The sequence below is a fragment of the Actinokineospora sp. NPDC051303 genome, assembly GCF_055586285.1.
This window is the reverse complement of sequence record NZ_JBVJIN010000007.1, coordinates 56,573-171,915: the sequence shown is the minus strand read 5'-3', so window position 1 is coordinate 171,915 and position 115,343 is coordinate 56,573. Positions and strand designations below refer to the sequence as shown.

99 protein-coding genes and 6 pseudogenes (2 of these 105 running past the window's edge) are annotated in these 115,343 nt (G+C 71.0%); 54 read left to right on the top strand and 51 right to left on the bottom strand.

Annotated features, from left to right (window positions below):
* A protein-coding gene (locus tag ACZ6SD_RS08095; protein WP_465316188.1) for an alpha/beta hydrolase family protein crosses the window boundary here: on the top strand, positions 1–565 show its 3' portion. It extends 47 nt beyond the left edge of the window; only the last 565 of its 612 coding nucleotides appear in the window; its start codon lies off the left edge, out of view; it ends in the stop codon at positions 563–565.
* A 192-nt stretch (positions 566–757) separates the two neighbouring features.
* A complete protein-coding gene (locus ACZ6SD_RS08090; RefSeq protein ID WP_465316187.1) occupies positions 758–1,582 on the top strand; it encodes an SCO4651 family lipoprotein in 825 nt (274 codons plus the stop codon).
* A 65-nt stretch (positions 1,583–1,647) separates the two neighbouring features.
* Here ACZ6SD_RS08090 and pruA read toward each other — a convergent pair whose 3' ends face one another.
* The 3 genes from pruA to ACZ6SD_RS08075 form a co-directional block, all read right to left on the bottom strand.
* Entirely contained in the window at positions 1,648–3,276 is a 1,629-nt protein-coding gene (gene pruA, locus ACZ6SD_RS08085) for an L-glutamate gamma-semialdehyde dehydrogenase (RefSeq protein ID WP_465316186.1), read from the bottom strand.
* A gap of 84 nt (positions 3,277–3,360) precedes the next feature.
* A complete protein-coding gene (locus tag ACZ6SD_RS08080) occupies positions 3,361–3,864 on the bottom strand; it encodes a DUF6912 family protein (protein WP_465316185.1) in 504 nt (167 codons plus the stop codon).
* Positions 3,865–3,916: 52 nt separating this feature from the next.
* Positions 3,917–5,326 carry a WS/DGAT/MGAT family O-acyltransferase gene (locus ACZ6SD_RS08075; RefSeq protein ID WP_465316184.1) on the bottom strand — a complete coding sequence of 470 codons (1,410 nt, stop codon included), beginning with the start codon at positions 5,324–5,326 and terminating at the stop codon, positions 3,917–3,919.
* Positions 5,327–5,369: 43 nt separating this feature from the next.
* On the opposite strand from ACZ6SD_RS08075, the gene ACZ6SD_RS08070 reads away from it, so the two are divergent.
* The gene (locus ACZ6SD_RS08070) at positions 5,370–6,152 is read left to right on the top strand and encodes a TrmH family RNA methyltransferase (protein ID WP_465316183.1); all 783 of its coding nucleotides are present in this window, start codon (positions 5,370–5,372) and stop codon (positions 6,150–6,152) included.
* On the opposite strand, the gene ACZ6SD_RS08065 is transcribed toward ACZ6SD_RS08070, so the two are convergent.
* Positions 6,144–6,560, bottom strand: a complete 417-nt coding sequence (locus ACZ6SD_RS08065; protein ID WP_465316182.1) for an HAD family hydrolase — start codon at positions 6,558–6,560, stop codon at positions 6,144–6,146. The genes ACZ6SD_RS08070 and ACZ6SD_RS08065 overlap by 9 nt on opposite strands.
* Before the next feature lie 76 nt (positions 6,561–6,636).
* Here ACZ6SD_RS08065 and ACZ6SD_RS08060 point away from each other — a divergent pair, with 76 nt between their 5' ends.
* Positions 6,637–7,071, top strand: coding sequence for an Rv3235 family protein (locus ACZ6SD_RS08060; protein ID WP_465316181.1), 435 nt, complete (start codon positions 6,637–6,639; stop codon positions 7,069–7,071).
* Between the two features lie 530 nt (positions 7,072–7,601).
* On the opposite strand, the pseudogene secA reads toward ACZ6SD_RS08060, so the two are convergent.
* The 6 genes and pseudogenes from secA to mtrA all read right to left on the bottom strand — a co-directional run.
* Positions 7,602–10,197, bottom strand: a pseudogene (gene secA / locus ACZ6SD_RS08055) (preprotein translocase subunit SecA); the annotation flags it as partial.
* 230 nt (positions 10,198–10,427) lie between these two features.
* Positions 10,428–11,084, bottom strand: coding sequence for a ribosome hibernation-promoting factor, HPF/YfiA family (gene hpf / locus ACZ6SD_RS08050; RefSeq protein ID WP_465316180.1), 657 nt, complete (start codon positions 11,082–11,084; stop codon positions 10,428–10,430).
* A gap of 526 nt (positions 11,085–11,610) precedes the next feature.
* Positions 11,611–12,702, bottom strand: a complete 1,092-nt coding sequence (locus ACZ6SD_RS08045) for a hypothetical protein (RefSeq protein WP_465316179.1) — start codon at positions 12,700–12,702, stop codon at positions 11,611–11,613.
* 96 nt (positions 12,703–12,798) lie between these two features.
* Positions 12,799–14,514, bottom strand: a complete 1,716-nt coding sequence (locus ACZ6SD_RS08040) for an LpqB family beta-propeller domain-containing protein (RefSeq protein WP_465316178.1) — start codon at positions 14,512–14,514, stop codon at positions 12,799–12,801.
* Positions 14,511–16,160 carry an MtrAB system histidine kinase MtrB gene (gene mtrB / locus ACZ6SD_RS08035; RefSeq protein WP_465316236.1) on the bottom strand — a complete coding sequence of 550 codons (1,650 nt, stop codon included), beginning with the start codon at positions 16,158–16,160 and terminating at the stop codon, positions 14,511–14,513. Before mtrB ends, ACZ6SD_RS08040 begins: the two co-directional genes overlap by 4 nt.
* Before the next feature lie 46 nt (positions 16,161–16,206).
* The gene (gene mtrA, locus ACZ6SD_RS08030) at positions 16,207–16,884 is read right to left on the bottom strand and encodes an MtrAB system response regulator MtrA (protein WP_285501730.1); all 678 of its coding nucleotides are present in this window, start codon (positions 16,882–16,884) and stop codon (positions 16,207–16,209) included.
* A gap of 86 nt (positions 16,885–16,970) precedes the next feature.
* Between mtrA and ACZ6SD_RS08025 the strand changes: the two genes are divergently transcribed.
* On the top strand, positions 16,971–17,468 hold the full coding sequence (locus ACZ6SD_RS08025; RefSeq protein ID WP_465316177.1) for a VOC family protein: 498 nt from the start codon (positions 16,971–16,973) through the stop codon (positions 17,466–17,468).
* On the opposite strand, the gene ACZ6SD_RS08020 is transcribed toward ACZ6SD_RS08025, so the two are convergent.
* Both ACZ6SD_RS08020 and ahcY read right to left on the bottom strand, forming a co-directional pair.
* Positions 17,465–18,106: a dTMP kinase gene (locus ACZ6SD_RS08020; RefSeq protein WP_465316176.1), complete on the bottom strand. Its 642-nt coding sequence runs from the start codon at positions 18,104–18,106 to the stop codon at positions 17,465–17,467. The genes ACZ6SD_RS08025 and ACZ6SD_RS08020 overlap by 4 nt on opposite strands.
* Positions 18,107–18,363: 257 nt before the next feature.
* Positions 18,364–19,854: an adenosylhomocysteinase gene (gene ahcY / locus ACZ6SD_RS08015; RefSeq protein ID WP_465316175.1), complete on the bottom strand. Its 1,491-nt coding sequence runs from the start codon at positions 19,852–19,854 to the stop codon at positions 18,364–18,366.
* A gap of 112 nt (positions 19,855–19,966) precedes the next feature.
* On the opposite strand from ahcY, the gene ACZ6SD_RS08010 reads away from it, so the two are divergent.
* The 3 genes from ACZ6SD_RS08010 (at position 19,967) to ACZ6SD_RS08000 (ending at position 25,574) form a co-directional block, all read left to right on the top strand.
* Positions 19,967–22,300: a hypothetical protein gene (locus ACZ6SD_RS08010; RefSeq protein ID WP_465316174.1), complete on the top strand. Its 2,334-nt coding sequence runs from the start codon at positions 19,967–19,969 to the stop codon at positions 22,298–22,300.
* Positions 22,301–22,386: 86 nt separating this feature from the next.
* The gene (locus ACZ6SD_RS08005; protein ID WP_465316173.1) at positions 22,387–23,889 is read left to right on the top strand and encodes an APC family permease; all 1,503 of its coding nucleotides are present in this window, start codon (positions 22,387–22,389) and stop codon (positions 23,887–23,889) included.
* Positions 23,890–24,308: 419 nt separating this feature from the next.
* The gene (locus tag ACZ6SD_RS08000) at positions 24,309–25,574 is read left to right on the top strand and encodes a glutamate mutase L (RefSeq protein ID WP_465316172.1); all 1,266 of its coding nucleotides are present in this window, start codon (positions 24,309–24,311) and stop codon (positions 25,572–25,574) included.
* A gap of 1 nt (position 25,575) precedes the next feature.
* On the opposite strand, the gene ACZ6SD_RS07995 is transcribed toward ACZ6SD_RS08000, so the two are convergent.
* The 6 genes from ACZ6SD_RS07995 to ACZ6SD_RS07970 form a co-directional block, all read right to left on the bottom strand.
* Entirely contained in the window at positions 25,576–26,499 is a 924-nt protein-coding gene (locus ACZ6SD_RS07995; RefSeq protein ID WP_465316171.1) for a cation diffusion facilitator family transporter, read from the bottom strand.
* Between the two features lie 41 nt (positions 26,500–26,540).
* Positions 26,541–27,782, bottom strand: coding sequence for a mannose-6-phosphate isomerase, class I (gene manA, locus ACZ6SD_RS07990; protein ID WP_465316235.1), 1,242 nt, complete (start codon positions 27,780–27,782; stop codon positions 26,541–26,543).
* Positions 27,783–27,832: 50 nt separating this feature from the next.
* The gene (locus tag ACZ6SD_RS07985; protein ID WP_465316170.1) at positions 27,833–28,927 is read right to left on the bottom strand and encodes a hypothetical protein; all 1,095 of its coding nucleotides are present in this window, start codon (positions 28,925–28,927) and stop codon (positions 27,833–27,835) included.
* Positions 28,924–29,130 (bottom strand): Trm112 family protein, encoded by a 207-nt coding sequence (locus ACZ6SD_RS07980; RefSeq protein WP_465316169.1) that lies wholly within the window; start codon positions 29,128–29,130, stop codon positions 28,924–28,926. Before ACZ6SD_RS07980 ends, ACZ6SD_RS07985 begins: the two co-directional genes overlap by 4 nt.
* 74 nt (positions 29,131–29,204) lie before the next feature.
* Positions 29,205–30,557 carry a phosphomannomutase/phosphoglucomutase gene (locus tag ACZ6SD_RS07975; protein ID WP_465316234.1) on the bottom strand — a complete coding sequence of 451 codons (1,353 nt, stop codon included), beginning with the start codon at positions 30,555–30,557 and terminating at the stop codon, positions 29,205–29,207.
* A gap of 122 nt (positions 30,558–30,679) precedes the next feature.
* Positions 30,680–31,039 carry a DUF3499 domain-containing protein gene (locus tag ACZ6SD_RS07970; RefSeq protein ID WP_194957328.1) on the bottom strand — a complete coding sequence of 120 codons (360 nt, stop codon included), beginning with the start codon at positions 31,037–31,039 and terminating at the stop codon, positions 30,680–30,682.
* 118 nt (positions 31,040–31,157) lie between these two features.
* On the opposite strand from ACZ6SD_RS07970, the gene ACZ6SD_RS07965 reads away from it, so the two are divergent.
* Entirely contained in the window at positions 31,158–31,625 is a 468-nt protein-coding gene (locus ACZ6SD_RS07965; protein ID WP_091452203.1) for a metallopeptidase family protein, read from the top strand.
* Here the strand turns inward: ACZ6SD_RS07965 and ACZ6SD_RS07960 are convergent.
* Entirely contained in the window at positions 31,606–35,013 is a 3,408-nt protein-coding gene (locus ACZ6SD_RS07960; RefSeq protein ID WP_465316168.1) for a glycosyltransferase family 2 protein, read from the bottom strand. The two genes, ACZ6SD_RS07965 and ACZ6SD_RS07960, sit on opposite strands and share 20 nt — an antisense overlap.
* 317 nt (positions 35,014–35,330) lie before the next feature.
* On the bottom strand, positions 35,331–35,645 hold the full coding sequence (locus ACZ6SD_RS07955) for a WhiB family transcriptional regulator (protein WP_091452200.1): 315 nt from the start codon (positions 35,643–35,645) through the stop codon (positions 35,331–35,333).
* A gap of 229 nt (positions 35,646–35,874) precedes the next feature.
* Between ACZ6SD_RS07955 and ACZ6SD_RS07950 the strand changes: the two genes are divergently transcribed.
* From ACZ6SD_RS07950 to ACZ6SD_RS07915, 8 genes are all read left to right on the top strand, one after another.
* Positions 35,875–36,624, top strand: a complete 750-nt coding sequence (locus ACZ6SD_RS07950; RefSeq protein ID WP_465316167.1) for a site-2 protease family protein — start codon at positions 35,875–35,877, stop codon at positions 36,622–36,624.
* A gap of 80 nt (positions 36,625–36,704) precedes the next feature.
* Positions 36,705–37,703, top strand: a complete 999-nt coding sequence (gene cofD / locus ACZ6SD_RS07945; RefSeq protein WP_465316166.1) for a 2-phospho-L-lactate transferase — start codon at positions 36,705–36,707, stop codon at positions 37,701–37,703.
* Entirely contained in the window at positions 37,696–39,030 is a 1,335-nt protein-coding gene (locus ACZ6SD_RS07940) for a coenzyme F420-0:L-glutamate ligase (protein WP_465316165.1), read from the top strand. Before cofD ends, ACZ6SD_RS07940 begins: the two co-directional genes overlap by 8 nt.
* Positions 39,015–39,563: an NUDIX hydrolase gene (locus ACZ6SD_RS07935; protein ID WP_465316164.1), complete on the top strand. Its 549-nt coding sequence runs from the start codon at positions 39,015–39,017 to the stop codon at positions 39,561–39,563. The genes ACZ6SD_RS07940 and ACZ6SD_RS07935 overlap by 16 nt, the downstream gene beginning before the upstream one ends.
* A 63-nt stretch (positions 39,564–39,626) precedes the next feature.
* Entirely contained in the window at positions 39,627–39,983 is a 357-nt protein-coding gene (locus ACZ6SD_RS07930) for a GntR family transcriptional regulator (RefSeq protein WP_465316163.1), read from the top strand.
* Between the two features lie 69 nt (positions 39,984–40,052).
* Complete coding sequence (locus ACZ6SD_RS07925; protein WP_465316162.1) at positions 40,053–40,928, top strand: tetratricopeptide repeat protein; 876 nt, start codon at positions 40,053–40,055, stop codon at positions 40,926–40,928.
* A 123-nt stretch (positions 40,929–41,051) separates the two neighbouring features.
* Positions 41,052–42,428, top strand: a complete 1,377-nt coding sequence (locus ACZ6SD_RS07920; RefSeq protein ID WP_465316161.1) for a helix-turn-helix transcriptional regulator — start codon at positions 41,052–41,054, stop codon at positions 42,426–42,428.
* 194 nt (positions 42,429–42,622) lie between these two features.
* On the top strand, positions 42,623–43,915 hold the full coding sequence (locus ACZ6SD_RS07915; RefSeq protein WP_465316160.1) for a helix-turn-helix transcriptional regulator: 1,293 nt from the start codon (positions 42,623–42,625) through the stop codon (positions 43,913–43,915).
* Positions 43,916–43,921: 6 nt separating this feature from the next.
* Here ACZ6SD_RS07915 and ACZ6SD_RS07910 read toward each other — a convergent pair whose 3' ends face one another.
* Positions 43,922–44,842, bottom strand: coding sequence for a DNA-3-methyladenine glycosylase family protein (locus ACZ6SD_RS07910; RefSeq protein ID WP_465316159.1), 921 nt, complete (start codon positions 44,840–44,842; stop codon positions 43,922–43,924).
* A gap of 75 nt (positions 44,843–44,917) precedes the next feature.
* On the opposite strand from ACZ6SD_RS07910, the gene ACZ6SD_RS07905 reads away from it, so the two are divergent.
* Positions 44,918–46,024, top strand: a complete 1,107-nt coding sequence (locus ACZ6SD_RS07905; protein WP_465316158.1) for a mannose-1-phosphate guanylyltransferase — start codon at positions 44,918–44,920, stop codon at positions 46,022–46,024.
* Positions 46,025–46,115: 91 nt separating this feature from the next.
* The gene (locus ACZ6SD_RS07900) at positions 46,116–46,505 is read left to right on the top strand and encodes a hypothetical protein (RefSeq protein WP_465316157.1); all 390 of its coding nucleotides are present in this window, start codon (positions 46,116–46,118) and stop codon (positions 46,503–46,505) included.
* 275 nt (positions 46,506–46,780) lie between these two features.
* Here ACZ6SD_RS07900 and ACZ6SD_RS07895 read toward each other — a convergent pair whose 3' ends face one another.
* From ACZ6SD_RS07895 to ACZ6SD_RS07885, 3 genes are read right to left on the bottom strand one after another with little or no spacing between them, the layout of a single operon-like run.
* Positions 46,781–47,644, bottom strand: coding sequence for a glycosyltransferase family 2 protein (locus ACZ6SD_RS07895; protein ID WP_465316156.1), 864 nt, complete (start codon positions 47,642–47,644; stop codon positions 46,781–46,783).
* A gap of 22 nt (positions 47,645–47,666) precedes the next feature.
* Positions 47,667–48,797 (bottom strand): glycosyltransferase family 4 protein, encoded by a 1,131-nt coding sequence (locus ACZ6SD_RS07890; RefSeq protein ID WP_465316233.1) that lies wholly within the window; start codon positions 48,795–48,797, stop codon positions 47,667–47,669.
* A gap of 56 nt (positions 48,798–48,853) precedes the next feature.
* A complete protein-coding gene (locus tag ACZ6SD_RS07885) occupies positions 48,854–49,957 on the bottom strand; it encodes a glycosyltransferase family 4 protein (protein ID WP_465316155.1) in 1,104 nt (367 codons plus the stop codon).
* Between the two features lie 43 nt (positions 49,958–50,000).
* Between ACZ6SD_RS07885 and ACZ6SD_RS07880 the strand changes: the two genes are divergently transcribed.
* The 4 genes from ACZ6SD_RS07880 (at position 50,001) to ACZ6SD_RS07865 (ending at position 56,208) form a co-directional block, all read left to right on the top strand.
* Positions 50,001–50,912, top strand: coding sequence for a glycosyltransferase family 2 protein (locus tag ACZ6SD_RS07880; protein WP_465316154.1), 912 nt, complete (start codon positions 50,001–50,003; stop codon positions 50,910–50,912).
* 69 nt (positions 50,913–50,981) lie between these two features.
* Positions 50,982–53,540, top strand: coding sequence for a glycosyltransferase (locus tag ACZ6SD_RS07875; RefSeq protein ID WP_465316153.1), 2,559 nt, complete (start codon positions 50,982–50,984; stop codon positions 53,538–53,540).
* Entirely contained in the window at positions 53,533–54,615 is a 1,083-nt protein-coding gene (locus ACZ6SD_RS07870) for a glycosyltransferase family 4 protein (protein ID WP_465316152.1), read from the top strand. Before ACZ6SD_RS07875 ends, ACZ6SD_RS07870 begins: the two co-directional genes overlap by 8 nt.
* Positions 54,616–54,756: 141 nt before the next feature.
* Positions 54,757–56,208 (top strand): pyridoxal phosphate-dependent aminotransferase, encoded by a 1,452-nt coding sequence (locus ACZ6SD_RS07865; RefSeq protein ID WP_465316151.1) that lies wholly within the window; start codon positions 54,757–54,759, stop codon positions 56,206–56,208.
* Positions 56,209–56,227: 19 nt separating this feature from the next.
* On the opposite strand, the gene rfbD is transcribed toward ACZ6SD_RS07865, so the two are convergent.
* Both rfbD and rfbB read right to left on the bottom strand, forming a co-directional pair.
* Positions 56,228–57,124, bottom strand: coding sequence for a dTDP-4-dehydrorhamnose reductase (rfbD, locus tag ACZ6SD_RS07860; RefSeq protein ID WP_465316150.1), 897 nt, complete (start codon positions 57,122–57,124; stop codon positions 56,228–56,230).
* A 5-nt stretch (positions 57,125–57,129) separates the two neighbouring features.
* Positions 57,130–58,122 (bottom strand): dTDP-glucose 4,6-dehydratase, encoded by a 993-nt coding sequence (rfbB, locus tag ACZ6SD_RS07855; protein WP_465316149.1) that lies wholly within the window; start codon positions 58,120–58,122, stop codon positions 57,130–57,132.
* Between the two features lie 181 nt (positions 58,123–58,303).
* On the opposite strand from rfbB, the gene ACZ6SD_RS07850 reads away from it, so the two are divergent.
* The 4 genes from ACZ6SD_RS07850 (at position 58,304) to ACZ6SD_RS07835 (ending at position 62,820) form a co-directional block, all read left to right on the top strand.
* The gene (locus ACZ6SD_RS07850) at positions 58,304–59,902 is read left to right on the top strand and encodes an LCP family protein (protein WP_465316148.1); all 1,599 of its coding nucleotides are present in this window, start codon (positions 58,304–58,306) and stop codon (positions 59,900–59,902) included.
* A gap of 118 nt (positions 59,903–60,020) precedes the next feature.
* On the top strand, positions 60,021–61,253 hold the full coding sequence (locus tag ACZ6SD_RS07845; protein ID WP_465316147.1) for an LCP family protein: 1,233 nt from the start codon (positions 60,021–60,023) through the stop codon (positions 61,251–61,253).
* Positions 61,254–61,264: 11 nt separating this feature from the next.
* Positions 61,265–61,945 (top strand): TIGR03089 family protein, encoded by a 681-nt coding sequence (locus tag ACZ6SD_RS07840; protein ID WP_465316146.1) that lies wholly within the window; start codon positions 61,265–61,267, stop codon positions 61,943–61,945.
* A 56-nt stretch (positions 61,946–62,001) separates the two neighbouring features.
* On the top strand, positions 62,002–62,820 hold the full coding sequence (locus ACZ6SD_RS07835; protein ID WP_465316145.1) for an SDR family NAD(P)-dependent oxidoreductase: 819 nt from the start codon (positions 62,002–62,004) through the stop codon (positions 62,818–62,820).
* Here the strand turns inward: ACZ6SD_RS07835 and ACZ6SD_RS07830 are convergent.
* Positions 62,786–64,813, bottom strand: a complete 2,028-nt coding sequence (locus ACZ6SD_RS07830) for a molybdopterin-dependent oxidoreductase (RefSeq protein ID WP_465316144.1) — start codon at positions 64,811–64,813, stop codon at positions 62,786–62,788. The two genes, ACZ6SD_RS07835 and ACZ6SD_RS07830, sit on opposite strands and share 35 nt — an antisense overlap.
* 5 nt (positions 64,814–64,818) lie before the next feature.
* A complete protein-coding gene (locus ACZ6SD_RS07825; protein ID WP_465316143.1) occupies positions 64,819–65,295 on the bottom strand; it encodes a DUF3558 domain-containing protein in 477 nt (158 codons plus the stop codon).
* A gap of 77 nt (positions 65,296–65,372) precedes the next feature.
* On the opposite strand from ACZ6SD_RS07825, the gene ACZ6SD_RS07820 reads away from it, so the two are divergent.
* Together ACZ6SD_RS07820 and ACZ6SD_RS07815 are read left to right on the top strand one after the other, a co-directional pair.
* Positions 65,373–66,302, top strand: coding sequence for a hypothetical protein (locus ACZ6SD_RS07820; protein ID WP_465316142.1), 930 nt, complete (start codon positions 65,373–65,375; stop codon positions 66,300–66,302).
* Entirely contained in the window at positions 66,295–66,747 is a 453-nt protein-coding gene (locus ACZ6SD_RS07815) for a hypothetical protein (protein WP_465316141.1), read from the top strand. Before ACZ6SD_RS07820 ends, ACZ6SD_RS07815 begins: the two co-directional genes overlap by 8 nt.
* Before the next feature lie 52 nt (positions 66,748–66,799).
* Here ACZ6SD_RS07815 and ACZ6SD_RS07810 read toward each other — a convergent pair whose 3' ends face one another.
* The 3 genes from ACZ6SD_RS07810 to ACZ6SD_RS07800 all read right to left on the bottom strand — a co-directional run bounded on the left by ACZ6SD_RS07810 (position 66,800) and on the right by ACZ6SD_RS07800 (position 68,876).
* Positions 66,800–67,303, bottom strand: coding sequence for a DinB family protein (locus ACZ6SD_RS07810; RefSeq protein ID WP_465316140.1), 504 nt, complete (start codon positions 67,301–67,303; stop codon positions 66,800–66,802).
* 101 nt (positions 67,304–67,404) lie between these two features.
* Positions 67,405–67,689 (bottom strand): hypothetical protein, encoded by a 285-nt coding sequence (locus ACZ6SD_RS07805; protein ID WP_465316139.1) that lies wholly within the window; start codon positions 67,687–67,689, stop codon positions 67,405–67,407.
* A 26-nt stretch (positions 67,690–67,715) separates the two neighbouring features.
* Complete coding sequence (locus ACZ6SD_RS07800) at positions 67,716–68,876, bottom strand: acyl-CoA dehydrogenase family protein (protein ID WP_465316138.1); 1,161 nt, start codon at positions 68,874–68,876, stop codon at positions 67,716–67,718.
* A 167-nt stretch (positions 68,877–69,043) separates the two neighbouring features.
* Between ACZ6SD_RS07800 and ACZ6SD_RS07795 the strand changes: the two genes are divergently transcribed.
* The 5 genes and pseudogenes from ACZ6SD_RS07795 (at position 69,044) to ACZ6SD_RS07775 (ending at position 71,681) form a co-directional block, all read left to right on the top strand.
* A complete protein-coding gene (locus ACZ6SD_RS07795; RefSeq protein WP_465316137.1) occupies positions 69,044–70,762 on the top strand; it encodes an acyl-CoA dehydrogenase in 1,719 nt (572 codons plus the stop codon).
* A 62-nt stretch (positions 70,763–70,824) separates the two neighbouring features.
* Positions 70,825–70,911 (top strand): annotated as a pseudogene (locus tag ACZ6SD_RS07790).
* A 473-nt stretch (positions 70,912–71,384) separates the two neighbouring features.
* Positions 71,385–71,471 (top strand): annotated as a pseudogene (locus tag ACZ6SD_RS07785).
* An 18-nt stretch (positions 71,472–71,489) separates the two neighbouring features.
* A pseudogene (locus tag ACZ6SD_RS07780) lies at positions 71,490–71,576 on the top strand.
* An 18-nt stretch (positions 71,577–71,594) separates the two neighbouring features.
* Positions 71,595–71,681, top strand: a pseudogene (locus ACZ6SD_RS07775).
* A 217-nt stretch (positions 71,682–71,898) separates the two neighbouring features.
* Here the strand turns inward: ACZ6SD_RS07775 and purE are convergent.
* From purE to ACZ6SD_RS07755, 4 genes are read right to left on the bottom strand one after another with little or no spacing between them, the layout of a single operon-like run.
* Positions 71,899–72,399, bottom strand: coding sequence for a 5-(carboxyamino)imidazole ribonucleotide mutase (purE, locus tag ACZ6SD_RS07770; RefSeq protein WP_465316136.1), 501 nt, complete (start codon positions 72,397–72,399; stop codon positions 71,899–71,901).
* Between the two features lie 11 nt (positions 72,400–72,410).
* Positions 72,411–73,595 (bottom strand): 5-(carboxyamino)imidazole ribonucleotide synthase, encoded by a 1,185-nt coding sequence (locus tag ACZ6SD_RS07765; RefSeq protein WP_465316135.1) that lies wholly within the window; start codon positions 73,593–73,595, stop codon positions 72,411–72,413.
* A 12-nt stretch (positions 73,596–73,607) separates the two neighbouring features.
* Positions 73,608–74,840: a glycosyltransferase 87 family protein gene (locus tag ACZ6SD_RS07760; protein ID WP_465316134.1), complete on the bottom strand. Its 1,233-nt coding sequence runs from the start codon at positions 74,838–74,840 to the stop codon at positions 73,608–73,610.
* Positions 74,841–74,864: 24 nt separating this feature from the next.
* Positions 74,865–75,698 (bottom strand): GGDEF domain-containing protein, encoded by an 834-nt coding sequence (locus ACZ6SD_RS07755; RefSeq protein WP_465316133.1) that lies wholly within the window; start codon positions 75,696–75,698, stop codon positions 74,865–74,867.
* Positions 75,699–75,913: 215 nt separating this feature from the next.
* Here ACZ6SD_RS07755 and ACZ6SD_RS07750 point away from each other — a divergent pair, with 215 nt between their 5' ends.
* From ACZ6SD_RS07750 to ACZ6SD_RS07740, 3 genes are read left to right on the top strand one after another with little or no spacing between them, the layout of a single operon-like run.
* Positions 75,914–78,190 (top strand): sigma-70 family RNA polymerase sigma factor, encoded by a 2,277-nt coding sequence (locus tag ACZ6SD_RS07750; protein ID WP_465316132.1) that lies wholly within the window; start codon positions 75,914–75,916, stop codon positions 78,188–78,190.
* A 55-nt stretch (positions 78,191–78,245) separates the two neighbouring features.
* A complete protein-coding gene (locus tag ACZ6SD_RS07745; protein ID WP_465316131.1) occupies positions 78,246–78,788 on the top strand; it encodes a GtrA family protein in 543 nt (180 codons plus the stop codon).
* 40 nt (positions 78,789–78,828) lie between these two features.
* Positions 78,829–79,383: a GtrA family protein gene (locus ACZ6SD_RS07740; RefSeq protein ID WP_465316130.1), complete on the top strand. Its 555-nt coding sequence runs from the start codon at positions 78,829–78,831 to the stop codon at positions 79,381–79,383.
* Here ACZ6SD_RS07740 and ACZ6SD_RS07735 read toward each other — a convergent pair.
* Both ACZ6SD_RS07735 and ACZ6SD_RS07730 read right to left on the bottom strand, forming a co-directional pair.
* Complete coding sequence (locus ACZ6SD_RS07735) at positions 79,380–80,669, bottom strand: ATP-binding protein (RefSeq protein ID WP_465316129.1); 1,290 nt, start codon at positions 80,667–80,669, stop codon at positions 79,380–79,382. The genes ACZ6SD_RS07740 and ACZ6SD_RS07735 overlap by 4 nt on opposite strands.
* 13 nt (positions 80,670–80,682) lie before the next feature.
* Positions 80,683–81,351 (bottom strand): response regulator transcription factor, encoded by a 669-nt coding sequence (locus tag ACZ6SD_RS07730; RefSeq protein WP_091452124.1) that lies wholly within the window; start codon positions 81,349–81,351, stop codon positions 80,683–80,685.
* 204 nt (positions 81,352–81,555) lie between these two features.
* Between ACZ6SD_RS07730 and hisN the strand changes: the two genes are divergently transcribed.
* On the top strand, positions 81,556–82,332 hold the full coding sequence (gene hisN / locus ACZ6SD_RS07725; RefSeq protein WP_465316128.1) for a histidinol-phosphatase: 777 nt from the start codon (positions 81,556–81,558) through the stop codon (positions 82,330–82,332).
* Here the strand turns inward: hisN and ACZ6SD_RS07720 are convergent.
* From ACZ6SD_RS07720 to ACZ6SD_RS07685, 8 genes are all read right to left on the bottom strand, one after another.
* A complete protein-coding gene (locus ACZ6SD_RS07720; RefSeq protein ID WP_465316127.1) occupies positions 82,320–82,598 on the bottom strand; it encodes a hypothetical protein in 279 nt (92 codons plus the stop codon). The genes hisN and ACZ6SD_RS07720 overlap by 13 nt on opposite strands.
* Positions 82,595–85,330, bottom strand: coding sequence for a glycohydrolase toxin TNT-related protein (locus ACZ6SD_RS07715; RefSeq protein ID WP_465316126.1), 2,736 nt, complete (start codon positions 85,328–85,330; stop codon positions 82,595–82,597). Before ACZ6SD_RS07715 ends, ACZ6SD_RS07720 begins: the two co-directional genes overlap by 4 nt.
* Before the next feature lie 10 nt (positions 85,331–85,340).
* The gene (locus tag ACZ6SD_RS07710) at positions 85,341–85,655 is read right to left on the bottom strand and encodes a WXG100 family type VII secretion target (RefSeq protein ID WP_465316125.1); all 315 of its coding nucleotides are present in this window, start codon (positions 85,653–85,655) and stop codon (positions 85,341–85,343) included.
* Positions 85,655–86,092, bottom strand: coding sequence for a YbaB/EbfC family nucleoid-associated protein (locus ACZ6SD_RS07705; RefSeq protein WP_465316124.1), 438 nt, complete (start codon positions 86,090–86,092; stop codon positions 85,655–85,657). The genes ACZ6SD_RS07710 and ACZ6SD_RS07705 overlap by 1 nt, the downstream gene beginning before the upstream one ends.
* A gap of 96 nt (positions 86,093–86,188) precedes the next feature.
* Complete coding sequence (locus ACZ6SD_RS07700; RefSeq protein WP_465316123.1) at positions 86,189–86,860, bottom strand: adenosylcobinamide amidohydrolase; 672 nt, start codon at positions 86,858–86,860, stop codon at positions 86,189–86,191.
* A 28-nt stretch (positions 86,861–86,888) separates the two neighbouring features.
* The gene (locus ACZ6SD_RS07695) at positions 86,889–87,830 is read right to left on the bottom strand and encodes a hydroxymethylglutaryl-CoA lyase (protein ID WP_465316122.1); all 942 of its coding nucleotides are present in this window, start codon (positions 87,828–87,830) and stop codon (positions 86,889–86,891) included.
* 2 nt (positions 87,831–87,832) lie between these two features.
* Positions 87,833–88,390: a PH domain-containing protein gene (locus ACZ6SD_RS07690; RefSeq protein WP_465316121.1), complete on the bottom strand. Its 558-nt coding sequence runs from the start codon at positions 88,388–88,390 to the stop codon at positions 87,833–87,835.
* A gap of 94 nt (positions 88,391–88,484) precedes the next feature.
* Positions 88,485–89,291 (bottom strand): biotin--[acetyl-CoA-carboxylase] ligase, encoded by an 807-nt coding sequence (locus ACZ6SD_RS07685; RefSeq protein WP_465316120.1) that lies wholly within the window; start codon positions 89,289–89,291, stop codon positions 88,485–88,487.
* A gap of 180 nt (positions 89,292–89,471) precedes the next feature.
* On the opposite strand from ACZ6SD_RS07685, the pseudogene ACZ6SD_RS07680 reads away from it, so the two are divergent.
* The 4 genes and pseudogenes from ACZ6SD_RS07680 to ACZ6SD_RS07665 form a co-directional block, all read left to right on the top strand.
* A pseudogene (locus ACZ6SD_RS07680) lies at positions 89,472–91,040 on the top strand (acyl-CoA carboxylase subunit beta); the annotation flags it as partial.
* Between the two features lie 153 nt (positions 91,041–91,193).
* Entirely contained in the window at positions 91,194–91,418 is a 225-nt protein-coding gene (locus ACZ6SD_RS07675; protein ID WP_465316119.1) for an acyl-CoA carboxylase subunit epsilon, read from the top strand.
* 274 nt (positions 91,419–91,692) lie between these two features.
* Positions 91,693–93,303 (top strand): DHA2 family efflux MFS transporter permease subunit, encoded by a 1,611-nt coding sequence (locus tag ACZ6SD_RS07670; protein ID WP_465316118.1) that lies wholly within the window; start codon positions 91,693–91,695, stop codon positions 93,301–93,303.
* 10 nt (positions 93,304–93,313) lie between these two features.
* On the top strand, positions 93,314–95,125 hold the full coding sequence (locus ACZ6SD_RS07665) for a Xaa-Pro dipeptidyl-peptidase (protein ID WP_465316117.1): 1,812 nt from the start codon (positions 93,314–93,316) through the stop codon (positions 95,123–95,125).
* 90 nt (positions 95,126–95,215) lie between these two features.
* On the opposite strand, the gene ACZ6SD_RS07660 is transcribed toward ACZ6SD_RS07665, so the two are convergent.
* The gene (locus ACZ6SD_RS07660; protein ID WP_465316116.1) at positions 95,216–95,875 is read right to left on the bottom strand and encodes a GOLPH3/VPS74 family protein; all 660 of its coding nucleotides are present in this window, start codon (positions 95,873–95,875) and stop codon (positions 95,216–95,218) included.
* 418 nt (positions 95,876–96,293) lie between these two features.
* Between ACZ6SD_RS07660 and ACZ6SD_RS07655 the strand changes: the two genes are divergently transcribed.
* A complete protein-coding gene (locus ACZ6SD_RS07655; protein ID WP_465316115.1) occupies positions 96,294–96,914 on the top strand; it encodes a Maf family protein in 621 nt (206 codons plus the stop codon).
* Positions 96,915–98,288: 1,374 nt separating this feature from the next.
* Here the strand turns inward: ACZ6SD_RS07655 and ACZ6SD_RS07650 are convergent.
* Entirely contained in the window at positions 98,289–98,990 is a 702-nt protein-coding gene (locus ACZ6SD_RS07650) for a hypothetical protein (protein WP_465316114.1), read from the bottom strand.
* A gap of 132 nt (positions 98,991–99,122) precedes the next feature.
* Between ACZ6SD_RS07650 and ACZ6SD_RS07645 the strand changes: the two genes are divergently transcribed.
* The 7 genes from ACZ6SD_RS07645 to ACZ6SD_RS07615 all read left to right on the top strand — a co-directional run bounded on the left by ACZ6SD_RS07645 (position 99,123) and on the right by ACZ6SD_RS07615 (position 104,937).
* Complete coding sequence (locus ACZ6SD_RS07645) at positions 99,123–100,901, top strand: acetyl/propionyl/methylcrotonyl-CoA carboxylase subunit alpha (RefSeq protein ID WP_465316113.1); 1,779 nt, start codon at positions 99,123–99,125, stop codon at positions 100,899–100,901.
* A 21-nt stretch (positions 100,902–100,922) separates the two neighbouring features.
* Positions 100,923–101,366: a DUF1707 SHOCT-like domain-containing protein gene (locus tag ACZ6SD_RS07640; RefSeq protein WP_465316112.1), complete on the top strand. Its 444-nt coding sequence runs from the start codon at positions 100,923–100,925 to the stop codon at positions 101,364–101,366.
* A 209-nt stretch (positions 101,367–101,575) separates the two neighbouring features.
* A complete protein-coding gene (locus ACZ6SD_RS07635; RefSeq protein ID WP_465316111.1) occupies positions 101,576–102,049 on the top strand; it encodes a DUF1707 SHOCT-like domain-containing protein in 474 nt (157 codons plus the stop codon).
* A complete protein-coding gene (locus tag ACZ6SD_RS07630) occupies positions 101,986–102,648 on the top strand; it encodes an HAD-IA family hydrolase (RefSeq protein ID WP_465316232.1) in 663 nt (220 codons plus the stop codon). The genes ACZ6SD_RS07635 and ACZ6SD_RS07630 overlap by 64 nt, the downstream gene beginning before the upstream one ends.
* A gap of 34 nt (positions 102,649–102,682) precedes the next feature.
* Positions 102,683–103,216 (top strand): GNAT family N-acetyltransferase, encoded by a 534-nt coding sequence (locus tag ACZ6SD_RS07625; RefSeq protein ID WP_465316110.1) that lies wholly within the window; start codon positions 102,683–102,685, stop codon positions 103,214–103,216.
* A gap of 137 nt (positions 103,217–103,353) precedes the next feature.
* Positions 103,354–103,725, top strand: coding sequence for a transcriptional regulator (locus ACZ6SD_RS07620; protein ID WP_465316109.1), 372 nt, complete (start codon positions 103,354–103,356; stop codon positions 103,723–103,725).
* Positions 103,726–103,743: 18 nt separating this feature from the next.
* Complete coding sequence (locus ACZ6SD_RS07615; RefSeq protein ID WP_465316108.1) at positions 103,744–104,937, top strand: PPE domain-containing protein; 1,194 nt, start codon at positions 103,744–103,746, stop codon at positions 104,935–104,937.
* Between the two features lie 356 nt (positions 104,938–105,293).
* Here the strand turns inward: ACZ6SD_RS07615 and ACZ6SD_RS07610 are convergent, their stop codons facing one another.
* Together ACZ6SD_RS07610 and glpD are read right to left on the bottom strand one after the other, a co-directional pair.
* The gene (locus tag ACZ6SD_RS07610) at positions 105,294–106,652 is read right to left on the bottom strand and encodes a DEAD/DEAH box helicase family protein (RefSeq protein WP_465316107.1); all 1,359 of its coding nucleotides are present in this window, start codon (positions 106,650–106,652) and stop codon (positions 105,294–105,296) included.
* Positions 106,653–106,770: 118 nt separating this feature from the next.
* Positions 106,771–108,516: a glycerol-3-phosphate dehydrogenase gene (gene glpD / locus ACZ6SD_RS07605; RefSeq protein ID WP_465316106.1), complete on the bottom strand. Its 1,746-nt coding sequence runs from the start codon at positions 108,514–108,516 to the stop codon at positions 106,771–106,773.
* Positions 108,517–108,719: 203 nt separating this feature from the next.
* Here glpD and ACZ6SD_RS07600 point away from each other — a divergent pair, with 203 nt between their 5' ends.
* Positions 108,720–109,460: an MIP/aquaporin family protein gene (locus ACZ6SD_RS07600; protein ID WP_465316231.1), complete on the top strand. Its 741-nt coding sequence runs from the start codon at positions 108,720–108,722 to the stop codon at positions 109,458–109,460.
* 34 nt (positions 109,461–109,494) lie between these two features.
* Complete coding sequence (gene glpK, locus ACZ6SD_RS07595; protein WP_465316230.1) at positions 109,495–111,009, top strand: glycerol kinase GlpK; 1,515 nt, start codon at positions 109,495–109,497, stop codon at positions 111,007–111,009.
* Between the two features lie 550 nt (positions 111,010–111,559).
* Here the strand turns inward: glpK and ACZ6SD_RS07590 are convergent.
* Positions 111,560–112,960 (bottom strand): NAD(P)H-quinone dehydrogenase, encoded by a 1,401-nt coding sequence (locus ACZ6SD_RS07590; RefSeq protein WP_465316105.1) that lies wholly within the window; start codon positions 112,958–112,960, stop codon positions 111,560–111,562.
* 136 nt (positions 112,961–113,096) lie between these two features.
* Here ACZ6SD_RS07590 and ACZ6SD_RS07585 point away from each other — a divergent pair, with 136 nt between their 5' ends.
* Both ACZ6SD_RS07585 and ACZ6SD_RS07580 read left to right on the top strand, forming a co-directional pair.
* Entirely contained in the window at positions 113,097–113,558 is a 462-nt protein-coding gene (locus ACZ6SD_RS07585) for a gamma-glutamylcyclotransferase family protein (RefSeq protein WP_465316104.1), read from the top strand.
* Between the two features lie 97 nt (positions 113,559–113,655).
* Complete coding sequence (locus tag ACZ6SD_RS07580) at positions 113,656–114,225, top strand: AMIN-like domain-containing (lipo)protein (RefSeq protein ID WP_465316103.1); 570 nt, start codon at positions 113,656–113,658, stop codon at positions 114,223–114,225.
* A 48-nt stretch (positions 114,226–114,273) separates the two neighbouring features.
* On the opposite strand, the gene ACZ6SD_RS07575 is transcribed toward ACZ6SD_RS07580, so the two are convergent.
* Positions 114,274–115,343, bottom strand: partial view of a M20 family metallopeptidase gene (locus ACZ6SD_RS07575; RefSeq protein WP_465316102.1) — the 3' portion only. 235 nt of this gene lie beyond the right edge of the window; only the last 1,070 of its 1,305 coding nucleotides appear in the window; the start codon falls outside the window, past its right edge; the stop codon is at positions 114,274–114,276.

The following is a 115,343-nucleotide window of genomic DNA, read 5'->3' as shown; positions in this document are numbered from 1 at the left end:
ACTGCACTGCGTCCCCGAGGGCCGGGCGGGACTGCTGCTCGGCCACGGCGCGGGCGGCGGCATCGATGCGCCCGACCTGGTGGCCGCGGCGCGGGGAGCCACGGCCGCCGGGGTGCACGTCGCCTTGGTCGAGCAGCCCTACCGGGTGGCCGGCAGGCGCGCCCCCGCCCCCGCCCGCCAACTCGACACGGCGTGGCTGACCGTCGCCGAGCACCTGTCGACCCTCTGGTTCGACGACCTGCCCCTGGTCTTCGGCGGCCGGTCCTCCGGCGCCCGGGTCGCCTGCCGGACCGCCGACCAGGGCGAGGCGGTCGGGGTGCTCTGCCTGGCGTTTCCGGTCCACCCGCCGGGCAAGCCGGAGAAGACGCGGCAGCCGGAACTGGACGCGGTGACGGTGCCCACCCTGGTGGTCCAGGGCGAGAGCGACCCGTTCGGCAACCCGGCGGGCGGGCACCTGCGGGAGATCGTCACCCTCCCCGGCGACCACTCCCTCAAACGGGAGCTGCCCACGCTCTCCCGCACGGTCGAAGAGTGGCTTGACCGCATCCTGCGGCCCCTCGGCTAGGGCGGTCGCGGTCCGGGGAAGCGTCATCCGCGGGGCGCCTGCTCGGTCGGTGACGACCGTCCTGCCCTGTCTCGCGTCGGCTACGGCCAACCGCGACGTATCCTTCGTCCCACTCGACCAGGGTCGGGGAACCCTCGGACGGGTGAGACGTCCTAGGGAACAGACACAGACTCGTTACTGAGGGGATAGTTCATGCGGTTCACAGGCAAGACGAAGCTGCTGGTCGGGGTGGCTGTGGCCGCTCTTACCCTGAGCGCGTGCTCGGGCGACCCGGCGGGCGCGCCCTCGTCCACCGGCGGCAGCACGTCGACCGAGGCTTCCGCCGCGGCCAAGACCGGGTTCGAGAGCCTCAAGATGCTCAGCGAGGCCGTGGGCAAGAAGAGCGCGAGCGCCAAGAGCGCGCACGTGAAGATCTCCGGCGGCGCGGGCGCGGAGTCGCTCAACGGTGAGGGCGACTTCAGCTTCGGGGCCGAGACGGCCATGCAGATGTCGCTGGACACCCCCGAGGGCGCGATGACCGTGCTGTTGGTGGACAACACGCTCTACATGAAGGGCCCGCAGGAGCTCCAGCCCGGCAAGCCGTGGCTCAAGCTCGACCTGAGCGGCGACAACCCGCTGGCCAAGGCGCTGGAGGGCTCGCTGGACTCGGCCAAGGAGGCCGACCCGAGCAAGATGCTGGAGCAGCTTGCCGACGCTGGCGAGATCACCTCCACCGAGAAAGAGACGATCGACGGCAAGGAGACCACGCACTACACGATCACCGTCGAGGTGGCCAAGCTCGGGGAGAAGGGCCTGGGCATGGACAAGACGGCGATCGCGGAGCTGGAGAAGTCCGGTGTGAAGACTCTGCCGGTCGAGGTGTGGGTCGACGGCGACGACCTGCCGGTCCGCTTCATCACCGAGGTCCCCGCCGGGGGCAAGAAGACCAAGGTCCAGGCCGACTACAGCGACTGGGGCAAGCCCGTGAACATCGCGGCGCCGCCCGCTTCCCAGGTCGCCGAGCTTCCCGGTAGCTGACTCTTAGCGCACTAGAACGCATAAGAAGAGCGCCCCGCAGAGTCCTGTGGGGCGCTCTTATGCGTCTAACCCATGTGCGGGTAAGTGTGGTCGGTCGGCGGCACGAAGGTCTCCTTGACCGACCGAGGGCTGACCCAGCGCTGGAGGTTGTAGATCGACCCGGCCTTGTCGTTGGTGCCGGACGCGCGGCTGCCGCCGAAGGGCTGCTGGCCGACGACGGCGCCGGTGGGCTTGTCGTTGACGTAGAAGTTGCCCGCCGCGAAGCGCAGCGCCTGGTGCGCCTGCTCTACAGCCGCGCGGTCAGTGGCGAAGACCGCGCCGGTAAGCGCGTACGGCGACGAGGTGTCCACCAGTTCCAGCACCTTGGCGTACTCGGCGTCCTCATAGACGTGCACGGCCAAGATCGGGCCGAAGTACTCGGTGGTGAACACGTCCTGCAACGGGTCGCTGCCGACCAGGACGGTCGGCTGGACGAAGTAGCCCACCGAGTCGTCTGCCGTGCCGCCGGTAAGCACCTCGATCGAGGAGTTCGCCGCCGCCGCTTCCAGCGCCGCCTTGTGCTTGGCGAACGCGCGCGCGTCGATGACCGCGCCGCCGAAGTGCGCGAAGTCGGTGACGTCGCCGTAGGAGATGGTCTTGGTGACGTCCGCCAGCCGCTCGCGCAGCCCGCCGTCCCACAGCGACCGGGCGATGTAGGCGCGCGAGGCCGCCGAGCACTTCTGCCCCTGGTACTCGAACGCGCCCCGGACCAGGCCGGTCACCACGGCGGCCGGGTCGGCCGACGGGTGGGCGACGACGAAGTCCTTACCGCCGGTCTCACCGACTATGCGCGGATAAGAGCGGTAGGTGTCGAGGTGGTCTCCGATGAGCCGCCAGAGGTGCTTGAACGTCTTGGTCGACCCGGTGAAGTGCAGTCCGGCGAACTCCGGGTCGGCCAACGCGACCTCGGACAGCGCCGCCCCGTCCCCGGTGACCATGTTGATCACCCCGGCGGGCAGGCCAGCGGCCTCCAGCAGCCGCATGGTGTGGTGCGCGGCGAGTTGCTGGGTGGGCGATGGCTTCCAGACGACCGTGTTGCCCATGAGCGCGGGCGCGGTCGGCAGGTTCCCCGCGATGGCGGTGAAGTTGAACGGCGTGATCGCGGTGACGAAACCGTCGAGCGGGCGGTGGTCGAACCGGTTCCACATGCCCGGCGACGACGCGGGCTGCTCCTCGATCAGCCGCCGCGCGAAGGACACGTTGTAGCGCCAGAAGTCGATCAGCTCGCAGGCGCTGTCGATCTCGGCCTGCTGCGCCGACTTCGACTGGCCCAGGATCGTGGCCGCGTTGAGCGTGTCCCGCCACGGCCCGGCCAGCAGGTCGGCGGCGCGCAGCAGCACGGCCGCGCGCTCGTCGAACGGCAGGTCACGCCAGGCGGGCGCGGCCTTCTTCGCCGCCGCGACCGCGTCGGCGACGTCCTGCGCGGTCGCCTGCGCGGTGACGCCCAGGACGTGCCGGTGGTCGTGCGGCTGGACCACGTCCACGCGGTCGCCGCCCGCCATGCGCCGCGCGCCGCCGATGGTCATGGTCAGCTCGGCCCGCTCCCCCGCCAGCTCGGCTATCCGCCGCTGGAGAGAGGCGCGCTCGGGCGAGCCGGGGGCGTAGGACTTGATCGGCTCGTTGGCCGGGACGGGTACGGACGAAACGGCGTCCATCGTGTGGCTCGCCTCCCTGTGACTGGAGTCTCGACGTCGGCGCGGCTTGTGGCCGCGCCGCCATCCTGTCATGGGATGAACCGGCTACAGCAGCTCCAGCAGGAACGGCAGCTCCTGTGGGGCGTACCAGGCCAGCTCGTGGTCTTCGGCGTCGCCGAGGACGAACTCCGCGTCCGGGTCGCCCAAATCGGCGGCGTCGACAACGCCCGCCGCGGCGCGCACCGCGGCCTCGGCGTCCTCGGTGTCCAGGTGGATCGCGGCGACGACCTTGAGCGGGATCGGGCCCGCCAGCTTCACCACCGAATAGTCCAGGTCAGGGCGCAGGACCGCGCCGTCGACGTCGGCGGAGACCACCGCGCGGCGCGCGAACGCCGCCGGGTCGTCGGCCAACTCGGCGTTGAGCAGCCGCAGCGACGCCCGGGCCGCGTCGAGCATCGCCGCGTACTCCAACTCCTCGTCGCCGCCGGTCGCATAGGACTCGCGCAGCGCCGGGGTCAGCGCGAACGCGGTGTTGCCGACCGCGGTCAGCTCCCCGTCGGAGTTCAACGCGCGCAGCATGGCCACCGTCGCCGGTACGTACACCCTCAAGACATCACGCTCTCAGTTCCTCGCGCTCTCAGCCATCATGCTCTCGCTGCCGTCATGCTCTTACCGCTGTCAACAGTTCCTCGACCGACTCTTCCAGCATTCTCGCCAACACGTCCACGTCGGACATGGCGGTGCGGTCGCCGGTCAAGCCGAAGTACACCCCACCGTCATAAGAGGTCACCCCAATGGCCAACGCCTGGTTCTTGCCTAGCGGCATGACCGGGAACATCTCGGTCATCCGCGCCGTCCCCGCGTAGAGGGGGATCTGCGGGCCGGGCACGTTGGTGACCACCACGTTGAAGATGCGCTGGGAGAACGACGCGGCGGCCCGCGCGCCCAGCGAGTGCAGCGTGGGCGGGGCGAACCCGCCGACCCGCAGCAGCGTCGAGGCCGCGACCGAGCGCACCGAGTCGTTGTGCGGGCGCATGGCGTGGCTGACGTGGTGCAGCCGCACGAACGGGTTCGGCTCCCCCACCGGCAGGTCGACCAGGTGCGCGGCGACCTTGTTGCCGAGCATCCCCGGCACCGTGCCGTCGGCCGCGTCGTCGCGCACGGCCAGTGGCACCAGCGCGCGGACCTTGGTCGAGGACGTGATCTGCTCGCCGCGCATCAGCAGCCACGACCGCAGCCCGCCCGCGATGACGGTGAGCACCACGTCGTTGACCGTGCCGCCGTGCTTCGCCCGGACGCCGCGCAGGTCGTCCAGCCGGGCGCGGGACACGGCGAACAGCCGCGCGCGGCCGACTGGCGCGTTCAGCGGCCCCGCCTGCGCGGGCCGGGCGGCGAGGCCGATCGCGGAGACGACGGCGTTGAGCACGCCCGCGACCTTCTGGGTGGTGGCGAGCGCGTCCGTGGCCGCCGAGCGGGCGTTCTCCACGATCTCCTTGGGCCGCCGCACCGTCTCGGCGACGGCGTCGAGCACCAGCCGGGTCGGCCCCGGCAGCCTGCGCGCCACCCAGACCTCGTCGGGGGCTGGCTCGGGCGGCTGCGGCGCGGTGTCCAGGATGACCTGGCCGAAGTCGATCGTGCGGATGCCGTCGACCAGGGCCTGGTGGGTCTTGGTCACCAGCGCGACGTGCCCGCGCGCCAGCCCCTCGATCAGGTACGCCTCCCACAGCGGCCGGGTCTGGTCGAGCGGGCGCGCCATCAGGCGCCCGACCAGGTCGAACAGCTGGGCGTCTGTCCCCGGCCGGGGCAGCGCGGAGCGGCGCACGTGGTAGTGGACGTCGAACTCCGGGTCGTCCACCCACACCGGCCGGGCGAGGTGGCCGGGCACCCCGACCACCTTCTGCCGGTAGCGCGGCACCAGCGGCAGCCGCTGCTCGATCAGCGCGACCAGCTGCTCGTAGGCGAAGCCCGACCGGGGCCTGCGGAACACCGCGACCCCGCCCACGTGCATCGGCGTCGCCGGGTCCTCCAGGTACAGGAAGGAGGCGTCGAGGGCGGACAGGCGGTCGGGCATGGCCCGATCCTGACACATCGCGATGCCACCGAGGTGACATGCGATGCTGCGTGCTGTGTCGCACGACCCTGGCGCGGGAGCGTCTCCCAAGGACCGGTTCGTCACCGTGTACGGGCGCAAGCCCGTGCTGGAGGCGCTGGCCGACGACCGCCTGTCCGTCGACAAGGTGGTGCTCGCCGACAACGCCCACGGCCCCGCCGCCCGGGAGATCCTCGACGCCGCCCGCGCGCGCGGCGTGCCGGTGCAGCGCGCCACCCCGCACCGGGTGAAAGTGTTGGCGGGCAACGGAAAGCAGGACCAGGGCGTCCTCGCCGACGTCGTCGCCCCTCGGATGCGCAGGCTTGCCGACGCGCTCGCGGGCAAGTCCGCGCCGAGGGCGGTGCTGCTCCTCGACGGCATCACCACACCGGCCAATGTGGGCATGATCCTGCGCACCGCCACCGCCGCGGGCATCGGCGGCATCGTCGTCCCCCGCCGCGGCGTGGCCACCATCGACCCCCTGGTGGTCAAGGCGTCGGCCGGTGTGGCGTTCACCGCACCCGTCCTGCGCTGCGCGACGGCCGAGGAAGCCGCTGCCGACCTGCGCGCCGCCGGTTACCCGCTGTACGCGATGGACGCGGGCGCGCGCCGCTCGGTGTTCGACGCCGACCTGCCCGACCGGGTCGCGTTCGTCCTGGGCAGCGAGACCGCGGGGGTCAGCGAGGCGGTCCGCCCGCACGTGAACCGCTGGATCTCCATCCCGATGAGCGGCGGCGTCGAGTCGCTGAACGTGGCCAGCGCGGCGGCGGTGCTGTGCTTCGAACTGGTGCGCCGCCACTCAGCGTAGGGCGATGCCGAGCAGGATCTCCAGCTCGTCCACAGTGGACTCCACGGCGCGGTGGTGCACTCCGGTCATCCCCGCTGCCGCCGCGCCCCGCACGTAAGCGGCGACGTCATCGACAAACACGCACTTGTCGGTAGTCGTGCCTAACCGTTCGGCGGTAAGCGTGAACACTCCGGCCGCCGGTTTCGCGATCCCCACGTCTCCCGACACCACTACCGCGTCGAAGACATCGGGCAAACCGGCGGGCACAGTGTCCGCATTGGACAGCAGGGCGGTCCGAAACCCCTGCCCCCGCACCAGGGCCACCACTTGCCGAATCACCGGCTCGGTGAACACACCCGCATAGTCCACAACCAACGCGTCGTACCGCACAGCCACTGATCCTGCCCCACTTTCCCGCGACTTCCCCACATGAGGTGACCTGCGTCCCCGCCGCCGACCACGCCCCGCTCTGTATGGCGAACCCGTCGACGACTGGAGGACCCCTATGGTGCGGCTGAGCGCCCTGCCCGATTACGAGCCCGCGGTGACCCCGTGGCCACTGCCCCGCAGGCCACTCCCACCCCACCCGGCTCCGGTCTGGGACGAGCCCGGCCCCACCCGCGACGCCGTCTGGCGCCTGCTCACCCTGCTCCTGGAATCCCTGGACGGCCGCCGTCCCCTCCCCCAACTCCGCGACGCTCTCACCACCTCCGTCTACGAGGCGATGGCCACCCGAGCCAGAGTCACCACCGGACGAAACCACCGCCTGATCTCCCTGCACACCTGCCAGACGGACCCGGAGACGCTGGAACTGGCCGCCGCCATCCGCGAGTGGCCCACCGGCCGCCCCCAAGCGTGGCGCGGCCGAGCCCTCGCAGGCCGAATGGAACTGCGCAACGGGACCTGGCTGTGCACTTACCTGCGACCGGTGGGCCGGTGACTCGGCTTGACAACGTTCGGGCTACCCGAGGCCGTGGACAACCACCAGCGGCCGACTGAGGCGGACCGCCGATCGGGCTGCCGGATCACTGAACCACCGAGCAGGCGGCTGGGCCGCGGTCGAGTTCTCGCCGTTGGTTGTCCGCCTTCGCCTCCGTGCTGTCGCACAAAGCCGTGGCGCGTGAGGCGGTGTGCCCCACGCGCCACGGAGTGGAGCGGGTGTCTTCCCGGTTGGCAGGGGTCAGCGGCGCGGGCCCTTGCGGCCCTTCTTTGCCTGCTCGCGGGCCTGCTGCCTGCGTTCCCGGCGGCTGGCGCCCGCCCCGGCGGGCTCGGCGTCGGGGGTGTCGCTGTGGGACTCGACACCGCCCGCTTCCGCCGGACCGCTGTAGTTCAGGCGCTGGGGAGTGGGGCCCTCCAGTCCCTTGCCGCGCAGGGCGGGGGGAAGCTTCTCGCTGGCCGTGGCCGCGGCGGCCTGTTCGGCCTGAGCCTTCTGCTGGGCGGCGAGAGCACGGGCCTGGCGTTCGCGCAGCTCAGCCTGACGGGCCTCGGCCGCGGGGTCGGCGGCGACCGTGGGCACGGCGGCGGGGGTCGCGGCCAACTGGACGGTCGCGGGCTGCGGCTCGGCCTGCTCCACCTGGAGGTTGAAGATGAAGCCGACCGACTCCTCCTTCAACGCGTCCAGCATGACGTGGAACATCTCGAAGCCCTCGCGCTGGTACTCGATCAGCGGGTCGCGCTGGGCCATCGCCCGCAGGCCGATGCCCTCCTTGAGGTAGTCCATCTCGTAGAGGTGCTCGCGCCACTTGCGGTCGAGGACCGAGAGCATGACGCGCCGCTCCAGCTCCCGCATGGCGCCCTTGCCGACCCGGGAGTCGATCTCGGCCTCGCGGATCTTGTACGCGGCCAGGGCGTCCTCGACGATGGCGTTCAACAGGAACTCGTGGTCCATGTCGTAGCCCTCGGCCTCGGCGCGGTCGACCAACTGCTCCCACTTGACCGACACCGGGTACAGCGTCTTGAGCGCCGACCACAGCTTCTGGTGGTCCCAGTCCTCGGCGTAGCCCTCCGCGGTCGCGCCGTTGACGTAGGCGGTGACCACGTCGGTGATCATGTGCTCGATCTGCTCGCTGAGGTCCTCGCCCTTGAGCACGCGCAGGCGCTCGGCGTAGATGACCTTGCGCTGCTTGTTCATGACCTCGTCGTACTTGAGGACGTTCTTGCGGATCTCGAAGTTCTGCTGCTCGACCTGGGTCTGCGCGCTCTTGATCGCCCGGGTGACCATCTTCGCCTCGATCGGCTGGTCCTCGGGGACGTTCATCACCGTCATGACCCGCTCGACCATGCCCGCGTTGAACCGGCGCATCAGCTCGTCGCCCAGCGACAAGTAGAACCGGGACTCGCCCGGGTCGCCCTGGCGGCCAGCGCGACCGCGGAGCTGGTTGTCGATGCGGCGCGACTCGTGCCGCTCGGTGCCCAGCACGTAGAGGCCGCCCGCCGCCCGCACCTCGATCTTCTCGGCCTTGACCTCTTCCTCGGCCTTCTCCAGCGCGCCCGGCAGGGCCGCGCGCCACTCGTCCGGCGTCTCCAGCGGGTCGAGGCCGCGGGCGCGCAGCGCCTCCTCGGCGATGTGCTCGGGGTTGCCGCCGAGCACGATGTCGGTGCCTCGACCGGCCATGTTGGTCGCCACGGTGACCGCGCCCTTGTGCCCGGCCTGGGCGATGATCGCGGCTTCCTTCTCGTGGTGCTTGGCGTTGAGGACGTTGTGCGGCACGCCCATCTTCACCAGCAGCTTCGACAGGTACTCCGACCGCTCGACGCTGGTGGTGCCGACCAGCACCGGCTGGCCCTTCTCGTGCCGCTCGGCGATGTCCTCGGCGACGGCGAGGAACTTCGCCTCCTCCGTCTTGTAGATGAGGTCCGCCTGGTCCTTGCGGATCATGTCGCGGTTCGTGGGGATGGGCACCACGCCGAGCTTGTAGGTGGTGTGGAACTCCGCCGCCTCGGTCTCGGCGGTGCCGGTCATGCCGGAAAGCTTGTTGTAGAGGCGGAAGTAGTTCTGCAGGGTGATCGTGGCCAGCGTCTGGTTCTCGGCCTTGATCTCCACGTTCTCCTTGGCCTCGATGGCCTGGTGCATGCCCTCGTTGTAGCGGCGGCCCGCCAGCACGCGGCCGGTGAACTCGTCCACGATCAGGACCTCGCCGTTGCGGACGATGTAGTCCTTGTCCTTCTTGTACAGCTCCTTGGCCTTGAGCGCGTTGTTCAGGTACCCGACCAGCGGCGTGTTCGCGGCCTCGTAGAGGTTGTCGATGCCCAACTGGTCCTCGACCAGCGCGACGCCCTTCTCAGTGACGCCGACCGTGCGCTTGCGCTCGTCGACCTCGTAGTGGACGTCCTTGCGCAGCATCGGCGAAAGCCGGGCGAACTCCTGGTACCAGCGCGAGGACTGGTCGGCGGGCCCGGAGATGATCAGCGGCGTGCGCGCCTCATCGATGAGGATCGAGTCGACCTCGTCCACGATGGCGAAGTTGTGGCCGCGCTGGACCATGTCGTCCAGGCTCCACGCCATGTTGTCGCGCAGGTAGTCGAAGCCGAACTCGTTGTTGGTGCCGTAGGTGATGTCGCAGTGGTACGCCTCGCGCCGCTGGGCGGGGGTCATCTCCGACAGGATCGCGCCCACCGTGAGCCCGAGGAAGCGGTGCACCCGCCCCATCCACTCCGCGTCGCGCTTGGCGAGGTAGTCGTTGGTGGTGACGACGTGCACGCCGCCGCCGGACAGCGCGTTGAGGTACGCGGCGAGCACGCCGGTCAGGGTCTTGCCCTCACCGGTGCGCATCTCGGCGACCTGCCCGAGGTGCAGCGCGGCGCCGCCCATCAGCTGGACGTCGAAGTGCCGCTGGCCCAGCACGCGCTTGGCGCCCTCCCGCGCGACCGCGAACGCTTCGGGCAGCAGCTCGTCCAGCGACTCGCCCGCCTCGTAGCGCTGCTTGAACTCGGCGGTCTTGTCGCGCAGGTCGTCGTCGGACAGGTCGAGGAAATCATCCTCCAGCGAGTTGATGTGCGCTGCGATGTTGCGCAGTCGCTTGAGCATCTTGCCCTCGCCCGCGCGCAGAATTCGGGACAGCACCATCCGGTCGACCTCGCTAGCTGATAGTCGTGCGCCCGCTACGGACGCTCCTGTACGTCATCGTAGGCAACCCGCTGCTGGGCGCGCACTGACACTCGTCAGCAACGCCGCGCAGGGTACTCGGGTGACCTCCACCTCAGCACCAACGGATCAACCGCCCACCGGGTTCCGCACACACCGGCGCCCCGGGGCCGACGTGGCTCCCGGGGCGCCGGATGGGTGACGGCGACCGGTCAGACCAGCTTGATCACGCCGTAGTCGAACGCCTTGCGGCGGTAGACCACGCTGGGCACACCGGAGTCCGCGTCCGCGAACAGGTAGAAGTCGTGTCCGACCAGCTCCATCTCGTAGAGAGCCTGGTCGACGGTCATGGGCTTGGCCGGGTGCTCCTTCTCGCGGACTATGCGTCCGGGAAGGTTCTCGGCGACATCGTCCCACCGCTGCTCGGGGACGTCGGCGACCCCGTACTCCGGCGCTTCGAGCACCGCGGTCCGCGCGGCGCGCCTGCCATTGGTCTCGCTCTTCGTGGGAGCGGCGACGGCGGCGGATGTGGCCTCCGCGACGGAGGCGGGGCTTCGGCGCCCGTGGTGAACGCGCCTGCGATCATGCAGGCGGCGTAGCCGATTTTCGAGTTTGGTCACCGCTAGATCCAGTGCGCCGTAGAAGTCGCCCGCGCACGCCTCGGCGCGAACGGCCGGGCCCCTGCCCTTTCCGGTGATCTCGACCCGCTGGCAGTTCTTCGACTGCCTGCGGTTGGGCTCATGGAACAGCTCCACGTCGAAGCGGATGACCTTGCGGTCGTAGCGCTCCAAACGGGTCAGCTTGTCCTCGACGTGCGTCCGGTAATGCTCCGGCACCTCGACGTTACGGCCCTTAACCACGATGTCCATACACGACCTCCCTCGCCGTTTGCGAGTACTGGTTCTTCGCCGAAACTGGCGGCGCCGGACTCGTCTGGATTCCAAGCCCAGAACCGGGCGTGACCTGCGAGGACATCCCCGCGAAATCAGCGCTCCGCCGGCGCCAGGGTCATGGGCTCCTCGCCTCCTCCCCGCTGACCGGGAACGGTGATAGCGCAGCACGTTAGCCCGGGATCCGGCCCAGCAACAGCCCCCGGGGCGGGGGACCTTCGTCCGCGTCGAACAATTACTCGCCGCGACGGCTGAATCGGCGCAAGAGAGCACACGCCGACCAGCTCGGCCATTCGGGCGCGAGCCGGTTCACCTGGACAGCGCATGGCACCCTGCCGAGCACTGGTGTAGTGGACTAGAGCAGGCGGAACCCCCGACATCGCCAAGGGCGTGTTCGCCGCCACCACACCGAGCCGCATACCTAGCCAACGGGGCTGGCCGACGCCGGGTTCCCAATCCAGTTCACCCGATTGGGGGCGTCCAGATGCCCGCCATGTGGACCTGATCATGCCGTCGCCGTGCACGCGAGGACCGCGAGAACCGGGTGCCCCGCCGCGGCCAGGGCACGGGCACAGGCCGCGGCCGTGGCCCCGGTGGTCACCACATCGTCCAGGACGAGCACGGGCGTGCCCCGCGGCGGCGCCCCCGCCGGATCGACGGCGAGGTGCCGGGCGAGGTTCGCGGCCCGCCCCGCCGGGCTCAACCCGACGGAGTCCCGCGCCCCCCGGGTGAGCCTGAGCGCGGGCGCGACAGCGGCCGGAACGCCGTTGGCCGCCAGGTGACGGGCGGCGTGCGCGGCGACCCGGGCCATGTGGTGGGCGCCGCGCCTGCGGGAGGCGGCGGTGCGGGACGGAGCGGGAACAAGCCACAGCGGCCCGGAAACCGCCGGGGACGGCGAGCGGGCGGCCGCACTGGAAAGCCCGGCCGCGTCGGAGAGGAGAGGCCGAACAGAATGCGGTTCACCTGGCTGGCTGGACGGAGGGTGGTTGGGAGGCCACCCGCCTTCGCTAGTGAGCGGAGACCTGCCTTCAAGTGGGTGGAGAGAATGGGCGCACGCCTGCCCGTTCGGTCCAGGAGGCAAGAACCAGCCTGATGACGGGGTGCGGTGAAAACCGGTTTGGGAAGGCGCGCTGCCATGAGGCGGTGCTGTAGCGAAGGCGCGACGCGTCGCCAGGAATGGTGTGGCGGTAGCGGGCGCGGTAGCGCCGATGCGCGGGGTGAGGGAAGAGGGGACCGCGCCGGGGGGTGGCGCCTCTCCGAAGATGAGGCGGGTGGCGTTGGACAAGAGGGCGGGGACGGCGGCGGCGAGGGCTGGGACGCGGTCGGCGGCTTTGGGGAGGGCGGCGGCCAGGGCTTGGCCGAGGACGGCCGCGAGGGCGCGTCGTCCGCCCTCTTTGTAGGCGAGGACGGCTCGGCGGGCTGGGCCTCGGTAGAGGGTCAGCGCCAGGACGGGGGGCGACTTCGCGGTGGCGGTTCGTTCGACCTTGAGCAGGCCGGTCAGGGTGTGGGCGCAGGGGACGCACCAGGGGGTGCCGGGGGTGTCGCAGCCCGCGCAGTGGCGGGGCAGGAGCAGGTCGAACAGCGGAATGAGGTTCATGGGGCCAGGGTGGACCAACCGGAACGGCAGGCGGCGGGAGTTATCCACAACCTCCCAAGTTGTCCACAGGTCGGCCCGGACCCTGGCGAAGGGCGGTCAGCCGGGGTAAAAGGGGACCGCGCCGCGGCCGTGGCCGGGTTGTTGGGCCTGCCAGACCTTGCCCGCCTCCTGGGTCGACCACATGCCCGAGCCGTCGGTGACGATGACCGAGCGGCTGGGGGCCGCGGTGATGGCGGTGATCGGCGGGGTCAGGTTGGTCTTGTTGTACTGGGTGTAGGTCAGGCCGTCGATGGGGAGGCTGGCCACGGGCATGGCGGGCTGCTCGGTGGCCGCGATGACCGTGAGGCGGTCGAGCCAGTCCAGTCCGATGACGTTCTTGACCACGCCGCCCTGGAGAGTGCGGGCGGCGCTGATCGCCACCGCGTCGTTCTTCCTGACCACCGCGGCCACCTTGACCTCGCCGTTCACCACGGCCGCGACGCGGGCGCCGTCTCGGGACAGGCGCAGCTGGGTGATGGTGCCGCCGTTGCGGGTGAGCTCAGAGGCGTCGACCGGGAAGTCCTCCCAGGTGCCGCTGGCGGTGCGGCCGACGCGGACCACGAAGGTCCCGTCTTGGACTGTCCAGACCTCGTTGGGGCCGCCGTCGTCGGTGCCGCCGAACAGCCAGGTGGGGCGGGTCAGGGTGGCGGCCGGGGAGAGGCTGACCTCGGGCAGTTCGGCGTTGGTGCGGCCGACACGCAGGCGGGCGCCGCTCGGGGTGCGCTGGACGACCGCGAGGTGGCTGCCGTCGAGGGACTGGGCGGCGCTGAGGATGTCGTAGGCGCCGGAGCCGCTGGGGCCATCGACCGGCTTTCCGTCGCGCAGGGAAAGCAGCTTGCCGCTGGACACCATCAGGCCGAGGAGGTCCGGCTTGAGCCGGGTGAGGGAGTCGTACGAGCCGACGTCGCTGGGGCGCCAGTCCACCTTGTCCGGGACCAGCGGGCTGCCCTCGCTCTGCAGCCGGACGGCGCTGGTCGTGACCGTCTTCAGGGACAGGACGATCTGGGCGGCCATCCGCTCTCTGTCCTCATGGGATTTGTCGACGCGGGTGAGGTTGACCAGGATCGCGCCGTCCGGCTCTTGGACCACGTTGGTGCTCAGGCCCAGGCCCTCCAACTGGCTGCGCACCGCGCCCTGGATGGCCTCCGACGGCCCGCCCAGCAGCAGTCCGACCACCCGGCCGTAGAGCCCTTCGCGCGGTTCGATCGCCACATAGCGCGGGTCGGGGACCATGACGCGCTGATCGGGGTCGAAAAACTCCAGGTTGACCCGGCGGTAGCTGGCGTCGAAGTCCGACTCGGCGATGAGCACCGCGCTCGGCGGCACCGCGATCCGCCACTGACCGTCTTCGCGTTTGACGATGACCCGGTACTCCACGGACTGCACACTCGGGACGAAGGAGTTGTCCGCCTTGAGCCTGCCTACCGCGTTGGCGGTAAGCACGACTACCTGCTCGTTGGCGGTGTCCTTGCCCTCCTGCACTGACTGCGGAACGGTCTTGAACTCGTCCTCGACGATGGTCGGCTCGTCCGAGCCCTTCCAGTTCGGCCGGGCCTCGTCGGTCAGGTAAGTGCGGGCGGCGTCGGGGTTGCCCGCGTTGTAGACGAACTGCTGGACGAGGGTGAACGGGTCGAGGCCGGGCGCGGGCTTGCCGATCGGGCGGGGCTCCTCGGCGGTGGCGTCCACGACGACCTTGGGCAGGGTGCGGTCGGGGATGTTCGCGCACCCCGCGAGGAAGGCCGCGCAGACCAGGGCGATGAGCAAGCGGGTCACGGGTACGCCTCCTCGGGGACCGACAGCGGCTGTGGCGCGGGCTGGCTGACCGGGCGGGCGTCCTCGGGCGTCAGCGGCAGCGGGCTCTGCACGTAGCCCGCGTCCTGGAGCCGGGGCAGGGTGAGCCGGAAGCACGCGCCAGCGCCCGGCTCGCCCCAGGCGTCGAGGCCGCCGCCGTGCAGACGGGCGTCCTCCAAGCTGATGGCCAGGCCGAGGCCGGTGCCGCCGGTGTGCCGGTTGCGCGACGGGTCGGCGCGCCAGAACCGGTTGAACACCAGCTCGGCCTCGCCGGGGCGCAGGCCGACGCCGTGGTCCCGGACGGTGATGGCGATGGCGTCGGCGTTCATGGCCATCCGCAGCTCGACCGGCTTGCCCTCGCCGTGGTCGATGGCGTTGGCGAGCAGGTTGCGCAGGATGCGCTCGACGCGCCGCGACTCGACCTCCGCGGTCGCCTCCTCCTCGGGCAGGTCGAGCACGATCTCCGAGCCCGCGTTGTGCGCGATGACCCGCACCGACTCGACCGCGCGCCGGGCGATCGCCCGCAGATCCGCGTACTCGGTGACCAGTTCCTCGACGCCCGCGTCGAGCCGGGAGATCTCCAGCAGGTCGGCGAGGAGCGTCTCGAACCGGTCGAGCTCGTCTACCAGCAGCTCGGTAGACCGGGCAAGACCGGCGGGGAACTGCGCGCGGGAGGCGTGCAAGACGTCGGCGGCCATGCGGACCGTGGTGAGCGGGGTCCGCAGCTCGTGCGAGACGTCGGAGGTGAAGCGGCGCTGGAGCTGGCCGAACTCCTCAAGCTGGCGGATCTGCCGTTCGATGCTCTCGGCCATCTCGTTGTAGGACTGGGCGAGCCGGGCCACGTCGTCCTCGCCCGCGACCACCATCCGCTCGTCCAGCTCGCCGTCGGCGAACCGCTCGGCGGCGCGGGCCGCTCGACGGACCGGTAGCACTACCTGACGGGTCACCAGGTTAGTGATTCCGGCCAAGAGCAGCAGCAGCACGACGCCGCCGACGAGCAGCGTGCTCTGCACGACGCTGATCGTGCGCTGCTCAGCGGCCAGCGGGTAGAGCATGTAGAGCTGCAACGCGGGGTTCGTGGTGGTGACCGGGGCGCCGACCATGAGGAAGGTGAGCCGCTCGCCCTCGCGGTCGACGGTGTAGATCTGGGAGACCGTGCGGTTGGGCGTGCTCAGCACGAAGTCCCGCAGGGACCGCGGGACGCTGGCGTAGTCGCCCGCCGCGCTGACGTCCTCGCGGGCCATGTCCGGCGCGTCGTTGACCAGCACCGGCTCGAACGCGCCCGCCGCGCCCGCGCCGGACTGGTCCGGCGACGAGCTGGTCAGCTTGTTCAGGGCGCTGTTGAGCCGGTCGCGGATCGCGTCGGAGTCGCGGCTGATGCCGACCAGTTCCAGTTCGGCGATCTGCACGGCGGCCCGGGTCTGGGCCACCGCCGCCGCCTCCTTGGTGCCCAGGAGCCGCTCGGTGATCTGGTTCTGCAGGACCATGCCGAGGACGAACACCACCGCGGAGCCGAGCGCGAGCGTGCTGACCACGACGCGCAGTTGCAGCGACCGCCGCCACAGGTCGCCGAACGCGGCGGAGTGGCGGCGGCCGGTCGCGACGAGCGCGCCCGCCGCCGCGGCCATGCGGCGCAGGTGCCGGGTGAGGAACGCCTTCACGGGACCCCCTCGGTCACGGCGGACCGGCCTTGTACCCCACGCCGCGCACCGTCAGCACGACCTCGGGGTGCTCCGGGTCGCGCTCGACCTTGGAGCGCAGCCGCTGCACGTGCACGTTGACCAGGCGGGTGTCCGCGGCGTGCCGGTAGCCCCAGACCTGTTCGAGCAGGACCTCGCGGGTGAACACCTGGCGCGGCTTGCGGGCCAGGGCGACGAGCAGGTCGAACTCCAGCGGGGTGAGCTGGATGGCCTTGCCGTCGCGGGTGACCTCGTGGCCGGGCACGTCGATGGTGAGGTCGCCGATGCCCAGGGTCTCGGCAGGCTCGGACTCGGTGCGGCGCAGCCGGGCGCGCACGCGGGCGACCAGCTCCTTGGGCTTGAACGGCTTGACCACGTAGTCGTCTGCGCCGGATTCCAGGCCGAGCACGATGTCCACGGTGTCGCTCTTGGCGGTGAGCATCACGATCGGCACCCCGGACTCGCCGCGGATGGCCTTGCAGACGTCGATCCCGTTCATGCCGGGCAACATCAGGTCGAGCAGCACAAGATCGGGTTTCAGCTCGCGCAGGGCGGGCAGCGCCCGCGAGCCGTCGGCCACCACGGCGGTGTCGAACCCCTCGCCGCGCAGCACGATCGTGAGCATCTCGGCGAGAGCCGGGTCGTCGTCCACTACCAGCACACGTGCCTTCATGGGCACATCGTCGCACTGTTCACACCGCGTTCGTCCACCGCCCGCGCAACCCGCCCGGCTAGTATTGTTGAACCTTGAACGAACACGTGACAGGAGCTCCCATGGGCATCCGCAGGCTCAACCACGCCGTGCTCTACGTCCGGCACCTGCCCCGCAGCGTGGCCTTCTACCAGGACGTCCTCGGCTTCCACACCGTCGGGGCGTTCCCGGGAGCGGTGTTCCTGCGGGCAGCGGACTCCGACAACGACCACGACCTTGGCCTGTTCCAGGTCGGGCCGGACGCCGAGGGCCCGACCCCGGGCACGGTCGGGCTCTACCACCTGGCCTGGTCGGTGCGCACGCTGACCGAGCTGGCCGCGTTCGCGCGCACCCTGGCCGAGGTGGGCGCGCTCGTCGGCATGTCCGACCACGGCGTGTCCAAGTCGCTCTACGCCAAGGACCCCGACGGCATCGAGTTCGAGGTGTCCTGGTTCGTGCCGCGCGACCGGGTGACCCCGGAGATGGAGGTGCCCGTCGGCCCCCGCCCGTTGGACCTCGACGCCGAGATCGCGCGCTGGGGCACTGACGTGGTGGGCGCGCTCTAAGACGCGAGCAGAGTGGTCGCCAATGCTGAGAGGTCGGGCGTGGTGGCGCCGTCGAGCACGTGCCAGGGGGACAGCCAGGACGTGGCGGCCAAGCCGTCGTAGACAGCGCTGACTCTGATCTGGAGAGCGGTGTCGGATTCCCACTTGTCGCGGGCGCGGGCGTCGGTGTGCTCGCGGTGCGCGGCCCGTTCCGCCGCCAGGGTCGCCGAGACGCGCAGGAGGAGCTGGGCGTGTGGGACTGGGAGGCCGAACCGCTCGATCTCGACGGCGCGGACCCAGTCCACGAACTCGCCCGACGCGTCCTGGCGCAGGCGGGCGGCGCCGTAGGCGGCGTTGGAGGCGACGTAGCGGTCGAGCAGCAGGACGTCGTGGGTGGCGAGGTCCGAGCGCAGGTCGGCCAGCGCTGCCTGACGGTCGAGGGCATAGAGGACGCCCATGCCGTAGACGGACTCGCCTAGACCGCCGAGCCTTCCGTGCAGACCGTCGTGCACCAGGTCAGCGGTGACCGACTGTCCGTAGCGCGGAAAGGCACGCGTGCCTACCGTGGCGCCGTGCTCGGCGAGAGCGGCGGTCAGCTTGCCTGCCAGAGTGCGCTTACCGGCGCCGTCTAGGCCCTCGATCACGATCAGTCGTCCCACCCGGCAAACCCTACGCGGAGGCGGACCGGTGAAAGCCGTGGGCGGCGCGCTCCCCCTCCCCCAAAGGAGCGCGCCGCCCACTCACCCCCGCCGGGGGTGGCTCACCGCCACCGGCGCGCCCCCTGCGCGCGCCGGAACTACACAAGATCGTCTGAGACCGGTGTCCCGTTACACCCTGTTTGCCACACGCTGAAAAGACGCCTGCCCCGCCGCGCGGGTTGCGTGGCGGGGCAGGCGAAAACGGCGAACCGGGGAAATCAGTAGCGGTAGTGCTCCGACTTGAACGGGCCGTCGACGTCGACGTCGATGTACTCGGCCTGCTCCTTGGTCAGCTTGGTGAGGGTGCCGCCGAGCGCTTCGAGGTGGATGCGGGCGACCTTCTCGTCCAGCTTCTTCGGGAGGCGGTAGACCTCCTTGTCGTACTCCTCGTGCTTGGTGAACAGCTCGACCTGGGCGATCACCTGGTTGGAGAAGCTGTTCGACATGACGAAGCTGGGGTGGCCGGTGGCGTTGCCCAGGTTCATCAGCCTGCCCTCGGACAGCACGATGATCGAGTGCCCGTCGGGGAACACCCACTCGTCCACCTGCGGCTTGATGTTGATCCGGCGCACGCCGGGCCAGCGGGCCAGGCCCGCCATGTCCAGCTCGTTGTCGAAGTGGCCGACGTTGCCCAGGATCGCCTGGTGCTTCATCCGCGACATGTGCTCCGCGGTCACCACGTCCTTGTTGCCGGTCGTGGTGATCACGATGTCGGCCTTCTCGATGACCTCGTCCAGCGAGCGGACCTCGTAGCCGTCCATCGCCGCCTGCAGGGCGCAGATCGGGTCGATCTCGGTGACGACCACCCGGCCGCCCTGCGCGCGCAGGCTCTCCGCGGAGCCCTTGCCGACGTCGCCGTAGCCGCAGACCACGGCGAGCTTGCCGCCGATGAGGACGTCGGTGCCGCGGTTGATGCCGTCGACCAGCGAGTGGCGGATGCCGTAGCGGTTGTCGAACTTGCTCTTGGTCACCGAGTCGTTGACGTTGATCGCCGGGAACAGCAGCTCGCCAGCGGCGGCCAGCTGGTACAGGCGGAGCACGCCGGTGGTGGTCTCCTCGGTGACGCCGCGGATGTCCGCGGCGATCCTGGTCCACTTGCCCGAGTCGGCCGCCAGCGAGTCGCGCAGCGTCTGCAGGATGATGCCCCACTCCTCCGGGTCATCGTCGGAGAACGCGGGCACCACGCCCGCCTTCTCGTACTGCACGCCCTTGTGGACCAGCAGCGTCGCGTCGCCGCCGTCGTCGAGGATCATGTTCGGGCCGCCGCCGTCCGGCCAGGTCATCATCTTCTCGGTCGCCCACCAGTACTCCGGCAGGGTCTCGCCCTTCCAGGCGTAGACCGGGACGCCCTTGGGCTCCTCCGGCGTGCCGTGGGGGCCCACCACGACGGCTGCGGCCGCGTGGTCCTGGGTGGAGAAGATGTTGCACGAGCACCAGCGGACCTCGGCGCCGAGGGCGACCAGTGTCTCGATCAACACCGCGGTCTGGACGGTCATGTGCAGCGACCCGGAGACGCGGGCGCCCCGCAGCGGGTACACCTCCGCGTACTCGCGGCGCAGGGCCATCAGGCCCGGCATCTCGTGCTCGGCCAGCCGGATCTCCTTGCGGCCGAACTCGGCCAGGGAGAGGTCGGCCACGGCGAAATCAATGCCGTTGCGCGTCTGCGCGTAGCTAGCCCCGGTCGTGGTCCGCGTGTCTTCTGCGGTCATCGGGTAAATCCTCCAGACTTCGGGTTCCAGCGGAAGACTACCGTTGTGGTAGGAGGCGTGGAGCGGCCTCAAGGGGTGATCCGCGCCGGGGGGTGCGACCGGGGGAGAAATCGTGCTGCTGAGTGGCTCGGAAACCCGTGTGGTGGAACTGCGCGTGCACGGGATCATGGGGACCACCGCGGAATCGCTGGTGTCCGCGGTGGCGGCGGTCGACGTCGCCGGGGACGGGGTGGGGCGCCTCGTCCGGCCCGCTGACCGGCTGCAACGCCCGGCGCCGGGACCGGTGCTGCGGGCGGAGGGCAGGTCGGTGCCCCGCGTGGTCGAGGGGTACGTCTGGGGCGCGATGACCTCGGGCGGGTGGGCGAAAGCCACGTGGGCGCTGCTGTTTCCGTTCTCGTTGGCCAACATGGCGCATTGGATGCTCCCGCCGATCCCCAGCGGCCACCGCGCCGCCCGCGTGCTCGGTCTACTTAATCGATCACTCTTACGTTTGGCCGCCCTGCTGCTTACCGCACTGCTGGTAGCGCAAACGGCGGTGGTGAGCCTTGATTTGCTGGCCGCGCAATGCCTAGCGCCTGGGACCGGCTGCCTGGCCTGGGTGCCGGACAACCTGCGCGCGGCCTATCCCTTCCGGCAGGCCGTGGGGCTGCTGCCCGCGCTGCTGGCGATCTTCGTGCTGCACCGGATCTCGTCGGTCGCGTGGGAGACCCCGGCCGCGCCGAACCCGCCCGCCGCGCCGCCGAACACCCGGGTCCAGCTCCCCGGGCGCAACCTGGTCGCCGATCCCGACACCCCGGCCCTGCGCACGCTGCACCTGGTCACGGCGCTGGCCACGGTGGCGCTGATCCCTCTCGGCGGCCCGTTCGACCCGCCGTCGGGCGGCCTCGCGCGTGGACTGTGGATCGGCGCGCTGGTGGTGATCGCGGCGATGGCGCTGGGTGTCCTGCTGCTCGACGACCCCAGGGGCGCGGAGCCGCGGCGGGGCGGGCGGTGGCTGCGGGTGGCGCTGGGCCGGGGGTCGCGCACGGCGCTGCTGACCGCGGGCGCCGGGCTGGCCGTCGCGGCGGGCGCGGTCATGCGGCCGGTTCCGGGCGGGCTCCCGGGCACCGGCTCGACGGTGGAGGCGATCGCGGGCGGGCTGATCGGGGCCGTGGTGCTGCTCGGCCTGCTGCTCGTGCCCGCCGCGCTGATCGCCCGGCGCACTTGGTCGGGCCTGCCCGGCGACCTGCGGCCGTGGGCGGGCGGCTGGATGACCGCGCCGGTCCTGGCCTTCGCCGGGCTGCTCGGCGGCGGGTTGGGCGCGGGCCTGTCGATCACGCTGCGCGAGTTGGTCGGCGACGGCGGCATCATGCTGCCGCAGGGGTACGAGCAGGTCACGCTGCTGTGGGGCGCCGCGGCGGTGATCGGGGCGGCCGTGGCGGTGCCCAGCCTGGCGCTCGCGGCCATCCGGCTGCTGGTGGTCCCGGAGGGCTACCGGGAGATCGATCTGCTGCACCAGGGGAAGCCCAGGGACGCGGCCAAGGCGCTGCGCGCGTGGCGGCTGGCTGGTTGGCAGCGCCGCAACATGCACCGGATGCTGCTGGCCACGGCGGGCGTGCTGTCCGCGGGTGCGGGCATCTCGGTGACGATGCGGGTCGCCGGGATACGGACGCCGGAGTGGATGAGCCCGCTGTCCGGGCTGGGCATCGTGACGCTGGGCCTGCTCGCCGCGTCTCTCCTGCGGGCGGTCTACACCGCCGCCAAGAAACCGGAGGCGGGCAGGCGGCTGGGGGTGCTGGCCGACCTCGCCTCGTTCTGGCCGCGCGAGGCGCATCCGACCGTGCCACCGTGCTACGCGCTCAAGGTCGCGCCCGAGCTGGCGGCGCGGGTGGTCGAGCACCTCCGCGATCCGTCGACCCGAGTCGTGCTGACCGGGCACAGCCAGGGGAGCCTGCTGGTCGCGGTCACGGCGGCGCGGCTGCTGGAGTCGATGAACGAGCCGGAACGGCAGCGGCTCGGCCTGCTCACGGTCGGGTCGCAGCTTCAGTGGGCGTACCCGCGCGCCTTCCCCGGCGCCGTGCCGCACGAGTCGCTGGCGCAGCTGGCCGGGCAACTGGGCATCCGGTGGCGGTCGCTGTGCCGAGGCACGGACCCGCTGGGCGGCGCGGTGACCACGTGGGGCAGGCAGGTGTGCGACGGGCGGCTGCTGGGCACCGGATTCCGGGCGGACGGCACGGTCGGGCCGCTACCCGCGGCCAAGGTAAGCCCCACCGGGGCGCTCGTGCTCGGCGGCGACCACTGGCTGCCCGACCCGATGCGCGGCCCGTTCCCCGGGCGGCGGTGGGCCGCCGGAATCCTCGGGCACGGCAACTACATGGTCGACCCGGAGTGGGACCGCGCGGTCGCGCTCGCCGCGGGCCTGGACCCGGCGGACCCCACGGCGACCTCTTGGCGCTCGGTTCCGTAGCGGCCCGACTCGCGGCGGTGGGCGGAGACCCGTCGACAGGGATAGCCTCGCGTGGCCCATTCACCCACAAGAGAGGGAGCTTGCCGGTGCCTGGCAACGGTCTGTGGCGGACGAAGACGGTGGAGCAGTCGATCGCGGACACCGACGACCCGGACACCCGGCTCCGCCGCGACCTCTCGACCTGGGACCTGGTCGTCTTCGGGGTCGCGGTGGTGATCGGCGCGGGCATCTTCACCCTCACCGCGCGCACGGCGGGCGACTTCGCCGGGCCATCGGTCTCGCTGGCGTTCGTGATCGCCGCGATCGCGTGCGCGCTGGCCGCGCTCTGCTACGCCGAGTTCGCCTCCACCGTCCCGGTCGCGGGCAGCGCGTACACGTTCTCTTACGCGACCTTCGGCGAGTTCGTCGCGTGGATCATCGGCTGGGACCTCGTCCTCGAACTCGCGGTCGGGTCGGCGGCGGTGTCCAAAGGCTGGTCGGTCTACCTGAACACGGTCATGGGCTACGTGTTCGGCTTCGACCCGGCGGTGACGACGGCGACCGTGGTCACCATCGGCGGCGTGCGCGTGGACTGGGGCGCGCTGCTGCTGGTGATCGTGCTCGCGACGCTGCTGGCGATCGGCACGAAGCTGTCGTCGCGGGTGAGCATGGTGATCACCGGCGTCAAGGTCGGCATCGTGCTGTTCATCATCGTGTTCGGCCTCTTCTACATCAAGGCGGCCAACTACAGCCCGTTCATCCCGCCCGCCCAAGAAGCCGCTCCCGGGGCGAGCGGCGTCGAGCAGTCGCTGTTCTCTTATCTTGTCGGCGGCGAGGGAAGCACCTTCGGCGGGTTCGGGCTCTTGGCGGGCGCGTCCCTGGTGTTCTTCGCGTTCATCGGCTTCGACATCGTCGCCACCACCGCCGAAGAGACCAAGAACCCGCAGCGGTCGGTGCCCCGCGGCATCTTCGGGTCGCTGTCCATCGTGACCGTGCTCTACGTCGCGGTGTCGCTGGTGCTCGTGGGCATGGTCTCCTACGAGCAACTGGCGACCACCGCGAAGCCGGACGGCAGCGAGGACAAGAAGACCCTGGCCACCGCGTTCGCGCTCAACGACGTCGACTGGGCCGCGCAGGTGATCTCCATCGGCGCGCTCGCCGGTCTGACGACGGTGGTGATGGTGCTGATGCTCGGCCAGATCCGGGTCGTCTACGCCATGTCCCGCGACGGCCTGTTCCCCCGCGGCCTCGCCCACACCAGCGGCAAGGGCACCCCGGCGCGCGCCACCATCGCCGTCGGCGCGCTGGTCGCGGTCGCGGCGACCTTCTTCGACGCCGACAAGCTGGAGGAAATGGTCAACGTCGGCACGCTGTTCGCGTTCGTGCTGGTGTCCGCGGGCGTGATGGTGCTGCGGCGCACCCGCCCCGACCTGCCCCGGGCGTTCCGGGTGCCGTGGATGCCGGTGATCCCGCTGCTGTCGATCGCGGCGTGCCTGTGGCTGATGCTGAACCTGACCGTGCTTACCTGGCTGCGGTTTGTCGGGTGGATGGCACTGGGCGTCGTCCTCTATTTCGCGTACGCCAGGCGCAACTCACTGCTGCACAAGTGAGCGCCTACCTCGGGTCGCAGTCCCACGCTTCGGCGACGAAGAACATTCGGGGAATCTCACGAACCCAGGAGTCCTGGCAATACCAGGTGACTCCGAGGTCCCTTGCGGTGAGAAGCACGGGACCCATGTGAAACAGCGGGTCGCAAAGCAGGGCGCCCACGTATTGGTGCGGGGCCTCGCCCGACACTTGCGCTGTCTGGTTGCAGTACGCGTGCGCCTCTGCCCGCTGGGGCTGAGCGGCCGAAGTCCCCGGTGTCAGCAACGCCGCCGATGAGGCGACCGCGGTGAGACTGGCGAACAATCGTTTCATGGTTCCTCCCGAGCACAAGCGTGATTTGCTCGTGGAGCCTGCGCCGCGCATAAGAGAAAGCGCAGGCGAATCGGCACTGCATCACCCGTTCGAGCGTAAGGTCCGATCCGTGCTCCTGGTCTGCGTGGATGTCGGCTCTACCTGGACCAAGGGGGCGCTCGTGTCCCCGGACGGCGAGCTGCTGGGGACCGCGCAGCACAAGACCACGCCGCCGGAGGTGTTGGACGGCATCGACGCTGTCGTCTCGGCGTTGGCGGCGGCTGACGCGCCGATCTTGGCCTGTTCGTCGGCGGGCGGGGGCTTGCGGTTGGCGGTGGTCGGGCAAGAGCGGCTGATCAGTGCTGAGGCGGGTTACCGGGTGGCGCTATCCGCGGGGGCGCGGGTGGTGCACGTGTCCGGTGGGCCGGTGGACGTGGCCCGGCTGCGCGACTCTCGGCCAGACCTGGTGCTGCTGGTCGGCGGCACGGACGGCGGCGACCAGCGGACCCTGCTGCGCAACGCGGGAGCGTTGGCGGGCATCGCGGTGCCGGTTGTCCTCGCGGGCAATGTCGACGGCCGCGATGCGGCACTGGCGTTGTTGGCCGGGGAAACGGTTGTGCCTACCGCGAACGTCTTGCCCGATGTGGGCGAACTGGACCCTGAGCCTGCTCGGGCGGCTATCCGCGCCCTGTTCCTGCGGCACGTCATCGGCGGGAAGGGGCTGTCGGCGGGGTCGCGGTTCCGCTCGCTGGTGCGGACGGTGACTCCGGACGCGGTGCTGACGGGGGTATCCCGGCTGGCGCACGCGCGGGCCGCCGAGGACGCGGGCGCCGTCCTGGTCGTGGACGTCGGTGGGGCGACCACGGACGTCTACTCGGCCGTGTCCACCGCGACCAAGAGCAGGACAACGGTGGCGCTGCCCGCCGACCGGCGCACGGTCGAGGGCGATATCGGGATGCGGTGGTCGGCGCCCGGAATCGTCGCGGAAGCGCTTGCCGAGCGACTGGTAAGCGACGACTCGCTGCTTACCGCTGCGGAAAAGCGAGCGGCTGACGTCGAGTTCTTACCCGCGAACCCGGAAGAGGCAGCTATAGACACAAGGTTGGCGGCACTCGCCGCAGTCTTGGCGGTGCGCCGCCACCTGCGGCTGGTGAGCGGGAACCTGGGGCCACGCGGAGCGGGCCTGTTAGTCCTATCCGGCGGTGTCTTCCGGCACTCGTCAGCGCTGGCGGAGGTCGAGGACGCCCTGCGAGCCGACCCGGTCCTGCGTCCGGTCCTCCGCACGGCCCGGATCACGGTCGACCGCGATTACGTCCTCGCGCCCGCCGGACTCCTGAGCGGCGCTGGCAACGACGCGGCGGCGGACCGGCTGGTCCGCCGCCTGGGCGACGGATAGCTCAGGACGTGGCGACGCTGGTGCGGTAGAGGTCGGGCTCCAGGTAGATCAGCCGCGCCGCCGGAACAGCGGACCGGACCCGGGCTTCTGCGTCGTCGATCGCCTCCGCCACCTCTTCCAAGGGCAGACCGGGCTTGAGGGCGATCTTGGCCGCGATCAGCAGCTCGTCCGGCCCGATGTACTGGGTGCGGATGTGGATGATCCGGTGGACCTTGCCGGTGGCCAGCTCGTCCTCGATCTTGGCCAGTTCCGCCGGGGTGGCGCCCTCGCCGATCAGCAGCGACTTCATCTCGACAATGAGGATGATCGCGATGACGCCCAGCAGGACGCCGATGCAGATGGTGCCCACGCCGTCCCAGACCGGGTCGCCGGTGATGACGGTGAGGCCGACGCCCATGAGGGCCAAGACCAGGCCGAAGAGGGCGCCAGCGTCTTCCAGGAGCACGACAGGCAGCTCCGGGGTGCGGGACTGGCGGATGAAGCCCCACCAGGACGCGTCGCCCTTGATCTTCTTGGACTCGGTGATGGCCGTGTAGAACGAGTAGGTCTCCAGACCGATGGCGACCACCAGGATGATCACCGCGACAATCGCCGAGGACAGCGGCTCGGGGTGGCCGACCTTGTGGATGCCCTCGTACAGCGCGAACGCCGAGCCCAGGGTGAACAGCATCAGCGCGACGATGAACGAGTAGAAGTACCGGTCGCGGCCGAAGCCGAACGGGTGGTCCTTGGTCGCCGCGCGCTGGGACGTCTTCTGGCCCAGCAGCAGCAGGCCCTGGTTCGAGGTGTCGGCCACCGAGTGGACGGACTCGGCCAGCATCGATGACGAGCCGGTGACCAGGAAGCCGACGAACTTGGCCGCCGCGATTCCGCCGTTGGCGAACAGCGCGGCGAGGATGGCCTTGGTGCTACCCCCTGCGGACACAGTGGCTCCCTGCTGGTCGGTCCGGTATGTCGGGATGGAGCCTAGAGTGTGTCGTGGGCGGCCGACTCGGCACCCACGGTTGCCAGGAAAACCTGGGTCGGGCCGTGGTCGGACGACCGCGCGGACAGTTCCGGGTCGCACGCGGGCACCCACACGGAGTGTCCCCGACCGAGCCGCAGCTCGCTGTTCGCCGTGCGCACCGTGGCCGCCCCCTCCGTGCACACCAGGATCTGCGGACGCGCCGAGGGCAGCGCCACGGTGTCGGACTGGCCCGGCGCCCACTCGACGCGGGACAGCTCGAACTCCGGGGCGTCGGTCCGGTAGGTGCGCAGCCTGCCCACCTGCTCGCCGGTGGACACCGGCATGTCGCCGCAGCCGAAGTCGAGCACCCGCAGCAGCTCCGGCACGTCGACGTGCTTGGGGGTGAGGCCGCCGCGCAGGATGTTGTCGGAGTTGGCCAGGATCTCCACCGCCGTGCCGTTGAGGTAGGCGTGCAGGTTGCCCGCGGGCAGGTAGATGGCCTCGCCGGGGCCGAGAACGAGCCGGTTGAGCAGCAGCGCGGCCAGCACGCCCGCGTCGCCCGGGTAGCGCTCCCCCAGCTCTAGGACGGTGCGGCACTCCAGGGAAAACTCGCCGTGCTCCTTGACGTGGCGCACGCACGCGTCGAGCAGGTCGGGCATCAGCCGCTCCAGCGCGACCTGCGGCAGGGTGATCCAGGTGGTGAACAGCGCGCGCAGCCCCTCGGAGCTGGGCTGGCCGACCAGCAGGTCGATGTGCGGGGACAGCCCGGGGGTGCGCAGCCGCTCCAGCAGGGCGATCGTGCGCAGCGGGTCGCGGAACCCGGCCAGGGCGTGGAACTCGGTGAGCGCGCAGACCAGCTCGGGTTTCGCGGTCGGGTCCGGGTAGTTGCGGTTGGCCGCGTCCCGCCCGATGCCCGCCGCTTCCTCCCGCGCGTACCCCTCCGCGGCCTGCGCGGCGGAAGGGTGCGCCTGCATGCTCAGCGGCTCCTCGACGGCGAGGATCTTGAGCAGGAACGGCAGCCGGTTGCCCCAGCGAGCGGCGGCGGCGTCGCCGAGCTCGGTCTCCGGGTCGGCCTCGATGCGCTCAAGCAGGGAGCGCTCCACGCCGTCGCCGTCGACCACCTTCGACGGGTCGCCGGGGTGCGCGCCCATCCACAGCTCGGCTTCCGGGTGCGGGGCTGGCACGGGCTTTCCGAGCATCTCGGCAATGGTCGTGCGCGACCCCCAGGCATACGGGCGCACCGCATTGCGCAGCAGATCCACTGACAACTCACTCCTCTGTCCAACACGGACGTCCCCGACGGGCGAGCCCGCTACGCCGTGACGGGCGCGTATCGCCCGGAACCGCCTGTCGTCCCCGCCGCGAGGCCGAGGTAGAGCGCGGCCAGCTCGAAGCGCAGCGCGAGCACGGCGGCGTTGGTCGGCTCGTCCGCGGTGATCTCCTCGGCGGGGGCGAGCACGTCGGCCCCCGGCAGCGTCTCGGCGGCGAGCCTGCGCGCCGGGTCGCCCGGCTGCGAGCGCACGGCCAGCAGCAGCACCCTGGGCGGCGCGGCCTCGCCGCCGTCGATGTCGTCCGGGTCGGCGAAGATGTCGCGGCCAGAGGTGGCCCGCACGGCGGCGCGGTGCAGGGCGGTGCGGCTCATCGCCTGCGGGTAGCCCGCCACGTCGGACACGATGCCGGTGTGCGTGGCCAGCACCTGCGCGGCGTGCCTGCCCACCGCGGTGGCCACGTGGTCCAGTCCCCACAGCAGCGGCGTGTGCTCGGCCAGCCGCAGCGCCAGCGACTTGGCCGGGTTGACGAACGACTCGTGCTGCGGGTGGCTGCGCTCGGCCTCGCGGTCGAGCTCGTCGGCCAGGTTCGCGGTGTCGACCTTGAGCAGGTTGATGGTGCGCAGGGCGAGCAGGCCGGAGGTGAGCGCCGTGGCGAAGCCGAAGCCGGGGCGCACCGCTATCCGCGGCGCGATCAGCACCGCCTGGCCCGCCGCCGCGGCGGCGACCGGGCCGTCTTCGGGGGCGGTGAGCACGATGCCCGCGCCGAAGCGGCCCGCGCGGTCGATGGTCTCGGCGAGCACGACGTCGCCGGGGTCGTCGGTGTGCGCGATGACGACGTCGAGCGGCCCCACCCAGCCGGGCACCTGGTCGGTGACCACCAGCGGGACCGGGCAGGCAGGCGAGAGCAGAGCGGCGAGCAGGTGGGACACGGCCGGGCCGAGCCCGGGCCGGGTGACCAGGACGACCGCGCGCGGGCGGGTGCCGGTCAGCCGGTCGATCCCCGCCTCCTGGGCCGCCTCGGTGGTCGCCCGCACCTGCGCGCCCGCCATCGCCGCCGCGCGCAGCAGGCCCTCGGAGTCGGCCTCGCCCAGCCGGACGACGTCGTCCAGCAGGGTGTCGTCGGGAACGGGGGTCACGGCTGGGCCGGTCGTTCCGGTTCGACGGCCTCGTCGAGCAGCAACACCGGCACCCCGTCCTCGACGCGGAACTGCCTGCCGCACTCGGTGCAGGTCAGCGCGTCGGCCTCGGGGTCGTCCGGGGTGCCGACGGTGAGCGGGGCGTGGTCGTCCGACGGGCACGCGAGGATGTCCAACAGCTTTGGGTCCAACACGACTGCCATGGCGGTCCTCCTCGTTGTCCAGTGTCCCAGCGCTCGCCGCGCCGCGCTCGGGTCTCGATCAGCATTTTTCCCGGTCAGGCCCGGACGATCGCCAGCACCTCGTCGCGCAGGGCGGCGACGGCGGCGTCGTCGGCCGCCTCGACGTTGAGCCGCAGCAGCGGCTCGGTGTTCGACGGCCGCAGGTTGAACCACGAGCCGTCCGGAAGCTGCACCGTCAGGCCGTCGACCTCATCGATCTCGACCCCGTCGCGCCCGGCGTAGGCGGCCTTGATCGCGGCCAGCCGCCCGGCCTGGTCGGCCACGGTGGAGTTGACCTCGCCGGAGGCGGCGTAGCGGTTGTACTCGCGGGTCAGGTCCGACAGCGTGCGGTCCTGCTCGCCGAGGGCGGCCAGCACGTGCATGGAGGCCAGCATGCCGGTGTCGGCCTTCCAGAAGTCGCGGAAGTAGTAGTGCGCGGAGTGCTCGCCGCCGAAGATCGCGCCGGTGCGGGCCATCTCCTGCTTGATGAACGAGTGGCCGACGCGGGTGCGGACCGGCTTGCCGCCGTGCTCGGCGACGATCTCCGGGACGGCCTTGGAGGTGATCAGGTTGTGGATGACCGTGCCGCCCGGGTCCTTGGCCAGCTCGCGGACCGCGACCAGGGCGGTGATCGCGCTCGGGGACACCGCGTCGCCGTTCTCGTCCACGATGAAGCAGCGGTCGGCGTCGCCGTCGAAGGCGATGCCCGCGTCCGCGCCGACCTCGCGCACCTTGGCCTGCAGGTCCACGATGTTCTTCGGGTCAAGCGGGTTGGCCTCGTGGTTGGGGAAGCTGCCGTCGAGCTCGAAGTACATCGGCACGACCTCAAGCGGCAGGCCCGCGAAGACGCTGGGGACGGTGTGCCCGCCCATGCCGTTGCCCGCGTCCACGACGATCTTGAGCGGGCGGATGCCGGACAGGTCGACCAGCGAGCGCAGGTGCGCGGCGTAGGCGTCGAGCAGGTCGCGGGTCGCCACGGTTCCCGGCTCGGCCGCGGCGCCGATCGGCGTGCCCTGCTCGATCTCGCGCTGCATGTCGACCAGGCCGGAGTCCTGCCCGACCGGGGAGGCGCCCGCGCGGCAGAGCTTGATGCCGTTGTACTTGGCCGGGTTGTGGCTCGCGGTGAACATCGCGCCAGGCAGGTCGAGGCTGCCGGAGGCGTAGTAGAGCATGTCCGTGCTGGCCAGGCCGATGCTGACGACGTTGACGCCCTCGGCGGTGACGCCCTCGGCGAACGCGGTGGCCAGGCCGGGCGACGAGTCGCGCATGTCGTGGCCGACGACGACGGCCGGTCCGCCGACCAGTCGGGCGAACGCGGCGCCGATCTCGCGGACGAGAGCGGCATCGATCTGCTCGCCGACGACACCGCGGATGTCATAGGCCTTGAAGACGCCGGACAGGTCGCGCACGGGGTTCTCCCAGGGGGTCGGGCCGGTGGCCTCGGAAGCCACCCGCGATTCCTCGCCCGGCAGCCTACCGGCGGCCCGTCGCCGCCGATGCCCAGTACTGGCCGGGCGGTCGGCCGGGGCGGTCAGTCGTTGATCGGGTCGGGAAGCACCCGCAGGTGGCCCCTCCTGCCCGAGCCAGCGCCCGGGTCGGGCTGCTCGACCGGGCGGTCCACGCGACCGGCCTCACGCACCGCCTCGGCCAGGGCCGTCAGGTCGTCCACCGAGGGTTCCGGCAGGGCGAACGCGCCGTCGTGCCGGACCACCTCCCACCCGCGCGGCACGGTGAGCCGCAGGGCGTGCTCCTCGCACAGGTCGTAGCTGTGCGGTTCGGAGTAGGTGGCGAGGGGGCCGACGACCGCGGTCGAGTCCGCGTAGGCGTAGGTCAGCGTGGCGACGGCCGGGTCGACGCACCCGGTTCGCGAACACCGTCTCACGCTCCGCACGATCGGTGACCATAGCGCCTCAGCGGTGTCCCGCACCGCAAGCGCGCCCGCGACACGCCCCGGCGCGGGCGCGGCACGCCCATCCGGCCCAGCGCGACACCCGCGTACCCTGCTCAGGGTGGTGACGGCTCGCAGTTTCCGGCGGCGCGGACGACGCAACCGCGACAGACACGGCCGCGGCCTGCGCGGGCCGCTCTATCCGTCGACGCTGCCCGCGTCGAGCACGCGGGCGGAGAAGTTCGACGCGCTGGTCCTCGACGCCCTTGAGCCGATCGAGGCGCGGTGGCGCACCGAGCTGACCAAGCTCGACGTCGCCGTCGACGATGTGCCTGAGGTCACACCGGCGGGCGGGCCGCCGCAGGAGGGGGTCCTGGCCGACAGCGGCGTCCCGCTGGCCCGGCTGGTCCAGGCGGGCGTCGACCGGCGCGGGCAGCCGACCCGGGCGCGGATCGTGCTTTACCGGCGGCCTCTTGAAGTGCGCGCCAAGGACAGCGCGGACTTGGCGGACCTGGTTCACGACGTGCTGGTGGAGCAGGTCGCGACTTACCTCGGCTTGGACCCGGAAGTCATCGACGGCGAGTCTTAGGGCCGGGGATCGACGTCAGGAGGACGAAGAGGGCGACGGCTCCCTGCACCATCAGCAGGACGCCGCGCAGGGTGGTCGGCTGCTCGACGCGGACCTCCGCCGCGCGGGTGGGCACGACGACCGCGACCGACGAACCCCAGGCCCGCACGACCGCGGCCTGCTTGCCGTCGATCGTGGCGCGCCAGCCGGGTTCCTCTTCCGCGGGCACGACAAGCAGCCTGCCCTCCGGCCCGTCCGACACCCGGACGGCGACCTGTGGCGGGGACGCGTCGACCGGCACCATCCCGCTCGCTTCCACCGACGCGGGCGGGGGGCCGCCGGACACGGCCAGCCGCGCCATCTCGGGCGAGAGCAGGTAAGCCGACCCGGACGGGACCAGCACGCGGAACACCGGCCGCCTGTCGGAGGTGGTGGCCGCGTCGGACACCAGCCGCCCGGCGCGGTCGCGGAACACGTCGCCCGCCGAGGGCGAGGGCAGCACGACGTAGAGCACCCCAGCCGCCGCGGCGCGGCCCACGGCCGTGCGCACGGTGTCGACGTCGTCCGAGCGCAGGTCGCGGTCCAGGACGGCCAGGCGCGCCGTCGCCGACGGCACGGGCACGAGGTCGTCGTCGCCGAACCGGGGCGCCCTGGCCGCGACCTGCCGCACCGGCTGACCGTCGACCGACAGCACGAGCAGCGAGCGCCGCGTCTGGGCGAGTTCGTTGGCCACGGGCGAGGCCAGGCGCAGCCCGCCACCACCGTCGTCCAGCGGTCCCCCGCGACCGGGCATCACCACGCCGACCGCCAGCGCGCCGAGCAGGGCCACGCCCGCCACCGCGCCGATCCGCGCGGCCAGCGGCGGCGCGACGAGCCGCAGTCCCTCGGTCCCGGTGCGGCACAGGCCGACCAGCGCCCAGACCAGTCCCCAGCCGACCACCAGCAGCGGAGCCCCGGCCCACGCCCGCTGCGGCTCGCCGCCGCCGGGCGGGGTGGCGGGCAGCAGGTGGACCAGCACCACCGCCAACGCGCCCACCAGCGCGAACCCGAGCCCCGGCAACGCGTCCCGGTGCGGGCGCACGGCCATCCCGGCGGCGACCGCGAGCACCAGGGCCAGCCCGACGAACGGCCAGGCGCCCGGCCCGCCCGCGTGCAGGGTGAGCAGGTCCAGCGCCGACCCGCCCTGCTCGCGCACCCACGCGCCGACCCCGTGCAGCACCACGCCCGGGTGCTGGATCACCACGGCGGGCCAGGGCAGCAGCAGCGCCAGCGGCATCAGCACGAGCAGGAACAGCGCCGCGCCCCGGCGCGCGCCACTGCCCGGGACGAGCACGAACCCGGCCAGCGCGACCAGCACGAGCAGCAGGTGCACCAGCGGGGCGAACGCGCCGAGCAGGGCCAGCCCGAGCGCAGTGCCCGCCGCGGTGGACAGCCACGACGGGTCGCCGTCGCGCCCGCGCGCCAGCAGGGCGGCGATGCCCGCGGTGACCAGCGGCAGCAGCACGTGCACCACGACCACGTCGAGCCTGCCCTGCGCCACGGCGGCGCTCGCGGGCGGCAGCAGCGCGTAGCCCAGCGCCAGCAGCGCCCGCACCCAGCGGCGCACGGGCGCGCGGCGGGTCGCGAGGTAGGCAGACAGACCGGCCAGCGGGAGGTCTGCCAGCAACAGGAAAGCGACGACCGCGGCGGGGCCGCCGAAGGGGGCGAGCACGCCGCCGAGCACGCCCAGGACGGCGAGCGCGGCCGGTGCGGGCGCGGCGGTGCCGCCCGCGACGCCGTGCCAGGTGCTCACGTACTCCGACCAGGTGGCGCCGAGGCCGCCGACCGGCAGCAGCCTGCCGCCCGCGAGGTCGAGGCCGATGCGGCCGCCGTTGACCACGAGCGCCAGCGCGGCCAGCCCGAGCAGGAGCAGCAGCGGCGGCGACAGCAGGATCTGGCGCAGCACCCGGCCCCGGTCGACCCGCACCAGCACCAGGTCGGGACCGGGCGCCGGGCCGGTGCCGTCGCGCTTGACCGGCGACGGCCGGGGCGCGGGAGCCGACTCGGGCGCCTCGATGGGCACGGCGATCGCCGGATGCGGGCGGCGCAGCCCCGCGCGGTTCTGTCGGCGCAGTCCCGAACGGCGCGGCCGGACCAGGGCGCCAGCGGGCAGCGCGTCGGGGCCGAGGGCTTTGCGCGACGCCTGCTCGGCCTCCGGCGGGAGCCAGACGACGGCGGGCTCGTAGTCGCTGGGCAGCCTGCCCAGCGCGGCGTCCGCGGCCACCCGCCTGCGGATCATCGCCGACACCGCGCCGCGGACCGCGTTGCGCGCGCGGGTGAAGCGACTGGTGAACAGACCGCGCACGCTTCCCGGTCCGGCGGTAGCGGCGCGGGCCGCGCGTGCCTCGCGCAGATTCGCACGTCCGCTCAGCAGATACCTGAGCGCGCTTAACTCCGCCCGGCTCGCGGTGAGCCTGCGGACCACGGCGAACCCGAACGCGCGCAGGACGCACAGCACCGCGATGCGCGGCAGGCCGACGAGAAACGAGAACGTGGAGCAGTTGACCAAAAACGTGCGCAGTCCGTGGCCGCGGTCGACCGTGCGCGCGGACGGCCCGATCGCGGTGGAGCGGGCGTCGATCTCGCGCCGCCCCACAGTGACCGCGCGCGCGTGCCGAACCCGGGCCGCGGGCACGCAGAGCACAACGTGGCCCGCCTTGTTCACCCGCCAGCCGAAGTCGATGTCCTCGCGCAGCAGCGCCATCGCCCGGTCGAACCCGCCGAGCCGCTCCCACACGTCCCGGCGCACCAGCATCCCCGCCGAGGACACGGCGAGCACCTCGGTGCTCTGCTCGAACCGGCGCTCGTCACCGGTGCGGCCGAGCCGGTCCCAGTCCAGTTCGGACGGTCCGATGCCGGTCTGCCGGTGGCCGGACGCGTCGGTCGACAGCCCGGCCTCGACCACCAGCCGCGGATCGCGCCAGTCCACCGCGAGCGGGCCGAGCACGCCAGCGGCCGGGGACACCTCGGCGGCGAGCAGCAGGGTGTGCAGGCAGTCCGGGTCGGGCGCGGAATCGTCGTGCAGCAGCCAGATCCAGCCGCCGGGGTCGCCCCAGCGCTCGACCGCGTGCTCGACGGCGGCGTGCACGGCGTCGCCGTAGCCCGCGCCGCGCTTGAGGGTGATCACCCCGTCGAGGACGCGGTCGGGACCGGTCGACGCGGCGGCGAGCAGCGCGGGGGTGTCGTCCATCGATCCGGTGTCGACGGCGATGACGTGCCGCGGTCTGGGCGCGGAGTGGCGCAGTGACGACAGTGTGAGCCGCAGCCACTCGGCGCCGTCGTGGCACACCAGGACGGCCAGCACCGGCGCGGTGCGCAAAAGCGGTGCGGTGACGCGAGAAGACAGCGCCTGGCGCGGCCGAGGAGGCACGAACCAGCACCTCCCAACGCACTCATGCGGGCATGACCCCTCCGGCCACTGCGCACACACGGTACGACGTGGGCGGTCGAGGCGGTCGACGCCCCTGACCTCTCCCACAGGATGGGTAACGCGCGCGTTCGCCCGCGTCACGGCCCGATGGCGAGCAGCGCACAATCGGCGCGCCGCGATGGTGAGGCGCCGCGATTCCGCCGGGCCCGGACTCCCCTGCGAGCCGACCCGAATCGGGCGCCGGTAAGGAAAACACCGACCGCCACCGCACCGAGTGCCGTGATCACGAGCCCGCGCGCGGACTCGTGATCACGGCATCAGACGGCGCGTTTCTTGAGCTTGCGTCGTTCCCGTTCGGACAGGCCGCCCCAGATGCCGAAGCGCTCGTCGTGCGCCAAGGCGTACTCCAGGCACTCCGCGCGGACCTCGCAGCCCAGGCAGATTCGCTTGGCCTCCCGGGTCGATCCGCCCTTCTCCGGGAAAAACGCCTCCGGGTCGGTCTGCGCGCACAGGGCGCGCTCCTGCCACTCCTGTTCCTCGGTCTCATCGAAGAATCCGGCTAGAGCTCCCAGCTCCTCGGTTGGGCGCTCGCCCCACTCCACGACGCGACCCCCGTCATTGATTCCCTGCATATCGCCCGCCTCCTCGCCTTCCGCACTCCTCGGCTGGCGAATGCCATCAGCCGTCCCCGTGGCGAATGACATCGATGTGATTACACCCGTGTCCCGGCGGCGGGTCAAGCGCAGCCCCCAGGCGGGTGATGCGATATGCGCACCCGGTACCCGTTCGTGTACCAGGAGAAACAGCGCGGTTACTCCTACCCGCCAGCGGGCAATCGGCAAACGTTGCCACACTGGAGGCGTGCAGCGATCATCGGTTCGTCCCTCGCCCGTGTTTCTCGCCCTGCTGGCGCTCACCGTGGGTGGCGCGCTGATGACCCTGTTGGAGAGTGAGACAGCGCTGCGGGCCGGAGTTTTCGTGCTCGTCCTGGGCGGTTGGGCGGTGTCGCTGTGCCTGCACGAGTTTGGCCACGCCATCGTCGCCTTCCGCGGCGGCGACCGCGAGGTCTACTTCAAGGGCTACCTCACCCTCGACCCGCGCAAGTACGCCGACCCGGTGCTCAGCCTGCTGCTGCCGCTGCTGTTCCTGGCGATCGGCGGCATCCCGCTGCCCGGCGGCGCGGTGTGGATCAACCACCACGCGCTGCGCTCCCGAGCGGTGGACTCACGCGTGTCGCTGGCCGGGCCGTTCATGAACCTGGTGCTCGGCATCCTGCTCGCGGTGTCGGTCGCGGTGTTCCAGCCCGCGTTCGGCCTCGCGGCGGGCCTGTCGTTCCTTGCCCTGCTGCAACTGGCCGCGTTCGTGCTGAACATGCTGCCGGTGCCGGGCCTGGACGGCTGGGGAGCCATCGAGCCGTATCTGTCCTATCCGGCGCGCAGTTTCGGGGCCAAGGCGCGGCCGTGGGCGCCGCTGATCCTGTTCGCCGCGCTGATCGGCATCCCCGGGGTGAGCGAGGCGTTCTGGGACGTCGTGGTCGCCCTCTACGGCGGCGTGGGCGGCGACGCGGACTTCGCCGCGTTCGGCCAACTGCTGTTCTTCTTCTGGCAGTAGTTTCCCGGCGCCAGGACCACTAGACCAGTTCCCACCGGTGCCCCCACTCGGGACACCCGGACGTGCGAGGATCGCGGACCGTGAAGGTAGTCGTAGTCGTCGGCGGAGTCGGCGGAGCCAGGTTCCTGCTCGGGGTCAAGAAACTCCTCGGGCTTCCCCCCATCGGGCCAGGCCCGGACGAGTCGCCGCACGAGATCACCGCCGTGGTCAACACCGCGGACGACATCTGGTTGCACGGCCTGCGGGTCTGCCCCGACCTGGACACGTGCATGTACACCCTGGGCGGGGGCATCGACGCCGACCGCGGCTGGGGCCGCGCGGGCGAGACCTGGGCGGTCAAGGAGGAACTGGCCGCCTACGGCGCCGACCCGGACTGGTTCGGGCTCGGCGACAAGGACATCGCCACGCACCTGATGCGCACCCGGATGATGCGCGCGGGCTACGAGCTTTCCGACATCACCGCCGCGCTGTGCGACCGCTGGAAGCCGGGGGTGCGGCTGCTGCCGATGACCGACGACCGCGTCGAGACGCACGTGGTCATCGATGAGCCGGGCACCGGCGAGCGCAAGGCGGTGCACTTCCAGGAGTGGTGGGTGCGCTACCACGCCGAGCCGCGCGCGCGGTCTATCGTGCCGGTCGGCGCCGACGAGGCCACGCCCGGCCCCGGCGTCGTGGAGGCCATCGGCGCCGCGGACGTGGTGCTGCTGGCGCCGTCGAACCCGGTGGTGAGCATCGGGTCGGTGCTGTCCGTCCCGGGGATGCGGGTGGCGCTGCGCAAGACCGAGGCGCCGGTGGTGGGCGTCTCGCCGATCATCGGCGACCGGCCGGTGCGCGGCATGGCCGACGCGTGCCTGTCCGCGATCGGTCTGGAGACCTCGGCCGAGGCGGTGGGCAGGCACTACGGTTCCCGCGCCTGCTCGGACAAGGGCATCCTCGACGGCTGGCTCGTGCACACCGGCGACACCGCCGACGTGCCCGGCGTCGCCGTGCGCGCGGTGCCGCTGCTGATGTCCGACGAGGACGCGACGGCGGCGATGGCCAAGGCCGCGATGGAACTGGGCGGGGTCGACCTTGGCTGAGCACGCCGCGCGGGCGTCGCTGGAGGTCCTGCCGGTGCGCGGGCTGCCGGAGTTCCGGCCCGGCGACGACCTGACCGGCGCGATCGCCGCCGCGGCGCCCTGGCTGCGCTCCGGCGACATCGTGGTGGTCACCAGCAAGGCTGTGTCCAAAGTGGAGGGATGTCTGATCCGGGTCCCCGACGACCCGGAGGACCGCGAGCGCACGCGGCGGCAACTGGTGCTTGACGAGGCCGACCAGGTCATCGCGCGCAAGGACCAGACGCTGATCACCGTCCACCGCCGGCTGGGCACCGTGCAGGCCGCGTCCGGTGTGGACACCTCGAACGTGGCGGGCGGCGAGATCGCGCTGCTGCCCGCCGACCCGGACGGGGCCGCATTGGCGCTGCGCCGGGGACTGCGCGAACGGCTCGGCGTCGAGGTCGCCGTGGTCGTCACCGACACCATGGGCCGAGCGTGGCGGCGCGGCCAGACCGACGCCGCGATCGGCGCGTCCGGGCTGAAGGTGCTGCACTCCTACCGGGGCGAGGTGGACAACCAGGGCAACACGCTGGCGGTCACCATGATCGCGGTCGCCGACGAGGTCGCCGCGGCGGCGGACCTGGTGAAGGGCAAGCTCGGCGGCGTCCCGGTGGCCGTCGTGCGCGGCCTGGAGATCGGCGACGAGACGTCCACCGCGCGCGACCTGGTCCGCCCGCCGGAGGAAGACCTGTTCCGGCTGGGCGTGCGCGAGGCGATCACCCGGGGGCGGCGGGAGGCCGTGCTGCTGCGCCGCTCGACGCGAGCGTTTACCGACGAGCCGGTAGATCCCGGCGCGCTGCGCCGTGCGGTCGCGGCAGCGTTGACCGCGCCCGCACCGCACCACACAAGACCGGTCCGGTTTGTGCGCGTTGTCGCCAAACGGAAAGAGCTGCTGACGGCGATGCGGGAAGCGTGGGTCGCCGACCTCCGGGGCGACGGGCTTTCCGAGGACCAGATAGAGCGCCGCGTCGCCCGTGGCGACCTGCTCCATCGCGCGCCCGAGGTCGTGCTGCCCTTCCTGGTTCGCGAAGACGCGCACGCCTACCCCGACGAGCGCCGGTCCGCCGCCGAGCGAGCGATGTTCGCCGTCGCGGGCGGCGCGGCGGTCCAGGGCCTGCTGGTCGCGCTGGCCGCCGAGGGGCTGGGCTCCTGCTGGGTGTCCTCGACCATGTTCTGCCCGGATGTGGCGCGCGAGGTTTTGGACCTGCCCTCGGCGTGGGATCCCCTGGGCGCTGTGGCCGTCGGGCATCCGGCGGCGGAACTGGTCCCGCGCGAACCGCGCCAGAACGAAGGATGGCTGGAACTGTGAGTCCCCACGCGGACGCGATGGCGACCATGGCCGCTTGGCGCCCCGCCGACCGCGCCCAAGAGGCGCTGCGACAGTCCTACCTGGGCTTCCTGGCCGCGCGCCCGGACGCGTGCCTGCGCTCCTGCGAACCCGGGCACATCACCGCGTCGGCCCTGGTGTTCGACAGCACCGGCACGCACGTCCTGCTGACCCTGCACCCCCGCGTCGGCCGCTGGCTGCAACTGGGCGGGCACTGCGAGCCGTCGGACAGCACGCTCGCTGGCGCGGCGCTGCGGGAGGCGACCGAGGAGTCCGGCATCCGCGACCTGCGCATCGACCCGGTGCCGCTGCACGTGGACGTGCACCCGATCACCTGCTCGCTGGGGCTCCCGACCCGCCACTTCGACGTCCGCTTCGCCGTGCGCGCCCCCGCGAACGCCCAGCCGGTGCGCAGCGCCGAATCGCTCGACTTGCAGTGGTGGCCGATCGACGCCCTCCCGCCGGACCCGGACGGCGTGGGCGGGATCGAGGACATGCTTGCCGCCCTGCGGTAAGTGGCGCGGTTCCGCCACCGGCAAACCTGCCGGAACGGCGGCGTCCTGGGGGAAGATGACGCGGTGATCACCATCGACCCGGAGTCGCCCGTGCCGCCGTTCGAGCAGGTGCGCAGCGGGTTAGCGCAGCGGATCAACGACCGCTCCCTCGCGGTCGGCGAGAAGCTGCCGACCGTCCGCAAGCTGGCCGCCGACCTCGGCCTGGCGGCCAACACCGTCGCCCGCGCGTACCGCGAACTTGAGGAGGCGGGGCTGGTCGAGACCCGGGGCAGGCTGGGCACCTTCGTCGGCGCGGGCGGCGACCGCACCCTTGAGCGCGCCCGCGCCGCCGCGGACGAGTACGCCGCCACCGCGCACCGCCTCGGCCTGGACCCGGCGCTGGCCCTGGACATTGTCGCGGCGGCCCTGCGGAAGACCTGACCGCGCGCGGTTGCCACCACCCCCCGCGCGGTTGCTACGTTGTGGCGGGTGAGGACAAGGTCCGCAGCCGTGCGCACAGCCCGAAAACTGGAAGCCCAACTCGCCGAGAATCCGGAACATCGCGGCGAGATGCTCTTGGAGGCCGCACATGCCTGGGAAGTGGCGGGCGACCCCAACCGGTCCATCGAACTGCTCACCGAGGCGATCGCCCTCGGCGGGGAGGACGGCGGCTACGCCCGCTTCGAGCTGGCGGACCTGCTCTACGACCTGGACCGGCCGGACGAGGCCCGCGCCCAGATCGACGCGCTGCGGGACGAGCAGCCGCCCAGCGGCCCGTGCGAGCTGACCGCCGAGCTGCTGGCCGCCCGCGGGGAACTCGATGAGGCGCTGACCTGGTTCAACATGGCCTACGCGCGGCTCACCGACGAGGACATGACGGACCCGATCAGCGAGAACGGCCCCTACTCCTACGCCAACAGCATCGCCATGGGCAGGCGCCGCATCCGCCGCGCCCTGGGCCTGCCCCCGGACGAGCTGGACGAGGGCGTCATCGAGTTCGCGCCGAGCCAGCAGCCGGTGATCCCCCGACCGGATGAAGTCCGGGTGCCCTTCTGGCCGCGCCCCGAGTTCCCCCGCGTCCGCCTGCGCTGGCCCGAGCTAGTCGAGGACACCGACGCCGACACCTTCCTGGGCGAGCTGGAGGAGGCCAACCGCGAACTGGTCGCCAAGGGCCCCCGCAAGATCCGCATGGTGCCGGTCACCGTCCTCGCCCTGACCGAGTTCGCCGCCCGCATCGGCATCGACCCCACCGCCGACGAGACCCACCAGGCCTGCGGAGTCGAACTGGCCGACGCGGGCGAGGGAGTCATGTGGCCCCCGGAGCCCGACGCCCCCTGCTGGTGCGGCTCCGACGTCCAGTACCAGAACTGCTGCCGCCGCCCCTGACCACGCGCTCGGACTCCCGCCGGAGTCTCGTTGGCTTCCCGTTGGGTATATGTGGGGTTGCTGGCCCTGACCTGCGGTAACGAACCATATGCGGTCAGTCACCGGTATGGAACACTGACCTTTATGGCGGCGCGACGAGACCGACTTGCCCGGGCCCGCAAAGCGGCGGGCTACACCCAGGAACGCCTCGCCGAGGAACTGCACATCGACCGCACCGCCATCCACACCTGGGAATCCGGCAAACACGAACCCCTGCCCTACCTACGGCCAAAACTGGCCCGCCTACTCGGCCTCACCCTCCGCGAACTCGAAACACTGCTGGCGAACCAGGACGCCGCTCCCCGACCTTCGGTCACCTCCGTGAGTGACGAACTCGCTACGCTGGGAGACAGCAACGGCACGACCATGGACAGGACCCCGAAAGGCCACGGCACCGACGAGCGACTGGCGGCCTTGACCCGCCATTGGGTGGACAGCATGAACCGTCGCGAACTCCTGCAACTACTCGGCTGGACAACCGTCACAACGGGCTCGCCGCTTGCCGTGAGCCTGAACTCCGACGAGCAAGAACGCCTGACCAAAGCCATCGGACACCCCCACCGCGTCGATGAGCGAGTCATCGAGCATATCGAGAGCGTCTCCTGGTCCTGCCGGCGACAGGACGACGCACTCGGCGCACAAGCCGTGCTGCCCATCGTGCTCGCACAAATCGCCCTCACGAAAAAGATGCTCCCCGATTGCCCGACGCACCTTCGCCCGAAACTGCTGTCGGCCTACAGCGGCCTGTCCGCTCTGGCGGGCTGGCTCTACACAGATGGTGAAGACCACGCCAACTGTTGGGAGCACTTCGACCAGGCGCGCATGGCGGCGCACGAGGCCAACGACCACGCGTTGAGCGGTTTCACATTGATTCGCATGACCTATCCAGCCAGGGCGCAGGAAAAAGAGCGCCTCGCCAATGACCTCGCCGACGCGGCACGGACGGCGGCGCAACGCGGCGAAGACACTCTGGCGCGGGCCTACGTCGCCAGTCAGGCCGCCCGCGCCTACGCCGAAGGTGGACAGCTCGCCCGCTGCCTGGACTCGCTTGACGAAGCCGAACAAACCCTCCAAGCGGCTGATTCCACCACGGCGACTCCGCCTTCTCTGGCGTACTACTACGACGAGGGCGCACTGCGCAGCGCGAAAGCCTCCTGCTTCCTCGCGCTCAACCGGCCACAAGAGGCAGCCGAGCAGGCACGCGGCGCCATCGCCGCGCACAAAGAGGCATTGGGGCGCGACAACGCGTTCTCCATGCTCTATCTCGCGAACGCGCACATCCAACTCCACGAGCCCGACGCCGCCGCCGCGCTCGTGGGAGAAGTCGCGAAGGTGAACACCCAATACCGCTCGATTCGCCTGCGGGAACGGTTGCGCGACACTCGTCGGGCACTGGAACCGTGGCGTGACTCCCAGGCGGTGAAAACGCTTGACGAGCAATTGGCCGACAGCCGGGTCTGAGCCCGCTCACATGGCCCGATAGTCCTTCTCAGCCATCCGGGGCACCCGCCCAGCAGCAGACTGCCCTCGAAACGCGAGCTGGGAGTGCCGCCGGAGTCTCGCTGGCTTCCCGTTGGCGAAATGCGGGGTTCCCGCATCTGACCAGCGGTAACGAGTCATACGCCGTGCGTGACAGGTATGCGAGACTGGACGGCATGGCGGCACGACGCGACCGACTTGCCCGGGCCCGCAAAGCGGCGGGCTACACCCAGGAACGCCTCGCCGAGGAACTGCACATCGACCGCACCGCCATCCACACCTGGGAATCCGGCAAACACGAACCCCTGCCCTACCTGCGGCCAAAGCTGGCCCGCCTACTCGGCCTCACCCTCCGCGAACTCGAAACCCTGCTAGCGAACGAGGACCCAGCCGAGCCGCAAAGCAACAACACCGACGAGCACTGGGCGGCCCTGATCCGCCATTGGGTGGACACCATGAATCGTCGCGAACTCCTGCAACTACTCGGCTGGACAGCCGCGACGGCAAGCGCGCCATCGCTGGCGAACCTGAACACCGACGAACAAGAACGCGTGGCCAAAGCCATCGTTATCCCCCAACGCGTCGACAACCACGTCATCGAGCACATCGAAACCATCTACTGGTCCTGCCGACGACAAGACGACGCGCTCGGGCCGCAGGCCGTGCTCCCCACCGTGCTCGCGCAACTGTCCGTCGCACAGGGCATGCTTCGTGACTGCCCCGTTGAGCTTCGCCCCAAGCTGCTTTCCACCTGCGGCGGCCTCTCGGGATTGGCGGGTTGGCTGTTCTCGGAGGCGACGGATTATGGCAACGCGTGGCGGTTTTACGATCGCGGCCGCGAGTTGTCGCACGAGGCGCGTGATGCGGCGATGAGCAGTTTCACCCTGGGGCGGATGAGTCATACCGCGTTGACGCAGGACAAGGCGCACTTGGCCATCGACTACGCCGAGGCTTCCCGCCGGGCCGCCGAGCGCTCGGACGACACGCTGGTGCGCGCCCACGCGGCCAGCCAGGCGGCCCGCGCCTACGCGCGGGACAGCCAACCGGACGAGTGTCACACCGCTTTGGAACAGGCGGAAGCGCGACTCGGTCAAGCGGAAAATAGCGACGCGTCGCTGGCATATTTCTATGACAGCGGCTCGCTCGCCAACGCGAAGGCCATCTGCCATCTGAATTTGCGGCAGCCGACCGAGGCGGTTTCCCAGGCACGGCACGCGCTCCGGCTGCATGACCGCTCTCTGGTGCGGGACAACGCCTACACCATGCTGTATCTGGCCCAAGCGCACGTTCAGCTCCAGGAGCCCGACGCGGCGGTTCTGATTATGGAAAAGGTGATCGAAGCGACTACTCGAAACCGCTCGGTTCGCCTGCGGGAACGGTTGCGCGACACTCGTCGGGCACTGGAACCGTGGCGTGACTCCCACGCGGTGAAAACGCTTGACGAGCAATTGACCGACACCCGGGCCTGAGCCCGCTCACATGGCGCGGTAGTCCTTGACGGCCAACCGGGGGCCGAAGCGGGGCTTGGCGAAGCCGCTGGCCTCGATGTAGCGCACGACCCGCTGCCGGTGCGGGGCGTAGGGGGCGAGGATTTCCAGCATCCCGTTGTCGTCGGTTTTGCGGCCGGTCAACGCGTAGCCGACCAGAGCGGGGATGTGGAAGTCGCCGACGCTGACCGCGTCCGGGTCGCCCCAGGCGCGCTGGGCGACCTCGGCCGCGGTCCAGACGCCGACGCCGGGGACCTTGCGCAGCAGCAGCCTGCCCTCGACGCCGCCGGACTCGGCCGCGCGTTCCAGGCGGGCCGCGACCTGCGCGGCGGCGATGATCGCGCGCCTGCGGGCGTTGTCGACCCCCGCTTTGTGCCACTCCCAGTCCTGGATGCCGAGCACCGCGCGCGGGGTCGGCGGGACGGCCATGCCCGGCGGGGTCGGGCCGGGGGCGGCGACGCCGAAGCGGCGGGCGAGTTCGCGCCAGGAGCGGTGCGCTTCGACGCCGGTGACCTTCTGCTCCAGGATCGCGGCCAGCAGCACGTCCCACACCCGACCGGTCGAGCCCAGGCGCAGACCCGGCCGGGCGCGGCGGGCCTCGGCGATCAGCGGGTGCCTCGGCTCGAAACCGGAGTCGTCGTCGTGCCCGCCCAACAGCGCCGGGACGCCGTCGAGCAGCGCGTCCGCCGCGCCCCACGCGGTGGCCTCGACCCCGCCCGCGTGCGCCCGCAGCAGCAGGGTCCCCGGGCCGTCCGGGGTGTTCGCGGCCAGCCACAGGCCCCGGTGGTCCCGGCCGAACGCGGGGTCGTGCGGGCCGCGGCGCAGCGGGCGCAGGACCGCCGCGAGATCGAGGGGGAAGCCCGGAACCCAGTGCCGGGACCGCGGCGCGCCAGTGGGGATGGACGTCACCACGAGGACCGTACTCGCCGGTTGGCTACAGTGGCGCCACCACTCACAGCGTCGGGAACAGGGACGAGAACCTCAGTGACGTCGACAGAACTGCACGTAGTCGTGCCCGCGGGTGGGAGCGGCACCCGCCTGTGGCCGTTGTCGCGCGCGGCGAACCCGAAGTTCCTGCACCCGCTCACCGGCACCGACCGCTCGCTGCTGCAGGCCACCTACGACCGGCTGGCGCCGCTGTCGCGCCCGGAGAACCTGCTCGTGGTGACCGGCACCCCGCACGCGGTCGGCGTCGCCCGGCAGCTGCCGGACCTGCCCGAGCGCAACATCCTCGTCGAGCCGTTCGCCCGCGACTCCTGCGCGGCGATCGCCCTGGCCGCCGCGGTGATCGAGCACCGCAGCCCCGGCGCGGTGATGGCCTCCTTCGCCGCCGACCACCTCATCACCGACACCGACGAGTTCGCCGCCACCGTCGCCCGCGCGGTCGACGGCGCCCGCGACGGCCACCTGATGACCATCGGCATCACCCCGACCCGCCCAGAGACCGGCTACGGCTACCTCTGCTGCAGCGAGACGGCCCAGCGCTCGGTCATCCAGAAGGTGCTGGAGTTCAAGGAGAAGCCCTCGCTTGAGGTCGCCACCCGCTACCTCGCCTCGGGCAGCTACCTGTGGAACGCCAGCATGTTCGTCTGGCGCACCGACGTGTTCCTCGCCGAACTCCAGGCCCGCCGCCCGGACGTCGCCGAGCCCATCACCAAGATCGCCGCAGCCTGGGACACCGACGCCCAGCAGGACGTGCTCGCCGAGCTGTGGCCGACGGTGCCCAAGGTCGCCGTCGAGTACGCGGTGATGGAACCGGCCGCGGCGGACGGCAAGGTCGCCACCGTCCCCGGCGACTTCGGCTGGAGCGACATCGGCGACTTCGAGACCGTGGTCGACCTGCTGGGAACCGACGTCGGCGACGGCGGCCGGGCCTTCACCACCCGCCAGGACAGCAAGGCCGTCGTGGTCGACGGCGAAGGCGTGGTCGTCGTCCCGGCGGGCGGCAGGCTGGTCGCCACCCTCGGCGTGCGGGACCTGATCGTGGTCGACACCGACGACGCCGTCCTGGTCTGCCGACGCGACCGCGCCCAAGACGTCAAACGCCTCACCGAGATCCTGCGCGACCGCGGCGAACTGGATTACCTCTGAATGTCCTGTGTATTGCCCGTCTCTGCTGACGGCACGTGGCAAGCGGGATACTCTGACAGAGAACTCGGAGCGACGCAGGAGAGGCCGCCACATGGACCCTCGTGACCGGGCCGACGCCATCCTGGCCCGAGCCCGCGCCCGCGGCGCCTACGTGGTCACCCCGGAGAGCGCGATCTCGCCGATGGACGCCGCGGCGACGCTGCAGATCCCGCGGGCCGTGGTGTCGGCGATCGACGACGCTGATGTGACTCAGGTGTTCCCGGCCAGCCGGGCTGAGGACGAGCTGCCCGCGATCGCGCAGGAGGCGGCGACGCAGTCGTTGGCTTCTCCTGGGCGGCCTACTGAGCGGCTTCCTCGGCAGCAGCCTCGCGCGGCTGAGCAGCCTGCGCCTGAGCCGGTTGAGGGGCTGGTGCCTACGGAGAAGCAGCCGCCTGCTTCTCGGCCTAGTCTGACTCAGCGGCTTGATGGGGGTTCGCGTTAGTCGCTCTGTGTGGCGTGGCTTGGGTGGGGTTGCTCGATGGGGTGGAGTGGTTTCTTCGGGGCCCCTACGAAGGAAGATCGCCGTGTGAAAGACGGGTGGGAAGCCTTCGGCCTCACACGCGCGGAGCCAGCTTAGCGATCTTCCTTCTCCCCCGAAGAAACCACTCCACCCCATCGAGCACCTGGCAGCTTTGGGCGCCGGTTGGCGGATGCTCTGATTTGCTGTCTCCGCTCCCATCGAGCACCTGGCAGGGTCAGGTGCGGGTTGGTTAGCGGTTAGCGGTTGTGCAGTTTGAGGCGTATTGCCAGGCCCGCCTTGACCGCCGCTCGGACTGGTGCCCACTGCGGGCCCTGGTGGCGGTCGGCGATGTAGCGGTAGGCGCTGTCGTGGTGGGCGGTCAGCATGGCGGTGGAGGCTTTGGCTGTTGAGACGCCTTGGATGTGCATTACCTCGGCTGTGGGGACGTAGATGTTCTGCCAGCCTGCCCTGGTCAGGCGTTCGCCTAGATCTACGTCTTCGAAGTACATGAAATAGCGGGAGTCGAAGCCGTCTACCGAGTCGAAGGCTTCTCGGCGTAGGAGTAGGCAGGAGCCGGATAGCCAGCCCGCCACGCGTTCGGTGATGTTTGTGGCCGACTGTTTGTAGGCTTGGGTCCAGGGGTTGGTTGGCCAGATTTTGCCTAGGAGGCCGTGGCCTATTCCCTTGCCGAGGGAGGGGATTTCTCGGGCCGAGGGGTAGACGCGGCCGTTGGGTTCGGTGATGAGGGGGCCGAAGGCGCCGCCGCGGGGCCAGCGGTGGGTGGCCGACAGCAGCTCGTCCAGGGAGCCGGGGGACCATTCCAGGTCGGGGTTGGCGATGACTATCCAGCCGTACGAGTCGTCCAGGGCGGCTACGCCTCGGTTGGCGCCGGAGCCGTAGCCGAGGTTGCCGCCGGTGCGGACCAGTTCGACGTTCTCGTGGGCAGCTGCGGCCGCTTCGGGGGCGCCGTCGGTGGAGCCGTTGTCGGCCAGGATCACGTGGACGGGGCGGTCGGTGGCCTTGGCCAGGGTGGTGAGGAACCGCTCCAGGGTCTCGCCGGGCGAGTACGTCACGGTCACGACGGCGAGCTGATCACCGTAGGGGGTCGGTTCGGCGGTCACGACCTGACATTGTGCACGCCGGTCAGCGTGACCTTCGGTGCAGGGTGAAGGCGCGGCCGTAGGCGGAGCGGTGGCGTTCGGCGCTCAGGTCCCAGGAAAACTCTTTGGCTCTTCGCTGCGCGGCGGCGGAGAGGTCGGCGCGGCGGGCCGGGTCGTCCAGCAGATCGGTGATGGCGGCGCCGATGTCGCCTGCGCCGACGCCGCAGTAGGCGACGGCGTCGCCGCCGACCTCCGGGAGGGACAGGCGGCGGGTGGTGAGCACGCAGGCGCCGCAGGCCATGGCCTCCAGGACCGGGAGGCCGAAGCCCTCACCGAGGCTGGGGTAGGCCACCAGGGCGGCCCCGCCGAGGAAGCCCGCCAGGTTGTCGAAGGGCAGGTAGCCCGCCCGGATGACGCGTAGGCGGTGCGGCACGGCGTCCAGCGCGCGTTCGATCTGGTGGTCCCAGCCCGGCTGCCCGGCCAGCACGAGCGCGGGCGGGTCGGGGCGGTCGCGGCAGGCGGAGGCGAACCCGCGGATCAGGGCGGGCACGTTCTTGCGCGGCTCCAGCGCGCCGAGGAACGCCACGTACGGGGTGCTTCCCAGGCCGACCGCCGCCCTGGCCGCGGCGACCTCCTGGGGCGAGGGTGGGTGGAAGCGGTCGGTGTCGACACCGTGCTGGATGACCTCAAGGCCGCGCGGGTCGGCGCCCGCGACCCGGGTGAGCTCGGTGGCGGTGGCCACGCTCGGGACGACGCACAGGGACGCGCGCAGCAGCGCGGTCCTGGTCCACGCGCGGAAGAAGCGGGCCTTGATGGAGTGGTGGAGCACGGCGTCGGTGAAGAACGTCGCGTCGTGCAGGGTCACCACGGACGCGGCCTGTCCGGCCAGCGGGATCGTGTAGTGCGGGGAGTGCAGCACGTCGACGCCGAGCCTGCGGACCAGGCGCGGCAGGGTTGTCTGCTCCCAGGTAAGCCGCGCGGTGCGGGTGGCTATCGACTCCGAGGTCGGCACTATCCGCGAGTGCGGGGCGATCCGGCTGTACAGCGCGGCGTCGCGGGGCTGGCAGACCACGCTGAGCCGGGCGCCGTCCGCGTCGAGCGCCGCGACGAGCGAGTCGACGTAGCGGCCGACGCCGCCGCGGTCCGCCGGGACTGCGGTCGCGTCGATGAGCACGCGGGGGTCGGCCAGGGACACGCGAGCAAGGGTACGACGCACGGGATGGGCGTTTCTCACGAACGAGTGAACTCATCGTCGGCCGCGCGCAGGCCCAGATGCAGGCTCCACACGGCGGTCGCCGCCTTTTCCCAGGTGAAGACGGCCGCCCGCGCCTTTCCGCCCGCGGACAGCGCTGCCGCGTGCTCTGGCGACGAGCAAACAGCACGCAACGCGCGGGCCAACTCCGCGGGATCGCCGCGCGGGGTCGCCACCCCCGCGCCGCCCGCGACCTCGACCAGCGCGGGCGCGTCCGAGTGCACGACCGGGACCCCGGCTGCCATGGCCTCCAGCATCGGCAGCCCGAAGCCCTCGGCGCGGCTGGGGGCGGCGAACACCGTCGCACGGCGCAGGACCTCGGCCAGTTCGGCGTCGGTGACCCGGCCCAGGACCCGCACCCGGTCCGGGGACAGGCCGTGCGCGGCGGCGAGCGCGCGCAGGTCGACCCCGCCCCAGCCGGGCGGCCCGACCACGACCAGCGGCAGGTCCGGGCCGTGCGCGAGGGCTTCGACCAGCACGTCGAGCCCCTTGCGCGGCTCGATGGTGCCGACCGCGAGCACGTACTTCGGGGGCAGGTCCACCTCCACCGGCTCATCGGGCAGCCGGGCCACGCCATGGCCGATGACGTGCACGGGCGCCGGTCCAGGCGCGTGCCGGGCCAGGTCGGCGGCCACGGCCGCGGTCGGCACGACGACGGCGTCCGCCCGCTGGGTGGCCCGCCGGATCATCGCCTGGTGCCAGGCCGCCCCGCGCGGGGTCAGCGTCTCGGGGTGGGTGAAGGGGACCGTGTCGTGCACGGTGACGACCAGCGCCCGGCCGCGGCGGGCGGCTGCGGGGGCTAGCGGGGTCGGCGCGTGCACGACGTCGCCGCCCGGCCACAGCGGCAGCCCGTGCTCCCAGGCCAGGGTCAGCGCCCGACGCGGCAGCGGCAACGACCGGGGACCCGCGACACCGGGAATCCGGGCGGCCGCCGGGTCGCGGTGCCGCGCGGTGACCCCGGCGACGGTCCAGCCCTCGGGCGCGGCGGCGGCCAGCGCGGCCGTCAGCTCCCGGGTGTAGCGGCCGGTGCCGCCGGGCACGGGGGCGAGAAGCTGCTCGGTGAGCACGACGAGCTCGGGCACCGGCCCAGGGTCCCACGCGGGCGGGCGCGTACGGTCACAGGCCGTGGACGCGCGCACGACGGTCGTGGTGGTCACCTGGCGTGGCCGGGAGCACATCGGGGCGTGCCTGGACGCGCTGGCCGGGCAGACCCGTCCACATCGGACGATCGTGCTGGACAACGCCTCCGACGACGGCACGGCGGCCGTGGTGGCCGCGCATCCGCTGGCCCCGGAGGTGGTCCGGCTCGACCGCAACGCGGGGTACGCCGGTGGGCTGGCCGCCGCGCTGCCCTCGGTCGGCACGCCCTATGTCGCCTGGCTCAACGACGACGCCGCGCCCGCGCCGGACTGGCTGGCCGCGCTGGAGGACGCGCTCGACGCCGACGACCGGGCCGGGGCCGTGAGCGCGCGGCTGACCAGGCCAGACGGCGCGGCGCAGTCGGTCGGCGTGCGGCTGACCGCGCTGGGCTACGGCGCGGACACGGTGACCGGCCCGGTGTTCGGGTTCTGCGGCGGCGCGGCCCTGGTGCGGGTGTCGGCGCTGGCCGAGGCGGGCGGTGTGCCCGCCGACTTCTTCTGCTACTACGAGGACACCGACACCTCGTGGCGGCTGCGGCTGGGCGGGTGGACGGTGCTGTCCGAACCCGGGGCCGTCGCCGTCCACCTGCACGGGGCCAGCACCCGACCGGGGTCGCGGGCGTTCCACCGCTGGAACGAGCGCAACAGATTGTTGATGCTGTTGCGCTGCGCACCACTGTCCGCCGCGCTGCGGGAACTCGCCCGGTTCGCCGCGATCACGGCCGCCCTGCCGCTGCGGCGCGCGGTCCCGGCCGCGCCGAATTTCGCCCTGGGCCTGCGGCTGGCCGTGTTGATCGAGGTGGCGGCCCGGTTGCCGGGCGCGCTGCGGCAGCGTCGCGCGATCGGGCGACGGGCCGTGGTCGACCGCGCGGTGGTGTGGGCCGAGCGCGGCGGGTGAGGCCGCGCGTGGTCGCCCAGTCGGTTTCGGGTGGTTGAGCGCCCATCACAGGCTGCGATGGGGCACGCTATGCGTAACGGGGACCAGCGCGAGGAGGCCGGATTGGCACAGGGGGCGGGGGCAGCGACGCTGCCGGTGCTGTCAGTGGTGGTGGTCAACTACCGGGGCGCGGACGACACCGTGGCGTGCCTGCGCGCGCTGCGGGCCGACCTGGACTATCCCGGCGACCGGTTGCAGGTGGTCTGCGTCGACAACGCCTCCGGCGACGGCAGCGCCGAGCGCATCCGCGCCGTCGAGGGCGTCGACCTGGTCGAGGCCCCGGCCAACCTGGGCTTCGCGGGCGGCTGCAACCTGGGCGCCGAGCACGCCGCTGGCGCCGTGCTGGCCTTCCTCAACAACGACGCCCGCCCCGACCCCGGGTGGGCGCGGGCGGCGGTGCGGGTGCTGGCCGAGCAGCCGGACGTGGCAGCGGTGGCGAGCAAGGTGCTCGACTGGTCCGGCGAGCGGGTGGACTTTGTCGACGGCGGGCTGACCTGGTTCGGCATGGGCTACAAGCGCCACGCCGGGCAGCCGGACGACGGTGGCCACGACGCGCCTCGCGACGTGCTGTTCGCGACCGGCTCGGCGATGTTCGTCCGCGCGGGCGCCTTCCGGGAACTGGGCGGCTTTGACGAGCGCTTCTTCATGTTCTACGAGGACGTCGACCTGGGCTGGCGGCTGAACCTGCGCGGCTGGCGGGTGCGCTACGAGCCCGCGTCGCTGGCCTACCACAAGCACCACGCTTCCATGTCCCAAGTGGACACTCCGGATAATGCGCGCGAGCTGTACCTGTTGGAGCGCAACGCGTTGGCCGCGCTCTACAAGAACCTTTCCGACGCCACTCTGGCCAAGGCGCTGCCCGCGGCGCTGGCGCTGGCCGTGCGCAGGGCGACCGCGCGCGGCGAGCTCGACGCGACCCAACTGGAGATCACCCGCCGCGACGAGACCGGCGACGGGGACGTGGCGATGCCGCGGACCGCGCTGGCCGGAATGCTCGCCATCGACCAGTTCGTGGAGCTGCTGCCGTCGCTGGCGGCGTCCCGGAAGGTCGAGCAGGCCAAGCGGGTGCGCTCGGACGCCGACCTGGTCCCGTTGATGCGCAAGGCGATGGAGCCCGCGTACCCGCTGCCGCGCTACCTGGCCGCGCACGACATCCTGGTCGAGGCGTTCGGCCTGGAAGAGGCGTTCGGCGCGCGCCGCAAGATCCTGGTGATCACCGGCGACGCGATCTCCGAGCGCATGGCCGGACCGGCGATCCGGGCGTGGCACATGGCCGAGGTGCTCAGCGCCGAGCACGAGGTGCGGCTGGTCACGGTCAATCCGCTGTGCGCGCCCCCGGACGCGCCGTTCCCGGTGCTGCGCGCCCGCCGCCGCGACCTCGACCCGCACGTGGACTGGGCCGACGTGGTCATCCTCCAAGGCCACGCGCTGGAACTGGTGCCGTCGGTGAAAAAGAAGGACTCGACCAAGATCGTCGTCTGCGACGTCTACGACCCGATGCACCTGGAACTGCTGGAACAAGGCAAGGACGACATCGCCGAGCAGCGCGAACTCGACCTGATCGGCGTCACCAAGGTGCTGAACACGCAACTGGAGCGCGGCGACTTCTTCGTCTGCGCCTCCGAGCGGCAGCGGCACTTCTGGCTCGGGCACCTGCTGGCGCTGGGCAGGCTCACCCCGGCCATCTACGACACCGACCCGACGCTGCGCTCGCTGCTCGCGGTCGTCCCCTTTGGACTCCCGGGCAAACCGCCGCAGCAGAGCCGGTCGCCGATCAAGGGCGGCATCGCCGGAATCGGCGAGCGCGACAAGGTCGTGCTGTGGGCGGGCGGGGTCTACAGCTGGTTCGACCCGCTGACCCTGGTCACCGCGATCGGCACGCTGGCCCGCCGCCGCCCGGACGTGCGGCTGGTGTTCCTGGGCATGAAGCACCCCAACCCCGAAGTGCCCGAGATGGACATCGGCGGGCAGGTCCGGGCGCTGTCCGGGCGGCTGGATTTGACCGGGCGGCACGTGTTCTTCAACGAGACCTGGGTTCCCTACGAGCAGCGCCAGGACTGGCTGCTCGACGCGGACTGCGGCGTGACCACGCACTACGAGCACGTGGAGACGACCTTCGCGTTCCGGACCCGGGTGCTGGACTACCTGTGGGCGGGGCTGCCGATCGTCACCACCGATGGCGACTCGTTCGCCGAACTGGTGCGCGCGGAAGGGCTCGGCATGGTCGTGCCTGCCGAGGACGGCGACGCCTTGGCCGCCGCGCTGGAACGGGTCCTCTACGACGAGGAGTTCGCGCGCGGCTGCCAGGAGCGCATCGCCGTGGTGCGGGAGCGGTTCACCTGGGAGAACGTGCTCGCCCCGCTGACCGCGTTCTGCCGAGACCCGCGCCCGGCCGCCGACCGGCTCGCGGGCGCGGAGACGCTGGTGCGCAAGCCCGCGCTGGGCCCGGCGGCCACGGTTCGGCGGGATCTTGCCCTGGTGAAGGAATACCTGGACTCCGGCGGCGCTGGCGAACTCGCCAGACGCGCGGCGGGCCGGGCCAGAAGACTTGTCCGTGAACGGCTTTCCGGAGGTCGCGGCGATGCCTAAGCCCATTCGCGTCCTCATCGACGGCACGCCCCTGCTCGGCGACCGCACCGGCATCGGCCGCTACACCTCGGCGCTGGCCGAGGAACTGGCCTCATCGTCCCAAGTGGACATGCGGGCGGTCGCGTTCACCCTGCGCGGCTGGCGCGGACTGCGCAAGGTGCTCCCGCACGGCTCGCAGGCGCGCGGGATGCCGGTGCCCGCGCGGCTGCTGCGCAAGGCGTGGCTGCGCGCGCCGTTCCCGCCGGTGGAGCTGTTCGCCGGGCTCACCGATGTCGTGCACGGCACCAATTTCGTGCTCCCGGCGGCTTTCCGCGCCGCGGGCGTGCTCACCATCCACGACCTCGCGTTCCTGGACTACCCGGAAGAACTGCCGCCCAGCGACGCGGAACTTCCTGAGCTGGTGCGGCTTTCGGCGCTCCGCGCGGATGTCGTCTGCACCCCGACCCACGCGGTGGCCGAGCAGGTCGTGGCCCGGTTCGGCCTCGCGGAGGACAAGGTGCGGGTGACCCCGCTCGGCGTCGACCCGGCCTGGTTCGCCGCCCGCCCGCCCAACGAGACGCTGGCCCGCAGGCTCGGCCTGCCCGCGCAGTACCTGCTGTTCGTAGGCGCGGCGGGCCCGCGCAAATCGCTGGACTGGCTGATCAAGGCGCACGCGGCCACCCCGTCGCTGCCGCCGCTGGTGCTCACCGGCCCCGGCCACGCCGCGGGCGACGACCGCGTGCTGGCCACCGGCTACCTCCCGGAAGGCGATCTGCGCAGCGTCGTGGCTGGCGCGTCGGCGCTGGTCATGCCCTCCCGCGACGAGGGGTTCGGCCTGCCGGTGCTGGAAGCCATGGCCTGCGACGTGCCGGTGGTCTGCACGGACGTCCCCGCGCTGCGGGAGGTCGCGGGCGGCCACGCCACCCTGGTCCCCTACGGCGACGTCGAGGCCATGGCCGTCGCGCTCACCGCGGCCCTGGAGAACCCCCCGTCCCCCGCGACGGTCGCCATCCGCCGACGACACGCGTCGAGCCACACCTGGCGCCGCTGCGCGGAACTGACCATCGCCGCATACCGCACGGCCGCGGGGCGCTGACCCAGCACACAGCGCGACGACTGTCCCTCACACCGACTGAATCTCTCCCTCGAAGGACTGGCATCGTCCTCGCGGCGTTGTTCCCGGGGACTGGGCGGCCAACACTCGGGTCACCAGCCACCCGCGACCTGCGAGGCAGAGATGACCACGAGGGACCTGAGCACCGAACCGGCGCCCGCCGTCAGCGCCTTCACCAGCGACGAGCGCGACCGCATCGCCCTGCTGCCCGACGAGGAGCAGCGCTCGGTCCTGTACCGGGATTTGCTGTCCCACAAGGGCATCGAGCAGCCCACCAACCTCGCGGTCGCCGAGAACGTCCTGCTCTACCCGATACTGCGCGCCGAGGTGTTCGACAAGATGCCGGTGCTGCCGAAGGAGTACATCAAGTACTTCCCCAGCTACGGCAGCGTCGAGTTGCGCACCATGATGGCGGCGCGCCTGGCCGAGTCGTTCGGCGTCCCCGGCCAGATCAGTCCGGACGACGTATTCGGCGTGGCCGGGGTTTCCTCGGCGTTGCAGTGCATCGCCTGGGGCCTCCAGACACCCCTGTCGGTCAAGACCGACGTGCCCATGCCACGCGGGGACCAGCCGTGCCCGGTGCCCCGGGGCAGCACGGTCATGCTGCCCGCCCCGTTCTGGCAGGGCTTCTACTGGTCGTTCCAGCAGGGCCCGGACCTCAAGTGCCTCCCCGTCCCCCTCACCGCGGCGGGCGTCGACAACTTCCAACTCACCCTGGACGACCTGCGCAGGGAATACGACAGCCGGGAAGAGAAGCCGAAACTCCTGGTGCTGACCAACCCGCACAACCCGCTCGGGGTGAACTACGACAAGCAGTTGCTCGAATCCATCTACGAATGGGCGCTGCTTCACACCGACATGCACATCATCTCCGACGAGATGTACTGCCACTCCCAGCTCGCCGACGCCAAACCCCCCTTCGTCAGCGCACTCGCGCTCAAGGCGGTCGAGCAGTACCGGGACCGCGTGCACGTGGTGTGGGGATTCGCCAAGGACTTCGGGCTTTCCGGCTTCCGGACGGGTTTCCTGATCTCCCGCTCCCCCTACGTGCGCAACGTGATGGTCGGCGCGACCAACCCCACCGAGCGGCGCAACGCCCAGTCCTGGTTCACCCCCATGGACTCCCTCAAGCACTTTTATCTGCTGAACCTGTTGCACGCCAACGACGACCGCTTCTGGCAGGACGCGATGCGGCGGTACCCCGGACTGCTCACCTCGGCCTACCGGTCGGTCGCGAGCGTGCTCGACCGCTACCGCATCAGGCACGTGCACACCGAAAACGCCAACTGCGCCCAGTTCTTCTGGCTGGACCTACGGGAGTTCCTCAACCGCCCCAACGACGCCACTACGGCCAGTTCGGGCTTGTTCGGCTTCTTCGGCGGCGACACCCAACCCGACCCCGAGCAACACCTCGCCGACGCGATCCTGCACAACGCGGGCGTCCAACTCCTGACCGGCACCACGCTGAGCTGCCCGGTGAAGGGCTACTACCGCCTTTGCTTCACCGCCACGGAAACCGACCAGGTAGTCGACGCGGTCACCGCGATGTGCGAGTACCTGCGCTCACTCCCGTGACGACACTCCACTCACCCCATCAAGGCCGGAAAGCGTCGGGGTGAGCGGCGAAGGCCGCCGACAAAGCGTCACGCCACGGCCGCAGCGGAGTCAGTCCTTCGGCGCGCCAAGCCGCATCCGAGAGCACCGAGTAAGCAGGACGAGCGGCCGCGGTCGGGTAGTCCTCGGTGCCGCAGGACTTGACCCGACTGGGGTCCGCCCCCAGTTCCTCGAAGATCGCCCGGGCGAACCCCGCCCACGTCACTTCACCCGTGTTGGCGCAGTGCAGAACAGTGGACTTCGGCGGGTTCGGTCCGGTCACCCGGCTAGCCAATTCCAGCAGGGCGCGCGCCAGGTCTCCGGTCCAGGTCGGCGAGCCGACCTGGTCGTCCACAACGGACAGTGTGTCGCGTTGGCTTTCCAGGCGGGCCATGGTTTTCACGAAGTTCCCGCCATGCGCCCCGTAGACCCAGGAGGTGCGCACGACCCAGGCGCGCGCGCCGGAGCCGAGCACGCCGTCCTCGCCCGCGAGTTTCGTGGCGCCGTAGACCGACTTGGGGCCGGTGGGATCGTCCACTTCGTACGGACGGTTCGCGTCACCGGGAAAGACATAGTCCGTGGAGACGTGAATCAGGGGCACGCCGCGAGAGGAACAGGCTGCGGCGAGGACACGGGGCCCGTCGGCGTTGACCGCGAACGCGCGCGCCCGATCGGTTTCCGCCTTGTCCACCGCCGTGTAGGCAGCCGCGTTGATCACCACGGGGCTACGGCCCTCGGCGCGGGCCGAAGCGACCAGGGCGGTCACCGCGGCGATGACCTGACCAGGCTGGGTCAGGTCGAGTTCGGCCGACCCGGGAGCGAGGACGGCGTCGGCGAGCCCGGCCAGCTCACGACCGAGCTGTCCGCCGCCGCCGGGCACCAAGAGCGCGAGAGCCACCGCGGTCAGTTCCCCGGGAGCGCGGCGCGGCGCTTGAGCGGCTCCCACCAGGCCCGGTTTTCCCGGTACCACCGCACGGTGCTCGCCAGGCCATCCTCGAACGAGACGCGCGGCTGGTAGCCCAGTTCGGTGGAGATCTTGGTGATGTCGACCGAGTAGCGCCGGTCGTGGGCCTTGCGGTCGATGACCGGCTGCACGAACGACTCGTCGGTGCCGGTGGCCGCCAGCAGCAGGCTGGTCAGCTCGCGGTTGGTCAGCTCGGTGCCGCCGCCGATGTTGTAGATCTCGCCCGCGCGGCCGGAGTCGGCCACGAGCTGGATGCCGTGGCAGTGGTCGTCCACGTGCAGCCAATCGCGCACGTTGAGGCCGTCACCGTAGAGGGGGATCTTCTTGCCGTCCAACAGGTTCGTGGTGAACAGCGGGATGACCTTCTCGGGGAACTGGTACGGGCCGTAGTTGTTCGAGCACCGCGTGATGCAGACCGGCAGGCCGTGGGTGCGGAAGAACGACCGGGCGATGAGGTCGGAGGACGCCTTCGACGCCGAGTACGGCGAGTTCGGCTCCAGCGGGTGCGTCTCAGGCCAGGAGCCCTCATCGATCGAGCCGTACACCTCGTCGGTGGAGACGTGCACGAACTTGCCCACGCCCGCGTCGACGGCCGCCTGGAGCAGCGTCTGGGTGCCGAGCACGTTGGTGAGCACGAAGTCGGCCGACCCGAGGATGGACCGGTCCACGTGCGACTCGGCGGCGAAGTGCACGACCAAGTCGATCCCGGCCATGGTCGCGGCCACGAGTTCGGCGTCGCAGATGTCGCCCTCGACGAAGCTGAGCCGGGGGTTGTCGGCGACCGGGTCGAGGTTGGCCTTGTTGCCCGCGTAGGTCAGCTTGTCCAGCACGACCACCTCGGCGTCGGCCAGCGTGGGGTACGCCCCGCCCAGCGCCTGCCGCACGTAGTGCGAACCGATGAATCCGGCTCCGCCCGTCACCAACACCCGCATCTTGGTCCCACCGTCCCTCGGCTCGCGTCCTTCGCCAGAGTCTTCCACGTCCCGGGTGAACCTCGATGCTCACTAGTGCGTGTTACGACTGACGGCGTCTTCCGATTACCCCAGTGGCCGATTTGCCCCACTGGACGTGGGTAACCTGAAGGTGGACTGGACGGAACGGGGAGGAGCGTGCGTGGACGAGCGTGCGCCCACGGGGGCTGACGGCGCGCGGGTCGACTTACCCGGCCCGCGTAAGTCCCCGGTTTGGCGACGGGCGAGCGCCGCTGTGGTGAAGTCGATCACAGCCCTGCTCTCGGCCGCGCTGATCTCCGCCGCCGCGTACGGCTGGTGGACGTTCGGCGCGATCGATGACAACACCGTCACGACGGACGTTATCGAGGTCGCGCCCGACGCGCCTCTCGAACCACTCGATGGTGCGATGGACATCCTTCTCGTGGGGATCGACAGCCGCACCGACGCCTTCGGCAATCCCCTGCCCAAGGAGGTGTTGCAGCTGCTCAACGGCGGCCGGGCGGACGGCGAGCGCAACACCGACACGATGATCCTGGTGCACATCCCGTCCGACGGCAGCCGCGCGATCGCGTTCTCCTTCCCCCGCGACTCCTGGGTGGACATCGGCGGCGACTTCGGCAAGCACAAGCTGAACTCGGCCTTCGTCTACGCCTACAACGACACCCGCAAGACCCTGGCCGCGCAGGGCGAGGACGACCCCGAGGTGCTGGAGGCCAAGGCGACGGTCGCGGGCCGGAAGAACCTCATCGCGGCCATCGAGCGGCTGATCGGGCGCTCGCTCACCATCGACCGGTACGCCGAGGTCAACCTGGCCAGCTTCTACGAGGTCACCAAGGCCATCGGCGGCGTCGAGGTGTGCCTGAAGGAAGCGGTCAACGAGCCCAAGTCGGGCGCGAACTTCCCCGCCGGGCGGCAGACCATCTCCGGCGCGGCGGCGCTGTCGTTCGTCCGACAGCGCTATGACCTGCCCAACGGCGACCTCGACCGGATCGTGCGCCAGCAGGTGTTCCTCGGCGCGCTGGCCGACAAGGTGCTTTCCGCGGACATGTTGGCCGACCCGAGCCGGGCGCGGGACCTCGTGTCCGCCGTGCAGAAGTCGGTAGTGCTGTCGTCCAACTGGAACCTGTCCCGGTTCGCGGCCCAGATGCAGCGGCTGAGCAGCGGCAACATCGAGTTCCGCACCATCCCCAACCAGGGCGACGCCAAAATCGGCGGCGCGGATGTCATCAAGGTCGATCCCGACGAGGTGCGGGACTTCGTCGCGGGCCTCACCGGCGGCGCGGACTCGTCCGCGGACGGGACGACCACCACGGCGCCCGCCACGGCCACTACCACCGGGAACAGCGGCGACATCACCGTCGAGGTCCGCAACGGCTCCACGACCCGCGGCCTGGCCACGACGGTGCTCGACGCGCTGGCCGGGAACGGGTTCCTGCGCGGCGACGTCGGCGACGCCGCGGTGCAGGCCGGGTCGATCATCCGCTACGCCACGGGCGAGCGGACCAAGGCCGAGGCGGTGGCCGGGTCGCTGAGCGGCACGTTCGGCTTCGAGGAGGACCGGACGCTGCCGCGCGGGCACGTCCGGGTGGTCCTGGGCACCACCTACCAGCCGTCCTTCCGGCTGGCGGCCGAGCCGATGCTGCGGCTGCGGCCCCCGGACGAGCCGACCGACACAGCGACCCCGGACGCCACCGGAACCCCCGCGACGACGACACCGCCAGAGAAGATCGAGGCAGGCAGCGTCACCTGTGTGAACTGAACCGACAGTTCAATCACGATCCGTGGTCGATTGTCCCCAGTCGGGCGAACCACACCGTCCCGATATGAGTCCTTGTCTAGCCTTGACAAGGCGCTACCGGGCGGAGAAGGAGACAGACGTGACGGACGGGCCGACGCCTGCTGCTGCGGACGACCGCCCTGAGAACGACCCCGGTCCCCGGCGGCGCGACGGCGTCTCGGCGTGGCTGGTGAGCGGGCGGACAGCGCTTGCGCTGCTGTCCGCGGCGGTGCTTGCCGCTGTCGCGGTCGTGACTGTGCGCATTGACGAGTTCCAGGAGAGTGTCACTACCACCGACGCGTTAGCCGAGGCGCAGAAGCAGGCGGACGCCCCGTCCGCGGACGACGGGGCGAACGACATCCTCGTCGTCGGCAGCGACACCCGGACCGACCTGCAGGGCCGCCCGCTGTCCGCGCGGGTGCTGCGCGAGCTGCGCACCGAGGCGACCGACACGATCAACACGGACACGCTGATCGTGCTGCGCATCCCGCACAACGGCGGCAAGAGCCACGCGATCTCCATTCCGCGCGACACCTACGTCCCGGTGCCCGGCCACCGCGAGGAGAAGATCAACGGCGCGTTCGGCGTCACCAAGGCGCGGGTCGCCGAGCGGCTGGTGGCGGGCGGGGAGAGCGACCGCGAGAAGATCGAGCGCGAGTCGGACAACGCGGGCCGCACGGCGCTGGTGCAGACCGTGCAGAACCTGACCGGCGTGCGGATCGACCACTACGCCGAGGTCACCCTCTACGGGTTCTACCTGCTCACCGAGGCCATCGACGGCGTCGACGTGTGCCTCAACCACGCCACCAGCGACCCGGACTCCGGAGCCGACTTCCGCCGCGGCCCGCAGACCGTGCGCGGCGGCGACGCGGTGGCCTTCGTCCGCCAGCGCAAGGGCCTGCCCGGCGGCGACCTGGGCCGGATCGTGCGGCAGCAGACGTTCCTGGCCTCGGCGATGAACAAGGTGCTCAGCGGCGGCGTGCTGACCGACCCGGGGAAGCTGGACGCGCTGGAGTCCGCGGTGTCCAAGACCGTGGTGATGGACCCGGGCCTGCACTTCCTCGACCTGGTCAACCAGGCCCAGGCGCTGGCCTCCGGGCGGGTCGACTTCGTGACGATCCCGGTCACCGGCGTCGGCGCGCGCAACGACCGCGGCCAGAGCGTCGTCACGGTCGACACCGCCGCCGTGCGCGCCTACGTGGGCGGACTGGCCTCGGCGAACCCGCCGCCCGCCCCACCGCCGCCGCCCGTGGTGACCGGTGAGAACCTGATGGGCAAGCGCTTGCTCAACCTGGGCGCGCCCGCCCGCGCGGCCGCCCCTTGCATCGACTGACCGGAGTTCCGTTGAGCCTTACCGACGCCCTCTTGCGCCCCCTGCGGTCCGCTTCCGCCCGACCTCTTGTCACTCACTACGACGACGCGGCAGGCACGCGGGTCGAACTGTCGGTCGCCACGGTCGCCAACTGGGCAGCGAAGACCGCGAACTGGCTAGTCGAAGAGCACGACGTCGAACCGGGCACCCCGGTCGCCGTCCGCCTACCGGCGCACTGGCAGACGGCCGGGGTGCTCTTGGGCGCGTGGTGGGCCGGGGCGCACGTCGTCAGCTCCGGCGAGGCCGTGGTGACCTTCGTGGCGCCCGGCGAGTCGGCCGATGGCACGGTCGCGGCGGTGTCGCTGGACCCGATGGGCCGCGACCTGGGCGGCTCGACGGGCGGGGTGCTCGACTTCGTCGGCGAGGCCCGCCTGTTCGGCGACGACTTCTTCGGCGCCCCGGCGCCCGGCTCGACCTTGGCGCTGGCCGGGATGACCGTGGACGAGACGCTCGCCGCGGCCAAGGCACAGGGGCTGGCGACGGGCGCGCGGGTGCTGTCCACGCGCGAGTGGACCGTGCCGGACGGGGTGCTCGCGGCCCTGCTGGCCCCACTGGCGGTCGGCGGGTCGGTCGTGCAGGTCAGCAATCCGGACCCGGCCCGGCTCGACGCGCGTCGGGCGACCGAGCGAACCACGGCCGACGTCCTTGCCTGACTTAACTTACCAAGAGTAAGTTACGCCTCAGTAAGCAATGACGCTTGGAGGTGGCTGTGAAGTCGTTCACGGGCAAGGTGGCCGTCGTGACCGGTGCGGGCTCCGGGATCGGGCGCGCGCTGGCGCTGCGCCTGCTGGCAGAGGGGGCTCGGGTCGCCGCGTCGGACATCAACGAGGCCGCGCTCAAGGAGACCGCCGAACAGGCGCGCGCGGGTGACCGGCTGCGCACGTATCGGCTCGACGTCGCCGACCGCGACGCCATCTACTCGCACGCCGACCAGGTAGCCGCCGACTTCGGCCGGGTCGACCTGGTGGTCAACAACGCGGGCGTCGCGCTCAAGGGCAGCGTCCGCGAGATGACCGACGACGAGTTGCGCTGGGTCATGGACATCGACTTCTGGGGCGTCGTGCACGGCTCGCGGGCGTTCCTGCCGCACCTCGTGGCCTCCGGCGGCGGGCACCTGGTGAACGTCTCCAGCGTGTTCGGCCTCATCGCCGTGCCCACGCAGAGCGCCTACAACGCCGCCAAGTTCGCCGTGCGCGGGTTCACCGAGGCGCTGCGGCAGGAAATGCTGCTGGAGGGGACCAACGTCGGCGTCTCCTGCGTGCACCCGGGCGGGATCAAGACCAACATCGCCCGCAACGGCCGCACGTCCAACCCCGCCGACGCCGCCGAGTTCAGCAAGTCCATCGACCAGGTCGCCATGACCAGCCCGAAGGCGGCGGCGCGCACGATCCTCAACGGGGTCCGGCGGAACAAGGCCCGGATCCTCATCGGACCGGACGCCTACGCCATCGACGCGCTGCCGCGCCTCCTGGGCTCGCTGTACCAGCCGCTGGTCACCTGGGCGGCGAAGCGGCAGCTCGGACGGTGACCGGAACGCCGTTGAGGACCGCGGTTCCCGCCGCACTGTCCACAATGGTCGCATCGGTGAGGTCGTTGGCGCTCGCCGCGCGGTAGCCGTGCGGGAGGCTGACGACGCCGCGCATGATCTCGTCGGTCGCCCGCGCGGTCACCTCAACCGCCCCGGCGGCGGACTCGACGCGCACGAGGTCGCCATCGGCGATGCCGCGCTCGGCGAGGTCGTCAGGATGCATGAGCAGGTGGTGCCGCGCGGCGCCCTTGGTCAGCCGCGGGATGTCGTTCATCCAGGAGTTGTTGGCGCGCAGGTGTCTGCGGCCGATGAGCAACAGGCCTGACGGGGCCTCAACATCGGTCGCCGCCGCGCACAATTCGGGCGGCGCCAGGCGAATCCGCTTCCCCGGGGTGCGAAGCCGCTGGGGCAGCGCGGATGTGAGCGGGCCGAGGTCGACGCCGTGCGGATGGCGGCGCAGCGCCCGCACGGACAACCGGCGCGGTCCCAGGCGCAGCAGCAGGTCGAGGAGGCGGGTCGGGCTGACGCGCAGGCCGAGCGCGGCGAGCCGGTTGCCACGAAAGTGCCTGCGGTAACGCGTTCCCAGCTCGCGGAAAATCTCCCAGTCGTGCCGCGCGTCGGCGGGCTTGGGCAGGACCGCGGGCGAGAACCGCGCGGTGTCGCGGACGGCGAGAGCGTGGAAAACCACGTCGTAGTGGTCGCGTTCGAGCGGGGTGGTCGGCGGCAGGATCACGTCCGCGTGCCGGGCTGTCTCGCTGATCCGGAAGTCGACGGCGACCAGGAAATCCAGTTGCCGCAGTGCTTTTTCGAGGCTCCTACCGTCCGGAGTGGACAGAACTGGATTTCCGGCCGAGATCACCATCGCCCTGATCCGACCCTCGCCAGGCGTGGTGATCTCGTCCGCCAGGATGGCCACCGGGAACTCCCGCGCGAACTCGGGAAGCCCGCGCACCCGGCTGCGCCACCGCGCGCGACCACCCCGCGAGGTCAGCCTGAGCAGGTCGACGGCGGGCCGGGTCACCATCGTGCCGCCGGGGCGGTCGAGGTTGCCGGTGAGGATGTTGAGGAGCTGGATCGCCCACTGGCACAGGATTCCGTGCGCCTGCGTCGACACACCGGTGCGCCCGTAAGCGGCGGCACTGGGAGCGGCGGCGAACTCCCGCGCGATCCGCCGGATCACCTCGGCGGGCACACCGCTGACCTCGGCCGCCCGCTCCGCCGGATAGCGCCGGACAATCCGGCGAACCTCGTCCACCTCGTCCACATAGGACGCCGGGGTGGCGAGCCCCTCATCGAGGATCACCCCCACCATCGCGAGCAGCACGGCCGCGTCGGTCCCCGGCCGGACGAAGTGGTGCTCGTCGGCGGATTTGGCGGTCCCGGTCCGCCGGGGGTCGAACACGACCATCCGCCCGCCCCGGTCGGCCAACGCGCGGCGGCGGCGGGCGAAGTCCGGCACGGTCATCATGCTGCCGTTGGACACCATCGGATTGCCGCCGACGACAAGGAAGTAGTCGGTGCGGTCGATGTCCGGGACGGGCAGCAGCATCTGGTGGCCGTAGAGCAGGCTGGCGACCACGTGATGCGGGAGCTGGTCGACGGAGGTGGCCGAGAACCGGTTGCGGGTGCGCAACATGCGGAAGAACGCGGTGCCGTGGGTCATCGCGCCAAGACTGTGCACCGTGGGGTTGCCCAGGTAAACCCCCACCGCGTCGGCCCCGTGCTCCTCGCGCACCTGAGCGAGCCGCCCGACGACCAAGTCGAACGCGTCATCCCACGAGATCGCCGCCCACCCGTCACCGCTCCGGCGAAGGGGCGTGCGCAGGGCGCTCTCCCGAAGATCAGGCAGCGCAAGGGCTTTCGGACACAGATGCCCCCGCGAGAGCGGGTCCCGCCGGTCACCCCGGACGGACAGGACCCGGCCCGCGTCCACCTCGAAAACCAACCCGCAGATGGCCTCGCACAACGCGCAGGCGCCGAACTTGGCCCCCACGGCTGCTACCAGCCGAGTTTCTTGACCACGCCCGCGAGCGTCTGCGCGACTCTCGCGCACACACCGTCTCCTGTCGCGCGGACATCCATGCTCGCGAAGGCTTGGCCGCCATCCACTTCGAGCAGGCAACTCGACGCGGTCGACGTCGTGACATAGCCGGTCTTCCCTGCCACATCCAGCGTCTCCTTGCCCGGACCCGCGATGATGTCGGGTGCGGGCGGCTTCCATAGCATGAGTTTGACCTTCTTGCGGTCAACGCCCGCCCACGTGCAGCTCGGACGGTCAAGCTCGGCAGACCGCACCGGCTGCGCGTCCGAGACACCCAGATAGCCCGCGATCTCCTCGGCGGACACCAGTCCGCACGGATCCGCGGCAGACCAATCCGATGTGGCAGGGGCACCCGCGCCCTGATTCTGCTTATCCTCCGATCCGCACCCGGCGACAGCGAAAAGGACGATGGCGACCAACGCGAGGTGACGCATGAGTCAGATGCTAGTCACCAAAGCATGCCCGTAGCATGTCCCCCAACTAGCGAACGGGGGGCAATCGCGCCCGCGATGTGGTCCGACTTCGCGGTGAATCCCTCGCCCACTACAGCGGCGCCGACGAAGACGCCTCCGAGTTCAACCGCATGCTCCCCGGCAGGCAGGTCGCAGGCTATAAGGACTTCCCAAACCCGGTCCCGTATCCGGCCGCTGACGACCCAGAGGCAGGTCTGAAAGCGCCCGAACGGGAGAATGCCGACATCCGCTCGATCCTGGACGAGGTCGGCGGGTCCATCGACATCATCGATGACGCCGTCAACTGGATCACCGGCTGGAGTCCGGTCAGCGCGATCGTAGAGCCGATGTCGGGCAACTGGACCCGCTTGGAGCGCGCGGGCGAGGTGCTCACCCAGGCGGGCGACGCCGCGGAGAAGGTCGCGGCCAACCTCACCAGTGCGCTATCCACTTTGGACGCCAACTGGAACGACGGCGCGGCCCAGGCGTTCACCGCCTACACAAACGGCATCTGCCGGGCGATCGACATGGAGGGCCCGCTCAACCGCATCGTCGGCGGGATCTACAAGGTCGTGGCCAGCGAAATCGAGAAAGTCGCCACCTGGATGGCGGAAACACTCAAGCGGGCCGTAGACAAGATCGCCCAAGCCGCCGCGACCGCGTGGATTCCCGGCGCGGGCTGGATCAAGATCATCGACGCGGTGCGCACCGCGGTCGAGGTCTTCAACGAGGCCAAACAGTTGATCGAAGACGTCAACACTGTAGTCGATCAAGTCAACACTGTCGTCGAGGCGGCCAAAGACCCGGTGGGATTCGTCGAAGGAAAGGTCGCGGAGCGGGTCGCCCCGATCCGCGAGAAGATCGACCAAGTCAACACCGGCGTGGATGTGGCAAGCGACCTTGCCGAACTGACCGACACGGGAGCCTGGGGCGCGTCGCCCAAGGACAACTACTCCGTCGGCGCGGACGCTAGGAGGCCCGGTGCCTGACGAGATCATCCCGCCGTTCCTGCGGGGCTCGATGCGTGGTCTGGACGATGCCTTGGGCCAACTGCGCACTCGCCTGATCCGCGCTAGCCAGATCGAGATCCCGGACTCGCCGCCGCCGGACCCGGAGGCCCTGGCTCAAGCCGCCTACAAGCCTGACGCCTCACCGCAACTCAAAGCGGTCGCGCTCGCTGTGGCCGAGGGCCGTACGACCTGGGAAAACGTCGCCACCGGCCAGGGAATCGCGAACGTCGCGGAGGTCAAAGACCTCTATGCCGCCAGCGGCCCCCGAATCGAACAGGGCATGGCCGAGGCCGAGGCGGAACTGGCGGCGCAGCGGGAGGCCGAGCGCAAACAGGCCGAGGCCGCCGCCCGGCGCGCCCGCCGCCCCACCTTCGACGACGAGGACTTCAGCCAACAGACCATCATGCGGCGCAACCACCGGTGACCCCTCGGGTGAGCTCAGGGCAGGAGCAGTTGAGCTCACCCGATTCCCGCCGTCAGCCCATGGACTTCTGCCCGTCCAGGCTTTCCCGGATGATGTCCGCGTGCCCAGCGTGCTGCGCGGTCTCGGCGATGATGTGCAGCAGCACCCGCCGCGCCGACCAGCTCACCCCCGGCTCGAACCAGGGCGCGACCGGCAGCGGATGCGCCAGGTCGAGGTCCACGGCGGCGACCAGCTCATCGGTCCGCCGGGCGATCTCTTCGTAGTCGGCCAGCAGCCCGGTCAGGGTCTCGTCGGCGTTCATCCGGTGCTGGTCCTCCCAGTCCCCGAACCCGCTCTCCATCAGCTCGGCCCCGCCCTGGATGAACCGCGCCCACGCGGCCTCGACGGTCGCGACGTGCTTGATGAGCCCGCCGAGGGTGAGCTGGCTGACCGTCGTCCGCTGCCGCGCCTGGTCGTCGGTCAGGCCCTGGACGGTGAACCGCAGGAAGTGCCGGTGCTTGCCCAGGCTCTGCAGCAGGTCCGCGCGCTCGCCGGTCACGGTCTCGGTGCTGGTCATGATCTCCGCCTTCGTCGGTGTTCCGTTAGGACCGACTCTAAGCCCCCTTCCGGACAACTTCGGTCCGCAATGGCGGACGAGTTTCAATGCCGGGCGAGTTTTCACAGCTCCCGGATGAACTCGACCAGCTCCGCAGGGGTGAGCCGCCGCTCGAAATAGCCATGCTCGTCCTCAGCGGACAGGTGCCGCCCATCAGAACTGACCAGCACGTCTTCTTCGGACTCACCGGCCACCAGCGACAGCCACCACCCGCCAGCCGACATCGCGGACACCTCGAACTCGACGTCCGCCCGCCCGGAAGCCGCCACGGCGCGCCGAACCAGGTCCTCGATCTCCCCGATCGGCACAGGTTCGACCGGCTTCGGCGCCTCGCGCCGCTTGACCATCGCCCTCCCCCAGGGCTGCGGAGAGGCTAGCCCTTGAGCAGTTGCCGGGCCATGACCATGCGCTGAATCTGGTTGGTGCCCTCATAGATTTGGGTGATTTTCGCGTCGCGCATCATGCGTTCGACGGGGAAGTCGCGGGTGTAACCGGCGCCGCCGAAGAGTTGGACGGCGTCGGTGGTGACCTGCATGGCGGTGTCGGAGGCGAAGGTCTTGGCGGCGCTGGAGGCGAAGGACGCGTCCGGGTCGTGGCGTTCGACCTTGGCGGCGGCGGCGTAGACGAGGTGGCGGGCTGCCTCGATCTTCATGCCCATGTCGGCGATCATGAACTGGACGCCCTGGAAGTCGGCGATGGCCTTGCCGAACTGCTTGCGGTCCTTGACGTAGGCGACGGTCGCGTCGAAAGCGCCCTGGGCGATGCCGAGCGCCTGCGCGCCGATGGAGTGGCGCGTGTGGTCGAGGGTGCGGAACGCCAGGCGCAGGCCCCCGCCGGGCTCGCCGATGACGCGGTCCTCGGGGATGACGCAGTTCTCGAAGTAGATCTCCCGGGTCGGGGAGCCCTTAATGCCGAGCTTGCGCTCCTTCGGGCCGATCGAGAAGCCCGGGTCGTCCTTGTGGACCATGAACGCGGAGATGCCGTCCGCGGGCTTCGCCGCGTTCGGGTCGGTCACGGCCATGACGGTGTACCAGGTGGACACGCCCGCGTTGGTGATCCAGCACTTGGTGCCGTTGATGACCCAGGTGTCGCCCTCGTGGCGGGCGCGGGTGCGCATGGACGCGGTGTCGGAGCCCGCTTCCCGTTCGGACAGCGCGTAGGAGGCCATCTCACCGGCGGCGATGGCGGGCAGCACCTGCTTCTTGAGGTCCTCGGAGCCACCGAGGATCAGGTTCATGGTGCCGAGCTTGTTCACCGCGGGGATCAGCGACGACGACGCGCAGATCCGGGCGATCTCCTCGATGACGATGTTGCCCGCCACCGAGTCGGCGCCTTGGCCGCCGTAGGCGTCGGGGATGTGCGGGGCGTTGAAGCCCGCCTTGTTCAGCGCCTCCAGCGCCTCGACCGGGTAGCGCTCCTGCTCGTCGACCTCGGTCGCGTGCGGGGCGATCTCCTTCTCGGCGAGGGCGCGAACGGCCTCGCGCAGGGCGTTGTGCTCATCGCCGAGCTGGTAGAGCCCGAAGCCCGCGTCCACGTCGTCGCCTCCTGGTCCGCCGCCGAAATCCGCTCACGATGTTAGTACGCGTTCACTTGGGTGTCCTTGTGGTCTGTCACACCTGCACAAACGCGCCTTCCATCCTTCGTTACCATCCAGTAACTTACTGCATAGTAGTGCGCCGCCGCGACCCAAGGGAGCCGTCGATGTCGACCCTGCTGTTCAACCCGGCCGACTACGACCCCCGGCACTTCGACGCGGAGACCCGCAGGCTGCTGCGCGCCACCGTCGACTGGTTCGAGCAGCGCGGCAAGCGCGCCCTGACGGCCAAGTACCACGCGAAGGAGTTCCACGCCGACTTCCTGGAGTTCGCCGCGCGCGAGGAGCTGTTCGCGACCCTGCTGACCCCGGCCGCCGACGCGGGCCGCAGCGCGGACAAGCGCTGGGACACCGCGCGCATCGCCGCCCTGTCGGAAATCCTCGGGTTCTACGGGCTCAGCTACTGGTACCCGTGGCAGGTCACCATCCTCGGGCTCGGCCCGGTGTGGCAGAGCGCGAACGCCGCGGCCCGGACCCGGACCGCCCGCCTGCTCGATGACGGCGGCGTGTGCGCGTTCGGACTGTCCGAGAAGGAGCACGGCGCCGACATCTACGCCACCGACCTGGTGCTCACCCCGGACGGCGCGGGCGGCTACCGCGCCAACGGCGGCAAGTACTACATCGGCAACGGCAACGTGGCGGGCGTCGTGTCGGTCTTCGGCCGGATCGACGGCGTCGAGGGCGCGGACGGGTACGTCTTCTTCGTCGCCGACAGCCGCCACGAGAACTACCGCGTGGTCAGGAACGTCGTGCCCAGCCAGATTTTCGTCTCGGAGTTCCACCTGGACGATTACCCGGTCGGCCCGGAAGACATCCTGCACACCGGGCAGGCGGCGTTCGACGCGGCGCTGAACACGGTCAACATCGGCAAGTTCAACCTGTGCTTCGGCGGCATCGGCATCGCCGAGCACGCCTGCTACGAGGCGATCACCCACGCCCACAACCGGGTGCTCTACGGCAAGCGTGTCACCGACTTCCCCCACGTGCGCGCGCAGTTCGTGGAGGCGTACGCCCGGCTGGTCGCGGCCAAGCTGTTCTGCGACCGCGCGATCGACTACGTCCGCTCGGCCGGTCCAGACGACCGGCGGTACCTGCTGTTCAACCCGGTCACGAAGATGAAGGCGACCACTGAGGCGGAGAAGGTCGTCGGCCTGCTCACCGAGGTCGTCGCAGCCAAGAGCTTCGAGGCCGACACCTACCTGACGATCGCGGCCACGGACGTCCGGGGCCTGCCGAAGCTGGAGGGGACCGTCGCGGTGAACCTCGCGCTGATCCTCAAGTTCATGCCGCAGTACCTGTTCAACCCCACCCACTACGCCCCCGTCCCCACCCGCCAAGACCCCGCCGACGACGCGTTCCTCTTCCGCCAGGGCCCCGCCCGCGGCCTCGGCGCCGTCCGTTTCCACGACTGGCGGGAGCCGTTCCGGACCTTCCTGCACGTGCCGAACGTCGACGTGTTCGCCACCCAGGCCGACGGCCTGGCCGACCTGCTGCGGACCGCGCCCCCGTCGGCCGAGCAGCAGCAAGACCTCGACTTCACCCTCGCCCTCGGCGAACTGTTCGCGCTGGTGGTGTACGCGCAGCTCATCCTGGAGCAAGCCGAGCTGACCGGCCTGGACCCCCTGCTCCTCGACCAGATTTTCGTCACCCTCACCCACGACTTCTCAGCGCACGCGGTCACCCTCCACGGCAAACCGTCCTCGACCTTGCCCCAACAGCGCTGGGCCCTGTCCCACATCCGCAAGCCCATCACCGACACCGCCCGGTTCGACCACGTGTGGCGCCAAGTAGTGGACCTCGCGGGCGCGTACGAGATGAAGCCGTGAGTCAGGCCAAGGTCAGCTGATCGTCAGGCGGCCCGGGCATGCTTATCCCAGCAAGGCAAACGGGAGAGGTGCCCGGAGCGGCTTATCGGGTTCCTAACGCAAGTCAGGAAGGGCCTCGGCCCACGCAGGTTCGAATCCTGCCCTCTCCGCATAGACGACAGGACTGCCGGTGTGGCCCCGGTTATCGCTGCCCCGCTCGCGGGCTGCCGAACGCCATCGGCACGCGCTCGCCGCGACTGGCTCCGCTCTGGCCGTTGCGGACGAACGGTGACCACTGGCAAGGACTCGACAGATTCCCTTGTGGATGCCTTGTTTGGTCAATCAGTGATCCTCTCTGTGGTGGGAACGAACAGCGCCATGACGAACGCGCCCATGGCATCGGCGGCGCCGAGGGCGGCCCACGGCCCCTGCCAGGCTCCGACAGCGAGCGCGGCGGGTCTGGATGAGGGCGTGACCAAGCCCGGCGTAGGACGCCTCCCTTGGACTAGTGGGACACAGCCACCGACTCTCTGGCATTTCGGAAACGACGACACACCAGCGGATGCGTCAGAACAAGATCAGGTAGATGTCAGCGGTGTCGGGCATTCTTGTTTCAGCAAGGCGAACGGAAGCAAGACAAACGGGAGAGGTGCCCGGAGCGGCTTAACGGGTTCCTAACACATGTCAGGAAGGGCCACGGCCCACGCAGGTTCGAATCCTGCCCTCTCCGCGCAACACCACACAACCAGGAGAGGTGCCCGGAGCGGCTCATCGGGTTCCTAACGCAAGTCAGGAAGGGCCACGGCCCACGCAGGTTCGAATCCTGCCCTCTCCGCGCAACACCACACAACCAGGAGAGGTGCCCGGAGCGGCTCATCGGGTTCCTAACGCAAGTCAGGAAGGGCCACGGCCCACGCAGGTTCGAATCCTGCCCTCTCCGCTTGGCGGTAATAACCCCGCGCCCGGGATGTGCCTGGGCGGATCAGACCGTGCGCTCGTCGAGGGCGCACGGGTGGGCGATTGGCTCGGCGACGGGTTCATGAATGTCCTTCCTGCGATATTGCCCTTCAATTGAAAGGTACGCAGGAAGGCCGGGGGCCGACAATCAGACTTTGGACCTAGGTCTTCGGACCTAGGTCTTCGCCATATAGAGGGCGTCAGAGAGTGGCGCGGAGGGCGGCGTCCTTCTCCAAGACCAACGTCTCCAGATCCGCCTGGAAAGCCGCCATCCGCGCGCGCAGGCCCTCGTCCGCCGCCGCGAGAATGCGGACCGCCAGCAGGCCCGCGTTGCGCGCGCCGCCCACCGACACCGTGGCCACCGGGACGCCCGCGGGCATCTGGACGATCGAGAGCAGCGAGTCCATGCCGTCGAGGTATTTCAGGGGCACTGGGACGCCGATGACCGGGAGGACCGTGGCCGAGGCGACCATGCCGGGCAGGTGGGCGGCGCCGCCCGCGCCCGCGATGATGACGCGGATGCCCCGGTCGGCGGCGGTGGTGGCGTAGTCGAGCATCCGCTGCGGGGTCCGGTGCGCCGAGACGACGCTGACCTCATGGGGCACCTCGAACTCGGTCAGGGCTTCCGCGGCGAGGCGCATGACCGGCCAGTCGGAGTCGCTGCCCATGATCACGCCGACGGCGGGGGTGGGGTCGGACATGGGAATCGCTCCTAGTGGATCTCGTGGCCGTCCGGCCAGACGCCGGTGGACAGCCAGTGCGCGGCGAGGGCTGCGCGTTTGCGGACCTCGGCCATGTCGTCGCCGAGGAAGGTCACGTGGCCGATTTTGCGGCCGGGGCGTTCCTGCTTGCCGTAGTAGTGCACGTGCGCGTCGCGGAAGCGGGCGAACAGGTGGTGCAGCCGCTCGTCCGCGCCCATCGCGGGGGGCTCCGCCGCGCCGAGGACGTTGGCCATGACGACGGCGGGGGCCACCGGGTCGGTCGCGCCCATCGGGTAGTCCAAGACGGCGCGCAGGTGCTGCTCGAACTGGGAGGTGCGCGCGCCTTCGATGGTCCAGTGGCCGGAGTTGTGCGGACGCATCGCCAACTCGTTGACGACCACGCCGTCGTCGGTCTCGAACAGCTCGACGGCGAGCACGCCCACGACGTCGAGTTCCGTGGCGACCCGCAGGGCCAGGTCCTGGACGCTGTCGGCCAGCTCCGGGGACAGCCCGGGCGCGGGGGCCAGCACCTCCACGCAGATGCCGTCGACCTGCACGGTCTCCACCACCGGCCAGCACGCGCCCTGCCCGAACGGCGACCGGGCGACCAGCGCGGCCAGCTCGCGGCGCATCGCCACCTTCCGCTCGGCGAGCAGCGGGGTGCCCGCCGCCAGCAGCTCGGGCACCAGCGACGCGGCTTCGTCCGGGCTGGAGACCATCCACACCCCCCGGCCGTCGTAGCCGCCGCGCGCGGCCTTGAGCACGAACGGCCAGCCGACCGCGTCGCCGAACTTCACTGCGGCCGCGACGTCGGCGATCGCGGCGAACTCCGGGACGGGCAGCCCGAGAGCGGCCAGTTTCTCGCGCATGACCAGCTTGTCCTGGGCGTGCACCAGCGCGTCCGGCCCGGGGTGGACCTTGACGCCGTCGGCGACCAGCGCGCGCAGGTGCGCGGTGGGCACGTGCTCGTGGTCGAAGGTGAGCACGTCGCAGTGGGCGGCGAACCCGCGCAGCGCGTCGAGGTCCGTGTGGTGCCCGAGCGTCACGTTCGGCGAGACGAGCGGGGCGGGCTCGTCCGCGCTGACCGCCAGCACATGCAGCGACTGGCCGAGGGCGACCGCGGCCTGGTGCGTCATCCGCGCGAGCTGCCCGCCGCCGACCATCCCGACCACGGGGAAACCGGTACGTGAGTCCACGAGCAGGGAACTCTACCCAGCCCGCCGGGCGTGCCTGACCAGCAGTATCGCTCCGGCCACCAGCGGCACCAGCAGATAGGCGCTGCCGATCACGTACTCCAGCGGCCCCCACTCGAACTCGACGGCCTTGCCGTTGCGCATCGCCAGCAGCACGCAACTGGCGAACACCAGCACCACCGCGCCCACCCCGGCCAGCGCGGCGCGCCGCTGCGGACCGGTCGGCAGCGGATCGGGCAGCCGGGACAGCAGGAACACCACCAGCGGCACCGCCCACACCCAGTGGTGCGACCAGGACACCGGGCTTACCAGCAGCCCGAGGAACGCGGTTACCAGCAGCGCGGGTAGCGGCCGGTCCGACAGGTGCAAACGGCGCACCCATAGCGCGCACGGGACCGCGAGAAGCGCGCCGATCGGCGCGACTACCAGCATTGACCAGTCCGCGTTGTCGGTCAGCCGCAAGACCAAGCCGTTGATCGACTGGTTGCCCGCCCAGTAGATCGGGCCGATGCGCTGCGGGTCCCGCACCGCGTGCCCCCAGAACTGGGCCGCGTCGTGCGGGATCAGCGCGAACATCGCACCCTGGAGCAGGAAGAACGTGGCGATCGCGCGGCAGGCGTCCGCGCGGCGGCCGGTGACCAGCAGGTGCGCGACGAAGATCAGCGGGGTCAGCTTCACCGCGGCCGCGACGCCGATCAGCACCCCGCCGAACCGGCCGCCGCGCGCGCCGATCAGCAGGACGTCGACCACGATCAGCGCCATCAGCACCAGGTTGATCTGGCCGAGGAAGACCGTGCGCCAGACCGGCTCGATGCCCAGCAGCACGATCCCCAGCACCGCCGTGGTCCGCGCCGGGGTCATCCACCCGGGGCGGCAAGGCAGCGCCTCCACAGCCAGCTTGATCACCAGCGCCATCGCCAGCACGGACACCGCGCCGAGCAGTCCCCACGCCACCTGCGTGGGGACCAGCGTCAACGGGACGAACAACAGCGCCGCTGTCGGCGGGTAGGTAAACGGCAGCCGCGCCCAGGACGGCTCGTCGCTGAGGAAGAGGTTGTCGTAGAGCGGTTCACCGTGCAGAAGCGCTACCGCGCCCGAGCGGTAAACCGCGTTGTCTACGCCTAGATGCCACCCGAGCCGCCAACCGACGAGGCCCGCCACCACGCACACCGCGGGGAAGAACACCAGGGCCGCCAGATCGCGCGGGGACCGGACGCGCCGGGTCTCGCGCAGGGCCTGATCCGTCACGCGGACAGCAAACCATGCCCCGGTTCAGGCGCGGCTCACCGCATGGACCAGTCGCAGCGCCGCCGCGTGCGTCGTCGGCAAGCGTTCGACGCGGATCTCCGGACCGCGGGCTAACCGCAGGTCCGAGTCGACGGCGAGCCGGTCGGCGATGGCCAGCCGGGCGTCGGCCGCGCGGTGCGCGAGCCTGCTGTCCCGTTCGGCGAGGACGACCGCGACGGACGGACCGAGCACGGCGACGCTCTCACCGCCGTCGAAGACCGCCCGCAGGACGTCGCCGACCAGCACCATCGCCATCAGCCTCGCCCAGCCGACGACCGTCGCCAGGTCCAGCGTGACGACGAGCAGCACGAAGTGCTCCGACGGGCAGTGCTTCTCCCGGCGGGCCCGGCCGTAGACCTCGCGGAGGCGGACCCGCAGGTAGTCGGCGGTGGCCATCCGGGTCAGCGCCTCGGTGGACTCGGTCGCGTGCTGGGCGCCCAGGGCCGCGTCCGCCCAGGCCAGCGCGGTCGTGCGGAGCAGCGCGGCGGGCGTGGCGTCCGGGTCGGCCGCGATCAGGCCGTCGTCGTCCGGCGGCGAGTGCAGGACGGCGTGCAGCGCGGCGAGGTCGGCCAGCGTCTCGTCCAAGCCCGCGCCCGTGTGCGCCCTGGCCCTGGCCAGGCCGGTCAGGGCGGAGTGCAGGTCGCCGTCGGTGATCACCGACAGGCACACGTCGTCGACCTCGGGCACCCCCCAGTCGCTGGGAAAACGCCAGCCCGCCGCGATGCTCGCGGTGCGCCACCGGGCCCGCAGCACTCCGGACGCCCGATCGGCGCCGTCGGCGTCGCCACGGCGTCGTGAGCCCGCCTCTCGTACCGCCACAGTCGAGTCCCTTCTCGAATGCCCCTGGAAGTAACGCCCAGCGCGGCCGTGCGTGACGCGGAAACGCTGAAACGTGCTCGACTATCACCTCCCCCGAGTGAGGGAGGAGTGACGGCAGAGTAGGCATCCGTCACACTTGGTCGCGGAACGCGGTTCGCGAAGCACGGATGGGGATGCCGGGGCACGCGAACGCGGTGACCAGACGAGGGAGGACCGTGTCCACCGTTCCGGCTGACATCGACGGCCCGAGTGACGCCGAGCTGATCGAGTCGGTGCGGGCTGGGACCACCACGGCGTACGGCTCGCTCTACGAGCGTCACGTCTCCGCCGCGCACAACCTGGCCCGCCAGCTGACCCGCTCCCAAGCCGAGGCAGACGACCTGGTGTCCGAGGCGTTCGCGAAGGTCCTGGACACCCTGCGCCAGGGCAGGGGGCCCGACTCGGCCTTCCGCGCCTATCTGCTCACCGCGCTCAGGCACACCGCTTATGACAAGACCCGCCGCGACCGCAAGGTCGAACTGTCGGATGACGTGTCGCAGGTAAGCGGGGTCAACCCTGAGGCGGTAAGCGTTCCGTTCTCCGATCCCGCGGTGGCCGGGCTGGAGCGCTCGCTCGCCGCGCGGGCGTTCGCCAAGCTGCCCGAGCGCTGGCAGGCCGTGCTCTGGCACACCGAGATCGAAGGCCAGTCGCCCGCGCAGGTCGCGCCGCTGCTGGGCCTGAGCCCCAACGGCGTGTCCGCGTTGGCTTACCGCGCGCGGGAAGGGCTGCGACAGGCTTACCTGCAAGTCCACCTGGTCGAGACGACGGCCGACCGGTGCCGCTCTACCGCCGAGCGGTTGGGCGCGTGGGTGCGCGGCGGGCTTTCCAAGCGGGAGACCGCGCAGGTGGAGGTCCACCTCGACGAGTGCGACCGCTGCCGCGCGCTCGCCGCGGAGCTCAGCGACGTCAACGGCGGTCTGCGGCTTATCATCGCGCCGCTCGTGCTCGGTCCGCTCGCGGTCGGCGGCTACCTCGCCGCGGCGAAGGCCGCGGCCGGGACCGGCGCCGTCGTGGGCGGCGCGGTCGCCGCTGGCTCGGCGAGCGGGGTCGCGGGAGCGGCGGCCGGGGTGCCGCGCCAGTTCGTCGGCGCCGCCGCGTCCGGCGTCGCCATGGTCGCCGCGATCGCAGTCGGCCTCATCGCCGCGCCGACCGGCCAGGAGATCCCCAGCGCGGCCCCGCCGCGGCCCACCGAAGTGGTGACCTCGGCCACAGCGCAGCCGTCGACGCCCGCCCAGCAGGCGCCGTCCAGCCCGGCCATGACCGAGGCGGATCCGCCGATGTCGGCGAACGCGGAGTCGCTTCCCGCGCCCGAGCAGCCGCAGCCGCCGCCCTCACCGGCGCCAACGCCGCTGCCCGGCCCGCCGAGCCTGTCCGCCGACGGCCCGTCCGTCCCGCTTTCCCTGGTCCCCGGTAAGCCCACCGATCTACCGATCACGGTTCGCAATACCGGCGGCAGTGTCTCCGAGCCTGTCCGGTCATCGATAACGCTGCCCGCGGGGGTGAGCGCCATCCCGTCGCGCCCCAACCGGCTCGCGGGCGACCCGCTGATGCGGCTGGACGTCCCGCTCGCCGCAGCAGGGCAGCAGACCGGCACCGTCTACTGCGAAGGCGGCACCGGCACGGTCACTTGCGGCACGGACGAGGGCCTGCGGCCGGGCGCGTCGGTCACCCTCCTGTACCGCTTGATCGCCGAGCCGAGCGCGGCGGGCGGCCAGATCGTCGGATCGGTCACCGCGGGCTCCGCCATCAACGTGCGGATTTCCGTGCCGGTCACGGTTGTCCCTCCGGCGGTGAACGATGGCGTGGACGTGCGCGCCTGGTTGACCGTGGACGACCCGTTCGGAGCGATGTGGCCGTGGCAGCGCGGCTACCGGGTGGTGACCCTGGCCCGCAACACCGGCGACAGCGCGAAACCGGTGACGGTGTCGTTCAGCGATGAGGTGACGTTGCGCTCGGCCACCGCACCGGTCGACTGCGCGCGGGAAGCCGCGCGGTTCACCTGCACCACGAAGTCGCCTCTCGCGCCCAAGTCGGTCGTCAGCGTCGTGGTGAGCGGCGAACGCGCGTCGGACCACCCGCTGTCCGACAAGGAGCACAAGATCACCGTGACCGCGACGCTGGGCGCCGCGGTCGACACCGAGTCGGTGCACCTCCGCGGGTTCCCCTGGGCGCCGTGGTGGCCCAACCTGGTCCCGGAGGAGAAGCCGACCGTCCCCGCCGAGCCGAAGCCGACCCCCGCGGCTCCGCCCGCGACCAAGACTCCGCCGAGGGTCGCGCCACCGGCCCCGCCCGCCAAGACCGCCACGGCCCCGCCGAAGGCCACCAAGGTCCCGCCCACGACGATCAAGGTTCCGGCCGTGCCGATCCCCGCCGCCACCCCCGGCGGCCTCCCGATCTGCGCAGACAAGTCATGGGCGAAGTGGTCGAAGTGGTGGTGGGGCCTGCCCTGCTGACGTTCCCGACAGTCCCGGACCGTGGGGGTGACCAGGCTGGATAGACTCCGCCGCCATGGCCGTCGTCGAGAACGTGCTCGCTCGCCTACCCGAGCCGCTGCGCGTGACCCTCATCAAGCACCGCGAACTGCTCAGGTTCGCTGTGGTCGGCGGCGTCTGCTTCGTCGTGACCACCGTCATCAACTACACGCTCAAACTCACCGTGCTCAACCGGAACCCGGTGACCGCGCTCGCGATCGCGGTGATTATCGCCACTATCGTGTCCTACATCCTCAATCGCGAGTGGTCGTTCCGGGACCGCGGCGGCCGGGAACGTCCGCACGAGGCGGCCTTGTTCTTCCTGATCAGCGGGATCGGCGTGGGGCTCAACTCGCTGCCGCTGGTCATCTCGCGCTACCTCTTGCACCTAGAGGTCCCGCACGTGACGCTGCTCGCCCAGGAGATCGCCGACTTCGGGTTCGGAATCATCTTGGGAACTCTTACCGCGATGGTCTTCCGGTGGTGGGCGTTCAAGAAGTGGGTTTTCCCGGAGGCGGACGGCCGGGTTCGTCCGTTGCGTCCGGTTCGCGGTGACAACGAGACCGAGCGGGCGGCGTGACCTGACCCGGCGCCGTTCCTGATTTCCGTAGACTGCGCCGGTGACCGTCGTCGAGACAGTGCTGGCCCGGGTCCCGGCGCCACTGCGGGCGGTGCTGATCAAGCACCGGGAGCTGTTGAAGTTCGCCATTGTCGGCGGCACCACGTTCGTGATCGACAACGGCGTCTGGTACCTGCTGAAGCTCACCGTCCTGGAGAGCAAGCCGATCACGGCCAAGGCCATCGCGATCATCGTGGCCACGATCGCCTCTTACGTGCTGAACCGAGAGTGGTCTTTCCGGACCCGCGGCGGACGCGAGCGCCATCACGAGGCCGCGTTGTTCTTCCTGATCAGCGCGGGCGGGGTCGTGATCAACCTGATCCCGCCGTACGTGTCCCGCTATGTCTTCGACCTCGAAGTGCCGCACGTGAGCAGGCTGGTGCAGGAGGTCGCGGACTTCGCCAGCGGATCGATCATCGGGATGCTGCTGGCGATGTTCTTCCGGTTCTGGGGATTCAAGAAGTGGGTCTTCCCCGACGAACTGGGCCATCGGCGGGGCGGCGACCAGCTGACCGACGAAGCGCTGGTCGACACCGACGAACTCGGACACGCCTAACGCGGGGACCGTTCGGTCGGCCAACGGATGCCTCTTACGTTTCCCGGCCTGGAGACCGGCAGGAACATGGTGAACGTGGCCGGGCGGGCGGTGGACAGCTCCAGCCTGCCGCCGTCCGAGTCGACCAGCGCGCGGGCCAGCGCCAACCCCACCCCGGTGGAGCCCGCGCCGGAGACCCCGCGCTCGAAGATGTGCGGGACCAGTTCGTCCGGGACACCGCTGCCGCCGTCAGTCACCTCGACCAGCACGGTGTCCGACCGGCTGGCGTCGCCGCGTCTCGCGGACACGGTCACCGTGCCGCCGCCATGGCGTCGAGCGTTGTCCAAGAGCACCCCGATCGCCTCCCGCAGCCGCGCGGGCGTGACGCGGGCGCGGAGACCGGGAGCGACCCGCAGCCGCAGCGACCGGCCCTCGGAGCGCAGCATCTCGCTCCACTCCTCGGCGATCGCGGTGAGCTCGTGGGTCAGGTCCACCGGCTCGGCCCCCAGCGCGCGCGCCTCCCGGGCGGCGGCCAGCAGCTCGTCCAGAACGTCGGCGAGCCGTTCGGCCTGGTGCAGGGCTTCCTCCGCCTCGGCCGCGGCGTCCTTGTCCGCGGTCTGGGTCAGCGCCTCCAGCCGGAGCTGCAACGCGGTCAGCCTGCTGCGGAGCTGGTGGGAGACGTCGCCGACGAGGTCGCGCTCGCGCTGGACGAGCTGGGCCAGGGCGGTGGCGGACGCGTCGAGCGCCTCGGCCACCATGTCGAGCTCGTGCAGGTCGTAGCGGGCCGGGTCGAGGCGGAAGTCGCCCGCGCCGAGTCGGCCCGCCCGGTCGGCGACATGTCTAAGAGGGCGCGCGAGACGCTGCGCTGTCACCATCGCGACAACCGTGCCCACGGCGACAGTCAGCACGACTACCAGAGCCACCAGAACGGCCACCTGCGTCTGCCGGGTCCGCATCGGCGCGGCGTCCACGTCGAGCCGCACCCGCCCCTGCTGGACGATCGGCACCTCTTCGCTGACCATGTCCTCGACCGGCTCTGGCCCCAGCGTCCGCTCGGGGTGGCCGGGCAGGATCACCGTCAGCCTGCCGCCCTGCGGGACGGCCAGCGCCACGGTCGTGAGGTCGACGCCGCGGCCGTTGGCGATCTCGTCGTCCAGGGTCGCGGCGATCTGCTGCGCGCGGGCCGCCAGGTCGTCCCTGGTCACGCTCTCGACCACCTGCAGGGCCGTGTACCCGAGCGGGATGCCCAGGGCACACGCGGTGACCGTCACCGCGAGCAGGATGGCGAGCAGGATTCGGCGGCGCATAGTCACTCGCCAGTCACTCGGCGTTGAACCGGAAACCGACGCCGCGCACCGTGGCTATCCGCCGCTCGGTAGACCTCGGGCCGCCTTCGCCGAGCTTCCGGCGCAGCCAGGACATGTGCATGTCGAGGGTCTTGCTGGTCTTGAGTTCGGGGTCGCTCCACACTTCGGTGAGGATCTCCTCGCGGGTGACCACCTGGCCCGCCCGCTGGATCAGCACCCGCAGCAGCTCGAACTCCTTGTTCGCCAGGGTGATCTCCGTGCCGTCCACGGTGACCACCCGGGCGGCGAGGTCCATCCGGACCCCGTTGACGTCGATCGCGCCCGGGGCCTGCCTGCGCAGCAGCGCCCGGATGCGGGCCAGCAGCTCCGCCAGCCGGAACGGCTTGGCCACGTAGTCGTCGGCGCCCGCGTCCAGGCCGACCACGAAGTCGACCTCGTCGGCGCGGGCGGTCAGCATCAGCACCGGGATGCCCCGGCCCGCGGCGCGCAGCCTGCGGCACACGTCGAGCCCGTCGAGGCCGGGCAAGCCGAGATCGAGGACCAGGAGGTCCGGATGGCCGGTCGAGGCCATCTCCAGGGCGCGGTGGCCGTCGCCGACCACCTGCACCTCGTAGCCCTCCCGGTGCAGAGCACGCGACAGGGGGTCGGCTATCGCCGCGTCGTCCTCGGCCAGCAGCACCACGCTCACGAAGCCCAGCCTAGGTCCTGTCTCGAAGTACCAGCACGCACCAGCCGCGCCGGTGCGGCCCCTGACGGCACGGCCACGACGCCCAAGTACAACACCGGTACGAGCGGCGCCGCGCCCGCACCGCCAGGAACCACCCCGATCACGACTGACACGCACCGCTACTCCGAGACAGGACCTAGGCGTGACACGATCGTTCCCGTGTCCCCCGACCTGACTTTCGCCCTGCGGTTGGCCGACGCGGCCGACGCGATCACCCGTTCCCGCTTTCAGGCCCGCGACCTCGTGGTCGAGCGCAAGCCGGACCGCACGCCGGTGACCGACGCCGACACCGCCGTGGAGGACGCGGTGCGCGCGCTGCTCGCCGAGGAGCACCCGGGGGACGCGGTGGCGGGCGAAGAGCGCGGCGGGACTGTCGGCGCGGGCCGTGTGTGGGTGCTCGACCCGATCGATGGCACTAAGAACTTCCTGCGTGGGGTGCCCGCGTGGGCCACTCTTATCGCTCTTGTGGACAACGGCTCGCCTGTCGTTGGCGTGGTAAGCGCCCCCGCGTTGGGCAGGCGGTGGTGGGCGGCGCGCGGCGCGGGCGCGTGGCTGTCCCGGGACGGCGGCGCCGCGGAGCGGATCTCCGTGTCCGGGGTGCGCGCGCTGGACGACGCTTACCTGTCGACCACGCACCTGGGGTCGTGGGTCGAGCACCACTCACGGGCGAGCTACCTGTCGCTGGTGGACGCGTGCTGGGAAAACCGGGCGTTCGGCGACTTCTGGCAGCACTGCCTGGTCGCCGAGGGCGCCATCGACCTCGCCGCCGAGGCGATCGTGAACCCGTGGGACGTCGCGCCGCTGCAGGTGCTCGTCGAAGAGGCGGGCGGGCGGTTCAGCGACTTGCGCGGCGAGCCGCGCTTCGACGGCGGCTCCGTGCTCACCTCCAACGGGCACCTGCACGACGCCGCGCTGGGCCTGCTTCAGCTCGACTGAGCCGCCGGGAGGACGCCCACCGCCCCGCGCATCACCTGCGACCAGGTAAGCCTGCCGAACAGGTAATGGCAGGCCACCTGCTCGTTGGTGAACCGCGCCCAGTCGTAGCGGTTGCCCTGCTCGCGCCAGAACACCTCCCAGCCCGGCGACTCCCCGTCGGTGTCGTGCAGCAGACACCAGGTGTTGTCCGCCTCCACGCCGACCGACACCACCTCCGGCGGGATGCCCACCTGCGCCAGCAGCTCCACGATCGTCCCGGCGTTCATTGGTCGGCCTCCTCAGGGAGATCGGTGATGTCGGCGAGGTAGCCCAGAGCCACCAGGTCCGCGGCGGACTGGGTGGTGCGGTAGCGCTCGCCGCCGCCCGGCTGCCCGAACCATGGGGCGGACACCGCCCGCCAGACCGGCAGCGGCCGCAGCACCCGGTAGCGGTGATGGCCCGCGGTCAGGTGGGCGGGCGGGAGCGACCGGCGGGCGAAAGCGGTGCCGTCCGCGGAGAACACCCGGCCCTCGGGGGTGCCGAAGCGGTCGATGACGGTGTCCTCGGACAGCACTTCCGGCTCCCCGGGAGCGGTGCCGCCCTCGGGGTACAGCTCGCCGGGCGGCCACGCGTACTCGCTGGGCGAGTCGTCGTTCGGGTCGTAGGGGCGCACGAGGAACCGGCGGTCCCAGTCCCGCTCGTGCTGCCCGGCGAGGGGGTCGTAGCCCTCGGCCAGTTCCGGCGCCTCCCGGCCGGGCACTGGGTCGACGCGGCCGACGACGGCGGCCTGGTCGATCAGGTCGGATCGCGGGTGGTCGCCGGGCTCGAACCGCAGCCCCGCCGCGTAGTCCCATTCCTCCGGTGGCGGCGGCACCTGCCGCGCGGGCTGGTGGGAGGCCACCGGGAGGTGCCCGATGGGGAACTGGTGGACGAGGAACAGGATCACCGCGTCGTCGCGCTCACCGCGCTGCCGTGGGGTGGGCTCGGGGGCGAGGGCGGTCGGGGGCGGAACACTGGGCTGGCCCGCGTCCGTGAGCTGCCTGCCGCTCGACTCGAAGCCGCCACGGGCTCTTACCGCGTCAGAGTCAGCCGAACTTCCCGCACCGGGATTGGCCGCTGGACTACCTGTGCTCGGGTTTGGGCTACCTGAGCCAGGACTTCCCGGAACACTCCCGCCAGGACTACCGGCTCGCGGAGCATCAGGTCCGCCGACCACCGACCCGCCCGATCCCGGGGGGAGGAACTGGCCGGGGACGCCGACGAAGCCCACCGCAGGCGCCCCGCCGGGCGGGGTGGGCGCTTCGGCGGCCGCTGCCTCGTCGGGGTCCGCGAACGGAGTGGCCGCGAGCGGGTCCGCCCCGGTGTGCCTGCCGGGGGCGGGGGAACCGGCAGGCGCGGCCTGGGTGGGCTGGGCCGCGGCGGAAGCGCTCTTGCCACCGGGTTGGGCCGTGCCCCCGCCGGGCTGGACCGTGCCCGCGGGCGCAGCCTGGATCGCGCCGGGCTGAGCGGGGATCGCGCCACCTTGGGCGGCGCGCGGCCCGAACGCGGCGACGGGACCTCCACCGAGTGGGGAACCACCTCCACCGCCGAGTGGAGCACCACCACTTACCGGAGCCCCGGTAATCGGCGCACCTGCCTGCGGAGGACCCGTAAGAGGTGAGCCGGTAACGGGGGCTGCGGGCTGAGCGGAGACCGGGGCTTGGGCGGGAGCGTCCAAGACAGCCGCCGAAGCCGCCTGGACGGTGTCGAGGGGGATGCCGGTCGGCGGTGTCGGGGCGTTGGCCAACGCCTCGGCGGTAAGCCCGCCGTCGAGTGGGCCAGGCAGTCCCACGGCCGGGCCGTGCGCCTGTCCACCCGGGTCCGCGAGGCCGTGGGCCACGCCCTCGGCCGAGTCCGCGACCCCGTGCAGCGCTCCGGAAGCGGTGTCCTCGACACCGTGCACGACCTCGCCGTCGACCACCCCGTTCACCGTGTCAGCCACGCCGTGCAGAGCCCCGGCAGCGCTGTCCGCCACGCCATGAACCACCCCGCCGCCATTGGCCGCGTTCGCCACGCCGTGCAGCGCTCCGGAGGCGGTGTCCGCGACACCATGAACCACGCCGCCGACACCGTCCGCCACTCTGTCCGCCGTGCCCGCGACGCCGTGCAGCGCCCCTGCCGCGGTGTCCGTGACGCCGTGAACCACCCCGGCCGCGGTGTTCAGCACGCCACCGGTGGCTCCCTGAACCGCGCCGGAGGCCGTGTCCGCCACCCCGTGGACCACGCCCGTCGCGGTGCCGACGATCCCCGTGACGGCGCCCGCCAGCCCGCCCGGCTCCTTGCCCGCCGGACCCGCCGGGGCGGCCACCCCCTGCACCGTGTCCCCGACCCCAGTGACCACGCCGGTCACCGTCTCGGCGACGCCGCTTACCAGGTTCCCGAGTAGACCACTGCCCGCGGGCCCGGCCGCTCCCCCGCCCGCCAGCGGACTGTGAACCCCCGGATTGGCGTTGACGACGTCGCGCACCAGCGACACATCGCCGCCGCCGGGCTGGACCGCGCCGACCAGGGTGTCCTTGATGTGGGCGATGTTCGCCGCCGTGCCGCGCACCGCGGCGTCCAGGCCGAGCAGCGCGCTCGGGTGGCCCGCCGCGGCGGCGCTGTTGGCCGCGTCGGTGTTCTTGGCGAGGGCGACCAGGTTGCGGACGATCTCGACCTTGGCCGCGCCGATCTGGTCGGCGGCGTGCTCCAACCGGTCGGCCGCCTCCGCGCAGCCCGCGACCGTGGCGGTGAGGTGCCCGGTGTCGGCTTGCACGAAGGTGCCCCAGTGCCTGGTCGCGGCGTCCGCGGTGTCTCCCTCGATGGCGGTAAGCGCTGTGCGGGCAGCGCTGTCCGCCGCGCCGGTAAGTTCGGCCATCCGGCTTCCCGCGTCGCGCCAGGCCTGCGCTGCCTCGCGCATCTTGTCCTCGTCGGCTTCCGGCCAGTGGACCCCTGCCGCGGCGGCCACCTCTGCCAGTTCGACGGGCAGTTCGATTCCCATCTCGGGCCCCCTAGGCGTCCACAGAGCCGATGATCTGGGAGTTTCCCTGTTCGTTGGCCAGATAAGCCTCCGCGGTGGACCGGAATCGGCCGCCGACGTCACCGAGCTTGCCGGGCAGGGCCTCGATGCCGCCGAGCGTGCCATCCGCGGGCGCGGTGTGGGTGGCGGCGAAGCTCAGGCCGATCTCGTCGGCCCCCCAGCACTGGCCCGCCGCCGCCAACCGGTCGGCGAGTTCCCGGTGGACCGCGGCGACCTGTTCGGCCAAGCCGTCGAACTGGCCCGCGTGGTCGGCGAGCCGCTCGGCCCGCACCTCGTACCCGGTCATCACGGCCTCCCCGGGGCGCCCGGCTCCAGCCAGGTCATGTTCTCGAAGCTCTCCTCGTCGGCCTGCGGGCGCGGCGGCGTGAGTTCAGCCGCGGTGAGGTCGGCGGTGCCGCGCAGCAACGCCTCCGGGTCGGTGCCCGAGGGCAGGACCGGGGCGACGGCGTGCCCGGCGGCGCGGGCGGCGAGCGCGTCGGCCGCTGCAGTGGTGCGGACGATCACGGCGGCCAATTCGGCCGGACGGTAGGCCCGATAGACATTTTCCTGCAAGACCAGCGCGGTAAGCGCGCCCTGCGCGGACACAGTGGCGGTGACTAGTCCGCACGGGCTGGTCACCGACTCGCTGATGGCGGCGAGGGCCTGGTGCACCTCCGCGAGTTGCTCGCGGCTGCGCCGGTAGTCGGCGAGGAGGTCCTCGACCTGGGCTCGGTGGTCAGCCACCACGGCCACCTCCGCTGGGTAGTCGGCACCGGCACGGTCCCCGGTCGCGCGTTGGACGCCCGGATCCCACTCCCGGTTCCACCCGGTCGGGGAAAGTCAGCCCAACCCGGCGAGGATCGCGGCGTGCGCCGCGCGGGCCAGCGGGCCGCCCACCGCCGAGCGCGGGCCGCCGTAGGACTCGGCGGGTCCGTCGACCGGGCAGAGCAGCACGGTCGCGTCGGTGCACGTGCCCGTCCCGGGAACTCCGCGCTCGAACAGCGCCTGCGCCTTGGCCTCTGCCACGGTCGCGACAGCATTGACTAACGCTGCCTCGGATAGCCGCACTGGCAGCACGCAGACAGCGTTGATCGTGCCGATCGTGTAATCCTGCGCGGGCTCCGCTTTGGCGGCCCAGGTCGGCGCGCCGCCAATGCCGGTGGTGACGGCGGCCAACACTCCGGTGTCCACTCGGCACACGACCTCGCGCACGTCCACGGCGGTGAGCAATCCGGTGCCCGGCCCGGTGAGGCCGAGGTGCGCGGCGATCTCGGCCAGGTGGGTGTCGGGGTCGGCGCGGTCGTAATCGTGCGGGACGGTCGCGTTGAGCACCCAGGACCGCTCGCCGATGCCCCCGCCGAGCGGTCCGGACGAGATCGCCAGCCAGGGCCGGGCCGCCCGCCACACCAGCACGGGATGCCCGCCGACAAGGTGCGAGCCGGGAGCCATCGCCGGGTCACCAGCGGCTAAGAGCGCGCCGGTAGGGCTGTCGTCCTCAGACAGAGTCGTCATCCCCAGCGGTCGTCATCCGCAGCAGTCGTCATCCCCGCAGCGCGCGCACGACCCGCGAGGGACTCGGCCTGCCCAGCCGTTCGGCCATCCACGCGCTGGTGTCGGCGAGCTTGTCCAGGTCAACGCCGGTCTCGACGCCGAGGCCGTCGAGCATCCACACCAGGTCCTCGGTGGCGAGGTTGCCGGTCGCGGACTCGGCGTACGGACAGCCGCCCAGTCCGCCCGCCGACGAGTCGACGGTGGTGACGCCCAACCTGAGCGCGGTAAGCGTGTTGGACAGCGCCTGGCCGTAGGTGTCGTGAAAGTGCACGGCGACGGCGTCGACCCCGACACCGGCCGCGGCGACCTGCCCGAGCACGGCCTCGACCTGCCCCGGGGTGGCGACGCCGATGGTGTCGCCGAGGGAAAGCTGCGAGCAGCCCAGATCCATCAGCCGCCTGCCGACAGCCGCGACCCGCGCCGGATCGACCGGGCCCTCCCACGGGTCGCCGAAGCACATCGACACGTACGCGCGCACATCGAGCCCTTCGGCCCTGGCGCGGGCGACGACCGGCTCGAACATCGCGTACTGCTCGTCCAGCGTGCGGTTGAGGTTGCGCTTGGCGAAGGTCTCGGTGGCGCTGCCGAAGATCGCGATGTGCTGGACGCCCGCGGCCAGCGCCCGGTCGAGGCCGCGCTCGTTGGGGACCAGAACCGGGTAGCGCACACCGTCGGCTTGCCGCAGCCGCGCCAGCAGGTCTTCCGCGTCGGCGAGCTGGGGCACCCACTGAGGGTGCACGAAACTGGTCGCCTCCAGCACGCCAAGCCCGGCCGCGGCGAGCCGGTCGAGGAACTCCAGCTTCACCTCGACCGGCACCACCGCCTGCTCGTTCTGCAGTCCGTCGCGCGCGCCGACCTCCCAGATCGTCACCCGGGACGGCAGGCCAGCCGCGGGGACGACCGCGGGCAGGCCCACCTCGCGCGCGCCCACCGCTAGCGCCGTCCGCCGCGGGGCTCGCCCGGCGGGTACTGCTGAGTCGGCGGGGCCTGGCGGTGGAAGTCGTCGTGCGGGTTGTCGTTGACCTCGCGGTAGAGCAGCGTGTGGACCTTCTCGACGTTGGGGATGTCGTCGAACTCCAAGGGGTCCTGCGAGCTGGACTCGATGATCAGGGTGCCGCAGCCGACGATCCGGTCGATCAGGCCGTGCTCGAAGCGCACGCTGCTGATCCGGGAGAGCGGGATGTCGATGCCGTTGCGCTTGATCACGCCCTCGCGGGCCATGACCCGGTCGGTGGTGACGATGAAGTGGGTGGTGCGCCAGCGCACGAACGGCACGAAGAACAGCCAGACGATCAGCACCAGCGCGACCGCGCCGATGATGATCCAGGCCACCATCGCCCAGTCCAGGTCCTGGGCGAGAATGGCGAGCCAAATGCCCAGGCCGATCGTGACGATCAGGACCAGGTAAGGCACCAGCAGCATCTTCCAGTGCGGGTGCTTGTGCAGCACGACGCTCTCGCCGTCGCTGAGCAAGTCGTCGGGGTATGCCACGGTTGTCCTCCCGATCATCACTGATGACGCGGGTTACCGTACTCGCGGAACGCGCCCGCGGTCCTGTGGACTGTCCAAGTAGACCGAAGGCCGGTCAGCGTGCCGCGCGCAGGTGGACCACATCGCCAGCGGACACCGTCCGCGCGACCCCTTCCACGTCGAGGACAAGCTGACCGTCGTGGTCGATGTCGGTGGCCAGTCCCTGCAAGTCGGTCCCGTCCGGCAACTCCACCCGCACGCGTTGGCCGATCGTGGAGCAGTTGCTGCGGTAGTGCGCGAGCAGCCCGGAGGTGGCCAGGTCGCCCTGGGCGCCGCGCCAAGACTGCTCGGCCTCGGCGAACGCGCGCAGCAAGGCGATGGCGACCTCCGTGCGGTCGGCGGAGCCGCCTTCCTGAGCCAGCGACGTCGCCGGGAGTCCACCCGGTCCTACCGGCACCTCGGTAGGCAGCGGGCCCACGTTGAGCCCGATCCCCACCACCACGGCGGGCTCGCGGCCCGCGCTGGCCTCGGCGAGCACGCCAGCGCACTTGGCCATGTTCGCGCCTGCCAGCAGGTCGTTGGGCCACTTCAGCGCGGCGAACACCCCGACGTGGCGCGCGGTGCGGGCCAGCGCGACCCCGGCGACCAGCGCGAGCGAGCCGAACCGGGCCGTGGGCACGCCGTCTGGCCGCAGCAGCACGCTCAGGTAGAGGCCGGACTCGGGCGGTGACACCCAGTCGCGGGCGCGTCTGCCCCGCCCGGCTGTCTGCTCCTCGGCGATCAGGACCGTGCGGTCGGCCGCGCCCGCCGCGGCCGCGGCCACCAGGTCGGCGTTGGTGGAGCCGGTGGAGGGCACCACGTCCAGCGCGGCGTAAGGGCCGACCAGAGCCGCGCGCAGGGCCTCGACGTCGAGAGCTGCCATGGGTAAGAGGGTAGAGCCGACCCCCGGGCCCGGCCGGTCGGAGCAGGACAACCGGGCCGGGGGCGGCGGTGCGAGCTTGCTGTCTCCAGTGCGCTGGAGGTCAAGACCGGTGGTGAATAGGGGTGATGTGTCCAACGCATTGCACCTGTGTGGCCCCCGGGGTCGCTAGGCTGCCGGGCCATGAGCAGCGCGACCGAGCCGATCGGGCAGTCTCCCGTGGACGAGCCGGACATCCACACGACGGCGGGCAAGCTGGCGGACCTGTACCGCCGCAACGAGGAAGCCGTGCACGCGGGGTCCGCCCGCGCCGTGGAGAAACAGCACGCCAAGGGCAAGATGACCGCCCGCGAGCGCATCGACATGCTGCTCGACCCCGGGTCGTTCGTCGAGCTTGACGAGCTGGCCCGGCACCGGTCGACCAACTTCGGCCTGGAGAAGAACCGCCCCTACGGCGACGGCGTGGTCACCGGCTACGGCACGGTCGACGGCCGCCCGGTGTGCGTGTTCAGCCAGGACGTGACCGTCTTCGGCGGTTCACTCGGCCAGGTGTACGGCGAGAAGATCGTCAAGGTGATGGACCTCGCCATCAAGACCGGCCGCCCGATCATCGGCATCAACGAGGGCGGCGGCGCGCGCATCCAGGAGGGCGTGGTCTCCCTCGGCCTCTACGGCGAGATCTTCACCCGCAACGTGCGCGCCTCGGGCGTCGTGCCGCAGATCTCGCTGATCATGGGCGCGAACGCGGGCGGGCACGTCTACTCCCCCGCGCTGACCGACTTCATCGTCATGGTCGACCAGACCTCGCAGATGTTCATCACCGGCCCGGACGTGGTCAAGACCGTCACCGGCGAAGAGGTGACGCTGGAGGAGCTGGGCGGCGCGCGGACGCACAACACCAAGTCCGGTGTCGCGCACTACATGGGCGCCGACGAGGAAGACGCGATCTCTTACGTCAAGGAGCTGCTGTCCTTCCTCCCGTCGAACAACCTTTCCGACGCGCCGGTCTTCCCCGGTTTCGGCGAAGAGGGCGCGGTCAGCGACAACCTGACCGACAGCGACCGTGAGCTGGAGACGCTGATCCCGGACTCGGCGAACCAGCCCTACGACATGCACGAGGTGATCCACCGGGTCGTCGACGACTGCGAGTTCCTGGAGGTCCACCCGCTGTTCGCGCCGAACATCATCGTCGGCTTCGGCCGGGTCGAGGGGCACAGCGTCGGCGTGGTCGCCAACCAGCCCACCCAGTTCGCGGGCTGCCTCGACATCGACGCTTCGGAGAAGGCCGCGCGGTTCGTGCGCACCTGCGACGCGTTCAACATCCCGGTGCTGACCTTTGTCGACGTCCCCGGCTTCCTCCCGGGCACCGACCAGGAGTGGACCGGCATCATCCGCCGCGGCGCGAAGCTGATCTACGCCTACGCCGAGGCCACCGTCCCGCTGGTCACCGTGATCACCCGCAAGGCGTACGGCGGCGCGTACGACGTGATGGGCTCCAAGCACCTCGGCGCGGACATGAACCTGGCCTGGCCGACCGCGCAGATCGCGGTCATGGGCGCGTCCGGGGCGTCGAACATCCTGCACCGCAAGACGCTCAAGGCCGCGCTCGACGCGGGCGAGGACGTCGACGCGCTGCGCGCCAAGCTGGACCGCGAGTACGAGGACACGCTGCTCAACCCGTATGTGGCCGCTGAGCGCGGGTACGTCGACTCGGTCATCCCGCCATCGCACACGCGCGGGTACGTCGCTCGCTCCCTGCGCATCCTGCGGGACAAGCGTGAGACCCTGCCGCCCAAGAAGCACGGCAACATCCCGCTGTAAGGAGCACCCGGTGAGCGAGCTCGCGAGCGAGAAATCGACGCAGTGCGCAGGCGCGCGCGGCCACCGATCTTGTGAGGTGGCCTCGTGAGCGACGACGACCAGGTCCGCCCGCTGCTGCACGTGGTGCGCGGCGAGCCGGACGATGCCGAGCTGGCCGCGCTGACCGCCGTGGTGGCCGCTGCCGCCACGGCGGGCGGCGACGCGCCCGAGCCAACCGCGCCCAGCGCGTGGGCGGCGCGTGACACGCTGGTGCGCCGCCCGCTGCCGCACGGCCCAGGCGCGTGGCGGGCTTCCGGGCTGCCGCGCTGACCTGAGCTTGATCCGAAGTTATCCACAGGTTCGCCGTCGCCCTTTCGCCGCGCCTCGTCTCCTGGTGTTCTGGAGTAAGGACACGCCCTGATTTCGGGCGTGCGGGAGCTCCAGGAGGCGAGGTGGGGTCGTGGCCGCCGTGCGCGAAAGCACTCGACGGGCGGAGGTCGGCGGTGGACCGCGCCCTCGCTCGACCCCGGGCCTGCCCGGGGTCCGTGTGGCCAGCACAATCGTCGGGCAGCGCACCCTGCGGCCACGCGATCAGGAGCAGGTTATGACGAGCAGGTCGCGGAGCCCGTGGATGGCGCTCGTGGCGCTGTGCGCCTGCTTCTTCATGGTCATGCTGGACTCGACCATCGTCACCGTGGCGATCCCGGCCATGCTCACCGAGCTCGACGCCACCCTGAACCAGGTGATCTGGGTCAACAGCGTCTACCTGCTGGCCAACACCGTTCCCCTGCTGGTCACCGGCAGGCTCGGGGACCGCTACGGACCCAAACGGGTGTTAGTCGCCGGGCTGGTCCTGTTCCTGGCGGCGTCGCTGTGGTGCGGGCTGTCGACCTCGGCTGGCTCGCTGATCGCGGCGCGGGCCGCGCAGGGGCTGGGCGCGGCGGCGATGACACCGCAGACGCTGTCGTTCATCGCGCGGCTGTTCCCTGCGGAGCGGCGCGGGGCGCCGATCGCGGTGTGGGGAGCGGTGGCGGGCGTCGCGACGATCACCGGGCCGGTCGTCGGCGGGCTGCTGGTGCAGCACGCGGGCTGGCAGTGGATCTTCCTGCTGAACCTGCCGATCGGCGCGGTCGGCCTGGTCATGGCGCTGGCGCTGCTGCCGGACTGGCGGCCGACCGGGCGGATCCGGTTCGACGCCGTCGGCGCGCTGCTGGCCTCGGCCGGGCTGGGGGCGCTGGTGTTCGGGCTGCAGAACGGCCAGCACTACCACTGGGGCCGGATCATCGGCCCGGTCGGCGTGCTGCCGGTGATCGGCGTGGGGCTGGCGCTGCTGGGCGGGTTCCTGCTCTGGCAGCGGCGGCCCCGGCCCGATCCGCTGGTGCCGCCGGGGCTGTTCGCCAATTCCACCTTCGGGTTCGCCAACCTGACCCACGGCGCGCTCGGGTTCGCCACGACGGGAATGTTCTTACCGCTGGTGATCTATGTGCAGTCGGTGCTGGGCATGGATCCGGTCGCCTCCAGCCTCTTATGCGCTCCCATGGCTATTGCGGCTGCTTGCGCGGCGCTGTTAGCCGGGCGAGGGCTGCGGCGGATCGAGGGCAAGAGCCTGATCATGGCCGGGCTCGGCGGCCTCGCGCTGGGCACGGTCGTGCTCGCGGCGCTGGCCGAGCCGGACACCAACCCGCTCGTGCTGGTCCCCGGGCTCGTCCTGGCGGGCGTCGGGATCGGGCTGGTGTTCTCCCCGCTGACGGCCGCGGCGACGTTCGGGCTGCCGCCGCAACTGGTGGGCGCGGCGTCCGGGGTGTTCAACACGTCGCGGCAGGTGGGCGGGGTGCTGGGCAGCGCGACAACGGGCCTGTTATTGCAGGTCGGCCTGAGCTTCTCGGTGCCCGCCGCGGCGCGGGAGCACGCGAAGCTCCTGCCGCCGCGCTACGCCGACGAGTTCGTCGACCGGATCAGCGAGGCGGCCGACAGCGCGAGCCAGTTCGGCGGCGCGGGGCCCGCGATCCCCGCCGACTGGTCGCCCTCGGTGGCGGAGAAGGTGCGCCAGCTCGCCACCGACGCGTACGCGCTCGGGTTCACCAACGCGGCCAAGGCGACGCTGGTGCTGCCGGTGGTCGTGCTGATCCTGGGAATGGTGTGCGCGGCGGGAATCCGGACGCCGACTGGGAACGCGAAAAACCCAGGGCTGCCGCACGAGCGGGCGACTCCGTAGCGTCTGATCCATGACGCTCAGGCGCTCCCTGCTCACCCTGGTCGTGTCGGTGCTCGCCGGACTCGGCACGCTTACCGTCCCCGCGATAGCCGCGCCGACGGTGGTGCGCAGCGAACCGGTCTACTCCTATGCCGACGCGGTGCGCGAGACGGTCTGGGTCGACACCGGGCTCACCGCGCCGGACGGCGGCCGGGTCCGGGTCGCCGCCGACATCGTCCGCCCGCGGACCTCGGCGAAGGTGCCGGTGATCATGGACGCCAGCCCGTACTACCTCTCGCTCGGCCGGGGCAACGAGAGCCAGAAGAAGACCTACGACAACGCGGGGAGGCCGATCCAGTTTCCGCTGTTCTACGACAACTACTTCGTCCCGCGCGGGTACGCGGTCGTCCTGGTCGACCTGTCCGGCACAGCCCGGTCCACCGGCTGCGTCGACGTCGGCGGCCGGTCGGAGGTCGCCTCGGCGAAGGCGGTCGTGGACTGGCTCAACGGCAGGGCGACCGGCTACACCTCGGCGACCGGCCCGGCCGCCGCCGCGGCGGGTTGGTCGACGGGCGCGGTGGGCATGATCGGCAAGTCCTGGGACGGCACGATCGCCAACGGCGTCGCGGCGACCGGGGTCGACGGTCTGAAGACGATCGTCCCCATCGGCGCGATCAGCTCCTGGTACGACTACTACCGGTCGTCCGGGGCGGCCTTCACCAACGGCGGCCCGGCGAGCTTGGCTGCCGTGGTGGAGAACGAGCAGGGCGCGGCTAACTGCGGCTCGGTCAAGGCTGCCTTGGCCAACGGCTCGCCGTCGAGCGGCGACCTCACCCCGATGTACCGGGACAGGGACTACGTGCCCGCCGCGGGGAATGTCCGGGCGAGTGTGTTCGTCGTGCACGGAGTCAACGACCTCAACGTCAAGTCCGTCAACTTCGGGCAGTGGTGGGCCGCCCTGCCGCCCACGGTCGAGCGCAAGATTTGGCTGACCCAGGCAGGGCACGTCGACCCCTTCGACTTCCGCCGCCCGGTGTGGGTGGACACCCTGCACCGCTGGTTCGACCACTACCTCCTGGGCCTCGACAACGGCATCGAGGACGAGCCCCAGTCCACCGTGGAACAGGCGCCGGACCGCTGGCGCGACGACTCGTCGTGGCCCGCGGGCGCGCCGGTCACCCTGCGCCCGCGTCCGGGCCGTTCGACCGGGGTCGGCACGCTCGGCGCCGACAGCGCACCAGCCGGGACAGTGGCGGCCCTGACCGACAACGGCAGCACCGAGTACGACTGGATCACCAACCCGACCGTCGCCTCGTCCGCCCGAGTGATCTACCGCACGGAGCCGCTCACCTCCGACCTGCGGGTATCCGGCACCTCGACCATCACCGTGACGGCCACGTCATCAGCGCCCGCCGCCCGAGTGAGCGCGGTCTTGGTCGACTACGGCCCGGCCACCATCCGCCACTACCGGTCCACCGGCGAAGGAATCCGCACCCTGACCACCCGCTCCTGCTGGGGCGAGAGCGCCCCGGGCGACAGCGCCTGCTACCTGGACACCGCGACGGCCACGACCACGGTCGCCGAGAACGTCATCGCCCGCGGGTGGGCTGACCTCGGCCACTACGCGGGCCTGGACCACCGCCGCGTCCTCGCCCCCGACACGGCGTACACGATCACCTTCACCCTGGCCACCACCGACCACGTCATTTCGGCAGGTCACCGGCTCGGCCTGGTGATCGGCGGCGCCGACACCCGGTACATCACCTCGACCGGCGGCTCCCCCCGCCTGACCATCGACCTCGCCAGGACCGCTCTGCGCGTCCCCCTGGCGAACGCCGACTGATCCGCCGAGCACCGGACTCGAAGCCCCATGCGCCACCGAGCCCTTACCCACGAGCGCTCAGCACGGCGTCGACTTCCCCATGACACCTGGTCAGCCCGCTGCGGCGGCGACCGCGGCGACCGTGGCCACACTCGCCGAAACAGCCATGTACACGTCCCGCATCGCCTTGTGCACCCAGTCGTTCTTACCGATTTCCTCCGCACGGGCGCGAATCAGTTTCTTGTCACCCTCGATCACCTTGGTCACGGCTCCCGAAGCGTGCAGAAGGGAGATGAGCACCTTCACGCGCGTGTCCGGCTCCTCGCCGCGCAGCAGCACGGCGCCGATCGCCGCGCGGATTTCTGCCTCGTGCTCGGTGTCGGCCGCGGGCCAACTCTTCACCCGGAAGACGCCGAGCACCTTCGTCTCCTCCCGGCGGACCAGCCCGCGCTCCACCAGTCGGGCGAGAACACCCTCCCGGGCCTCCTTGGAGATGACCTCGACCGCCTTCTGCATCTTCAACGGCTTTTCCGCCAACTTCCGGAGGGCGGCGTCCAGGACCACGTCGCCGGTGGGCGCGCTGTCCCGCACGACCGCGTGACCCTCTTTGGCATCGTCTTCCGGCCCAGCGGGAGCCACCCGGCCGCTGTCGACCAGGTCGAGCAGCACCGCGCCGCCGATCACCAGATCTCGCCGGAGGTTGTCGATGACGACGCGCCCGGACTCGTCGTCCAATAGCAGCAGCATAATGTCTTCGGCAAGAAGAGGCATATATCCATCCTCAATCGTTCGCGTTCATCGGTTAACTCAAATCGGTGGCCGGTCTGCCGCTCAGCCCCTACTTATCTGTGTCTAATCCGAACGCGCAACCGCACGGTTCCCGGTGGGAACGTGGGAGGGAACAGCGAAGACCCTGCTGACCGAGAGAACACCCGACTCGTAGTCGACTTCCCGTGCCAGCAAATCGCAAGAGAGCACGTGGGCGCCGTCATCACGGCGTCGGCAAGCCCGGGACCAAACAGGACCCCCACTCCAGGCTCGCCATGCCGAATCGGCCCCACTCATTCACGAACGAGTGAACCTCGCGCACATCGCCACACACCAGACCCCAACTCACTACTATCGAACACATGTTCACACAGACAACCGCCACCCCGTCATCGGCGCCATCACCGTATCCTCGGTTCTCGTGCGCTTCGTCCTCGCCTCACAGTCCCCAGCCCGCCTCGGCGTCCTCCGGGCAGCGGGCATCGATCCGGTCGTCCTGGTGTCCGGCGTGGACGAGGACGCCGTCGCCGCGGCCCTGGTCGACCCGAAGCCACAGGACACAGTGGTGGCGCTCGCGGAAGCCAAGGCCCGAGCGGTCATCGGCAACCTCGACGCGCTGGCCCGCGAGGACTCCGTGGTCGTCGGCTGCGACTCGATGCTGCACTACGACGGCGCCTTGGTCGGCAAACCCGGCACCCCCGACATCGCCCGGCAACGCTGGGCGAAGATGGCGGGCGGCACCGGCCAACTCCTCACCGGCCACGCCATCCTCCGCGTCCGCGACGGCGACATCGTCGACACCGCGACCGGCACGGAGAGCACCACCGTCCGCTTCGCCACCCCCACCGAATCCGAGATCGACGCGTACATCGCCACCGGCGAACCCCTGGCGGTGGCGGGCGCCTTCACCCTCGACGCCCTCGGCGGCTGGTTCATCGAAGGCATCGACGGCGACCCGTCAAGCGTCATCGGAATCAGCCTCCCCCTGACCCGCCGCCTACTGGCCTCCCTCGGCATCAGCGTCATAGACCTGTGGCGGTAACCCTTTCTCCGCCCACCAGTCTTCACACCTGCCGAGAACCACTCACCACCCCTAAACCCGCACACCTCAAACAACCCCCACACAACTGTCAGCGCTGACAACCTCAAGCCCCGACAACAGAAGGGCGGCAACCACCCCATAACAAACACGACCTACACCCCAAGCACTCCAGCGCCAATGACAAACAAACTCCTGCAGGCATCAATGGCACCGCCATGAAATGACGTCAGCATCAACCGCATCGACACCGAAGCCAACGGCATCAACAGCGGCGACACCAGGAGCAGCAAGACCGCACCAGACACGCGGCGTCCACGAGCAACGCCACCAGCACCGAGGCACCGAGGTCGAAATCGGCAAGATCGCGCCGACCCGCCGAGCCTCACGACACCACCACCGACGGACCAGGGGTGCCGGACGCACCAGGGGTGATGTCGGGACCGGGGTGATGTCGGAACGGCCGGACGGCAAGAAACCGGCGGCTTCCCAGGTGCCAACGGCCACCCCCGCTGGCAGCGCTGGGATACCGGCAGCGGCGGTCTGCTTCGGGAGCTGCCGCTTCCACCCGCAGGATCGTGCCCACGGCCCGGCGGCGATATCGGCGACACCAACGGCGCAGGAGCCACAGCGTGACCAAGCCACCACTGGTGACAGGCCACCACCGGTGACCTAACCAGCAGCCGTGACCCTGCCAGCCGCTGCGAACGGCCGCCAGCGGTAACCAAACCAGCCGCGCGGCCGGACCAGGCGCGTTGGCTAGACCAGCCGCAGCGACCAAGCCAGCCGCCGTGACCGGGCCAACAGCGGTGACCAGACCAACTGGGTGGCGGCACCAGCAGCGGCGGCATCCGAAGCCAGCTACGTCCGATCCCAGAGCTGCGTCGGTTCCGGAGGCAGCGTCCGGTCCTGGGGCCACGCCGGTTCCGGGCCACGTCTGGTCCCAGGGGCCACGTCTGGTCCCAGGGGCTGCGTCCGGTCCCAGGGGCTGCGTCCGGTCCCAGGGGCTGCGTCCGGTCCCAGGGGCTGCGTCCGGTCCCAGGGGCTGCGTCCGGTCCCAGGGCCGTGCCAACGACGGTGGCACAAGCCGTGACACCGCCAGATCGTTGTTGGCAGCTTGGGTACGCCTGCGGCGGCACCTTGGCCACGGCGTTTGCCTGGAACCTCGGCGACGCACGGCCCCGGGTGCGGCGACGCCATCGGTGTGGGGAGCGCTCACCACCGGTCCGGTGGCGTCCCCGGAGCCGCCGCCGGGCGCACACCGCGTTCACGGGGTGTCGGGCGCGGGAGGCCGGGCATCGGTGGCAGGGGCGGCGGTGGGCGGTGGGCGCACCCCCTTCCGCCGGTGGGGCTCGGAAGTGGGCAGGGTCACGCCGGTCAGGGGCACGGGTGGAGTTGGGCGGCGGTGAAGTCGACCTGGGGGTAACCGGGGAGTTGGTCAACTCGGCTGTAGGTGCGGGAGCAGCCGACTTCTCGGCCGCTCAGCTCGAACACCTGCGCGTACACCGGCCGCTTCGCGCAGTCGGTGTCGGCGGGGCAGTCGGGTTGGACGGCGAGGACTTCGGGGGCCGGGTCGTTGACGATGTCGACCAGGGACAGGTGGCCTGCGCGTGAGTAGAAAGCCCTGGTCAGGGGGCTCCACTTGCCGGAGCGGCCGACGACGACCTGGCCGGTGGCGCCTTGGTCGGTGGCGCCTCGGATGAGGCAGGCGGAGATCGACGCCGGGTGGCATTGGAGGGAGTCGTGGGTGAGGGTGACGCCCAGTTCGGTGATCGTGGTCTCAATCACCTGGCTGGCTGAGGGGCCCCCGATGCGCAGGCGACCGGACGCCGCGCCCGCGTCGGCGACGAGGTCGATGATGGTGCCCGCGACGGTGGCGGTGGCCAGGACTTGGCAGGGGGTCCGGCGGCAGCCCGACACGCCGATGCCCGGTGGGGAATTGGGGGGAGTTTCCGTGACCGTAGTTCGCCCGCTGGGACGGTCTCTGAGCAGGGCCGATCCGGTCATGGCCGCGCCCGCGACGAGGGCGGCGAGCAGCGCGGTCAGCACTACCGCGGTCGGTGCGCGTCGGCCTGGCACGGCGTCACCTCCTGCGGTGCGGCGAAGTCTGCGGGGAGCGTATCCGCGGATTGTGGGGTTGCTCTCGGTTCCGGTCGGGCCACGGGTACGTAAACTCCCCAAGAGCCCGTGCGAACATCAAGGAGGAACGGCGTGTCCGAGTCGGCAAAGGCGCTGAGCAAGGTACTCATCGCCAACCGCGGCGAGATCGCCGTCCGAGTCATCCGTGCCTGCCGTGACGCCGGTCTGTCGAGCGTCGCCGTCTATGCCGACCCGGACCGTGACACGCCGTTCGTCCGGTTGGCCGACGAGGCCTTCGCGCTGGGGGGCAACACCCCCGGTGAGAGCTACCTGTCGTTCGACAAGGTGCTGGACGTGGCGAAGCGCTCCGGCGCGGACGCCGTCCACCCCGGCTACGGCTTTCTGTCCGAGAACGCCGACTTCGCCCAGGCCGTCATCGACGCCGGGCTGAACTGGATCGGACCGGATCCGCAGGCCATCCGCGACCTCGGCGACAAGGTGACCGCGCGGCACATCGCGATGCGCGCGGGCGCGCCGCTGGTGCCCGGCACCAAGGAGCCGGTTGGCGGAGCCGAGGAGATCGTGGCCTTCGCCGAGGAGCACGGCCTGCCGGTCGCCATCAAGGCGGCCTTCGGCGGCGGCGGGCGCGGCCTGAAGGTGGCCCGCACGATCGAGGAGATCCCCGAACTGTTCGACTCCGCGGTGCGCGAGGCGGTCACCGCCTTCGGCCGCGGCGAGTGCTTCGTTGAGCGGTACCTGGACAAGCCGCGGCACGTCGAGGCGCAGGTGCTCGCCGACAAGCACGGCAACGTCATCGTCGTCGGCACCCGCGACTGCTCGCTGCAGCGCCGCCACCAGAAGCTGGTCGAGGAGGCGCCCGCGCCGTTCCTCACCGACGAGCAGCGCGCCCAGATCCACAGCTCCGCGAAGGCCATCTGCCGCGAGGCCGGTTACTCGGGCGCGGGCACCGTCGAATACCTCGTCGGCGCCGACGGCACGATCTCGTTCCTTGAGGTCAACACCCGCCTGCAGGTCGAGCACCCGGTCTCGGAGGAGACCGCGGGCATCGACCTGGTGCGTGAGCAGTTCCGGATCGCCGCGGGCGAGAAGCTGCGGCTGACCGAGGACCCGGCCCCGCGCGGCCACTCGATCGAGTTCCGGATCAACGGCGAGGACGCTGGCCGCAACTTCCTGCCCGCCCCGGGCACCGTGACGCTCTGGCGCGCGCCGGACGGCCCCGGTGTCCGCGTCGACTCCGGTGTCGAGTCGGGGACCGTGATCGGCGGCCAGTTCGACTCGATGCTCGCCAAGATCATCGTCACCGGCGAGGACCGCGAGCAGGCCCTGGCCCGCTCGCGTCGGGCGCTGGACGAGCTGGTCGTGGAGGGCATGGCCACGGTCGTGCCGTTCCACCGCGCGATCGTGCGCGACCCGGCGTTCATCGGCGACGAGAACGGCTTCACCGTGCACACCCGGTGGATCGAGACCGAGTTCGACAACACCATCGAGCCGTTCACCGGCGGCGCGGAGGCCGCTGAGGACGAGCCGCGGCAGAACGTGGTGGTCGAGGTCGGCGGGCGCAGGCTGGAGGTGTCGCTGCCGGGCAACCTGGCGGTGGGCTCCGGTGGCGGCGGCGCGGCGGCGAAGGCCAAGCCGCGCAAGCGCGCGGGCGGCAAGTCCGGCGCCACGGCCTCCGGCGACTCGGTCGCGGCCCCGATGCAGGGCACCATCGTCAAGATCGCGGTCGAGGACGGCCAGACGGTCGCCGTGGGCGACCTGATCGTCGTGCTTGAGGCGATGAAGATGGAGAACCCGGTCACCGCGCACAAGGCGGGCACCGTGACCAGCCTCGGCGTCGCCCAGGGTGAGACCGTCACCACCGGCTCGGTCATCTGCGAGATCAAGGACTGAGGCGTTTATAGACTGCGCGGCATGGCGCAGGGGCGGGACGCGGGTATCCGCATCAGCGGCGCGGAGCGCGACGAGGCGGTGGCCCTGCTCGGCACGCACCTGTCGACGGGCAGGCTGGAAGTGGCGGAGTACGAGTTCCGTTGCGTCCGGGCCGTCGCCGCGCGCACCCGAGGCGACATCGAGGCCCTGTTCACCGATCTGCCCGGCCCGCACCCCGACCTGAGCGCGGCGGTGAGCCCGAAACAGCGGCTCAAGCAGGCGGTGGGCAGGCCAGCGGACGACGGCCTCGTCCCGACGCCCGCCAGCGAGGCGGTGGGGATGCTCGGCGGCATGACGATGCTGCTGGGCATCCCCGGAACCATCCTGCTCACCGTGTTCCAGGGCCTGTGGTGGACGATCGTGGTCGCGGTCGGAGTGACGATCCTGACCGCCGCGGTCGAAGAGGCCCTCAAGAAACGCGGCTGACCCCGCCAAGAGACACGGCTGAGCCTCGGACAAGAGCCGCACGGTAAGCGGGCTCGTCCGGCTAAGAGATCCCGGAAGCTACGGTGAGCCTCTTCTTAGAGCCCAGCGCGGATTGGTCTGGGACGCAGAGACCTCCGGAGCCGCAGACGCACGCCGTACCCCGCGAACTAGTTGGGACCGGGCCGCCGCGGTTTCCGTAGGATCGGGGTGTGACCGAGTTACCCCCTTCCGACCTGCGCATCAGCGACGCCGAGCGGGAGGACGCGCTGCGGACTCTGGGGGAGCACATGAGCGCGGGCAGGCTCGACATCGATGAGTACGGCGAGCGCAGCGCCAAGGTCACCACCGCCCGAACCCGGGGTGAGCTGCTGGCCCTGTTCAGCGATCTGCCCGACCCTCGGCCCCGGTTCGCCGCGCCCACCCCGCTGATCCCCGCCCCGGCGCGGGCAGTGGGTGGCTGGGAGTCGCGGCCGGTCGGTCAGCGGCTGTACGCGGCGTTGGTGCCGGTATCGGCGATCGTCGGCTTAGTGCTGTTCGTGTTCCTGCTGCGGGGTTTCTGGCCGATCCTGCTGCTGCCGGTCGCGGTGCTCGTCGCGGGCGGGGCGCTGTTCGGCGACGACTGGCGGCGCGACCGGCGGGAGTTCGAGCGGCGCAGGCGGCGCTCGCGCGGGAGCGGGCGCTGATCACGCTGCTGCTGCTCGACCTCGACGGCGTGCTGCGCGAGTTCGCCCCCGACGCCGACGTCGAACGCGCCCACGGCCTGCCATCGGGGTCGCTGGCGGCGACCGCGTTCCGGCCGGATCTGCTGACGCCCGCGATCACCGGCCTCGTGCGGCATGAGCGCTGGCTCACCTCCGTCGCCGACGCGCTCACCAGCGACGACGTGCCCGCCTCAACCGCGCTCGCCGCGGTGAACGCCTGGTCTTCGACCGGGACCGTTGTCACGGCGGCGCTGACCCTGGTGCGGGCCGTCCGCACCCGGTGCCGGGTCGCGCTGCTCACCAACGCCACCAGCAGGCTCGCCGCCGACCTGGCCGCGCTCGGCCTCGACCGGGAGGTCGACGGTGTGGTGTCCTCGGCCGAGACCGGCGTGGCGAAGCCCGACCCGGAGGCGTTCCTGGCAGCCTTGGCGATCCTCGGCGTGTCCCGCGACGAGATCCTGTTCTGCGACGACTCGACCACCCATATCACCGCGGCGACCACCCTCGGCCTGGCCGCGGCGCACGTCCCGGACACCGACGCCCTGCGCACGGCGTTGGCCACGCACGGCCTGCTCGGCTGAGCCCGCTGTCGGTGCCGCCGGATACCGTGGTGCGGTGGAACCGGTGGAGATCAACGCGGGCAAGTACTACCTGCGGGCGCTGCGCGACGACGACCGCATCGATGACCGGCCCGCCATCGTCGCGGGTTTCGCCGACCCCGAGAGCAAGCGGTGGCTGCCGCACCTCGATGTGAGCGACCTTGAGCGGGCAGGCGCGTACATCGCCCGCCGCCGGGCAGGCTGGGCAGACGAGACGCGCTTCTCGTGGGTGGTGGCCAATCCGCTGACCGGGGAGTTCCTGGGCGAGGTGCTGCTCAAGGAGGTGGACCTGGAGCGCGGCACGGCCGAGGCGGGCTGCTGGGCGCTCCCGGCCGCCCGGGGCAAGGGGATGACGACCGAGGCGCTGGGGGCGGTGATCCGCTTCGGGTTCGGCGCGCTCGGGTTGCGGGAGATCGCCTACAAGCATTACCCGGGCAACGCGGCGTCTCGCCGGGTGGCCGAGAAGCTGGGCTTTTCGCTGGTTCGCGACACCGAGGAGGGCGCGCTGCTGATCTTGCGTAACGGAACGTCCGCCACGGACGGTGTGTAGATCGCGGGGGAACGGAACCAGGCAGGCCGACGCTCCGTCTACGAGATGACACCGCACGGTCGAATCCGACGATAAGGTGACCGTGCCACGGCTTGCCACCACACCGGGCCGACCAGGCAGCGATCGGGGAGGGCGACGTGTCAGCAGGGACGAACGGACACGGGCAGGGCGGTCCCGGGGGCGACCAGAACCGTGACCTGCTCGACGTGTCGCCGGAGGCGGTGCCCGCGCTGCGCTCGGCGTTCGCGGCGGCGCTGTCGCGGGTTGACGACGAACTCCGGCTCGGCGACACCGGCCTGCGGGTCGAGGCGTGGGCACGGGACCCGGTGAGCCAGGACGCGGCCACCGGGGTCAACGCGCTGACCGTCGACCACGAGCAGGCGGCGCTCGACGTGCTGCTGGCCTACCGCGCCCAGCTCGACACGGCAGTGCACACCCTGGACAAGATCGCCGAGCAGTACCGCCTGCTCGAAGAGGACAACCAGGTGACAGTCACCCACCGAGGCTGACCGGCGAGGGAACACACGATGACCGAGCAGGCGACCGAGGCCGCGCGCTGGCGCGGCTTCACCCACGAAGAGCTGTACCGGATGCTGCACGATGGCCCCGGCGCGCAGGCCTCCGCCGAGCCGTCTCGCCGCTGGGCGGCGCTGTCGGCGACGCTCACCGAGATCAGCCAGGACCTCCTGGCGACGCTGGACACCTCGACCGCGGCCTGGGCGGGCCGCGCCGCGGGCGCCGCCTATGACCGGCTGACGCCCCTGGCCACCTGGGCGCGCGACACCGCGACCGGCGCGGCGGACATGCGCGTCGCCGTCGAGGACCAAGGCGACCACATCGCGAAGGCGCGCGCGGACATGCCCGCCCCCGCCGACATCTCCCCGCAGCAGCCCGATCCGACGCTGCCGCCGCCCGCGATGGTCGCGGTGGTCCAGACCGACGCCGAGCCCGCCGAAGCGGCGCGGTCAGCGGACGAGCAAAAGGCGTTCGAGGTCATGGCGGCCTACGAACTCAACACCGCGACGACTCTGGCCGCGCTCACCGGGTTCACCAAGCCCGCCGAGTTGATCACTTCGGCTGGGCTGCACCGTGGCCGGGGACAGGGGGTGGGTGGGGGAACTCACTCGTCGTCCGCGGGCTTCGTGCACGGTCCCTCGCACGGTTTCGTTGGCTCGGCGGGCGCTGGTTCGTTCGCGCAGAGTGGGCATGCTGCTGGTGGGCATGCTGGTGGCGGGCATGTTGGTCAGGGTGTGGGGCTTGCCGGGGCGGCGGCTGAGTCGGAGGTTGTGCGGCGGCCTGTGCTGCAAGCGGGGGTTCACAGCGGGGCCGCGGCGGTCAACCAGGTGGCGCCGGTTGCCGCGCCTGGGGTGCGTAGTGGCGTGGTGCCGAATGACCGGGCGGAGACTCGCGCCAAGCGGCCTGGGGCTGGTGCTCCGCTGCCCGCTGATGATTTGGCTGCTGGCGGGGCTCCCGGGTTGGCGACGGGGACGGCTGCTGGTGGGGCTGCGCCGGTGGGGGTTGCCGCGTCGAACGACAAGGTTGTGGTGCGGCGGTTTGGGGTGGAGGCTCTGGGGTCGAGCCAGTGGTTTGGGGATAGTCCGGAGACGTTCGGGTCTGGCGGGGGGCGTCGGCGGGATTTGGGGCGGAGCGGGCAGGTTACCGAGTCGGTTTCGGTGGATGGGGAGGATCATCGCTTGCCGCCTGGGGTGATTGGCGGCTGAGGGCGTTCCTGGGGTGGCTGGTTCTGGGGGTTGCTCGATGGGGTGGAGTGGTTTCTTTGGGGCCCCTACGAAGGAAGATCCCGTCGTGGGAAAGACGGGTGGGGAGCCTTCGGCCCCACGACCACGGCGAGTTTAGGGATCTTCCTTCACCCCCAAAGAAACCACTCCACCCCATCGAGCACTGGGCGAGCCTGGGTGCGGCTTTGTGGGGGTCCGGCTCCCCGGCTCCCCCCTCTGCACCCCACGACTTTGGGTGCGGTTGGCAGGGGGAGCGGGTGTGCTGTCCCGTTCCTGCGGAGCACCTGGCCAGCCGGGTAGTGCTTAAGTTGTGGTGTGGTTCGGCGGCGAAGTCGTTCTCAGGGGGAGAGCTTGTACGGTCGCAGGATGTCCTCGATGAACGCGTCGAGGCGCTTGTCGATCGTGGTCAGGGTCGGGTCATCAGTGTCGTTTTCGATATGGTGGACTCGGCCCGCCACCTCGCGCATCCCACGCAGCCGGGTGAGGTCGTCGGTCGTGTAGAGAGAGCGGGCGGGGGTGCTGGGGAGTTGGTGGTCGTCCGACGGGCGAACCACCACGTCTTGGCCGGTAATCATCACCTGGGGTGGCTTCGCGCGCTTGAGCAACCGCTCGCCACGAGCGGCGGCGGTCGCGGTGATGTGAATGACGTGTGCGGACTCCAACACCTCGTGATCGAACCTTTCCAGCGCGGCGACGAGGTCGGAGCGCGCGAACTCGACCAGGGTCAGCGGGGTTCGGCCCCGGCTCTCCCAGACCCGCATGGAGAGCGAGTTCAGCGCTGGGCCCAGCGCTTGCTCGTCGTCGACCTGGAAAGATCCTCCGGGGTGCACGCGGAACCCGGCTCCGCGCCCGTCAAGCTGGATCGCGTGATAGAGAAAGTCCCGGAACGCGAACACGTAGTCGGTCAGTTCGTCCACCTGGAAACGCATCGCAACCAGCTTCCGCGCAAGGCGCTTGCGCACTAGCGACTTCCCGGCGCCGGGGAGCCCGGTGATGAACACGACCGGTGCCCAGTGCCGAAACGCGACGTGCCGCAGCACGGTGTCCACGGCGACCGCGTCGAGCCGGTACTTCGCCGCCAAGTCCGCGACCTGAGCCCGGACGCGCTCGCGGCTCGCGCCGGGCTTGATGTCGCTGAGCACCTCCTCGGCCAGCACCGACTCCAGCGGTCGGGCCACGGCCCACTCCTTGTCGAAGTGGCTCTGGTACACCCGCGCGTGCGGCTGCCCGGACAACTGGTTCGGCCGGTCTCGGCCAGCGTCCCGGTGGTTGAGCACCACGCGGAACTCGGCTCCGCCAAAGATGTGGTAGGACAGGTCATCGGACCGCGCCGTCCGGGTGACACGGACCTCGATGCCTTTGCTGAGCAGTTCGGCCCCGGTGGTGAGGCCGTCCAGGTTGGCCCGAGCGAGCACCCGCGTGCCGTCGCGGCCGTTGATCTCCGCCCACGCGCTTTGAATCCGCGCCAGTGCCTCATGTCCCCGAGCGGGCGCCAGATTCGGCACCAAGGCGTCCAGCCTCCGCACACCCGGGTCGCGCGAGACCTTGAGGATCTTGCTGAGGTAGCCGCGCCTGCTGACGTGCCGCGACAGCCCGGTGGGGACCTGCCTACGCGCCCAGACAGTGCGGACGATCCAGCCGAACAACATCACCACGAGCCCGGCCATGACCGCGCCGCTGACTTGCGCCCACTGCATCCAGGCACCTCCACTCGACCAGTGAACGAGCGGGTGGAGCCGAGACACCTACACCGCACTTGGTCAACTACCCGGCGCGAACGGCGGTGAAACGGATCGTTCGGGAGGCGGAAAAAGGTCAGGGCACGGGTTCGGTTAGGTGGGGGCGGACTTCGGGGGCGGTGGCGCGGGTGGCGTCCGCGGCTTGGTCGTCGGGTTTGTTCTGGGAGGCGCGTTCGGCGGTTACGCGGGAGAGGTAGTTGGTTATTTCGGCTTTGGTGGTGGCTTCGGGCCAGTTGAGGGGGGTGGCCATGAGGGTGGCCACCTGGTGGGCGCAGTCTTCGCCGCGGTGGGGGTATTCGATGGAGATTCGGGTTCTGCGGGCTAGGACGTCTTCCAGGTGTAGGGCCGCTTCGTGGGTGGTGGCGTAGACGATCTCCACGCGGAGGTAGTCGGGGGCGGCGTCTACGGGTTTGAGGAGGTCTGGGTTGTTGTCGGCCAGGGCCAGGACCTCGTGGATCAGGGAGCCGTAGCGGTCGAGCAGGTGGCGGACGCGGTAGGGGTGTAGGCCGTGGCGGGCCGCTAGGAGGTCCGCCTGGTTGACCAAGGCGTGGTAGCCGTCAGCGCCGAGGAGGGGGACCTGGTCGGTGATTGACGGTTGTAGTCGGCCGGGGAGGTCTACGGCGGCCGCGTCTACCGCGTCAGCGGCCATGACTCGGTAGGTGGTGTATTTGCCGCCCGCTATCGCCACCAGGCCGGGGGCCACGCGGGCGACGGCGTGCTCGCGGGACAGCTTGGAGCTTTCCTCGCTCTCGCCTGCCAGCAGGGGGCGCAGCCCGGCGTAGACGCCTTCGATGTCGTCGTGGGTCAGTGGGGTGGCGAGGACCTTGTTGACGTGGTCGAGGAGGTAGTCGATGTCCTGTCTGGTCGCCGCGGGGTGGGCCAGGTCCAGGTTCCAGTCCGTGTCGGTGGTGCCGATGATCCAGTGGTTGCGCCACGGGATGACGAACAGCACGGACTTCTCGGTGCGCAGGATCAGGCCGGACTCCGCGACGATCCGGTCGCGGGGGACGACGATGTGCACGCCCTTGCTGGCCCGCACCCGGAACCGGCCCCGGCTGCCTGACGCGTGCTGCATCTCGTCCGTCCACACGCCGGTGCAGTTGATCACCGCGTGCGCGCGCACCTCCGCCTCCGCGCCGTTTTCGACGTCGCGGACGCGGACGCCGGAGACTCGGTCCGCTTCGCGGGTGAAGCCGACGACCTGGGTGGAGGTGCGGACCACGGCGCCGTAGTGGGCCGCGGTGCGGGCGACGGTCATGGTGTGGCGGGCGTCGTCGGCTTGGGCGTCGTAGTAGCGGATGCCGCCGATGAGGGCGTCGCGCTTGAGCGCGGGCGCGAGCCGCAGGGCGCCAGCGCGGGTGAGGTGCTTCTGGCCGGGGACCGACCGCGCGCCGCCCATGCTGTCGTAGAGGAACAGACCGGCCGCGGTGTAGGGGCGCTCCCAGCCGCGGTGGGTGAGCGGGTAGAGGAAGCTGACCGGTTTGACCAGGTGCGGGGCGAGGCGGGTGAGCATCAGCTCGCGTTCCCGCAGGGCCTCGCGGACCAGGCCGAACTCCAGTTGCTCCAGGTAGCGCAGGCCGCCGTGAAACAGCTTGCTTGATCGACTCGACGTGCCGGACGCCAGGTCGCGCGCCTCGACGAGGGCGACCTTGAGGCCTCGGGTGGCCGCGTCGAGGGCGGTGCCCGCGCCGACGACCCCGCCGCCGATCACCACGACGTCGAAGGTCTCGTCGGCCAACCGCCGCCAGGCGTGTTCCCGTTCGGCCGGACCGAGTCCGCCGCCGATCCGGTCCACTGCCGAACCCGGCTTGTGGTTGACCACTGTCCGTCTCCCCTGCCGCCCGCGGACAACCCGACGCGGCCAACGCTACCGGCAACCGACTGACCCGGCATTCGGCCCATGGACAGCTTCGTCGCCCGAACGGTAGCGTCCGATTTTCACTGTGGGTAGGCAGTGGCGCCACCCGGTCCAGGCCCCTGCCTGCCCCTCGCTACCCGCGCGCGAGGGAGACCGACACTGTGGAGTTGACCTTCGGGGAGATCCTTCTCTGGGAACTGCTGGGCACTGCCGCGTTGACCCTTCTCGGTTGCGGTGTTGTGGCGAACACCGTCCTGCGTAAGTCGCTCGGTTTCCAGGGCGGGTGGCTGCTGGTCAACTTCGGGTGGGGTTTCGCGGTGTTCGCTGGCGCGAGCATCGCCGCGCCGAGCGGCGCGCACCTCAATCCCGCGGTCACGATCGGCCTGCTGGCGGCGGGCAAGACCGACCTCGCCGACGTGCCCGCCTACCTGATCGGGCAGTTGGCGGGCGCGTTCCTGGGGGCCGTGCTGTGCTGGCTCACCTACAAGCTCCAGTTCGACACCCACGACGAGCCGGAAAACACGCTGGGGATCTTCGCGACCGGACCGACCGTGCGCCGACCGGCGTGGAACCTGGTCAGCGAGGTCATCGGCACCTTCGTGCTGGTCCTGTGGGTGCTGACCAGCCCGACGATGAAGCTGGACGAGGGCGGGCTGCCGCAGTTCGGCAACTCCGCGCTCGGCTACGCGGCGGTCGCCTTCGTGGTGATCGGCATCGGCAACTCCCTCGGCGGCCCGACCGGCTACGCGATCAACCCGGCCCGTGACCTCGGCCCGCGGGTCGCCTACGCGGTGCTGCCGATCCGCGGCAAAGGCGGCGCGGACTGGGGCTACTCCTGGGTTCCGGTCGCCGGTCCGCTGGTCGGCGCCGTGGCCGCTGGCCTGCTGGCGCAGGCCCTCCCGTCCTGAGAGCTGATCGACGCAAGCATTGAGAGGCATGAGCATGACCAAGTACGTGGCCGCCGTCGACCAGGGCACCACATCGACCCGCTGCATGATCTTCAGCCACGCGGGCGAGGTGGTCGCGGTGGACCAGCGCGAGCACGAGCAGATCTTCCCGCGTGCCGGGTGGGTCGAGCACAACCCGGCGGAGGTGTGGGAGAACACCCGGGCGGTCGCCGCGGGCGCGTTGGCCAAGGCGGACCTGCACGCGTCCGACATCGCCGCGGTCGGCATCACCAACCAGCGCGAGACAGCCGTCGTGTGGGACCGCGTCACCGGCGAGCCGGTCTACAACGCCATCGTCTGGCAGGACACTCGGACTGACCGCATCGCCACCGAACTGGGCAACCTGGGCGGCGGACAGGAGCGCTACCGGGCGAAGACAGGGCTACCGCTGGCCACATACTTCTCCGGCCCGAAGATCCGCTGGATTCTGGACAACGTCGACGGCGCGCGGGAGAAGGCCGAGGCGGGCGACCTGCTGTTCGGCAACATGGACACCTGGGTCTTGTGGAACATGACCGGCGGCGTCGACGGCGGCGTGCACGTCACCGACCCCACCAACGCCTCGCGCACGCTGCTGATGGACCTGTCGACCCTGTCCTGGGACGCGGAGATCGCCGCGGAGATGGGTGTCCCGCTGGCGATGCTGCCGGAGATCCGGTCGTCCTCGGAGGTGTACGGCAAGGTCCGCGAGCGCGGCGCGCTGGCGGGCGTGCCGATCGCGGGCATCCTCGGCGACCAGCAGGCCGCGACGTTCGGCCAGGCCTGCCTGTCGCCCGGCGAGGCCAAGAACACCTACGGCACCGGAAACTTCGTCCTGCTCAACACCGGCACCGAGCAGGTGATGAGCGAGAACGGCCTGCTGACGACGGTCTGCTACAAGATCGGCGACCAGGCCCCGGTCTACGCGCTGGAAGGGTCGATCGCGGTCACCGGGTCGCTGGTCCAGTGGATCCGCGACAACCTGGGCATGATCAGCACGGCGGCGGAGATCGAGGAGCACGCCCGCGCGGTCGAGGACAATGGCGGCTGCTACTTCGTGCCCGCCTTCTCCGGCCTGTTCGCCCCGTACTGGCGCTCGGACGCCCGCGGCGCGATCGTCGGCCTGACCCGGTTCGTCACCAAGGGCCACCTGGCGCGCGCGGTCCTGGAGGCGACCGCGTTCCAGAGCCGCGAGGTGATCGAGGCGATGAACGCCGACTCCGGTGTCCCGCTGACCTCGCTCAAGGTCGACGGCGGCATGGTCGGCAACGAGTTGCTGATGCAGTTCCAGGCCGACATCCTCGGCGTCCCGGTGATCCGCCCGGTGGTGGCCGAGACGACCGCGCTGGGCGCGGCCTACGCGGCGGGGCTCGCTGTCGGCTTCTGGGAAAGCGAAGACGACATCCGCCGCAACTGGGCGCGGGACAAGCAGTGGGAGCCCTCGATGGACGAGGCCGAACGGGACCGCACGTACCGGCAGTGGAAGAAGGCGGTGACCCGGACCTTCGGCTGGGTGACCGACGAGGATTGAGCGCGGATGATCACCGAAATCCGAGGACCACTCACCGACGAGGACTGACCACCCTCGCCAGACGCCCCCGCGCACGCGCCTGCGCGGGGGCGTTCTCGTTCCAGTGGCGGCGAATCAGGCGGTTGATCGGAATCGGCTTCGGAAACAGCGTTGTTACCCGAGCGGAAAGTTATGGCGCATAACCGCCGACCAATTCCTCGACCTGGTCCTGTCTCAGGTCCCCGCGGATTGTCTACGCAGCAAGAGCGGCGCCGGATGCGGTATCCGCATCCTCGGGACCTGCCCGATTCCACCGCAGCGTGGGCAGAAATCCCGGCGGTTCGGCGCGAGCCCGGATCCTAGGCACTCCGGGCATTCGGTGCGACGCGACATGGTGGCCTCCGTAACGGTTTGACCCCTCAGGGGTACCGGCCCAGTAGATTGTACGAAAGACAAACCTCTGGTTTTCACCCATTCACCCGAGTAAATGGTTACAGAACGACGACATCGGACGTACAAAGTACGCACGATTGGGTGGTTACGATCTCAAAGTACCCCGGGAGAGGACGGCTCAGTCGAGGTCGTCGTGCCGCATGAGCTGGCGGCCCGCCTCGGTGATCGAGCCGGAAAGCGACGGGTAGACCGAGAAGGTCAGCGCCAGGTCGTCCACGGTCAACTGGTTCTGCACCGCCAGCGCGATCGGCAGGATCAGCTCGCTCGCGCTCGGCGCGACGATCACGCCGCCGATGACCACACCGGTCGCCGGGCGGCAGAACAGCTTGACGAAGCCGCGCCGCAGGCCCTCCATCTTGGCCCGCGCGTTGGTGGCCAGCGGCAGCATGACGGTGCGCGCGGGCACCTCGCCGGAGTCGATGGCCTGCTGGCTGATGCCGACGGTGGCGATCTCCGGGTGGGTGAACACGTTCGCCGCGACGGTCTTGAGCTTGATCGGGGCGACGCCCTCGCCCAGCGCGTGCCACATGGCGATGCGGCCCTGCATGGCCGCGACGGAGGCGAGCATGAGCACGCCGGTGCAGTCGCCCGCGGCGTAGATGCCCGGGACGCTGGTGCGCGAGACCCGGTCGACGGTGATGAACCCGCCGGAGCCGAGTTCGACGCCGACCTTCTCCAGGCCGATGTCGGCGGTGTTGGGCACCGACCCGACTGTCATCAGCGCGTGGCTGGCGCGGACGGTCTCCCCGCCCCGGAGGTGCACCACGACCCCGGTGGCGTCGCGGTCGATGCGCTCGGCCCGGGCGTGCTTGACCAGGGTGGTGCCGCGCTCGGCGAACACGCCCTCCAGCACGGCGGCGGCGTCGGCGTCCTCGTGCGGGAGCACCCGGTCGCGGCTGGAGATGACGGTGACCTTGACGCCCATCTCGATGAACGCCGAGGCGAACTCGGCTCCGGTCACCCCGGAGCCGACCACGACCAGGTGCTCGGGCAGTTCCTCCAGGTCGTAAATCTGCCGCCAGTCCAGGACCCGCTTGCCGTCGGGCTCCGCGCCCGCGATGACCCTGGGGGTCGCGCCGGTCGCGATCAGCACGACGTCGGCGTCGAGGACCTCGGTGGTGTCGCGGGAGGTGATCTCGACCCGGTGCGCGGCCATGCCGGTGCGGTCGTCGCAGAAGCGGGCGTGGCCGTGCACGACCCGCACGCCCTCGCGCTGCACGCGGTTGCGGATGTCGGCGGACTGCGCCAGCGCCAGGCCCTTGACCCGGCCGCGCACGACCGGCAGGTGCACTGTGGAGTCGACGTCGTCCACGCCGATGCCGAGTTCGTCGGCGTCGCGGAAGGCGACCCGGGCGCCAGCGGAGGCGATGAATGTCTTCGACGGGACGCAGTCGTAGAGCACGCAGGCGCCGCCGAGACCGTCGCGCTCGACCACGGTGACCTCGGCGCCGTGCTGCGCGGCGACCAGGGCCGCTTCGTAGCCCGCCGGACCCCCGCCCATGATCACGATCCGGGTCACAGCTGCTCCTCTTCCTCGCGCGACGTCCGCGGACACGGTACTTGGGCCGGTCGCGGCAGGCGCCGGGTGGCCGCGAAAAGGTGATCCGCCGCGCGGCTCCCTGCCGTTGATCCGGTGTGTCGCTAGGCTGTCCGACGTGCCGCTCTACGCCGCCTACGGGTCGAACATGGATCCGGGCCAGATGATGCAGCGAGCCCCGCATTCGCCAATGGCGGGGACAGGTTGGCTCGTCGGATGGCGGTTGACGTTCGGGGGTGAAGACCTGGGGTGGGAGGGCGCCCTCGCCACCATTGTCGAGGACCCCGACTCCCAGGTGTTCGTCGTGCTCTACGACGTCACCGAGGACGACGAGGTCAACCTCGACCGATGGGAGGGCTCCGAACTCGGGCTGCACTCGAAGATCCGATTGCGGGTGCAGACGCTGGAAGGCTCGGTGCTGGCCTGGCTGTACGTGCTCGACGCGTACGAGGGCGGGCTGCCCTCCGCGCGCTATCTCGGGGTGGTCGCCGACGCGGCCGAGGCCGCGGGCGCGCCAGCGGACTACGTGGCGAACCTGCGCATCCGCCCGTGCGGGGGCATCGGTCCGGCCACGAGCTGACCCAACCGGAGAGTGTGTCGCACGTCTCTTGTGGTAAGTCGCGTTCGCGGCTGATCACTCGCCGAACGAGGTTCGGCCTGTGCGAGGAGAGACCGACATGCTCAGACGAAGAACCTGGACCCGCGCCTTCTCGGCCGTGACCGCTCTCGCCGCCGCCGCGGTGCTGGCGGTCGCCATCCCGTCGTCGGCTTCGGCGACGCCGGGGTACTGCGGCATCGCGTGGGGTTCGCTGCCGAAGACGGCCTCGGCCACCGAGGTGGGGACGCTGACCAACGTGCGGGCGGGCAGGCACGACTGCTTCGACCGGCTGGTCCTGGACATCGCCGCGCCCGGCTCGAACGGCTACCGGGTGTCCTATGTGGACCAGGTGGTCCAGGACGGGTCCGGCGCGGTGGTGCCGCTGCGCGGCGGGGCGAAGCTCGCCGTCATCGCCGTGGCCCCGGCCTATGACAACGACGGGAACTCGACCTACACGCCCGCGAACCGGGCGGAGCTGGTGAATGTCGCAGGGTGGCCGACGTTCCGCCAGGTGGCTTGGGCCGGGAGCTTCGAGGGCGACACGACTGTCGGGCTGGGAGTGCGGGCCCGACTGCCGTTCCGCGCCTTCGTCCTCGACGGACCCGGCACCGGGTCGCGGCTGATCGTGGACGTGGCGCACTTCTGGTGACCACGCCCGGGACCGGGGAAGCTCGTGCGGGGGGAGCTTCCCCGGTCCTCACGCGAGCGCGGCGAGCGCGGTGTGGGTCATGACGCGGATGCCGGTGAACAGGGCGCGTTCGTCCAGTTGGAACGTCGGCTGGTGGATGTCGTGCATGGGACCGTCGCCGGACCAGACGCCCAGTCGCATGAACGAGCCGGGGATGTGTTCGAGGTACCAGCCGAAGTCCTCGCCGCCGGAGGACTGCTTGGTGCCCGCGAGCGCGTCCTCGCCCAGCGCCGCCTCGATCGCGGTGCGCAGGACCTGGGTGCTTTCCCGCTCGTTGATGACCGGCGGCACACCGCGGCGGTGCTGCAACTCGAATCCGACCCCGGTGGGCGCCAGCAGGGACTGGACCAGGCCCGCCACCAGCGGCTCAAGGTCGGCCCAGACGTCATGGTCGCCGGTGCGCAGGGTGCCGCGCAGCAGGCCGTCCTGGGGGACGGCGTTGGGGGCCTCGCCCGCGTGGACCGCGCCCCAGACCAGGACGGTGCCCGAGCGCGGGTCGATGCGCCGGGACAGCAGCGCGGGCAGGCCGGTGATCACCGTGCCCAGGGCGTGGACCAGGTCGGCGGTCAGGTGCGGGCGCGAGGTGTGCCCGCCGGGCGAGGTGAGGCGCAGCTCCAGCAGGTCGGTGGCCGAGGTGATCGCGCCGACCCGGGTGCCGACCCGGCCGACCTCAAGCCGGGGGTCGCAGTGCAGGCCGAAGATCCGCTCGACGCCCGCGAGGCCGCCCGCGGCGATGACGTCGAGCGAGCCGCCGGGCATGACCTCCTCTGCGGGCTGGAAGATCAGCCGGACCCGGCCGGGCAGGGCCGGGGCGGAGGCCAGGATGATGCCGGTGGCGAGCAGGATCGTGGTGTGCGCGTCGTGGCCGCAGGCGTGCGCGGCTCCGGGCGTGGTGGCCGCGTAGGGCAGGCCGGTGGCCTCGGTCATGGGCAGCGCGTCGATGTCGGCGCGCAGCGCGATGCAGCGCTCGCCCTCGCCGATGTCGCAGATCAGGCCGTTGCCGTTGGGGAGCAGCCGCGGCTGCAGGCCGAAGGACTTGAGCAGGCCCGCGACCAGCTCGGTGGTGGCGAACTCCTGGC

What these genes read in the sequence shown, in the direction of transcription:
- ACZ6SD_RS08090 (WP_465316187.1), top strand. Translation starts at nt 758, where the DNA reads ATGCGGTTCACAGGCAAGACGAAGCTGCTGGTCGGGGTGGCTGTGGCC.
- pruA (WP_465316186.1), bottom strand. Translation starts at nt 3,276, where the DNA reads ATGGACGCCGTTTCGTCCGTACCCGTCCCGGCCAACGAGCCGATCAAG.
- ACZ6SD_RS08075 (WP_465316184.1), bottom strand. Translation starts at nt 5,326, where the DNA reads ATGCCCGACCGCCTGTCCGCCCTCGACGCCTCCTTCCTGTACCTGGAG.
- ACZ6SD_RS08070 (WP_465316183.1), top strand. Translation starts at nt 5,370, where the DNA reads ATGCTGCGTGCTGTGTCGCACGACCCTGGCGCGGGAGCGTCTCCCAAG.
- ACZ6SD_RS08060 (WP_465316181.1), top strand. Translation starts at nt 6,637, where the DNA reads ATGGTGCGGCTGAGCGCCCTGCCCGATTACGAGCCCGCGGTGACCCCG.
- hpf (WP_465316180.1), bottom strand. Translation starts at nt 11,084, where the DNA reads ATGGACATCGTGGTTAAGGGCCGTAACGTCGAGGTGCCGGAGCATTAC.
- ACZ6SD_RS08045 (WP_465316179.1), bottom strand. Translation starts at nt 12,702, where the DNA reads ATGAACCTCATTCCGCTGTTCGACCTGCTCCTGCCCCGCCACTGCGCG.
- mtrB (WP_465316236.1), bottom strand. Translation starts at nt 16,160, where the DNA reads ATGGCCGCGGCGGCGGGCGCGCTCGTCGCGACCGGCCGCCGCCACTCC.
- mtrA (WP_285501730.1), bottom strand. Translation starts at nt 16,884, where the DNA reads ATGAAGGCACGTGTGCTGGTAGTGGACGACGACCCGGCTCTCGCCGAG.
- ahcY (WP_465316175.1), bottom strand. Translation starts at nt 19,854, where the DNA reads ATGACCGCAGAAGACACGCGGACCACGACCGGGGCTAGCTACGCGCAG.
- ACZ6SD_RS07980 (WP_465316169.1), bottom strand. Translation starts at nt 29,130, where the DNA reads ATGGCAGTCGTGTTGGACCCAAAGCTGTTGGACATCCTCGCGTGCCCG.
- ACZ6SD_RS07955 (WP_091452200.1), bottom strand. Translation starts at nt 35,645, where the DNA reads ATGCAGGGAATCAATGACGGGGGTCGCGTCGTGGAGTGGGGCGAGCGC.
- ACZ6SD_RS07935 (WP_465316164.1), top strand. Translation starts at nt 39,015, where the DNA reads ATGGCTGGAACTGTGAGTCCCCACGCGGACGCGATGGCGACCATGGCC.
- ACZ6SD_RS07920 (WP_465316161.1), top strand. Translation starts at nt 41,052, where the DNA reads ATGGCGGCGCGACGAGACCGACTTGCCCGGGCCCGCAAAGCGGCGGGC.
- ACZ6SD_RS07915 (WP_465316160.1), top strand. Translation starts at nt 42,623, where the DNA reads ATGGCGGCACGACGCGACCGACTTGCCCGGGCCCGCAAAGCGGCGGGC.
- ACZ6SD_RS07900 (WP_465316157.1), top strand. Translation starts at nt 46,116, where the DNA reads ATGGACCCTCGTGACCGGGCCGACGCCATCCTGGCCCGAGCCCGCGCC.
- ACZ6SD_RS07875 (WP_465316153.1), top strand. Translation starts at nt 50,982, where the DNA reads ATGCGTAACGGGGACCAGCGCGAGGAGGCCGGATTGGCACAGGGGGCG.
- ACZ6SD_RS07870 (WP_465316152.1), top strand. Translation starts at nt 53,533, where the DNA reads ATGCCTAAGCCCATTCGCGTCCTCATCGACGGCACGCCCCTGCTCGGC.
- ACZ6SD_RS07865 (WP_465316151.1), top strand. Translation starts at nt 54,757, where the DNA reads ATGACCACGAGGGACCTGAGCACCGAACCGGCGCCCGCCGTCAGCGCC.
- rfbB (WP_465316149.1), bottom strand. Translation starts at nt 58,122, where the DNA reads ATGCGGGTGTTGGTGACGGGCGGAGCCGGATTCATCGGTTCGCACTAC.
- ACZ6SD_RS07825 (WP_465316143.1), bottom strand. Translation starts at nt 65,295, where the DNA reads ATGCGTCACCTCGCGTTGGTCGCCATCGTCCTTTTCGCTGTCGCCGGG.
- ACZ6SD_RS07810 (WP_465316140.1), bottom strand. Translation starts at nt 67,303, where the DNA reads ATGACCAGCACCGAGACCGTGACCGGCGAGCGCGCGGACCTGCTGCAG.
- ACZ6SD_RS07805 (WP_465316139.1), bottom strand. Translation starts at nt 67,689, where the DNA reads ATGGTCAAGCGGCGCGAGGCGCCGAAGCCGGTCGAACCTGTGCCGATC.
- ACZ6SD_RS07795 (WP_465316137.1), top strand. Translation starts at nt 69,044, where the DNA reads ATGTCGACCCTGCTGTTCAACCCGGCCGACTACGACCCCCGGCACTTC.
- purE (WP_465316136.1), bottom strand. Translation starts at nt 72,399, where the DNA reads ATGTCCGACCCCACCCCCGCCGTCGGCGTGATCATGGGCAGCGACTCC.
- ACZ6SD_RS07745 (WP_465316131.1), top strand. Translation starts at nt 78,246, where the DNA reads ATGGCCGTCGTCGAGAACGTGCTCGCTCGCCTACCCGAGCCGCTGCGC.
- ACZ6SD_RS07735 (WP_465316129.1), bottom strand. Translation starts at nt 80,669, where the DNA reads ATGCGCCGCCGAATCCTGCTCGCCATCCTGCTCGCGGTGACGGTCACC.
- ACZ6SD_RS07720 (WP_465316127.1), bottom strand. Translation starts at nt 82,598, where the DNA reads ATGAACGCCGGGACGATCGTGGAGCTGCTGGCGCAGGTGGGCATCCCG.
- ACZ6SD_RS07715 (WP_465316126.1), bottom strand. Translation starts at nt 85,330, where the DNA reads ATGGGAATCGAACTGCCCGTCGAACTGGCAGAGGTGGCCGCCGCGGCA.
- ACZ6SD_RS07710 (WP_465316125.1), bottom strand. Translation starts at nt 85,655, where the DNA reads ATGACCGGGTACGAGGTGCGGGCCGAGCGGCTCGCCGACCACGCGGGC.
- ACZ6SD_RS07700 (WP_465316123.1), bottom strand. Translation starts at nt 86,860, where the DNA reads ATGACGACTCTGTCTGAGGACGACAGCCCTACCGGCGCGCTCTTAGCC.
- ACZ6SD_RS07685 (WP_465316120.1), bottom strand. Translation starts at nt 89,291, where the DNA reads ATGGCAGCTCTCGACGTCGAGGCCCTGCGCGCGGCTCTGGTCGGCCCT.
- ACZ6SD_RS07670 (WP_465316118.1), top strand. Translation starts at nt 91,693, where the DNA reads ATGACGAGCAGGTCGCGGAGCCCGTGGATGGCGCTCGTGGCGCTGTGC.
- ACZ6SD_RS07665 (WP_465316117.1), top strand. Translation starts at nt 93,314, where the DNA reads ATGACGCTCAGGCGCTCCCTGCTCACCCTGGTCGTGTCGGTGCTCGCC.
- ACZ6SD_RS07660 (WP_465316116.1), bottom strand. Translation starts at nt 95,875, where the DNA reads ATGCCTCTTCTTGCCGAAGACATTATGCTGCTGCTATTGGACGACGAG.
- ACZ6SD_RS07640 (WP_465316112.1), top strand. Translation starts at nt 100,923, where the DNA reads ATGGCGCAGGGGCGGGACGCGGGTATCCGCATCAGCGGCGCGGAGCGC.
- ACZ6SD_RS07615 (WP_465316108.1), top strand. Translation starts at nt 103,744, where the DNA reads ATGACCGAGCAGGCGACCGAGGCCGCGCGCTGGCGCGGCTTCACCCAC.
- ACZ6SD_RS07610 (WP_465316107.1), bottom strand. Translation starts at nt 106,652, where the DNA reads ATGCAGTGGGCGCAAGTCAGCGGCGCGGTCATGGCCGGGCTCGTGGTG.
- glpK (WP_465316230.1), top strand. Translation starts at nt 109,495, where the DNA reads ATGACCAAGTACGTGGCCGCCGTCGACCAGGGCACCACATCGACCCGC.
- ACZ6SD_RS07580 (WP_465316103.1), top strand. Translation starts at nt 113,656, where the DNA reads ATGCTCAGACGAAGAACCTGGACCCGCGCCTTCTCGGCCGTGACCGCT.